Below are 115,343 nucleotides of genomic sequence, written 5' to 3'. Positions count from 1 at the left end.
CATGAGCACGGCGAGAAGCCAATACGCGACGACCATTCTTTGTTGCCATACGCTCACGGAAACCATGCTTGTTCACGCGACGACGATTGTGAGGCTGAAATGTTCTTTTCATTTTTTCTTATTTATTTTTAATTAATATTCTTCGCAAAAGTGCAAAATAAGCCCTTTTTGGGCTGCAAAATTACGCATATTTTCTGAAATAACCAAGAAAACTACCAAATTTAGCTTAAATATTTATGTTTTTTTCGATTTTCCCTTTGTTTTTTCATGTTTTTGCCGTAACTTTGCACCCGAATTGAAGATTATTATAATAACATTCAAGATAAACAAGAAATGATTAATTCACAGGAAATTAAGATTGGAACTTGCATCCGCATGGATGGCAAAGTATGGGTTTGCATCGACTTTCAGCACAGAAAGCCAGGTAAAGGTAACACTGTAATGAACACTAAATTGAAGAATGTTGCCGATGGTCGCGTGTTGGAGCGTACATTCCAGGTAGGTTTCAAATTGGAGGATGTTCGCGTTGAGCGCCGCCCTTATCAGTACCTCTATGAGGACGCTACTGGTTGCATCTTCATGAACCAGGAGACCTTCGAGCAGGTGCCTATCGCTAAGGAGAACGTTACTGGCGGTCAGTACATGAAGGAGGGTGATGTTGTTGAGGTGGTTACTGATACAACTGATGGTACTATTCTCTTGGCCGAGATGCCAGCGAAGACTACTTTGAAGATCACTCACTCTGAGCCAGGTGTAAAGGGTAACACTGCTACCAACGCTACTAAGCCAGCTACTCTCGAGACTGGTGCTGAGGTTCGTGTTCCTCTGTTCGTTAACGAGGGCGAGACTATCCAGGTTGACACCCGCGATGGCAGCTACCTCGGTCGTGTAAGCGAGTAATCCGTTTTTCAACAAGAACATTACGCTCTTATTGAGTAAAACTAACCCTTAATAGTAAGAATAATGAGATATTCCATCATAGTACCAGTTTTCAACCGTCCCGACGAAGTGGACGAACTTTTAGAGAGCCTTACCCATCAAACGGAAAAGGACTTCGAGGTGGTCATCGTTGAGGATGGCTCGCAGACTCCTTGCGAGGAAGTGTGCAAGCGATACGAGCACTTGATGGATATACATTATTACTATAAGGAGAACTCTGGTCCGGGCCAGAGTCGCAACTATGGTGCCGAACGTGCCAAGGGCGAGTATCTGCTGATACTCGATAGCGACGTGGTCTTGCCAGAGGGCTATCTGAAGGCTGTAAGTGATGAGCTGAGCCGCAAGCCTGCCGATGCATTCGGCGGACCTGACAAGGCACACTCATCATTTACAGACACTCAGAAAGCCATTTCTTATTCCATGACTTCTTTCTTCACCACCGGTGGTATCCGTGGCGGAAAGAAGAAGATGGATAAGTTCTATCCTCGTTCATTCAACATGGGCATCCGCAGGGATGTTTATCTCAAGTTGAATGGCTTTTCCAACATGCGTTTCGGTGAGGACATCGATTTCTCAATCCGCATCTTCAAGGCAGGCTGCCGTTGCCGTCTGTTCCCTGAGGCATGGGTATGGCACAAGCGCCGCACCGACTTCCGCAAGTTCTGGCGACAGGTCTATAACAGTGGCATCGCCCGCATCAACCTTTATAAGAAATATCCCGAGAGTCTCAAGCTCGTGCATCTCTTGCCGATGGTCTTCACCGTGGGCGTGATAGGTACGTTCCTGCTGCTCTTCTTCGGATTCCTCCCTTACATGCTGGGCACCGTACACGTATTCCCTATCCTGGGCAATGCGATGGCAGCATTGGGCTGCATCGGCCTGTTCTTCATCATTCTCTACACCATTGCGCTGTTCATCGACAGCAGCAGGGAGAACCACAGCATCAAGATTGGCCTGCTGAGCATCCGTGCCGCCTTCACCCAACTCATGGGATATGGCTGCGGATTCCTCTCGGCTTGGTGGAAGAGATGCGTGCTGGGACAAAGCGAATTCAGCGCATACAACAAGACATTCTATAAATAATTCACTATGAGTGAGAAGCTTTCTATTTCGCAATGGGCAGAGGAAGACAAGCCTCGTGAAAAACTGGAGCGACTGGGAGCATCAGCACTATCCAATGCCGAACTGCTAGCCATACTGATCGGTTCCGGCTCTCAGGACGAGAGCGCCGTAGACCTGATGAAACATATCATGAGCGATTGCGACAACAATCTCAATTCACTCGGCAAGATGAGCATCAAGGAACTCACGCGCTACAAGGGAATGGGTCCCGCCAAGGCCATCACCATCCTTGCTGCCTGTGAGCTGGGGAAGCGTCGTGCCCTCGACAAGCTGGGCAGCCGCCCCGATTTAGGCTCTTCTCTCGCCATCTACAACTACATGCTCCCCAAGATGCAGGACCTCGACACAGAGGAAGCATGGGTTCTCATGATGAACCAGAACTTCAAGCTTATCAAGGCAAGTTGTCTCTCGCATGGCGGCATCACGGAAACCGCCGTCGACATCCGCCTGCTCATCAAGGAAGCCGTACTCAACAATGCCACCATCATAGCCTTTTGTCACAATCACCCCAGTCATAGTCCGCTGCCCAGCAAGGCAGACGACCAGCTCACCCTACAGATACAGAAGGCCTGCGAAATCATGCGCCTCTTTTTCATGGACCATGTCATCATCACCGATGGCAGTTTCTATTCCTATCACGACAAGGGAAAGTTGTAAATCCAGGTATTTTTCATGTCTTTGTGCGCAAACAGGAAAAATAATTCTCCATTTATTTTGCATTGTCTATAATTATTGTTACCTTTGCAGAAAACAATATAAATTATGACACAAGAAGAAAAGACAAAGATAGAAGAAAGAATCGTTGATGTTCTCAAAACCGTTTACGACCCTGAGATTCCCGTGAACATCTGGGACCTGGGCATGATTTACAAGATTGACGTGAAGGACGATGCCACTGTAGAGCTGGATATGACCTTCACAGCCCCTTCGTGCCCTGCCGCCGACTTCATCCTGGAAGATGTACGCAGCAAGGTAGATAGCGTAGAAGGCGTGAAATCTGCCAATGTAAACCTCGTATTCGAACCAGCCTGGGACCAGAGCATGATGAGCGAGGAAGCTCGCGTAGAACTCGGCTTTGAATAAAGACAAAGCCGTTGAATTCTTCACTCTTCATTCTTCACTTAAAAAGTTTCGCTTATGAAAAATGTATATTTCCTCTCTGATGCGCATCTTGGCTCTTTAGCCATTCCGCATGCCCGCATGCAGGAGCGCCGCCTCGTCCGCTTTCTCGACAGCATCAAGAACAAGGCTGCAGCCATCTATCTGCTGGGCGACATGTTTGATTTCTGGAACGAATACAAGAATGTTGTTCCAAAAGGATACACCCGCTTCCTGGGAAAAATCTCTGAGTTGACTGATATGGGAGTGGAAGTACATTTCTTCACCGGAAACCACGACTTATGGACGTATGGCTACCTGGAAGAAGAGTGTGGCATGATAGTGCACCACAAACCGCAGACCGTTGAAATCTACGACAAGATTTTCTTCCTTGCCCATGGTGACGGACTGGGCGATCCCGACAAGAAGTTTAAGTTTCTGAAGGCTATGTTCCACAACCGCACCTGTCAGCGCCTCTTGAATGCCATCCACCCTCGCTGGGGATTGGCTTTGGGACTGAATTGGGCGAAGCATAGCCGCTTGAAACGTGCCGATGGCAAGGAGGAGCCTTACATGGGCGAAAAGAAGGAATTCCTGGTCCGCTTTGCCAAGCAGTACATGCAGGGACACAAGGATGTGGATTATTTCATGTTTGGCCATCGCCACATCGAACTGGACCTGATGCTGAGCAAGAAGACCCGCCTGATGATTCTGGGCGACTGGATATGGCAGTTTACCTATGCCGTATTCGATGGCGAACACATGTTTATGGAAGAATATGTGGAGGGCGAAAGCCAACCGTAAATATAATTTATAGTTGATAGTTAATAGTTTATAGGGCAATCTTGCTTAAAGCGGTTCCTGCTATAAACTATTAACTATCAACTAAGCTTTTATCTCTGAATGCGTCCACCCGAAGAAGTCATGTTATTGATGATTTCTTCTTCACTTACCAAGTTCTGGTCGCCTGGTATCGTATTCTTGACGGCACTAGCCGAGAGCGAGAAGTCCAGGCAATACTGATTCTTATCACCCCACTTCTGATGTGCATGAATATAGGCTGCTACGAAAGCATCGCCTACACCCATCGGATCCACAATCGGCTCTATATCGTATATTCTTGTTGTATAGAGCTGGTCTTCCACTGCATCATAGAGCAGACCACTCAAGGTGTGATGACTGCTGGCTATCTGATTTCTCACCGCCATCACCATCTTCTTACACTTAGGGAAGAGATGGTGCATCTTGCGGAAATACGCCAGATAAGCCTCCTTATCAATCTCATAGTTCTCATCCAAAGCCTCAAAAGGAATGTGAGGCACACCACTGGCCACCTCCCACTCGTTCTGGTCACCGAAGATGATGTCACTATACTGCATCATCTGGAAGAGCACATCGTGAGGTTCCAGGCCATATCCCCAGAGATTCTTGCGATAGTTGATATCGCAGGCAATGGTCAAGCCGTCGGCAACAGCCAGTTTGATAGCATCCATGGTAGATTCCATGGCATCACGGCTGATGGCACAGGTGATTCCCGAACAATGGAACACAGCTGCATCAGCCAACACCTGATCCCATTTCACCATGCCTCGCTTCAAGGTATAGAAAGAAGAATTCTTGCGGTCGTAGACCACGCGAGAATTGCGCATTGCCACAGCCTCCTCGAAATAATAAGTTCCAAGACGGTCGCCACCACGCACCACATGAGAAACATTCAGACCATACTCTCTGAGGTGCATCAACGCAGCCTGTCCCATCTCGCCATACGGCAAGCGGGTAACATACTCCACGTTATCGCCCAAATAAGCCAAAGAGATGGCCGCATTTGCCTCACTGCCACCATAGTTGCCAAACATACGGTGACCTTGGAATAAACGTTGATAACCAGGCTTAGATATTCTAAGCAATATTTCTCCGAAAGTTACAATCTTTGTTTTCATCATTCTCAAAATTCTCAAAAAATTAAAAAGGTGAAGACCTATCACATTTGTTTTAGTCTTCACCTTATTATATTATATCTTTGTGCTGGATTACTTCTTAGTAACCAACTCCATTGTATCGCGAGCGATAACGATCTCCTCGTCGGTAGGAACTACTACTACCTTCACCTTACTGTCGTCAGTAGAGATGATAGCTTCCTCGCCACGAACCTTGTCGTTCACTTCCTTGTTGATCTTGATACCGAGATACTCCAGGTTCTTGCAGGAATCCTCGCGCAGGTCGGTCTGGTTCTCACCCACACCAGCTGTAAATACGATAGCGTCAACGCCACCCATAGCTGCTGTGTAAGCACCAATGTACTTCTTGATGCGATACTCATACATGCGGAGAGCCAGCTTAGCCTTCTCGTTACCCTCGTTGGCAGCGTTCTCGATATCACGCATATCAGAAGAAATACCTGTAATACCGAGCACACCACTCTTCTTGTTCAGGAAGTCAGCCATCTCCTGTGGCTTCATGTTCAACTTCTCCATCAGATAAGTAACAGCAGAAGCATCGATGTCACCACAACGTGAACCCATCATCAAACCAGCTAATGGAGTCAAGCCCATTGAAGTATCCAATACCTTACCATTCAATACAGCAGCTACAGAGCCACCGTTACCGATGTGGCAAGTGATGATCTTAGAGTTGTTCTGGTCGAGACCGAGAATCTCGCAAACACGCTTAGAAACATAGCGGTGAGATGTTCCGTGGAAACCATAACGGCGTACGTGATACTTCTCGTACAACTCGTAAGGAATTGCATAGAGATAAGCGTAGTCTGGCATTGTGCTGTGGAATGCGTTGTCGAATACGCAAACCTGAGGAGTGCCAGGCATCAAAGAGTCTACGGCACGGATACCCTTCAGGTGACCTGCGTTGTGAACAGGAGCGAGGTCGCAAAGTTCCTCGATACCATCCTCTACGCTCTTGTCAACGATGACGCTCTCCTTGAACTTGTCACCACCCTGCACTACGCGGTGGCCTACAGCGTCGATTTCCTTCAAGTCCTTGATGGCGCCGATTTCCGGGTCGAGCAGGCACTTGAACACGAAGTTCACACCTTCCTTGTGGTCAGGCATGTCGTGCATAATCTGCTTCTTCTCGCCGTTAGGCAATTTTACCTTGATGAAAGCGTTATCAAGACCGATACGCTCTACACCACCCTGTGCCAATACAGACTCATCGTCCATATTATATAACTTGTACTTGATAGATGAACTACCACAGTTCAGAACCAATACTTTCATAATGTTAATTTTGTAATGTTATTGATTGAATAAAGTTAGTTTAAGCCTTCTTAGCATCCTGTGCCTGGCAAGCTGTGATAGCTACCATGTAGTAGATGTCATCTACAGAGCAACCACGAGAGAGGTCGTTTACAGGACGAGCGATACCCTGGAGGATAGGACCGATAGCGATGGCACCACCCAGGCGCTGAACGAGCTTGTAGCCGATGTTACCTACCTCGAGGTTTGGAACTACCAATACGTTAGCCTTACCAGCTACTTCTGACTTAGGAGCCTTCTTGGCAGCTACCTCTGGAACGAGGGCAGCATCAGCCTGAAGCTCACCGTCGAGGTGAAGCTCTGGGAACTTCTCCTTAGCGATAGCAACGGCATCCTTTACCTTGTCGATGATATAAACGCTCTTGCCTGTCTCCTTGTTGATGGCATCCTTGGCGCTACCCATTGTTGAGAAGCTCAACATGGCAATCTGTGGATCAGCAATACCTGCCACTGACTGAGCTGTATGAGCTGTAGTATAGGCAATCTGAGCAAGCTGGTCGGCTGTAGGGTTTGGAGTTACAGCAACGTCACCCATTACCACTACGCCATCCTGACCATACTGCTTCTGGTCTGAGATGAGCAGCATAGCACCACTTACGCAAGTGATACCTGGAGTACACTTGATAATCTGAAGAGCTGGACGAAGTGTATCGCCAGTTGTGCTCAATGCACCAGAAATCTGACCATCAGCACCTTCTGTCTTGATAATCATGCAACCGAGGTAGAGATTGTTCTTAGTTACGAGTTCACGAGCCTGCTCTACGGTCATGCCCTTCTTCTTGCGAAGTTCAGCGAGCTTCTCTGCATACTCCTCAGCCTTAGGGTTGTTTTGTGGATCAACGATAGTAGCCTTGTCGATGTTGTTAAGACCCCACTGTGCAGCGAGATTCTTAATGTTGGCAGGGTTACCGATGAGGATGATGTCTGCGAGATCATCAGCCAGAACTTTATCGGCTGCTTTCAAAGTACGCTCCTCTTCTGCTTCAGGGAGCACGATGCGCTGCTTGTCAGCTTTAGCGCGAGCTACGATTTGCTGTAATAAATCCATTTTATTTCTTTCTTTATATAATTTTATTATCTTCGTATGGTGGATATGTCAAAGGGTAAGGCTGCATTTTTGCACTTTTTGCCGTTTTGCCACATCGACTTTGCAAAAGTACATATTTATTTTGAAATAACACTCACTAAAATGTGTAAAAAAAGCTAAAACGGGAGATAATCATTATCGTAAAGGTTTACGTAATAAGAAAAGTGAAGAATTCTTCACTCTTCACTTAACTTATAACATTTCCTGAGTAAGGATGCTTTCCAGTTCCTCTGCCGAGAGTCGGAGTTTGAATTCTCCTTTGATGGCTACGCTGATTCGTCCCGTCTCTTCCGATACGATGACGGCGATAGCATCACTGCTCTGCGAGATACCCAGGGCAGCACGGTGGCGGAGTCCCAGTTCCTTGGGAATATCCAGGTTGTGACTCACGGGGAGGATGCAGCCCGCAGCCATGATTCGCTTGTTGCTTACCACCATAGCTCCATCGTGCAGAGGTGAGTTCTTGAAGAAGATGTTCTCTATCAACCGCTGGTTGATTTTAGCATCTATCTCCTCGCCCGTATCCATGATATCCTTCAACGGTACGCCTCGTTCGATAACGATAAGGGCACCCACATATTTCTTAGCCATGCTCATGCAGGCCATCACGATAGGCATGATGGTTTCCTTGTTCGCCTCCTTCTGGCTCTCCTTGCTGGAGTGGAAGAAGCGGACCAGCCTCCGCATGCCTTTCTGTGAACCTATCTCATAAAGAAATCTTCGGATGTCTTCCTGGAAAATGACGATAAGGGCGATGACTCCCACGCTCACCAGTTTATCGAGGATGGAACCCATCAGGCGCATCTCCAGCACCTGACTCACGAAGAGCCAGATGAGCACAAAGAGCATGATGCCCACGAAGATGTTGAGCGAGCGGGATTCCTTCATCAGGCGATAGACGTAGAAGAGCAGCGAGGCTACCAGGAGTATGTCTAACGCATCTTTGATTCCAAACTCTATCATACTCTGCCCTCCTTCATGGTTTCCACGATTTTCACAGCCTCAGCAGCTTCTTTCACATCGTGAACACGAAGGATGCTGGCACCCTTCATCAGGGCAATGGTATCAAGCACAGAGGTTCCATTGAGCGATGTAGTGGCATCGCCACCCAGCAGCTTGTGAATCATGCTCTTGCGTGAGATACCTACGAGCATTGGAAGTTCCAGTACGTTCAACTTCTCCATCTCATTATAAATCTGATAATTCTGGATGAGATTCTTGCCGAAGCAGAAGCCCGGGTCGAGGATGATATCCTTGGCTCCCAGGTCACGCAACTGCTGTACCTCTCTGGCAAAGCCCTTCATCATCGTAGCAAGCGTTGGCTGCACTGACATTAATATATAAGGTACCTTCAGTTCGCCTACCACCCGGAACATTTCAGGATATTCCTCCTGTCTCTGCTCCAGCGGCACATTGACGATACCTGTGATTCCACCTTCTGATACATCGTTGATGATATCGGCTCCCCACTCCTCGATACACTTGCGTGCCAAGGTAGGGCGATAGGTATCTACGGAGACGGCAGCATCCGGTTGCTCCCTGCGAACGATGTCGAGAGCGAACTTCAGGCGTCTTCCCTCCTCCTCTTCCGATACTTCATCGGCACCGGGACGGGTGGAGAATGCGCCCACATCAATGATGCTTCCACCTTCTTCTATAATCTGATTAGCTCTCTGAGCTATCTCCATTTCTGTCTGCTTTCTACTGCCAGAGTAGAAGCTGTCGGGCGTAACGTTCAGGATGCCCATCACCTGAGGGGTACTCAAATCCATCAAGTGCCCCTTGATATTGATTGTATATTCCATTGGATTACAAATCTTTCAACCATTTCTTCCCTGATTCAGTATATGTCCAAAGCAAAATACCACCACCTATTAAAGTGCCTATTCCAAATATCAAAATCATTGTTTCCATTTTCTTAATATTTTAAAATTCGATTACCTACTATTGCAAACAAAATTGTCATGCACACACCAAATAAAACATACAGAAGATTCATATAACCGAATTCTCCTGTTATCATTGGCGTAAGCCCACCCAAAACCATCGCTCCAAAACTTAGTTTGGAGATATCGAAGAAATAACCAGCTAGCTTGTCTTTCCTCGTTTTTAATTTATCTCTTTCTATGTTTGCGCCCATTCCGACCTCACTTTCCAAAGATTACTTGAATATTTCTGCAAAAATAGAAAGAATAATCGAGAAAACCACATTTTTTTGAAAAAATGTTTGCTATGTCCACGATTTAATGTACTTTTGCACTCAAAACAACAGTTATAGACAATGGATATTTCAGAACTCTATCAGATTTACCAAGCGCACCCAGTGATTACCACTGACAGCCGCGACTGCCCAGAGGGCAGCATCTTCCTGGCTTTGAAGGGCGCATCGTTTGATGGCAACAAGTTTGCCGACATGGCTTTGGAGAAAGGCTGTGCCTATGTGATTGTAGATGAAAAAGAGTATGCCAAGGAGGGCGACGAGCGCTACATCCTCGTAGAGGATTGCCTCACCACCTTCAAGGAACTCGCCCGTGAGCATCGCCGCCACTTCAATATTCCTGTGGTAGGCATCACCGGCACCAACGGCAAGACCACCACCAAGGAACTCGTCTCTGCCGTTCTCGGCGAGAAGTTCAACGTGATGTTCACCCAGGGTAACTTCAATAATGATGTGGGCGTACCAAAGACCCTCTTCCGTCTCTCTCCGGAAAACGAGATTGCCGTTGTAGAGATGGGCGCTTCCCATCCTAATGACATCCGAAAGCTCGTGGAATACGTGGAGCCTACCTGCGGCATGATTACCAATGTGGGCCGTGCCCACCTGCAGGGATTCGGAAGTTTCGAAGGCGTGAAGAAGACCAAGGGAGAACTCTATGATTATCTCGCAGCCAACAATGCCCTCGTCTTCATCAATGCCGACAACGAGCACCTGATGCAGATGGCAGAGCAGCGCAACATCAACCGCCTCATCACCTACGGCAAGGATGAGAACTGCGATGTATGGGGAGAAGTCATCTCCTGCGCACCTTTCCTGAAGTTCCGCTGGCGCACCGAGAGTTTCGACTGGCATGAGGTTCAGACCCATCTCATCGGCTCTTACAACATCGACAACATGCTTGCCGCCATCACCATCGGTCTTCATTTCGACGTGAAGCCTCAGCAGATAGATCATGCTCTGGAGAACTACATCCCAAGCAACAACCGTTCGCAGTTGGAAGAGACGGCGCACAACAAGCTGGTGGTGGATGCCTACAATGCCAACCCATCGAGCATGGCAGCCGCCATCGAGAACTTCCGCGTGATGGATGTGCCTCATAAGATGGCGATTCTCGGACAGATGGGCGAGCTCGGCGAAGTGAGCCACGAGGAGCACCAGAAGGTAGTAGACCAGTTGCAGGCAGCCGGTCTGGAGAATGTATGGCTGGTGGGCGATGAGTTCAAGGATATTCCATGCAGCTACCGCAAGTTCCAGAATGTAGAGGAAGTGAAGGAAGCGCTCAAGGCGAACCAGCCTCACGACCATTACATCCTCATCAAGGGCAGCAACAGCGTGAAACTCTTCCAGCTTCCTGAGCTGTTGTAAGAAGAACTTTCAGAATGAGTAAAACTATAAAAGCAAAAAGCCTTGCGGGATTCCGTAAGGCTTTTTGCTTTATGATATGGATTCTGCAAATAGAATCCTGAATTTTACTTCTTGCACATTTCCATTACTTGCACATTTCCAGGAAATACTTATGAATCTCCAGACTTTCGTTCAATTCGGGATGGAAGGCGGTAACCAGCTGCTTACCCTGGCGGGCAGCCACAATCTTGCCATCTACCTCCGCCAAAACCTCGGCATCTCCCCACACCTCTTTAATATAAGGAGCACGGATAAATGTCATAGGGATATTTCCCTCGATGCCCTTCATAGGAGCCTCGATGTAGAAACTGCCCAACTGGCGACCGTAGGCATTTCTCAAAGCCGTGATATCCATGGAAGCAATGCGATGGCTAGGCTCACCCTCTATCTTCTTGGCAAGAAGAATCAAGCCGGCACAAGTACCATAAACAGGTAAGCCGGCAGCAATCGCCTCCTTCACTGGTTCCATCAATCCCAGTTCATTCAAGAGCTTCGCCTGGGTGGTACTCTCACCACCCGGAATAATCAAGCCATCCTTAGGCTGGTCCCAATCCTTCAACTGGCGAACCTCGAAACTATCCACGCCCAACTGAGCCAACTTCTGTCTGTGCTCAGCAAAAGCGCCTTGTAAAGCTAAAACAGCTATTCTCATTATTTACCTCTTTCAGCCATGAGCAAAGCAATCTCCTGCTCATTGATACCTACCATTGCCTCGCCGAGGTCCTCGCTCAACTCAGCCAACATCTTAGGGTCGTTGTAATTGGTAACAGCCTTCACGATAGCCTGGGCACGCTTAGCAGGATTACCGCTCTTGAAGATACCAGAACCTACGAATACACCCTCAGCACCGAGCTGCATCATCAGGGCAGCATCGGCTGGAGTAGCCACACCACCGGCAGCGAAGTTAACCACTGGCAACTTGCCGTTCTCGTGAACATACTTCACCAGGTCGTAAGGAGCCTGCAACTGCTTGGCAGCCTCATAAAGTTCATCCTCGCTCATAGAAACCAGGCGGCGGATTTCGCTCTGCATCATACGCATGTGGGTAACAGCCTGAACCACATCACCTGTTCCTGGCTCACCCTTGGTACGGATCATGGTAGCACCCTCAGCGATACGGCGGAGTGCCTCGCCCAGGTTCTTGGCACCACAAACGAATGGCACGTCAAACTGAGTCTTGTCGATGTGATAAACGTTATCTGCTGGAGAGAGCACCTCGCTCTCGTCGATATAGTCGATTTCGATAGCCTGAAGAATCTGAGCCTCAGCGAAGTGACCGATACGGCACTTAGCCATTACAGGGATAGAAACAGCCTCCTGGATACCCTTGATCATCTTAGGGTCGCTCATACGAGAAACACCACCTGCTGCACGGATATCAGCTGGAATACGTTCCAAAGCCATTACTGCGCATGCACCTGCTGCCTCTGCGATTTTTGCCTGTTCTGGAGTTGTTACGTCCATAATCACACCACCCTTGAGCATCTGAGCCAAGTTGCGGTTCAATTCTTGTCTATTTTCTGCCATAATTCTTTTAATTTTATCTATTTATGGGTGCAAAGGAAACACTTTTCGGAGAAACAGCAGAAAAAAGTTCCAAATTCTGCAAACATTGAGTCATTTTGTATAAAGGATGATTCGCAAAAGTATAAGCCATATTCCGAAATATGCAAAGCTCTACACAGATTAGGCAGCTAACCATCATCGGTAAGCGTGGCAGAAGAGTGAACCTAGCCTTTCTGCCTGAAAGCAGAAGGCGTTACCCCTTTCATTTTCTTGAAGAACTTGGTGAGATGGGCCTGCGAAGAGAAGCCGAAGGTGTTGGCTATCTCCTGCACCGTATGCGTGGTGGTAGAGAGTTCGCGTTCTATCTCCTTCACGATGTATTCATCGATGATCGCCTTCGGCGTCTTGCCGGAAATGCGGCGGGTAACCTGCGCCAGATAGCGGCCACTCACATTCAGCTGGTCGGCATAGAAATGCACATCGCTATAGGTGCGGCAGAAGTTATTCACCTGCGAGATAAACTGGTTGTAAAGATCGGAACTCCTGCCCTGCAGATTACTCTCCCGAGCCAGTTCTATATTGATGAAATCCTGCGCCATCGCCAACGCCTCCTCCATCTTCTTGCCCTGGTTCAGATAGATGGCAAGGGCAGAAGAGAAGCGGTTGATGAGACCATGCGAATTGGCATTATCGAGGCGATAGATCCGGAGCCCCTGCTTCTCGGCAAGTTCCAGGAGCCGGGAGTTCTGAAGGATGATGTCACTCTCCTTCTTTCTTGCCACGACTACCGAACAGAGCGGCAGCAGACGGTATTTAATCTGGCTCACCACATCCTCGGTCATCAGCGCATCGCCCTGGCTCGACCAGATGGAAGGGGCGTAGATGATGTGGTCGGGACGATACTTGGTCAGGGCATCGATGAGCACATTCAGCGTCTCTACCTTACGAATCATTCCCACCTTCACAATGCGGGGCTGCATATCATTCATGATGGCTTCTATCTGACCGGAGACGATTTCGGCAGGAATATCGAAGAACTCCTGGATGCCCAGGGTGTTCTGCACGGTGATGCTGGTTATCGCCGAAACGGCATAACCGCCCAATTCGAATATCGTCTTGATATCCGCCTGCACACCCGAACCGCCGGTGCTGTCGGAACCGGTAATCGTTAATATTGGCAACATTTCGTTTGAACTTGAATGAATCTTTCTATCTCTTCATATATTCCGAAGGCGACATGCCGAACAACTTGGAGAAGCATTTCGAGAAGTAGCTGCTGTTGGAGAAGCCCACGGTGTACATCACCTCGGAAACGCTGAACTTGCCAGCCTTCAGCAGTTTAGCAGCCTTGCGCAATCGCATGTCACGAATCAGTTCTACAGGCGTCTGACCCGTAAGCATCTTCACCTTGCGATAGAGCTGCTTGTTACCCATGCCCATCTTCTCCTGAAGCATTGTTACGTTGAAGTTGGAATCTATCATGTTTTCATCTATCGCCTCTTTAATCTGATCAAGCAGGCGCTGATCCATTTCATCCAACTCTTCAACTTCCGGCTGCGGTCCATTAACCATCTGAACGACCATGGCACCCGGAGCATCATCCGACGAAACATCCACATCGAGCGTAGAACTTACCACATGGGATACCTCTTCGAAAGAACGATGCTCCACTGCCGACTTCAGGTCGTCGGCAAGGTTGGCATAGAACTCCATACGTGCCTTTACCTGCTCCAGAATCTCAGCCTTCTGCTTCTCAGCCTCCTGCAACTGCTTCTTCACGAAATGAGAGTTGATGATCCAGGCGAGGAAGACAATCAGCAGGGTGAGATAGAACAGCTTGCACCAGATGGTGAGATACCAAGGTGGAAGCACGGAGATATCGAGCGTATAAACCTCGTCGCCGATATTGCCCTCGCCATCCAGCACATGAACGGAGAGATGGTAATCGCCATACGACAAGCCATTGTATGAAATATCGAGATTGCCCTTGTCCAGATAGTGCCACTCGTGGTCGCTGCCCTCCAGGCGATAAGCATAGACGGCTGTAGGATGGTCGGCAAAAGGAAGGTCGGAGAGCTGAAGGGTGAAACTGTTCTCATCGCTCTTCAACACCAAGGTCTTCAAACCAACAGGCGATACGCCCGGCGTACCCTTGATGCTCTCGTCGAGCAACGCCTCCTGGGTCTGTCTGCCATTCACCACAATGCCAGCCAGCAGCAGCTGCGCCTTACCGTTCTTCGGCATGTCGAGGTCGGCACGGATAGAGACGAAGCCATCGTTGCCACCCATCACCACTTCGTGGTTCAGCTTGGAATAATAGATATTGTTAGGAGTAACCATCGGGATGATGAAGCGGAAGCTGTTGCCCTTAGGATCCAGCACGCAGCATGCGTTTCCGGCAGCCACCCAGATGTTTCCTTCCACATCACACATGGAAACCACCTTGTCGCCAATCTTCCATTCCTTGCTATCCACCTCCTTGCCCTTCATAGGCAGGTTCACCATGTAGCACTTGACGCTGGCGTTATATCCTACCCACACGTTGCCGTTGCCGGAAGCCATGAGATAGTTGATGGCGTCGTTGCCTCCGATATGGGCCACGCGCATGGTGTAAGGGTCGATGCGGTCGAGATGGTCATGGGAAGAAGCCCAGATCATTCCCTTGCCATCGAGCACCATCTGTCCGACATGCAAGCCCGAGAGGGCATTCTGTCCCTTGTCGGAAAAATGATAGTCTGCCACGCAGGTAGCCGTGCCCGAAGCTGCATGGGCGATGGCTGCCACCAGGCGCTGCTTCTCCATCACGAAGATGCCGCCCTGATAGGACGCCATCCAGATTCTGCCCTTTCTATCCTGAAGGATATCGTAGGCCCAGGCGGTGGAATACTTGCCGGTCTTATCATAGACGATGAAATTGAGCAACTGTCTGGTCGCCCTATCATAAAGGTTGATGCCGTGGTCTGTGCAGACCCACACATCACCATCCTGATCTTCATAAATCTTGCGCACACGGTTGTGGGCTAAAGGAGCCGCAGGATTGTTCTGCTTATACCATACCACATTCTGATAATCAGATACGGCACCCTGGGCACGCACGCCCTCGGTATAATGAATCAAGCCATTGGTACCACCCATCCACCATTCGCCATTACGGGTCTGGAGGATGGCATGCAGGAAGCTTCCCTCGCCGGAGAAGGTAATCTTATCGAGCGATGTGAAGCGATAGAAGGTATGGGTAGAGAGACGTGAAAGTCCGTTGTCGGTACCAATCCACACATTCTGCCATTTATCTACATAGCAAGCCCATACGATGTTGTTGGGGATGGTAGCCTCATTGCGGGAGTCGTGAACGAAATGCTCCAGACTATTGTTCATCGCCATGCGATAGAGACCATTGTCGGTACCGATATAGAGATTTCCATCCTGGTCTTCATCAATACATTTCACGGAGTTTCCGTTCAGCGCTTCTATCTTCGAAAAATTCTGCAGGCTACGGTCGGCGCAATAAAGAGCGCCCTCGGTACCTATCCAATAGCAATGGCGGATGGCATCGTAAGCCAGGGCATTGACCAAAGGCTGTGCGCCCGGGGTAAGAAGGATGGGACGGTTGTTGAGACGGAGTCCGGAGAGTGAACCCACGAGAAGTCCCTTCTGGGTATACAAGATGGCATACACATCCGGAGCGAAGGCTTTCTTTTTGTCCTTCATATCAATTACGCGCAGTTCCTTCAGTGCCTTTTTCTTGCTTTCATCTCCATAAGCCTCTGCATCAGGGGTAGAAACATAGGTTTCCTTCTTGGCATCAAACTGCAGGATGCCATTGCCCGTAGCCATATAGAGCATGCTGCCCTCGAAACCGAGTGCATTGATGCGTACATGATTAAAGGTGTGGGGAGCAAAATGGCGATAGTCATGATAGCCGTCATAACTGTAAAGTCCGTTATCGGTTCCAAGCCAGATGATGCCATTGGCATCCTGAGTAATCGCACTAACCGTCTGAGCACCATCAAGGGTGGTGTTGACGAATCTTTGCGCATGAAGCGCTAAGGTTACGAAGAGCATAGCTATCGCCATACCCATTCGGTTTATAGTTGTAGTTATCTTGTTCATGGCTGCAAAATTACACATTATTCATGATAATGCCAAACTTTCTTTGGGAAAAATTACAAATTCAGCGCCATTGAACTGAAAAATCCCCTAGGAGCAGAAGTTTCTACTCCTAGGGGATTCTACCTATTTAATAAGGAAGCCCTTACATTGCCTGAAGCGTCAATGTCTTCTCGATGTTGCGCTTGCCATCCTTCACGGTGAGGATGATGTCGCCCTTCTGCGCCTTGCTCTGTACAAGAATCACGAGTTTGCCTGAGAAGAGACGCATGTGTGGCTGAGTGAATGGTTCGAGCGATGTGGCATCGCCATTGCAGGCTGCCTTGAAGGTTCCGGCACCCGTTACCTCGAAGGTCAGCTCATCATCAGCGAGCGGACACTCATTGCCATCCTTATCCAGAAGGCTCACGGTAACAAAAGCGAGGTCTTTGCCATCGGCATTCAGCAGCACGTTGTGCTCGTCGGTGCAGCCTTCTACCATGCAGGCGATAGGCTCATGATCTGGAGTTTCCACACTGAACTTCATCTGCGCTGGTTCACCGGCTGTACGCTTCACGTCCTCGCCTACCTTGTCGCCATACTGGTTGTAGGTAACCACGCGAATCTCGCCCGGTTCATACTTCACGTTGTTCCAGCGGAGGCGATAGCGGTCCAGACGGCTTGACTTGTCCTTGCGCACTCTGCCCTGGCTCTTGCCATTCACGAAAAGCTCACCTTCCACACCATCGGTGTAGCAATATACAGGGGTAACCTGTCCTTCTCTACCCTTCCAGTTCCAGTGAGGAAGAAGATGGGTGGTATGCTGATGCTCGTTCCAGCGGGCACGATACATATAATATCGGTCCTTTGGAAGTCCGGCAAGGTCGCAGATACCGAAGTAGCTGCTGCGGCTTGGCCAGTAGGTATCGTATGGAGTCGGCTCGCCCAGATAGTCATAGCCCGTCCACACGAACTCTCCGATTACCCAACTGTAGTCATCCTGCATCTTCCAGTCATCATCCGGAAGATTACTCCAGGAGCAATACTCCGTGTCATAGCTGGAGCACTGACCGTCGGCGTATGGGTTGTTGTTGCTGGCACGCACCTGAACCGGGAACTTATACACGCCACGGGAGCTGACGGTAGATGCTGTCTCTGAACCCAGGAGGAATCCCTGAGGCAACTGCTCGATATTCTTATAATATTTATGTACGCGATAGTTGAAGCCCGGAACATCCATCACCTGGGCAAATCCACTCTTCAGGGCAGCCTCAGCCTTATCCATACCCTGGGTTACAGGGCGGGAAGGATCATACTGATGACAGATATCCTGCAGATGCTTGGCAATCTCCTTACCCTCCTTACTCCACTGCTCAGGAATCTCGTTACCGATGCTCCACATGATGATACTAGGATGGTTGCGGTGATGCTTCACCAGATTGGTCATATCCTTGTCGCTCCATTCCTTGAAGAACTTGGCGTAGCCATTCTTGCACTTAGGAAAAATCCACATATCGAAACTCTCTGCCATCACCATCATGCCGAGTGAATCGCAGATTTCCATCTGCATGGTAGAAGGCATGTTGTGGGCTGTACGGATGGCATCGCAACCCATCTCCTTCATCGTCTTGATCTGGCGGATGAGTGCCGCCTTGTTCTCTGCAGCTCCCAACGGACCGAGGTCGTGGTGCAGGCAGACACCCTTGATCTTGCGGGTGATGCCATTGAGCTGGAAACCATTATTCTTGGATACCGAGATGGTACGGATACCGGTCTTCAGCGTCTGGACATCAGCCACCTTCTTGCCTTCATATCGGGTTAACTTCACCTGATAGAGGTAAGGAGATTCCGGCGACCAGAGCTGAGGGTTCGATACCTTCAGGGTAGTCTTGATTTCAGGGGTTGCACCCTTAATGGTCTGCTCGGCTACCTTGGTACCAGCCTCATCCAGCAAAGCGATGACCGTCTTGCCCGACTTACCAATCTTTCCTTCCAGCAAGGCGTTCACCTCTACTTCGGCTTCCTGCTTATCTGCCTTCAGGGTACGGACGAAGGTATCCCAGGTAGAGAAGTTCTCGTTGCCGTAAAGTTCCACGGAAACCGGACGGTAAAGACCGCCGCCTGGATACCATCGGCTGCTTTCCTCTACATTATTAAGATGTACCTCTATCAAATTGCTCTTGCCAAACTGGATGAAAGGGGTAATGTCGATGCGGAAGGCATTGTAGCCGTAAGCCCACTTGCCAGCCTCCTTGCCATTCACGCAAACCACCGGCTGACTCATGGCACCATCGAAAACAAGGACGGCACGCTTGTAGCCCTTAGGAGCCGTCCATTTCATCTGATACATGCCCTCGCCTATCCAAGGCAGCGCACCCGAACGGCCCGACTTCTCTGTCTTTTCCTTTTCGCCATTCTGCTCAATGGCCACCATCTGCAAGTCCCACTTCTTATCAAAAGGACCCGAGATAGCCCAATCGTGAGGAACAGCTACCTGCTGCCACGCCTTGCCATCACGGGAGAAATCCCATGATGGCAGGTTGATAACCTTTCTGCTCTGCGCCTGGCACAGCGTAGTGAGTGCCAGGGCAAGAGTCATGAAAGTAATGCTTCTCTTGATCATATTGCTATTTAATATTCTTATTTATATGCATCGAATACGGCAGTTGGTTTGCCGCTGTTGTCGAAGGCTCCCTTGGTATATGCAGACCAACCCAGAGTGGTATAGTTGGCTGGCTTCCAGTTGTTGTAAACTTCTGGTTCCCAATAGAAGATACCCTCGCAGGTAGAGATTGCCTTGCAGCCATCCACCATTTTCTTCATCATTGGCGCAGCCTGATCGGAACCCCACCACATACCAATCTCAGAAACGATGACGTCCTTACCATACTTGGAAGAAAGAGTCTGAATGTTAGCGAGACAGCTCTCTGCATAACTCTTCCAGTTGTTGTCTTCAGGATAAAGAGACAATCCGATGACATCCCATTTACCACCATTGTTCTTCAGCTGGTCGTATAGCCAGGTAAGTCCACCAAGGTCTTCACCCTTATCTACATGCACCACCACCTTAGCCTCTGGATAAACAGCCTTTACAGCATCATATCCGGCATTGATGTAAGCGGCAAAATTAGCTACGTTTTTAGAGGCACGGCCAGTTACAGCCTTGGGCTCATCGCCTTCAGCATCATTCCAGAGCATTCCATCTCGGGTTTCATTGCCCACCTGCACCCACTCTACATTGGTTACACCTTGAGCCTTGAGGGCATTCAGGACATCAGAAGTATGGTCTGCCACAGCCTTCTTCATCTCTGAGAAAGAATAATTCCTCCAGGCAGCAGGAATGGTTTGGCTGCTAGGGTCAGCCCAGGTATCAGAATAATGGAAATCTATCATCAGGCGGAAGCCGAGCTGCTGCGCACGCCATGCCTTAGCTATAACATCATTCTTGCCACACCATCCACCAGCAGGATTTACCCACACACGGAGACGGATGGCATTGGTACCGAGGTCACGGAGAAGTGACATACACTCCTGCGCCTTTCCTGCCTGGGTATAAAACTTCACACCATCCTTCTCCATCTCTGTGAGCCAACTTACATCGGCTCCCTTGGCGAAGCCGCTCATATCGTATGTCTTCTCCTTTTCGGGAGTAGCATTATCTTCATTGCTGCAACTTGTGCCCGCGATAGAGAACAAAAGTGCTGAAGCCAGCAATATGGCTTTTCCTAAAATATTCTTCATTGTTCTTTGGGTTTATAGCTATCTTTACTTTATTCTAAAAACGCTTTTACGTATCAGATATTGCAAAGATTGCTGAATTATTTATTCATACTTCCAGGTCATGGCGTTGATGTCGGCAGTAACAGTAACCTCGCCGCCAGTTACAACGATTTGTTTCGGTTGCAAAAGTAGGAAATAGAACGCAAAGTGCTAGACAGATACTTGACAAATGAAAAGAAAAAACGGACAAGAAGACGGAATCTATCCGCTTTTGTCCGTTTTGTTATATTATAATGGAAGAAATACCTTTACCACACCCGACTTGTAAGCATCGAGAATGCTTGCCAATGCTGGCAATGGCTGCTGATGACCATTGGTTACTACGGTTTCATCTGGAATATCGAAGTGGATGTCGCCATGGTTCAATCGACCAGCGCCATAATAACCTTCTACGATGGCAGGTACATCGGCTGCATTATCGGCTGTATGTGCATACATCAAGCTTGAGTTGGTATCGAAGTTATTATAGGTAGTACCACCCACCAAAGTCTTCACACCGACTGGCACCTGATCGGATGCTTTGGCTACCTCGTAGGCATCGAAGCTGGTATTGTTGGATGCATAGGTAACGTAGCTGAATCCGCTTGGCTTATTGGCAAACACATTGCCATACGCCTTGATCATACCGCCATTCTCGCCAGAGAAGGTTCCTTTTGAACCCTTGGCATCAGTACCCTGCTGAGAACTCATGATTGGACGCTTCACGGCATCGAAGTAGTTTGACTCCATAAAGATATTAGAACCCGTTGTGGCTCCTACGCCATATACATCACAATGCTGATAGTAGTTATTGTACATGTGAACGGTCATGGTACGTACACGGGCATGACGGGAATCGGAATGGTCGAACCAGTTGTGGTGATAGGTAATCCAGTTTTCACCTGTCTCGCTCTTCATGCCACACATAGAAGACTTACCGTTATCCCAGAAATGGTTGTAAGCCACGGTCACATACTTAGAATTGCCCTTGATATCTACGGTTCCATCTCCCTTAGCCTGGTCGGCAGCGCTACCCTTTCTACCATAGAAAAGATCCAGGTGGTGAATCCAGATGTTTGAATTCTTTGTATCGAGCGACATTGCATCGTCGAGACAACGCATGATGGCGAAGTTACGGAACTCCACGCTCTTGGCATTTCTTACCAGGAAGCCGAAGCCATAGACGGTGGCATCATCACCCACGCCCTCGAAGGTCATGTTCATGGTAGAATAGCCAGCCTTACCCTTAATCTGCAAACCCTCGGCAGAACTTGAAATTCCATCCAGGTCAGCCAGGCTCACCTTGCCGATGATACGGAAAGCAATAGGAGTGGTATCATATCCCTTCTGGTAAGCATCGATGATTGCCTGCAAACCTTTCACGGTTTGCTTCTTGTTCTTGGCTCCGGTGATAACTTCTGTAGATACGGTCTTGGCTGTGCTTGCTGTGATATAGAGAATCTTGGCATCCGACTTCAATGTACCATCATTGTTGTAAGCACCAATTCCCTCGTAATTGAAATGAGCGAAGCCCTCACGGTTATAGTTCTTTACCAAGAGATTGGAAACCGTATTGGCACCAGCCATCTCCTTACCGGCAGCATCCACAGGAACCACCTTTACAGTATAGGAACCCGCCTTCAAGCCGAGCACATCGGCACGGAAATAAGAAGCATACTGACGAATCAGCTGTGCATCAATTTTCTTGCCATCTACATATACATTGTAAGAAGAAGCTCCCTCGAAAGGAGCCCACTTCAGATAAGCAGACTCCAGCCAGGCCTTTGCTTCCGTAATCTTCACAACGCCGGCAGGATTCTCCACACCTCCGTTCTCACCCTGCTCCACTCGCTTGGCAAAGTTGATTTCTCTGACAGAAGCATCATACTCATCGTTATCGCTTCCATCCTTCGGAGCGATGATAGCCTTGTCGCCTTCAAACTTCACACTGGCCAAATCGGCAGTATTGTAATATTTCACATCTCCCGCATTGGTGGTAACAAACATCTGGTTCACCTTGCTGTTACGAGCCACAGCATGATTCACCTTATCTGCATTTACCTGAGCCAACATGCTACCGGCACCTCCCAATAAGAGCGCCAAAGAGAATACCATTTTCTTCATTCTGAATTCCTCCTTCATTACTTTATGATTACTTTCTTACCATTCACGATATAAACGCCCTTAGACAATCCCTCTACGGAATTGCTCACCAACTGACCATTGAGGTTAAAAACCTTACCCTGCAATGCCTCCTTGAGCTGCTCCACCTGATGAATACCTGCGGATGTGCCATAAGTGAAAGAAAGCGATACGAGCGACATATCCATCGTATCAGAAGAGTTGTCAGCGTAGCTGAGCGTTACGTTGTCACCATCAAAGGTGATTTCTGTGATGGTCTTATCGATAACCTGACCATCTACCTTTACGGTTTGCTTGTTGTCTGCATACACGGCGGCAGAGAACATACAAGCCAATAGGATTAAGTACTTTTTCATCTTAAATGCTTGATTTTGACATGTTTTGTAAGACTTGCATTATAAAGAATGTCTTTTAAAAACAAAGAATATCTTTCTATGTATTTTGGGGGATGAAAGGCGAGCACTATTCACCAAGAACAATGCTCGCCAAAAAATAGAGTGTGTTAACTTATATCTAACCTATCCTTAATATCCTGGATTCTGCCAGAAGCCTGTGGTGCTGTTCACCTCTGTTGTGAAGTTCTGAACGGCATCAATCTCGTTCTGTGGAATTGGACGGTAGAGATAATGCTTGCTGCCATCCGCCTTCAAGTTGGCAGATGCCTGAGCATTGTACTTCTCTACATATTCATAAAGCTTTCCGGTACGCTTCAAGTCGAACCAACGCATCTGCTCACCGCAGAACTCAACGGCACGCTCCTCAAGGATGGTGTCGATAGTGGCGTTGCCGCTCAGAGTATTGTCGGTGCCTTCGATGGCACGAGCCTGACGAAGCTGGTTGATGGTTGCCATGGCAGCATTGCCGTCACCCAAAGCCAACTGGCACTCTGCCTTGATGAGATACATCTCAGGGATACGCATCACGATGGCATCACGGCTAGAGATGTCGTTGGTTGGGTAATTCTCATCATACTCGTTATCCAGGAACTTCTTGATACCTGGGAATGAGCACCATCCAGCAATCTTGTATGAATTGAAACGTTCGTCACCATAAACCCTAGAGCTCTTGACTGCTGCCTCTGTTGGCTTGGCTGTAGCCTCATCCATAGAGGTATAAACAGGGATGTCGCCACCAGCCATAAACTGGATGCGGTATCTGTCCTTAGCCCAAGCCTGCATAGCCTGACCCTCTGGAGAATCTCCATCCATAGGACAGTAGTAGATGGCTGTATCCTGCAACAACGGATAATTCTTTGCATTCTTTGCCAAATCTGGAGATGCGATGTCGTAGTGATCGAGCAGGGTTGCCTCAGAACGCTGGTCGGTAGCCTTATGCTTCTCCAACAGGTTCCACAAGTGCAAAGATGGCAAGTAGCGGGTAAAGCCACGTCCGTATGGTGAGTAAGCTGCACCGCACTCTACGTTCTTGCCGGTTGACTTACTCTTGATAGTAGTCTTGCCCTTGGCAATACGCCAGAACACCTGGTAGTCTTTCTGACCATTACCACCCAGGTCGGTGGCACCATTGTTCCACATTGATACGAACATCAGCAGCATGGCATTACCACCACGACTATAACCTGTACGGGTAATCAAACTGTTATACTGCATTGGGCTACCGCCTTCCAAACGGTAACGGTAAGGAATACAGTTGGCATTGGTAGCGATGTCCTGAGAATATGTTACACCGAAGAGAGCCTCCTTGTTGGTATTGTAGCTCTCGTTAGACATGGTCCATACATGCTTGTAGTCATTATCCAGGCTGGCATAATCGCTTGCACCGATAACAGCCTCAGCATCAGCCTGTGCTGCAGTATAGAGGGCATTCTTGTCCTTGCCACCGTAGTTACCTCCCTTTACGGTCTGGTTCAACTGTCCGCCCAACCATGAAGCAGCATAGAGCAACACTCTTGCTCTCAAAGCCTTGGCAGCCCAATAGTTGGCACGGCCATCTGCCTTGGTCTTGTAACCAGCAGCCTCAAAGTTGGCGATAGATGCATCCAGATCGTCCAGAATCTTGCCATAGACTTCATTCTCCGGCATACGGGTTGGATTGAAGTTCTGAGCTGTGACAGGCTCGGCATTGTAAGGGATAGCACCCCAGATGTTCACCATGTGGAAATAGTAGAAAGCACGCATGAAGTGCGCCTCACCCAGGTTGCGGTTCTTCTCCTCGTCGCCCAGGAAGGTAGCCTCGTTGATATACTTGAGTGCATTATTGCAAACATCAGTAGCGCTATAGAACAACTCCCAGTAATGGTCCAGACAAGGGTTGTCGGCTACATTGTTCTCCAAGGCAGCAGCACCAAAGTTGTAAGAGCAAAGGCTCTTCTGCTTATTGTCGTAGCCATAGTAAAAGAGGTCGGTACCCATTTCACTCAAGCCCAAACCAGCCTCCTTACCATACCATCCACGAGCGAAGGTATAGCAGTTGGCAACCAGTCCTTCCAATCCAGAAGGGGTTTTATATGTCAAGTCGGCAGTTTCGCCCACCTTGTTCTCTTCTTCCAGGAAATCAGAGCAAGAGGTAAGCCCCAACATCATAGATGAGGCTGCTGCCATGAATAATATCTTTGTTTTCATAATTGATTCGATGATTTTAGAATTCTACATTAAGACCTACTACTACCTGCTTCTGCATTGGGAACGAGATGCTACCACCACGCTCTGGGTCGTAGTTGTCAATCTTGCTCCATGTCATGAAGTTCTTCATTGAGCAGTAGATGCGAGCCTTGCTCATGCCCACGGTGTGCAACCAGTTGGCTGGCACGTTGTAAGAGAGGGTGATATCCTTGATCTTGAAGTAATCTGCCTTCTCGTATGTGAACGCACTCTTGTAGGATGACCAGATCTTGCTGGCATTTGAATCCAAACCTGGGCTAGGGAACTTAGCGCCCGGATTGGTTGGTGTCCAGTAGTCGATGGCGTCACCCCAGTTTGCTGACTCATAGTTCAACTGCTCATTCATGGCGTAAGAGATGTAACCTCCCAAACGTGCCATCAACTGCACAGAGAGCGAGAAGTCCTTGTAGCTGAAGGTGTTGGTCATACCAAACACATGATTAGGGTCGCGGTTGTAGAGTACACGGTCGTCAGATGTGATATTGCCATCGTTATCTGCATCCAAAATCTTTGGAGAACCTGGTGTACCATAGCCCTTTGTACCTGTGCAACCTGGCTTCTTTCCGTCGTGAGCTGCCTTGAAGTCCTCTACATACTGGTCAAACTCTCCGATACCCCACTCTCCGAGTACCTTGTAATCATAGAATGCGTTTACACGATTGCCTACGAACAGGCCCTTGGTTCCTGATACATACTTATCTACACCACCTGTCAACTCGGTAATCTCATCCTTGAAGTGAGAGTATGACCAGTTGGCTGTCCAGTCGAAGTCCTTGGTACGGATGATGTCTGTCATCAAAGAAACTTCAAGACCCTGACCCTTGGTCTTACCGATGTTGTCGATTACGGTTGGGAAAGAAGAAGCTGGTGCTGTCTTGTAGAACAACAGGTCGTAGGTATGGTTCCAATAATAATCCACGCTACCACTGATGCGACCGTCGAAGAAACCGAAGTCGAGACCCAGGTTGAAGGAAGATGTCTTCTCCCAAGTCAGGTTAGAGTTACCCATCTGACTAGGAATCTTACCAGCCACGTCGTTGTTACCTAAATAATAATAATAGGTAGTACTGCTCAAGGATGCCAATGTAGAATAAGCATCGATGGCTGCGTTACCGGAAACACCCCATGAAGCACGGAGCTTCAGGTTGCTCAATACCTTCTGGTCTTTCAGCCAATTTTCTTCGATTAATCTCCAACCTGCTGCCACAGATGGGAAATAACCCCACTTGTGTCCCTTTGCCAAGGTAGAAGAACCATCGGCACGGAGAGAAGCGGTAAGCAAGTACTTGCTGGCGTATGAATAATTCAGACGACCGAAGAATGACAACATGGCTGTCTTCACGTATGTAGAAGTTGTCACAGGTGAGAGGATCTTGGAAAGATCGCGGAAACCACTCTCATAGTAGTGGGTAGCACCGGCATCACCGCCTACAGTAGAACTTTCTGTTACGGTCTGTGTCAACTCATGTCCCAGCAAAGCGGTCAAGTCATGCTTCTCTGCGATGGTGGTATTATAGTTGATGGTATTGTCCCATGTAATCGCAGTAGAGTTATTTCTGATCTGACGGATGTAGCTGGTAGAAGGTGACTGGTATCTCTGCTGACTCTGATAGTCCTGGTACAAGCCATTTCGTGAGTCGCTTCTATCCACGGCAAACATTGAGCGGAGATTCAAGCCCTTGATAGGGTTCAACTCCACATAGGCATTACCGAAGAAACGGGTAGATTCGGTATTGTTCTGATATGCTCCCTCCACATCATCGAGCAATGGAGAACAATGAGCTGCATACCAAGGGTTTGGAGTTGAGTTGATGCTGCCATCAGTCAAATAAGGATGAGTGATGGTAGTCATCTTCAACGCCTGGTTGTAAACACCTGAGTTACGGCGGTTCCAATTCTTATAGGTATAAAGCAAGCTTGAGCCTACCTTTACTACCTTGTTGATACGATGGTCGATGTTCACCTTACCATTGTAACGGCTCATCTGGTCGTTCTTCATCAGACCGCGGTCGTACATCGCACCGAGAGAAACATTGAAGTTGGTCTTCTCGCTACCACCAGCCACGTTGACTTCGTAGTTCTGAGAAGTGCTGTTCTTCAGGAGCAAGTCGCCCCAGTCGGTGTAAGAACCATCATTATAGATATCCAATGTAGCTGTACCATCGTCGAGCTTTTCTGTCAACACAGTCTCAGGAGTAATACCAGAAAGTACGGTATTATAGGCATCCAGAGTCTTGTCGCCCTTTGCCCAATCCTGGTAAGCGCGCTTGTCAATCAGACGCTGCACCTCCTTATTGCCATACATAGAATGTGCGGCATTGGTAGCGCTATTGAAAGAGTTGTAGAAATTGAAGCCCACAGATGTTCTGCCAGCCTTACCACGCTTGGTGGTGATGATGATGACACCATTGGCACCACGGGTACCATAGATAGCGGTAGAAGATGCATCCTTCAATACCTCCATAGACTCAATGTCGGATGGGTTGATGTCGAGGGTAGAACCGTATGCCACACCATCCACGAGAATCAACGGATTATTGGAAGCCAACATAGAACGGGCACCACGAAGATTGATGCTCACTCCAGAACCAGACTCACCACTGCTCTGCTGCAAGTCCATGCCAGGAATCTTTGCCTGCATCGCCTGCATCGCATTAGAAGAAGCTACATTCTTCAAGTCATCAGACTTGATAGAAGCCACGGAACCCGTGAGGTCGCGTTTCTTAACGACACCATAACCGATGACAACCAACTCATCCAGAGAGTTGTTATCCTCTTCCATTACAACAGAAATAGTGTTCTGACTACCTACCTTCACCGACTTTTCCTTATATCCAATATAAGAAAACTTAATGACGGTAGATGGCTTGACGCCATTGAGCGTAAAATTACCATCCAGATCAGTAACTGATCCAGCACCAGCAGCTCCATCAGGAACTACACTTACACCAATCATAGGTTCACCATTAGAGTCCTTGACGGTACCCTTAATTGTTGCCTGGGCGAAAGCGCCAATGCAAATAGAACCCAACGCAAGTGCCATACTTGCTCTTTTTAGTTGTTGTTGCATAAACATCTCGTTTTAGCTTGGTTATTATTGTTTCTAAGTTGAAATTCTCTTATAGGTTTCTATAAATAATCAGATAAAATATCTTGGTTATTACAGATACTTTTACTTTCTACAATGCAAAAATAAGAAAAATAGTTTAATGTTGTTCCTTTATCGTATGAAAAAGACACGTAAACGTTTACGGATTATAACAAACAAAAAGCCGAACTTCATTTCTGAAATTCGGCTTTTTGAAGTGGTACCACCAGGAATCGAACCGGGGACACAAGGATTTTCAGTCCTTTGCTCTACCAACTGAGCTATGGCACCATACTCTTTGCAGATGATTTCTCATTTGCGGGTGCAAAGGTAGTAATAAAAATCGGTTCCACCAAATTTTTCGGTGAAAAAGTTTGCAAAAAAGATAAAAAAGTGCTTTTTTATTTGGTTTTATGCAATTTTTGGTGTACCTTTGCATCGTCTTTATGACCATAGGTGCCAAAACATCGGGATTTAGCGCAGTTGGTAGCGCACGTCGTTCGGGACGATGAGGTCGCTGGTTCGAGTCCAGTAATCCCGACTATTCACCAAAAAGTGGGACTTATGAACATAAAAGACCTATTTTACCTCTCCAAGAATGACCGACAAGCCGTCTTCGCCTTGCTAGCCATTCTCATCGTATGCCTTTCTCTTGTGGTCGTCATCGGAGGTTCCGATGACGGAAAAGATGCGTCAGCATCCAGAGACATCAACGGGCAACCGATCACTCTACGTGATTCCTCCCAACAGGCTCTCATCCAACAAGCCACCTCCCAGCATCCCCTGTATTATCAGGAAGAAGGAAAGGTGCACGAACTCTTTCCCTTTGACCCGAACACTGCCGATTCTACAACCTTCAAGCGCCTGGGTTTGAAGAGCTGGCAAATCAGAAGCATCTACCGATACCGAGAGAAAGGAGGAGCCTTCTCACGTCCATCCGACTTTGCCCGCGTTTATGGCATCACCAAGAGAACCTTCGAAGCCCTGCTCCCCTTCATCCGAATAGCAGATGATTTCAAGCAAGCCTCCGAGTTTTACGGAAATGAAAGATATGAGCGCAGGGAAAGAAGACATACACCTTATTATAATAGGGGGTATGATGAAAGGGAATCCAAGGTATACAATTATCCCCACAAGTTAAAGACGGGCGAACACATCGCCATCAACAATGCCGACACCACGGAACTGATGAAGATTCCAGGCATCGGCAGCTACTATGCACGCACCATCGTAAGATACAGAGATAAACTTGGAGGCTTCGCTTCTGCCGAGCAACTGGAAGAAATCGACGGTTTCCCGGAAGCTGCCATCAGTTTCATCCAGATTGATGCCGAACACATCCACCGGCTCAACATCAACAAGCTTACCCTCAACCAGCTTCGCAATCATCCTTACATCAACTTCTATCAGGCTAAGGAAATCTGCGATTACCGAAGACAAAGAGGTCCTATCAAAAGTCTGGAAGAGTTGAAACTCCTCAAGGATTTCCCACCCGATGAAATAGAAAGGCTCCAACCTTATGTCTGCTTCTAAAATCTTCTAGATTACTCCAAACTGATGGAGGAAGATAAGGAGGATGCAGATAGGACTGACGAAACGGATCATAAAGAGGAAGACAGGGAATAACCTGCCACTCACCGTACCCCAGTTGGTAAACTCATCACGCACAATCTTCTTCGGAACATACCAGCCCAGGAAGAGACAGGTGACGATGGATGCCAGCGGCATCAGCAGCTGCGCCGTGAAGTTATCACAATTGGTAAGGAAATCCTTGCCGAAGAAGCCCAATCCCGGAACTGCTCCCTGGGAAAGGGAACAGAATACGGCTATGATGCTGCAGGTGATGGTCTCTATCCACGCACCCTTGGAACGGGTCATCTTGCGTTCCTCATAAATCATCGCCGTACCAATCTCGTGCATGGAGATGGTAGAAGTGAGCGCCGCCAATACCAACAGAGCATAGAACAATACCGAGATGATGTAACCTGCCACAGGCATATCACCAAACGCCTGCTGGAACACATTAGGCAAAGTGATGAAGATAAGCGACGGACCGCTATCCGGCTGCACGCCCACCGAGAAAGCTGCCGGGAAAATCATCAATCCTGCCAATACAGCAATCACGGTATCTATCACCACAATCTGACTGGCAGATTTCAGGAGATTAGTCTGGCGACTGAAGTAAGATGCGTATGTACACAGACAGGCTGTTCCCAGACTCAGAGAGAAGAATGCCTGTCCCAAAGCTTCGAGCAGCACGTTCTCATCCACCTTAGAGAAATCAGGATGGAAGAGGAACTGCACACCCTTCATCGCTCCCGGCAAAGAGCAGGAGGCAATGACGATGACGATGAGCAGGATGAAAAGCAGCGGCATCAGAATCTTGGATGCCTTCTCGATTCCATTGCGGACACCTCTTACTACCACCGCATGGGTAAGCAGGATGAAGCCCACCGCCCATAAGGTAGGACGAATAGGATCGGAGGAGAAGGTCTGGAAGTAGGTCTTCACATACTCCGGGTCGCCATGAACGCCACCCATGATGCTGGCATACAGATATTGCAGACACCAGCCTGCCACTACGGCGTAGAAACCCAGGATAATCATGGAGGTGATGACACCCACCAGTCCCACGGTTCCCCAAGCCTTATGCTTACCCAGGTTGCTATAAGCTCGTGCTGCATTGGAAGCCGAATGGCGACCAATGATAAACTCGCTCATCATGCCAGGCAAACCCAGCAGGATGATACACACCAGGTAGATAAGGATGAAGGCAGCACCTCCATTCTGACCTGCCATATAAGGAAAGCGCCAAACATTTCCCAAACCTACTGCAGAACCTGCCGTGGCGAGAATGACGCCCAACTTACTTCCGAAATTTCCTCTACTCTCCATTGTTTCTTATATTTTTATGCTTTTGCCTTTACAGGGCGCATGACTAATTGCTATTGATTCCCAGGGCGCCGTCCTGGGCGAAATGCTTATCCGAACACACCAAACTGGTTTAGGAATACCAGGAAGATGAGAACAGGGCAAACGAACTTGATCAGGAAGAGATAGACATGGAATACCTGTCCCTTCAAGGTTCCCCAGTTAGTAAACTCATCCTTCACCACCTTCTTCGGAACATACCAGCCCAGGAACAAACAGGTGAGAAGACCTCCCGTAGGAAGGAACAACTGTCCCGTTACGAAGTCGAACCAATCGAATAAAGTCTTGCCGCCGAACGACAGTTTATCCGTAGCTCCCAAAGAGAGTGAACAGAATGCACCGATGATGGCACAAGATACCGTAACAATCATGGCACCCTTCTTTCTGTCGATCTTCAACTCCTCATAGAAGAAAGAAGTATTCACCTCGTGGAGCGACATCAGCGATGTCAACGCAGCCACAGAAAGAAGCACGTAGAACATCAGCGAGATAATCCATCCCAATACTGGCATCGATGCAAACGCCTCGTTGAAGACATTCGGCAAGGTGATGAAGATAAGCGACGGACCACTATCCGGAGAGATACCCACCGAGAAAGCTGCAGGGAAAATCATCAATCCTGCCAATACCGCTACCATCAAGTCGATGGCAGAAATCTGAATCGCCGATTTCAGAAGATTGGTCTGTCGGCTGAAATAAGATGCATACGTACAGATACAACCCATACCGATGCTCATGGAATAGAACGACTGTCCCAAAGCATTGAGGAATACATTCCTATCCACCTTTCCGAAATCAGGTTTCAGCAGGAACTCGATACCCTTTCCCGCATCCGGCAACAGACAGGAAGACACCACGATAATGAGAAGCAGGATGAACAGAAGCGGCATCATCACCTTGGATGCCTTCTCGATTCCTCCGCGTACACCATGTATAATCACAAAGTGACAAATCAGGAAGATTGCCACCGTCCACATCACCGGACGGATAGGATCGACAGAAAACTCCTTGAAGTAATTAGCCACGAAGGTTGGGTCGCCATGCAGTTCGCCCATGATGCTGGCATATACATACTGCAGGCACCAGCCCGAAACCACCGCATAGTAACCGGTAATCAGGAAGCCCGTGAGCACCTCCAGGTAGCCTACCCACTTCCAAGCCGTTCCATTGGCGAGCTTGGTATAGGCACGTGCCGTATTGGAAGCACCATGACGGCCGATGATAAACTCCGAAACCATACAAGGGATGCCCAACAGGAGTACGCATCCGATGTAAACCAAGATAAAGGCTGCGCCACCTTCCTGACCAGCCATATAAGGGAAGCGCCATACGTTACCCAAACCTACGGCGCCACCTGCAGTAGCAAGGATCATTCCTATCTTGCTACCAAAACTTCCTCTATTTGATTCTGCCATTTTCTATTTCTTTCTTACTAATTTCATTAACTTTTCGTATAACATTCTGCAAAATTATAAAATATTTCTGAAATAATAGAAATATTTGAAAGTAAAAGCATAAAATTAGTAATATTTATGCATTTTAGCATGCTTTTTCGCATAAAAAAGGCAGTTTATTCACTTTTTCTATCGATATTCCTCAGGCAAGGTATCACACCACTGCGAGAAAGGATTGCCCAGAAGATGAGAATTATAGAAACGCTTGTCGCCCGTTACCTCCATACCGATGAAGTCGGGTTTCTCATAGGCTTCGCTCTCGTTTTCCAGTTCCACCTCAGCCATTACCAGCCCCTCATTGTCGCCATAAAACTCATCCACCTCGAAGGTATGATTACCACTTTTCACCAGATAGCGGCGCTTATCGATAACGCCACCCTGGCAAAGCTGCAGCAGATGCTGCGCCTCGTCCAGCGTAATCTCCTTCTCAAACTCATAGCGGGTCATTCCGCCATTCACCGACTTGCCCTTAATGGTAAGGTAAGCCTTCTCGTCCCGTGTGCGCACGCGCACCGTAGCCCCCTCGGCAGGAATATAGCCCTGCTGGATATGGCTAGAAGAAAAGGCGGCGCTCTTGTAAGCGTCGCCCTTCTTGACGAGGAATTTTCTTTCTATTTCTAATCCACTCATAGTTTTATATTCAAGTTTCGCAAGTGAGTTCCACACGCCCTGAAAGGGCAGAAGCTCCTAGCCCAGGGCAGCGCCCTGGGTAATTACGGACGCAAACCTGTCGCCCTGTAAGGGCAAAAGCTTTAAAACTCCAGGCAAAACATAAAGCTTTTGCCCTTACAGGGCGTCTTACTGATTGCCATTATACCCAGGGCGATGCCCTGGGCTAGGAGCTTCTGCCCTTTCAGGGCGTGCTGCTTCTGGAGCTTTTGGGCCTTCAGCCCGTACTTGAACCACATGCAAAGTTCAGTTTTATACTAAACTTGTTGCATAGAAAGCGAATAGCATACCAAGGACTATCAATCCTATAAATATCCACTTGATTACTTTCTCGCCTTTTGCAGCCTGTTTCTTCTGATAAGCCTCATGTTTGGCTCTTCTTAAGTCTTTATTTCCACTCATAGTCGTATATTTTTTAGATTATTATTGTTGTTCGTCATCATTCGTAGGGAATTCCATGAGATAAGCCTTGATGAAGTCGTCTATCTTGCCATCCATCACGCCATCCACATCCGATGTCTGATAGTTGGTACGATGGTCTTTCACACGGCGGTCGTCGAAGACGTAACTTCTTATCTGGCTTCCCCACTCTATCTTCTTCTTGCCAGCCTCAATCTTAGCCTTGGCTTCCAGGCGCTTCTTCATGGCGCGGTCGTAGAGTTGACTCTTCAAGAGCAACAATGCCTTGGCACGGTTCTTTGGCTGGTCGCGGGTCTCGGTGTTCTCGATGAGGATTTCCTCTTCCTCACCCGTATCAGGATCTGTGTACCAATAGCGGAGGCGCACTCCCGACTCCACCTTGTTCACGTTCTGACCACCGGCACCACTCGAACGGAAAGTATCCCACGAGAGTTTGGCTGGATCAACATACACCTCGATGGTTTCATCCACCAATGGGGTGACGAAGACGCTGGCAAAACTGGTCATTCGCTTGCCCTGGGCATTGAAAGGCGATACACGCACCAGACGGTGAACGCCATTCTCGCTCTTCAGATAGCCATAGGCGTACTCGCCGCCCTCGATGGTCATGGTCACGCTCTTGATGCCAGCCTCATCACCTTCCTGCATATCGGTGATAGTTACCTTGTAGCCGTGAGCCTCAGCCCAGCGCATGTACATACGCATCAGCATCTGTGCCCAATCCTGGCTCTCGGTGCCACCGGCACCCGAGTTAATCTTCAGCACGCAGTCCATCGGGTCTTCCTTTTGGCGCAGCATGTTCTTCAGTTCCAGGTCTTCTATGGCCTTGATGGCCTTGGTATAGTCGGCATCCACCTCCTCCTCGGTCACCATCTCGTCTTTATAGAAATCGAAGGCAAGCTTCAGCTCGTCGGCATAAAGACGCACGGTCTTGTAGCCATCGAGCCATTTCTGTATGCCCTTCACCTTCTTCATCTGCTCCTGTGCATACTTCGGGTCTTCCCAGAAGTCAGGAGCCTGCGTGCGGAGCTGCTCCTCTTCAAATTCTACTTTCTTCTGGTCTATATTCAGATAGCGATGCAGAGCGTCGGCTCTGTCCATCACATCCTTCAATTGGTCAGCTGTAATCATTAACTTTGAACTATAAACTTTTAACTTTAAACTTTATGATTACTCCTCATACATCTTGTCAATCTCCGCCTTGTAGTTCTTGTTGATGATAGGGCGGCGAATCTTCAAGGTGTTGGTCAGCTCGCCCGACTCCATAGAGAAGTGGTGAGCCAGGAGGGTGATACGCTTAATCTGCTCATAATAAGCCAGGTGCTGCTGAAGAATCTTGATGCGGTCCATCAGCATCTTCTGCACCTTCTCGTTGGCACACAGGTCCTCACGACAAGTGAAGGCGATGTGATGCTCACGTGCCCAGTCCTCCACGAGGCGGAACTCAGGAACAACGAGGGCTGATACGAACTTACGCTGGTCGGCGATAACGGCAACCTGGTCGATGAACTTATCTACCAGGAGCAACGACTCTACCTGCTGCGGAGCGATGTATTTACCATTCGATGTCTTGAACAGGTCCTTGATACGCTCAGTCAGGTAAAGCTCGCCATCCTTCATGTAGCCGGCATCTCCCGTATGGAAGAATCCATCCTTATCGAAAGCCTTGGCATTGGTGGTATCACGATGGTAATATCCCGGAGTGATGGTAGGACCCTTGAGAAGAATCTCGTTATCCTCACCTATCTTAATCTGAATGCTGGAGATAGGACGACCTACAGAACCCAGACTATGCTTCTTGTCGAGATGATCACAAGATACGGTGGCGAGACTCTCGGTCAGACCGTAGCCCACAACCATATTGATACCCACGGCGTGTACAAACTCCTCTACCTCAGGACTTACATAAGCACCTGCTGTAGGGAAGATATTAGGATTATCCAATCCCAACTGCTTGCGCACGATGCTCAGGATAGTCTTGTTGACAATCTTATATTCCAGCTCCAGAGCCAGAGGAGGACGCTTACCATTGGCGATATAATCAATGTTACGCTTCTTTCCCACAGCCAAGGCATGATAGAAAAGTTTCTTCTGGATAGGACCTGCATCGTCCATCTTAGCCTTCACGGCGATATAAACCTTCTCCCAGAAACGTGGCACACTACACATACAGGTAGGATGCATCTCTCGCATACTATCCTGAATTTCCTGCGGATAGGTATTGATGATGAGCTGGGCACCCTCACTCAAGCAGAGATATGCCCATCCACGCTCAAAGATATGGGTGAATGGAAGGAAATCAATGACACGATCCTTTTCGGTAACAGGAACGCACTCATTGTTTGCCTTCAATGCAGCTGCATACTGACTGTATTTCAGCATCACACCCTTGCTATCTCCAGTTGTTCCACTGGTATAGAGGATATTAGCCAAATCATCCATACTTGCCTGCTTGTAGAGTTCCTCCACTTCAGTCTGGCGAGGAAGATTCTCACCCAGCTTCAGGAAGTCCTTGAAATAGAGGGCAGCAGGATCGTGTGTACTGATGCGCACGCTGGAATCGAAGATGATGATACGCTCCAGGGATGGACAGAGGGCAAAGATACGATGCGCCTTGTCATACTGCTCCTGTTCGCCTACAAAGAGGAAGCGAATCTGCGCATCATTGATCATATATTGAATCTGCTGCTCGCTGCTGTTGGCATAGAAAGGTACAGAGGTAACTCTGATACCGTACGCACCGAAGTCGGTGTACAGGTAATGCACACAGTTCTGCGAGAAGACAGCGATTTTGTCGAGTGGTTTAGCCCCAAGATTGAGAAGGGCATTGCTCACTTGTTTCACTCTCAACGAGAAAAGGTTAAACGAAACCGATTGCCACTGGTCACTACCAAACTTTCTGAAAGTAAGCGCAGGCTTCTCTCCCCACTTCTTAGCGAGGTCGTGAACCAGGACTGAAAGATGACTATTAATCTGCATAAGCTAATATTTATAAATATGTGTGCAAAGATAATAGAATTTGTTAAGAACACAAAATAAAAAGATATTTTTTCCACATAATCTGCTCTTTTTTTCGTAACTTTGCCCCAAAATCAAATAATAGAGAGATTATGATGCTACAAGAAGAATATGTTAGCGATGCCGTGGAACTGCTGAAAAAGCTCATCGCCACCCCATCTGTAAGCAGAAACGAAAAGGATGCTGCCGACATCATGGAGCAGACCATCCGCAGTTATGGCTTTGAGCCTCAGCGTGAGGCAAACAACATCTGGATGATCGACCCTCATTACGATGAGAGCCGACCTACCCTGCTGCTCAATGCCCACATCGATACCGTGAAGCCAGTGGCTTCATGGACACGCGACCCGTTTTCACCGGATGTAGAAGATGGCGTACTTTACGGCTTGGGCAGCAACGATTGCGGTGGCGGTCTCTGTTCGCTTCTCCAGATATTCAGAATGCTGACAGAGAAGCCTCAGCAGTATAATCTTATCTATCTGGCATCTGCAGAAGAAGAGGTTTCGGGAAAGGATGGCATCACCCGTGCCCTGCCATTACTTCCGCATATCGACTTAGCCATCGTGGGCGAACCTACCGGTATGAATCCTGCCGTAGCAGAAAAAGGATTGATGGTGCTGGATGTGATTGCTCACGGCAAGAGCGGACATGCGGCAAGAAACGAAGGAGTAAACGCTATCTACGAGGCGCTGGATGACATGCGCTGGATTCGTGACTACAAGTTCGAAAAAGTGAGCGAGTTCCTTGGACCAACCAAGATGACGCTCACCGTGGTGAATGCAGGAACCCAGCACAATGTGATTCCGGATAAGTGCACGATGCTTGTGGATATCCGCACCAACGAATTCTATGACAACGAGGAAGTCTTCGAGTTCATCAGCCAGCATCTCAAGAGCGAGGTGAAGGCACACAGCTTCCGTCTGAAGTCATCACGCATCGACCCCGAGCATCCTCTTATTAAGAAATGTATAGCCATGGGCATGAAGCCATTCGGCAGTCCTACCCTCAGCGACCAGGCATTAATGCACTTCCCATCCTTCAAGTTAGGACCGGGCGAATCATCCCGCTCCCACTCTGCCAACGAGTTTATCCGCATCAGCGAAATCCGCGATGCCATTGCAAAATACGAAACCCTCTTAGATGGCGCTGCCATCTAGAAGATTCAAGTTTCGCAAGTAACCTCCGGTCCCCGAAGGGGGCCAACTTTCAATAACCGCTGGTGGAATGACCGAAGGTCATGGAACCTGCGGACAACCAATAGTAGGGAGAAATCGTCCCCAAAGGGGGCGAACCACATCCAGTCTTGCTCCTGTTCGCCCCCTTCGGGGACGATAAGAGAGTATCTGTCTCCGTTAGGCGTTCCTGCGGATTTGCAATCCGCAGACAAAAAAAGGCTCGACCTATTTGATGCGGATTTGAAATCCGCCTCAAGCGAGTTCTTCCATACTCAATAGAGAGCTCTGATTTTTTCTTATTCCCTGTTGATCCTTTCCACCAATTCGTCTGGTGTAAGTATCTCCATCTTGGAGAAACCAAACCACTTCTTGCCCAAGTCCTTAATGGATGCTCCTATGTGATACACATCATCGTCTATACAAAGGAAGCGGTCATGTGATAAACGGAATGTTTCAACATCAATCGGTGCATATTGAGCATTATGACGGTCTATGTCGAGTTGGAACTGACGGCTTATCTGCTGAGTGTAGATGATTGCAGACACGTTATTATCTCTTTTATCGAGCAATGTCAGTACAGTCTCGTCAACATAGTTGTCGATAAGGACAATACGTTTCTTCGCACTCTTAATCAAGTCGGACACGAAAGTATAGGCATCATAAATTTGACCATTGTAGAACACACCTTGTTTCGGCTTTACGTTGCCCTCATCCAATCTGCGAAATACCTCGTCTATGCGCTTGTCTGTTTCTTGCTGATGTTGCTGCATTTCAAGTTGATGGTACTCCATTGTTGAAAGACGTTGGAAAACTTCTGCATTTGTCACCATGAAACGTCTCATTGCAACAAATGCATCCATAATTCGTATGCTTACACGAATTGCGGTTTCACTTCTAAGAACAGTGGAGAGCATAGCCACTCCCTGCTCCGTGAAAGCATATGAACGAACTGTTGAGTGCTTCAAACTATTGAACCGATCACAATTTGTGACCAGTTCATTCATTTCTTCCTTAGTCAGTTGAAAACGAAAACGTTCAGGAAATCTCTCCATATTACGTTTTACAGCTTGATTTAACACCCTGGTTTCCACTCCATAAAGTTCAGCCAAGTCTCTGTCTATCATAATCTGCTTTCCACGAATAGACATTATTCGACTTTCTACAGGAGTGGTAACTACGACTTCATCATTTTGTAACTGGTCGCAATTTGCGACCAGTTCTCCTTTATCTTGATGTTCTATATTATCAGCCATATTTCTATCTTTATTTTTGAAATCACAATTGTGACTTTAAACGTGTTGTTACTTATTATTGTATGCAAAGGTAGTGCTTTTAGCCTTTAAGCCACTATTGCACAACCCCATTTTTTGAAAAGAACGAAAAAAAAATAGTATTATTGCGGTGATTGTACTTTTATTAATCGCTTAACTCGTTGCACCGTACTCACGCCCCTTCCACTTAACTTCGCCACATCCCGAATGGAATACCCCTTGCGGAGCAAACTAATTAGTGCCTAAAAGGGTGTTCAGTATTCAGTATTCAGTTTTTTTCGCGATGATAGTTACCCTTTCTATGGTTACAAATTATAAGTAATTATATTATATATTAATATATATATATAATATACTATTTATAGAGAGGACGGAAACAACAGCGAAAAAAACTGAATACTGAATACTGAATACGTTTCTCCATAATCGGGTATTACTTCGTAATATGCTGATTTATATCGCAAAACATAGTTTTCGACACCGCAAAAACATAGAGATGCGCCCCATTAAGAAATAGAGTCCGTTTTTTAACGAAGTTTCAAATCGTAAGTGTTTTGCTGAAAATCGCTCCTTATCACATGCCTAAATTTGTCGGATACCCAAAATCTTCGTATCTTTGCATCGGCAATCGAAAGAACAACCTTTTGTGCCTCAGGGCGGTCATCATAGAAGACCGCAGCTGGTCTTAAATGATGGCAGGCGCCGGTCATCAAATATACTCAATAGTTCTGTCATTGTTTCTAATTTTGCGCAAAGATATAAAATCTAATTTATTTATGAGAAAAATCAGAAACTTTTTATGCTTTTTTATATGTTCTTTCTATCTTAATTGTCCGACTACGTAAAGAAAAAGTTATTTTGGGCAAGGGTGTTATGGATTTAAAATCCGCCTCAAGCGAGAATGCTCAGAGGAGACATGAAAAGCCTACGGCTGCGGATTGCAAATCCGCTTTAAAGTGGTCGAACCTTTTTTGTCTGCGGATTGCAAATCATAAGTGGTTAATAGATTTTTTAACATCTATAACCACTTAATAATCAGTTATTTATTTGCGTATTTCAATTATTTTTTGTACCTTTGTAGGTAGATAAAAACAATAGAAAATAGCAAATATGAGCAAAATAAAGGTACATGCATGGGATATTCTTAGAATGATTCCAGATGAAGAAATCGCAAAAATAGCAAAAGACACGAAGGTGGATTATTGCGCCAAGGTATTAACCGGTGAGCGCCTTTTCTACCTTCTTGTCTTTGCCTTCTTATCTGCCGACCATGTTAGTCAAAGAAGACTTGAGTCAATCTTCAATAATCCTACGTATAAAACTTTGTTCAATGTAGCATTGGATGCTACCGTAACACACGGATCCATATCTACCCGTTTGGCTAATGTAAATCTCGACTTCTTTGAGAAGGCTTTTGATTTATTATATAACCGTCTGTCTCAGCTATATACAGAAAAAGAATTGCAGGCCAAAAACATAGTTCGCATAGATAGTTCCATGGTGGCAGAAACCTGTAACAAGCTGAAGAAAGGATTTACTGTTGGTAAAAAAGCATCAAATAAAACAGAACGCAAACAAATAAAGTATACAGTAGCTTATGATGGCTTTTCTGCTAAACTTGCTGAAGTATTTTCTAAACCAGAATATCTTAGCGAAGACATAGCTATGCCGGCTGTTGTGCAAGAACTGATTAAGTATGACCCAGAACATAACAATCTATACGTTCTTGACAGGGGATTCTGTGCTCTTAAGAATTATGAATTGGTAGAAGATGCAAAGGCTAAGTTTGTAGGACGAATTAAAACTAACCGCAAAATGCAGGTTATAGAAAGCCTTATGACAGAAAACACCAACACTGATTTAGGAAAATTGGAGTTGGTGGATGACCTTGTTGTGTTCCTATATGACAGAGAAAAAAAAGATTTTTCAAATACAAAGTATAGAGTGATAAAGGCTAAATTCAAAACGCCTCGTGATACTACTCGTCCAAATAATAAGGGTAAGGTAAAGCGTGTAGAAAATGAAGTGTTTTTTATAACTAACGACTTTGATATGACTCCACAAGAAATTGCGTTCTGTTACAAAAAGCGCTGGGACATAGAGGTTTACTTTAAGTTTTTAAAGCAGAATTTGAATTTTTCTCATTTTCTGTCTACTAATGAGAATGGCATAAAAGTCATTCTCTACATGACTATTATTACCTCTATGCTGGTTATGATATACAAAAAGGAAAATGAGCTCGGTTTTTCTATTGCGAAATTTAACTTTTACCTTGAAATGCAAGAATGGGTTGGGGCGTTGTTAGTGGTTATTAATGGTGGGGATTTGAGTAAGACTCCATTCAGGCATGTTACTATAAGAAGTAGGATTCCTTAAAAAAGGAAATCCTACTTTATAGAGCAACATGCCTAAAATAATCTTTCAACCACTTATGATTGCAAATCCGCAGGAACGCCTAGCGGACCATAACGCCTAGCGGTATTTTTCTTAAGGCTAAATTTATTTTCCCTTAAGGCTAAATTTATTTTTCCTTAAGGCTAAATATATTTTCTTCCAAGCATGCAAATCCGGCGGTACGGCAAGGGCAGAAGCCCCAGAAGCAACACGCCCTGAAAGGGCAGAAGCCCCTAGCCCAGGGCAACGCCCTGGGTATAATAGCAATCAGCAAGACGCCCTGTAAGGGCAAAAGCTTTGTATACTGCCAGGTATTTTAAAGCTTTTGCCCTTACAGGGCGACAGGTTTGTGTCCGTAATTACCCAGGGCGATGCCCTGGGCTAGGAGCTTCTGCCCTTTCAGGGCGTGCTGCTTCCAGGGGCTTCTGCCCTTTACCTTTCCCTTCGGCCGGTGGCCGTTGGTTCAGGGCGTATTGGGTAATTTCAACCGTTCAGGTCGATATTTTTTCGCTATTCCGAAACACAACGGACAGACATCGCTATAGAACGGCTATTTGTATTCTTCTTCTGTACTCCTTTTGATATCCTGAGATTATATTCCTTTCCTGCTTTAAACGTAAGATTCTTTATTCTATCAAAAATTTCATCAGAAGCATTAATCCTATTACCAGGAACATCAAACATCTGGAATCCCGTAATCTTTTCCGGCAAGATAAATACGGTAACAGAATTATTTATTATCAGGTTTTTGTCTCCATATTTATAAAAGACAGCATCAATATTCGTTTTATCATCAAATTGCCAATAGGGGATTCCACCATCTAATGTTCCAGAGAACCAACCAGTTTTGTAAGCCGAGACTATAACTGATCCGATTTCATCCGAAAAACCGTCAAAACTAATATTCACCTTAGCCAAGGCATGCACCATCCAGATCTCTACGGTTTTCTTAGGCACCGTATCACAATCACGATTGGTAGCTAAGCCCCACAACAGATCAACTCCCAAAGGATTGAAAGCCGGCTGCACATAAGTCATCTTATCTCCCTCATTGAGAACAGAGTAATCTGGATAACTGGCATAAAAATCTAGCGTTCCCTCTTTTGGCCAGAAACGCTTGGGTGAATAATTCCAGTTATTACTACTATCACATACTACTTTCTGACCTCTAGCCGAATCACCTACATGATACATAAACTTCTTAACCTCACCTGAAGGAGATTTATGAAAACCGAAAATCTGAATCGTGTCACCTGCTTTAAATTGCGTCTTACCAGCATTCCGAGTATTGAGAATTTCCTTCCAATCTGATTGCACAGAAAACTCAATAGGCTGACCAGATACAGGAATAGCATCCTCCACCTGATTGGTACAGGCTGCACCCATCAAGACAAAGAAAATTATCCATAACTTACTATAACTATAAATATTCCGCTTCATATTCCCGATTATCCTTATAAAAACATTATTCATTTTTCCCCTCTTTCCAATCCTCGACTTTAGTCGTTACGTTGAAATTGATAGGATCAAGTGAAAGTTTCAAATGAAATACATACGCTTTTCCTCCTTCAAACGTAAAAGACGGATCACTAACTCCTGGCACTTCTAGCAGATTTTTCGTTACCGTCACATCTTCCTTAAAATTTCCCTGCACTACCGTATAAGTTATCTTTAGATTAAAGTAATCGGGCTTCTTCTGAGGGATTATAAAGATATAAGAATCGTCATGATTTGTTACTTTATCATGTTCATGGTCTAACTGAGGAGGTGCACTTAACTTATATATGATACTATTGTCAAATTTCTTGCCATCTACTGTGCCATCTGGTGTCCAAGTATAAAACCAACTAATACCATTATCGGCGAGAGTCCAAGCTCCATTTTCAAGATTCAGATAGCCCGCCATAACAAAGACGCCTGATATTTCATCGGCGCCATATAGTTTCACCTCTTTAACTTTTATAACTGCACCATTTTTCTCTAATATCTGATTGGCTGTGATATCAAAGCCCAAACGAGCCAATGCATGCTTGAAAGTAAATTTAACAGGTTCCTCAGTCTTTGTCTGATCCTTAGCATTAGCCCACACCAAATCTACAGGAGACACATTAGAAGGAAAAAATATACAAGTTGGATTAGCTTCGTTTTTATTAGGAGGACTTACCAGTTTTGGTTGATCACTATAAGGCGCAAAGGCATAGAAATCCACAGATCCTTCACTTGGCCAATATCGGGTATTTGTATATTCCCAATGATTTTGATCTTTATTCCAGGTTACGCGTTCATTATTCATCAGCATCAGAGGTGAGATTGTCCCATCAGTATGCTTGTATCTTGCAAAGACACCAAATCCGGAGTTACCTTCCGTTCCTTTGAGATGAGTATTATCGGTTACTTCAGAACGGGTTGAAGCATTCCGACCCAAATAAGCATCAAAGTTGATTTCAGAAGATGAAGAAGATGAAGTTTCTTCCACAGCTTCGCCAGCACAACCAGATAATACCAGCTGTGCTATCAAAACATAAAAAGCTAAACGAAGAAACTTCATCTTATGATAATTTTTAATTCATTATTTTTATCTGATACGATTAATTCAAAGGAATCTCGGGGATCGTATTATCATCTACCCAACCTGTAACATCAGCATTGAATTCGATTGGAGTCAGACCAATGGTCAAGTTGATTGTATATGCCTTGCCCTGCAAGAAGTTCTTTGTAAGCTTACTAGAAACCGTACTTGTCATAGTTTCTGTTGATCCATTTTGAATGGTGTATTCTACGATGACATAAAGTTCATCTGTATTAGAGAAATCCTGCGGAATTACAAACAAATAATCTGTATCAGGATTAGATTCAGATGTACTAGTTACCGACTTATCTCCAGAGAACCAATCAAAATTTTGCTTTTCGGCAGAAGTTGGTTTTGTCCAAAGTTCTGCATCAGAAGAAGTCTTAGACAAATCTATGGTACCCTTTGTGTAGAAAGCTTTTTTTGTTGGTTCTGTAGTAGATCCTGCCAATGTAATCTTCTTCAATTTAATAGTTACATTTTTATAATCATCCTTTAACTTTACTTTATAACCAATCTTAGCCAATGCATGATTGAAAGTAAATTCCACCTTTTTAGCCCCAGAGTTATTTGCCTTTGTCTGATCCTTAGCATTAGCCCACAACAAATCTTTCTGTTTAGTAACAGTATTTTCTACAGTAAAATTAATACAAGATGTCATTTTTCCATCTAAAGTTGTATTTAACGCTGTTTTATCAGCATAAGGAGCATACGCCAAGAAATCAATATGACCTTCTGTTGGCCAATACTTAGTATTGTCATATTCCCATTTTACAGGGTCCGCAGTACTAGAAGAATATACCTTCACATTGTTGAACAAATTAGAACCAAAGTTCTGCCCCCCCGTAGAATAGTTACCAAACACACCAAAACCATCAGTCTTAAGCTGATTCTTCGTCTCCACGCTACCACGTGAACCATTTACAGCAACTGCACTTCTTCCCAAATAGCCATCAAAGCTGATAGCCTCGTTCTTAGAAGAATTGTCTGAAAGACTATTCAAGTCATCGCTTGAACAACTTACCAATGTCAACGCTGCCATTGCAGCAATACCCATAAAAAATTTCTTATACATATCTGTTTTAAATTAAACTAATCTATTATTACTATCTTTACTATTTTTATATGTTTCTTATCACTTTACTATTTCTACAGTTCCATATCAATATCCTCAGGTTTACCCCAATCCTTGATCGTGACGTCAAAACCGCCAGAACTTCCTTCCGAAGGCTTCACCTCAGGTAATGGTTTCGGTACCTTAACATCAACATGGAGAGAAATAATATAACCTAACTCCGATGAATTTTCATCTTTCTTAAACTTATCTCCTACCGCAAACTGATGATCTACCTGCGTCTTTTTGTCTATCAACAAAGCAGAAAGGGACAACTTATTGTTTTCAGCATCTGAATGGGTGGTTTCTGGTAGTCCAAAACATTTAACCGATGTCTTCAACGTTCCTAGTGTTGCGTCATTTTTATCTATCGTTTTCGTCCAGGACTCCAGAAGATAAGTCACCTTACTCTGAAGCGGCTTCCCCTGTCCCAGCAGAAATCCTTCTGAAATACCAGTTAAGGATCCTCTCGCAGAATACAGGTTTCCTATACTTGGAACTTTCACGTTGACCTGGATATGCGAAAGCACATTCCTTGGAGTTAAAGTAGCCTCTGAATAGTCTCCAGAAACATCGAATTCATCGAGTTTATCAGAGGCAAGCCACTCGGGCTGAACCCCTATCTGTTCATCATCTCCACGCGAATACCAGCGCGATGTTGTATGCTGTACCACAGCTCGCGCTGTCTCGTAAGAGTCCATTCCCAGAAAGTCGAGTGTACCAAACTCGGTCGTACTCTGGTTGAATACCAGTACATGATATTTTCCTGGTTCTAAGGAAAAGTCGGCATGAGTTATCTCATTAGTCAAGACAGTTTGCGGAGCACCACCTGACCAGGGAAACACCATGACCGTCATACCAGTAGGCACCTCTTTATCAAACAAATGCCAATCCACATTAATCCGCACCATTTTACGGCTATCCTTTTGCGGACAACCGGAATAGTCTTCATAAATGCAAGAAGTAAGCAAAATGATAAGGAGCCAAAAGTATAAGAATAGCCCTATACATCTTTTCATGAATGCTTCATATTTATAAAACTTCTTTTCTAGTTATTATATTTATTTCAAAATTTCGAGTGCAAAATTACAACCTAAAATTGATTTAGCTCTCAAATAATATCTAAAAGATATTAAAAAGTTACATGAGAAAAAGCTTTTGTTACGTCATCAGGTAAATTGCAAGTAACCATCTCTCTTGCAAGCAATAAAAAACCTCCAATCGAACCAATCGATTGGAGGTTTCATTTCTATCATCTACAGCAGCCAGGCAGTAAAAACACTACCGGCTGCATAATATTCATGCATTTATCTTCCCAGCCAAGCCTCTGGGTTGAGCTTGGCGGTCTCCTTGCGAAGCTGGAACTGGAGGATGTTGTCGGAACCCACGGCACCCAATGCCTGGCGGGTACTTACCTTCTGTCCCTTATGAACGCTTACCGATTTCAGGTTGCAATATACTGAGATGTAGGCACCATGACGAACCAATACGTTCCACATGCCACCATATCCGAATACGGCACTCACCTCACCATCGTAGATGCTGCGAGCCACACAACCCGGCTTGCCCTGAATGTTGATACCCTTGTTATCAAGCCTAACACCCGTCAAGCCCTGCACGTTATACTGACCGAAATGGCTCACGATACGATAACCTCCACTGATAGGCATCGGCAGACGACCACGGTTTGCCTCGAAACCACCATTCAGCATACGGTCTACCGAGCTCAGGGTTGCCGCCTCCTGCGCCTCCTTCTTGGCAGCAGCAATCTCACGAGCCTGACGCTCCTCATCCGCCTTCGCCTTCAACTCGGCAGCCCTGCGGTCAGCTTCAGCCTTCTTAGCCGCCTGTTCGGCAGCAGCTTCACGTGCCGCCTGTTCTGCGGCAGCACGCTGTGCCGCCTCGGCAGCAGCACGCGCCTTAGCCTGCGCCTTGGCCTTCGCCTCCGCCTGGGCAGCAGCTTCTTCCTGTGCCTTTTTTGCAGCTTCGGCAGCAGCACGAGCCTCCTCGGCAGCCTTTCTTCTTGCCGCCTCGGCAGCAGCCTCACGGGCTTTCGCCTCAGCTATTCTGCGGGCATTCTCTCTTGCGGCAGCCTCGGCAGCAGCCTTCTTGCGGGCCAATTCCTCAGCACGCTTCTTGGCTGCAGCGGCAGCAGCAGCCTTGCGCTTAGCTTCGGCAGCAGCACGGGCACGAGCCTTTGCCACTTCCTGCTGAACCAATCGGTCAATCTGTGCATTGATGGCCGCATCCTTCTGACGCTGGTCGGCGATGACAGCCTGGATGGTCTTCTGCTGCTTCTGCAATCCCTGCACCATCTCCTTCTGCTGCGTCTGCTTGCCTTCCAATGCCGTCTTCTCCTGCTTGCCCTTATATAATAAGGTGTTCTTATGACCTTTTACGTTCTCCAACTGGTGATGCTTCTCGTTCACCTGCTTCTGCTTTGCCTGGATGGCCTGTCCCTGCACCTTCTGATAGGAAGAATACTGGCGGATGAACGAAAGGCGGCGATACATCTGAGTCAGGTTCTTGGCGCTGAAGATAAACATCAGCTTATCCTGCACCGTATGGTGCCTGCTCATATAGCGCATAGAGCGGATATACTTGTTCTTTCTGTCCTGCAACTGCTGCTGAAGAGTCTTCAACTGCGCCTGCAAAATACCTATGTTTCCGTCGATATGGTGGATATCTTTCTGGATTCCATCAATCTTCTTCTGGCTCTGGTCTATTTCGCCGTTCAGAGCCATCAGGTCTTCCAGTCGCTTCTTCACGTCGGCCTGATTCTTGCGCAACGCCTGCTCCTGTTCCCTGATTCGCTTCTGGATACTGGCACGCTGTCCCTGCAATCCCCTGATGTTGGCATTGCTGTAGGTGGCAGCTCTGCGTTCTGCCTTCGTTGGAGCCTTGGTAGAAACCTGCACATGCTGCTTGCCCCTTCGGGCAGGTGCCTTGGCAGCCGGCTTTTTTCTGTTGTGCTGTTTGTTTGAGGCAACGGCAGTCTTCTTCGCAGGTTTCTTCTGCACATGATGCTGTGCAAAAGGCGCCAGCGAGAACGTCATTGCCAATATGAATAATATGATTCGCTTCATGATGAATAGGAATGATTTCTATGTTTATTTCCAGCAATCATGCGATTACATGCTCATGAGTTTGCCAAGTACATCTTTAGGTGATACCTGCTTGTACTTACCCGATACCTCGGTCTGCGCATCCCACTTGTCATCGGTCTTCACACTCTTCATCTCGATGTTGAGCTTTGCCTCCTGAGGCTTGTTGTTCAGGATGGTGGTAAGCGTCATGCGCTGGGTGGCAGGAAACATCTTCACGCCCACACTCTTGAAGTCGCTATACTTCAGGTTGAGTCGCGAATCGCCGTTGCCTTTATTCTTGTAGGTAACGTTGGCTTCTGCGATTCTTCCGCTGTTTCTATTCGCCTTCCACTGGTAGTTCATGTTGCCATATCTGATGGAAACAGGCACATTTTCGGCGGTTTCATCGAGATTTGCCGAAAATTTCTTCAGGTCGGAATCTGATACCTTCTTCACGCCTGGCACGAGCAACTGGTTCCAGAAGAGTGCCTGGAGCGAATAGAAGTTGATGCCCTGCTTCTTGAGGAAATCCACCTGCGTATAGTCTGCCTTGATGTATTCCTTGTGCATGCGGTCTACGATGAGCACATAGTTTGGGGTGAACTCCAGTCTGCCCACCTCGGAACCCAGTATTGGGATAAAGAGCTGGATGCGGATTACCTCGTCCTTGCGCATGCTCAGCTTGCCAGGCACGGTGATGTCCTTGCCTGCCGCCTGCAGATTAAACGTCATATTGCCCACGATGTTCTTGGCATACACCTGGTTGTCGGCAACCTTCTGCACGAAAGCCAGGTTCTTCATCGAAGCCACCTCTGCAGCATCCGCAGCCTTGGTCTCGGTCTTCTTGTTCTGGGCATTCACCTTGCCCGTTCCTTCCATCTTCTTGGTAGAGCCGCAAGAAGCCATCAGCAGAAGAGCCACGGCAGCCACTGCCATCTTCAAATTGTTCATCACTTTCATTTTCTTCTTATCCTTTCTTATTTCTTTCTTCCTCTTTTTGTTTTTCTGCCCGTAGCCTTGCCAGTGGTTTTCTGCTTCTTCACCTCGGCTACAGCCGGATTCATCCTTTTCTGGAATTCTTCTTCAGAGATATATTGTTTGTTCTTTATTTTCCAATCAAGCGTAGTCGACGGATTATCGTCGGTATGGGCTTTCTTCCAAAAATCCACGGCTTCATCGGTGATTCCGTTCATGGCGTAAATATCGCCGGCATGTTCAAGAACCGTACTGTTATTCTCGGTGGAATCGCGGTTTTTCAGCGCTGCATCGATATAAGTCTTGGCATCTGCATAGCGTTCCTGCATAAACAGAATCCAGGCATAGGTGTCAAGATATGTGCCGTTGTTCGGCTCCGCCTTGATAGTCTTGTAGCTCATCGATTCTGCCTTGTGCAGGTCCTTGCCCTGCTCGCTCAGATAGTAGGCGTAGTTGTTCAGCGCCATCACGTTGTCGTCCTTCCATTGCAGACAGGAATCGTAGGCAGCCATCGACTCCTCTGTTCTTCCTTTCTTATACAGGATGTCGCCCATCACGGCATAGAGGTCGGAAACCAGATCCTTGTTCGACTGTTCGTTGAGCTGCGCCACTCCCAGCCGGAACTCGTTGAGTGCATGGTCTTCGTCGTTCTTCTGATAATACGCCATTCCTCCGAAGTAGTAGAAAACCATTTCCTCGGGATTATACTGATGGGCTGCATGCGACTGGGTAATGACTTCGCCATACTTGCGCTGGTTCCAGAGACTCTGGATAAGCTGCAGGCGGGCGTTCACGTTGTCCGGTGCTATGTCGAGCACCTTCTGGAATGCCGCATTCACCGTATCGGCAGGCATCTGCTTCAAACTCATATAGGCAGCCCTCAACTCGGCTACCTCTGATGATGGTTCCGGCTGGTTGAGCACCCTGTTGAAGAGGGCGAGCACCTTGGTAGAGTCGCCTCCCTCACTCTCGTTGGTCTGGATATAGGAACGGAACATCATAATCCTGGTTTCGGTATCCGTCTTCCTGCTCATCAATATCTTGTCGAGCATCTGGTGCGCCTGATCCTCCTGCTTGGTGGCATTATAGTAGTCGTAGAGCGACATCTGGGCGTAGGCATTGTCCGGCTCTTCCTTCAGGGCATCGGTAAAATACTTGAATGCCTCTTTCTGCCGGTTGTGCTGCATCAGCCAGTTGCCGAGCATCGTCTTATACACCATGTCCAGGGGATGCTGCTCCGACAGCGTCTTCAGTTCGTTGTAAGCCGCCTTCGGGTCGTTCATCATCTCGTAGATGCGCATCTTGGTCAGGGTAAGCTGCTCGCTCTCGCCTTCCTCCGTCTCCAGTCTGCCCACGGTGTTGAGCATCATGCGGTAGTTTTTCTGCTGCTGGTAGAGCTGCGCCAGGATGCGGAGGGCATCGGTGTTGCTGTGGTTCTTGGCATAGAGTGCCTCGTAAGAACCGATGGCCTTGTCGTATTGCCCCATACCTATATAATATTGGGCAAGGCGCTCAACATAGGTCAGGTTGTCGGGATTCAGGGCGATGGCCTTGTTCATGCACTCCAGCGCCAGGGAATCCTTCTTCAACTGGGTATAATAGAGCGACTGGTAGAAATATACCTCAGCCGCACGAGGGTCTATCTTCCGGGCATGCTCGAAGAGATCGAAGGCAGCAGTCAGGTTGCCCGCCGCATGCTGTCGTGCCGCCTCGGTAAAGAAGTATTCAAATCGCTTGCGGTCGTTGGGTGAAAGCGAATCCACCCAAACAGTCTGCTGCTTCGCTGGCTGCACCTTTTTCTTACGGGCCAACGAAGGCAAGGCCATCACGCCTGCCAGCGCCACAGCCACCCAGAAGCCCTTATTTCCATAAATTCTCTTCACGATATCTTTCCCTTTCGCTTTCTCTATTTTTTAATGTTCTGTTCTGATGTTATTTCACTCCGGTATGTCCGTATCCACCGGCGCCACGTTCGGTCTCATCCAGCTCTTCAACCTCGATGAAATCGCACTGTTCGTGCTTGGCAAGCACCATCTGGGCGATGCGCTCCCCGTCGTTGATGACGAAGTCTTCCTGCGAGAAGTTGATGAGCAGCACCATGATTTCGCCGCGATAGTCGGCATCAATGGTGCCCGGCGTGTTGAGCACGGTGATGCCATGCTTCAGGGCAAGACCGCTGCGCGGACGTATCTGCGCCTCGTAACCCACTGGCAGAGCCATGAAAAGACCCGTAGGAACCAGTCGGCGCTCCATAGGATGGAGCACGATGGCTTCGTCGATGTTAGCACGCAAGTCCATGCCCGCACTCTGAGGTGTGGCAAACGCAGGGAGAGGCTGATGCCCCTTATTGATAATCTTTACTTTCAGCATAATTCTAGAATTTTCTGCAAAAATACTGCTTTTTAGGCGAATAATCGCATTTTATAAGTGAAAATGATATAATTTATTGTTTTTTATTTTGATTTATGCGCACTTTCATGTATTTTTGCGCATCAGAAATGAAAGGATAGTAAGAATCACTTATATAGCAGATGGATTATGGAATGGAAACAACTCATATCAAACAAGCGCTTCGGACAGGAGCATAAGCATGCCGAACGCCACGACGATCGCTCTGAATTCAAGCGCGATTACGACCGCCTCATCTTTTCGTCGGCGTTCCGCCGACTGCAGAACAAGACGCAAGTATTCCCGCTGCCGGGCAGCATCTTCGTACACAACCGCCTCACCCACAGCCTGGAAGTATCGAGCGTGGGCATGTCGCTGGGCAACGACATCTCCCGCCGCATCATTCAAAAGCGTCCGGAGCTGAAGGATACCCTCTTCGAAGAGATAGGAACCATCGTGAGCGCAGCCTGTCTGGCACACGACTTGGGCAATCCTCCCTTCGGGCATTCAGGCGAGAAAGCCATCCAGACTTTCTTCAGCGAAGGAGCAGGCCAGAGCCTAAAATCGGCGGTTTCATCGGAGTTTTGGGATGATATCACCCATTACGAGGGTAATGCCAACGGCTTCAGAATCCTGACACACCGCTTCAAGGGCCGCCGCCAGGGTGGTTTTGTGATGACTTATCCGATGCTTGCCGCCATCGTGAAATATCCTTTTGCCAGCAGCCTGGCTGGCGACCACGGTAAATTCGGCTTTTTTACGTCGGAAGCGGCTACTTACCAGAAGGTTGCCGATGAATTGGGCATCCGCCGCCTGTCTGCCGAAGGCGAACCGCTGAGGTACGCCCGCCACCCGCTGGTGTATATGGTAGAGGCAGCCGATGACATCTGTTATGAGATTATGGACATCGAGGATTCGCACAAGCTGAAGATTCTTTCCTTCGATGAAACCGCCGATTTATTGCTCGGCTTTTTCGATGAAACCACGAAAAACAAGATTCGCCAGCGCATCATCGACGAGGAACTGACCGATGAAAACGAGCAGGTGGTTTACATGAGAGCCTGCGTGATAGGCAAACTGGAGAACGAATGCGTGAAGGCATTCCTCGACCACGAGGAAGAGATTCTTGCCGGCACCTTCGAGGGAGCCCTCATCGACCACATCTCGGAGCACGAGCGCAATGCCTACATCACCTGTACCCAGGTTTCGAGAAAGAAGATTTATGCCAGCAAGCCTGTTCTCGACATCGAACTTTCGGGTTACAAGATCATGGCCACGCTGATGGAGGTATTCATCGATGCCGCCGTCAACCCGTCCCGTTTCTACTCCAAGCAGCTTCTACGCCGGGTAAGCAGCCAGTACGACATCGAGAACGAGAGTCTGGAAGAACGCCTCATGGCCGTATTGGATTACATCAGCGGCATGACGGATATCTATGCCCTAGATATCTATCAGAAGATAAACGGAATAAGTCTGCCGATAGTATAGAAACAAAGCTGGCATACGGGCTTTAGAGCTTTATGTTAAAAAGCCTAACTCGCTCTAAATTGGACTTTGGTTGAAAATCAAGAAGTTTTACGATGAGAATTTTATGGCAATTAGAACTTTTTGTGTTAAATCACATGCATGAAATGCAGTTTTCTAAGAAAATATTTGGAGATTCCGACAAAAAAGCGTATTTTTGCAGCAACAAATCCCACCACGCCTCTCAACGATGCGTACCACGGTGGGACTTCGCTTTTTATATGGGTATATGAACTACGACAAACAACCGATAAATATAGATGAACAATTAGCCTTGCTCCAAAACAGAGGACTAATGATAGAGGATGTTGCTACAGCCAAATTACAGCTTCGCAATATCAGCTATTTCCGTATCGCTAGTTATCTTCGATACATGGAGCAAGACCGACAACATCATCTTTACAAATCCGGCAGTACATTCGAGCAAGCCATCAACCTTTATCTCTTTGACAAAGAACTTCGTCAACTTATATTCAAGGCTATCCAAGATATTGAGATTTCTCTTCGGACCAAAATGATTCAGATATTCTCTATGGAGCATGGGGCATTTTGGTTTATGGATTCGTCATTGTTCAAGAATGCAGAGTTTTATGAAGGTTGTCTTGACAATATCAAGAAAGAGGTGTCTCGCTCAAATGAAGATTTCATCAAGGAGCATTCTGAGAAATATACTTTCCCTTCTCTCCCGCCTGTGTGGAAAACATTGGAGGTCGTTTCGTTTGGTACGCTTTCCAAATTATTTTGTCTGTTCAAGGACAATCGTCTCAAAAAGCAAGTGGCAAGAGAGTTTGGACTACCTCAATACACTTACTTGGAAAGTTGGATAAGGTGTATAACCGTGCTTCGCAATTGTTGTGCTCACCATGCCCGTATATGGAATAGGCGTTTTGCCTTGAAGCCACAATTGCCAAATCGGCTTCCACTTTCTTGGATTGCTCCAACCCAAAAGCCTATCAAACTTTACCATCAGTTATGCACCTTATTATATATGGAGCAAACTATAACTCCTTGTATGGATTTGAAAAGTTCGCTGCTCAGGTTGCTTGCAGATTATCCCAATATTGATTTACATGCCATGGGCTTTCCACAAGGATGGGAAAACGAACCTTTATGGAGATAGCAACAAGTGTTCGGCGTTAGCCTATATCCACCCTCCACCAACAGTTCAGTTGTACGACTATAAAGCTACGATTGTACAACTATAGGGTGTATAGTTGTACGACTAAAGGGATTATAGTTGTACGACTAAAGAGGTTATAGTCGTAGGACAACAAGGTGTTCCCACTAGGCTCGACAGAGGTGCCGACTGCAGTCAGCAGATCTGCTGACTAGGCTCAGCAGGTCTGCCGAGCCTAGTGGCAACAATGGAGAAGTTACTTCCTAGCACCCGGAATGATACTTTCTCCAACCCGAGAAGATACTCTTTCCAACATGGTAAGAAGCTCTTTCCAACTCGTAAAGATGATGGTGAAGGGTGGTGAACTCCGGGTGCAAAAATACAGAATTATCTTCATAATCCCACATTATAGACACAGGAATTTACTGGTGCGCCAAAAAAAATCAACCTGTACGGTTGAATTTACCCAATACACCCTGAAAGGGCAGAAGCTCCTAGCCCAGGGCATCGCCCTGGGTAATTATGAACACAAACCCGTCGCCCTGAAAGGGCAAAAGCTTTATAAATGAACAAGACATGAACATGATCTCCTACACCACCTGCCTTTATCTCGACACATCCCGTAGTTTTAACAAGTTTACCGATATAATTATGAAGTCGCTCCAAATCATTTTCACGGATTTTTGGGCTCGTGGTTTTGATGTGGAAAATCAAATGGATATAAATTTTTGATAATGATTGTGCCATAATTGTAAAGCTTTTGCCCTTTCAGGGCGTTGGTTTATATTTCATTATACCCAGGGCGTTGCCCTGGGCTAGGAGCTTCTGCCCTTTCAGGGCGTATTGGGTAATTTCAACCGTACAGGTCGAAAAAATCCCATGCCCTTATTGCCGGAAAGTAATAAGGACATGGGATTTTTGCTGGTTTTATTTTTCCTTATAGAAAATCTTGTTGGCACCACTGGTTATCTTCAGCGCCTCAGGATGCTCCTCTATGAAACTGTTGATGTGGCGAACACGCTTCTCTTCCAGAATCTCATCCACGGCTATGAGAATACCCGTTTCCTCTACATCACCGAAACCATAGTTGATGGCGGTGCCGAAAAGCTTCATGGTAGGACTCAGATTCATATACGCATTCACCAATGGAGGAATGTTGAAGCCCAACTCTCTGATTTCACGATTCAAAATGCGATAATCAGCACGGAAATCATCCTCGGTGAAAATCTTCTCCATCTCGCTCTCAGGAGTCTCCAACTTCAATGGCTTCATCGGAATCACCAGGTTCTCCTTGTCATCAAAATGCTTCTTGAGGAAGTAGAGAATCATGTCGCGACCACGACGGATGTAAGATGGATACATCGTCATCTTGCCAAAGAAATACTTCACCTCTGGGTAAAGCACAGTCAGGGCGCCCAAGCCATCCCAGAGATTATCCAGAGCAAAGATGCTCTTGCTGTTCTTGCGAACATTCTGATACTCAATAGAAACGAACGAACGGCCCAGCTCCACGGTGTAAGGCATGTAATCCTTCAGGAACTTGTCGGAGAAATGGAACATGTGGCTGGTGGCGAGCTTTGGCTGGCCCTTCTCGTCGAGCTGCCAGTCCCTGCCCAGCAGATAACGGTAACCACCGATAATCTCGTTGGCCTCCGGATTCCAGACGATGAGCTGCTTATAGCAGTTGTCGCCAAAGTCGAATTCGTCAAGATCCATCGATTTCCCGGTTCCACCGCCAGCCTCACGGAAAGCGATTTCACGAAGGCGCCCAATCTCCTTCAATACATTTGGCGAGTCATTGGCCGTAACGATGTAAATCTCGTTATGGCTCTTATTGGTCATGCGAAGCTGCTTGTCGGGAGTCAACTCGCTCTTCAGCAGCTCGCGGTCAATCGGTTGGATGATTTCTTCTTCCATACTACTCTATCTCTATATAAAAACTATATTCTATAAATCTATATTATGCTTTACGATGCTTATAATGCTTTGTTATAATTCGTAGACCTTATCTTTCACATACTGTGCCCACTCGGTGGCCGACTTGCTATGGTCGAAGGTCTGCCAAGGAATAGGTTTGCCGATGGCGATGCGGAAATGCTTGCCCACATTCTTGTACATCTCGTCTACCAGGAAAAGCATGGCGAGATTGAACGGCAGATGCTTGTCGCTGAAGCGGGCGATGCGATAGAATCGCTCAGAGTTGCACCCACCAAAGTGGATAGGCACCACATCGCGCTGATACTCCACGCTCTTGGAAATGAAAGTTTTCTTCCAAGGCAGGTCGCGGATGCTGCCGTCAGGCTGCTTGCGGCTGTTCAGGCCAGCAGGGAACATGAGCATGTGGTTGTCGCTCTGGAAACCTGCCTCCACCATGCGCGGGAAGTCACGGCTCTGTCGACCGGTTTTGTTGATGCCGATGCTTACAGGCTTGAGTCCCGGAAGATTGAGCAGAAGGTCGTTTACCAGATAGCGGAACTTGCCGTCATAATGCTTTCCGATGATGGAGCCCAGGCACACGCCGTCCTGTCCGCCCAGCGGATGATTAGACACGAAGGTATAGAGCTTTCCGTCGTTCTTATCCGGCAGATTCTCCAAGCCCACAATCTCTACATCCATCTTCAGATAGCGCACGCATTCGGTGAGCCACTCCGTACCGGAAAGACCACGACTTTCCCACAAGAACTTGTTGACCTCGTCCTCGTGAATGATTTTCTTAAGCCAAGAAACCAGGAAACCCGGCACATACTTCGCCTTGCTTCCCATCTTGCTCTTCAGTATCTTTTCTATATCTATCGTTTTCTCAATTGAAGCACTCATGTTCATTAAAACTTATAAGTACGTGCAAAATTAGTTCTTCTTTTTTAAATACGAGTCATTTTTTCCAAAAAAATATCATTTTTGCCTAAATTTCCTATAAAATAGCATCATTCGTGCAGAAATCAAGACAAAAAACAGCGTTTTCGGAGTTTCCGTGACATTTGGGTTCAGCAGAGCCCAAAAGGCGGGAAAACAACTTTTTTATAGCCGTTTTTAAAATTTTGCACGGAAAAGTAGCAGTTTGTGGGGATTTTTATGTACCTTTGAACCCGAATTCCTTTTAAATAGGTACATACGTGTGGTAAATAGGTACATACACGTGGGAGGAATGAGTTAAAAATAAGAAACTTATAAAGAAAAAATAAGAAAAGACGATATGATTAAGACAGCAGAAACATACCACGTACCCGTTCTCCTGAAAGAGAGCGTTGACGGACTGAATATCCAGCCAGGCGGCATCTATGTAGATGTTACCTTCGGCGGTGGCGGACACTCCAGGGAGATACTCTCCCGACTCAGCGAGGGCGCACACCTGTATAGCTTCGACCAGGATGCCGACGCCGAACGCAACGTGGTGGCGAATCCTGACTTCACCTTCGTTTGCTCCAACTTCAGATACCTGAAAAACTGGATGCGATACTATGGCGTTGACGGACTCGACGGACTGCTTGCCGACCTCGGCGTATCGAGCCATCACTTCGACGACGAGACCCGCGGCTTCTCGTTCCGCTTCGACTCTCCGCTCGACATGCGCATGAACAAGAGAGCCGGAAAGACTGCTGCCGACATCGTGAACGAATATGAGGAAGAAGCCCTTGCCGACATCTTCTACCTCTACGGCGAGCTGAAGAATTCGCGCCGCATCGCCTCTGCCCTGGTCAAGGCGAGAGCCACCAGCCCCATCAAGACCACCAAGGACTTCATGGCAGCCGTGGAACCCCTCTTCAAGCGCGAGCGAGAGAAGAAGGAGATGGCGAAGCTCTTCCAGGCGCTGCGCATAGAGGTGAACCACGAGATGGATGCCCTGAAAGAGATGCTCCGATCTGCCACCGAACTGCTGAAGCCGGGCGGCAGGCTCTCGGTGATCACCTACCACTCGCTGGAAGACCGCATCGTGAAGAACATGATGAAGGCGGGCAATCCGGAAGGAAAGATAGAACAAGACTTCTTCGGAAGAATAGAAACTCCGTTCAAGCTCGTGAACAACAAGGTAATCATTCCTGATGCCGACGAGCAGGAGAGAAACCCGAGAAGCAGAAGTGCTAAACTTAGAATAGCAGAAAAAAAATAAGAAAATGGAAGAAAAAAAAGAAAAACAGATAGTCAACAGCCAGGCGGAAGAAACAGCTCCTGAAGGGACGCCGAAGGCTGCTGCGTCCGAAGGTCCAGCCAAGGAAGCAACTCCCGAAGAGTCGCTCAAGGCAGCTCTAGCCAAGCAGGCCATTGAAGAGGAGGCTTCGGGATCGGCAAGCTTTACCCTGCGCAAGATTCTGGGTGGCGATATCCTCACCGCCCAAATCATACGCAAGCAGATATGGCTGTTTGTGCTCATCGTGTTTTTCGTCATCATCTACATATCCAACCGATACAGCATCCAGAAGGACCTTATCGAGCTGGACCAACTGCAAAAAGAGCTGCAAGACACCAAGTACAAGGCTTTGTCTACCAGCAGCCAGATAACAGAAAAGAGTCGTGAGAGCAATGTGCTCGACGTGCTGAAGCACAGCAAAGACAGCATCCTGCACATCGCCACCCAGCCTCCTTACATCATTAACGTACCCGAAGAATGAGCAAGTTTGAACATAAGAAAGTAATGCCCCGCTACAGTGCCATCGCCATCATCATGACCCTGATAGCGGCTGCCATCGTGGGCAAAGCATTCTACATCATGACTGCCAAGCACGACTACTGGATGAAGGTTGCCGAGCGACAGAAGAGAGATTCCGTGACCGTGAAGCCTAACCGAGGCAACATCCTGAGCTGCGCCGGTCAGCTGATGGCGAGTTCGCTGCCTGAGTTCAAGGTGTTCATGGACTTCCAGGCATTGTCTACCGCCAAGAACGACTCGCTGTGGGATGTGAAGCAGGATTCCATCTGCCAGGGTCTGCACAAGATATTCCCGGAGAAGAGCGCTGAGGAATTCAAGCGCAATCTGATAGAGGGACGAGGCAAGAAGAGCCGCCACTGGGCAATATACGGCAGCCGCATCGACTACAACACCTTTACCGAGGTGAAGAGTCTGCCGGTGTTCCGCATGTCGCCCTACAAGAGCGGTTTCCACTGGGAGGAATATAATGCCCGCACCCGTACCTACGGTTCGCTTGCCGGACGTACCATCGGAGCCATGTTCGGCGCCAAGGATACCGCCCGCTTCGGACTGGAGCTGAGCTACGACTCCATCCTGCGCGGAACCAACGGTATCGTGCACCGCCGCAAGGTGCGCAACAAGTTCCTCGACATCACCGATACCCCTCCTATCGACGGAGCCGACATCGTGACCACCATCGACGTGAGCATGCAGGATCTTGCCGAGCGTTCGCTCATCGAGGAGCTGAAGGAAATCAACGCCAACGTGGGTGTAGCCATCGTGATGGATGTGCCTACCGGCGACATCAAGGCCATCGTGAACATGGAGAAATGTTTCGACGGAGAATACAGAGAGATTCACAACCATGCCGTGAGCGACCTGCTGGAGCCGGGTTCCGTGTTCAAGCCAGCCTCGCTGCTCGTGGCCCTGGACGACGGCGTGGTGGATACCACCTACCATGTGGAGACGGGCTGCGGCGTATGGCAGATGTACGGCAGAGACATGAAGGACCACAACTGGCGCAAGGGCGGATATGGCATGCTGAGCTTTGCCCAGACCCTGTGGTACAGTTCCAACATCGGTGTGAGCCGCATCATCGACGATCATTACAGGAACAATCCTGAGAAATTCGTGAAGGGCATCTACCGCACCGGTCTGCACGACGACCTGAAGATTCCGCTGATGGGTGCTACCCCGGCAAGAATCCGCATGCCGCACAAGAACAGCCACGGACAGTATGACAACTGGGCCAAGACTTCGCTGCCATGGATGAGTATCGGATATGAGACGCAGGTGCCACCTATCTCTACCCTCACCTTCTACAACACCATCGCCAACAACGGCAAGATGATGCGCCCTAGATTCGTGAGCAAGGTGGTGAAGAACGGAGAAACCATCATGGAATTCCCGCCAGAGGTGATGCGCCCGCAGATAGCCAAGGAGAAGAGCATCAAGGAGTTGCAGACCATCCTGGAACAGGTGGTGAGCGTGGGACTCGGAAAGAAGGCTGGTTCGCCTAACTTCAAGGTGGCAGGAAAGACGGGTACGGCGCAGGTATCAAAGGGTGCCGGCGGATACAAGAACGGCGGAACCAACTATCTGGTTAGCTTTGCCGGCTATTTCCCTGCCGACAATCCACGCTACAGCTGCATCGTGTGCATCCAGAAATCGGGCTTGCCTGCTTCGGGAGGAAGCATGAGCGGAAAGGTGTTCCACGACATCGCCGAAGGCATCATGGCGCAGAGCCTGAAACTCGACGTGAAGGACGCCAAGGATTCAGCTTCCATCTTCGTACCCGACGTGAAGAACGGCAACGTGCTTGCTGCCGACTATGTGCTCACCCACCTGGGCATCAAGACCAACACCAACTGGGGCGGCAGCTATGCCAACGGAAACCCTATCTGGGGCAAGGCTGAACGTTCTGGAAACCGAAGCATCCGACTCATCAGAGAGAAGCAATACGGCAAGGGTACCGTGCCTGACGTGATGGGCATGGGCGCAAGAGACGCCATCTTCAACATGGAGAGCCGAGGCATCAAGACCCGGATTGTGGGCAGAGGAAAGGTAACCAAGCAGAGTCTGGTTCCCGGAACTCCGGTCAAGAAGGGAGCCGTATGCTCCCTTGAACTCAACTAAATCAGAGCGGGGCTCAACTCTCGATAGCATCCAGAGCTGAGTTCTGCACCCTATATATAAATAAGGTGTAAATCTCTATATATAATTAAGGTGTAAATTTATAAAAAACAATTATATGAAGTTACAAGAATTGCTCAAAAACATCGAGCCGATTCAGATAATCGGCGATGCAGATGTAGAGGTGTCGGGCATCAACATCGATTCCCGAAAGATTAAGGAAGGTCACTTGTTCGTTGCCATGAAGGGCACACAGGTTGACGGCCACAAGTTTATACCAAAGGCATTGGAACTGGGTGCAAAATCGGTTTTGTGCGAGGACTTGCCAGAGGAGAAGGTTGAGGGCGTAACTTACATTCAGGTAGCATCTACCGAGGATGCTGTAGGCAAGGTGGCAACCCTTTTCTATGGCGACCCATCCAGAAAGCTGAAGTTGGTTGGCGTGACTGGTACTAATGGCAAGACCACCATCGCCACCTTATTATATAATATGTTCCGCAAGTTCGGACATAAGTGCGGTTTGCTCTCCACCGTGTGCAACTACATTGAGGACGAGGCGATTCCTGCCGACCATACCACTCCAGACCCTATAGAGCTGAACATGCTGCTGGGCAAGATGGTAGAAGCTGGCTGCGAGTATGCCTTCATGGAGTGCTCTTCGCACGCCATCGCACAGAAGCGTATCGGAGGCCTGCAGTTTGCCGGCGGATTGTTTACCAACCTGACCCGCGACCATCTGGACTATCACAAGACCTTTGAGAACTATCGCAACGCCAAGAAGGCATTCTTCGACGGACTGCCAAAGACCGCCTTTGCCATCACCAATGCCGACGACAAGAACGGCATGATCATGGTACAGAACACCAAGGCTACCGTGAAGACCTACTCCACCCGCTCTATGGCCGACTTCAAGGCAAGAATTCTGGAGTGTCACTTCGGCGGCATGTATCTGGAGATTGACGGCAGAGAAGTGGGCGTACAGTTTATCGGCAAGTTCAACGTGAGCAACCTGCTCGCCGTATACGGTGCAGCCATCATGCTGGGCAAGAAGCCAGAGGATGTGCTCGTAGTGATGAGCACCCTTCACAGCGTAAACGGACGACTGGAGCCAATCCAGTCGCCAGAAGGCTATACCGCCATCGTAGACTATGCCCACACGCCAGACGCCCTGGAGAACGTATTGAACGCCATCCACGAAGTGCTCGACGGCAAGGGCGGCGAAGTAATCACCGTATGCGGAGCCGGCGGCAACCGCGACAAGGGCAAGCGCCCGCTGATGGCACAGGAGGCCGTAAAGCAGAGCGATAAGGTAATCATCACCAGCGACAACCCACGCTTCGAGGAGCCACAGGACATCATCAACGACATGCTTGCCGGACTCAACGCCCAGCAGATGAAGAAGGTGATCAGCATCGTAGACCGCAAGGAAGCCATCCGCACAGCCTGCATGATGGCAAAGAAGGGCGACGTGATCCTCGTAGCCGGAAAGGGACATGAGGACTATCAGGAGATTAAGGGCGTGAAGCACCACTTTGACGACAAGGAGGTGATTCGCGACATCTTCGGCATTCCACAGAAGTAAAACAAAGAAAAAGAAGAAAAATGTTATATTATCTCTTTAGATTTTTAGAGCAATGGGGCATCTCAGGCTCTCATATGTGGGGTTACATCTCGTTCCGAGCCCTGCTCGCATTGATATTGTCACTCGTTATCTCAGCATGGTTTGGCGAGAAATTCATCAAGTATCTCAAAAACAAGCAAATCACTGAGACCCAGCGCGATGCCAGCATCGACCCGTTTGGAGTGAAGAAGATTGGCGTGCCTTCTATGGGTGGTGTCATCATCATCCTTGCTATCCTCGTTCCGGTGATTCTGCTGGGACGTCTGCGCAACATCTATCTCATCCTGATGATCATCACCACCGTATGGCTGGGTTTCCTGGGCGGCATGGACGACTTCATCAAGATTTTCAAGCGCGACAAGGAAGGCTTGAAGGGTAAGTACAAGATTGTGGGACAGGTGGGCATCGGTCTCATCGTGGGTCTGGTGCTCTGGGCTTCGCCTGACGTGAAGATGAACGAGAACCTCGCCATCGAACGCCAGGGACAGGAGACCGTGGTGAAACACCGCGCAGAAGCAAGGAAATCGCTGAAGACTACGATTCCGTTCTTCAAGGGTCACAACCTGGATTACTCCAACATTACCAGCTTCTGCGGCAAATACAAGGTGGCAGCAGGCTGGATTCTCTTCGTGATTATGACCATCTTTGTGGTGACAGCCGTATCCAACGGAGCCAACCTCAACGACGGTATGGACGGCATGTGTGCCGGCAACTCCGCCATCATAGGTGTGGCGCTAGGCATACTTGCGTATGTGTCATCGCACATCGAGTTTGCCGCCTACCTCAACATCATGTATATCCCTGGTTCAGAGGAACTGGTGGTATTCTTCTGCGCCTTCATCGGAGCGCTCATCGGTTTTCTCTGGTACAACGCCTATCCTGCCCAGGTGTTCATGGGCGACACGGGTTCACTGACCATCGGCGGCATCATCGCCGTGGGTGCCATCATCATCCACAAGGAGCTGATGCTGCCTATCCTCTGCGGTATCTTCTTCGTAGAGAGCCTCAGCGTGATGATGCAGGTTTACTACTACAAGCTGGGCAAGCGTAGGGGCATCAAGCAGCGCATCTTCAAGCGCACGCCTATCCACGACAACTTCCGCACACAGGACAGCCAGCTGGACCCTGAGTGCAAGTACTTGTGGAAGAAGCCTCGCAACTGCTACCACGAATCGAAGATTACCATCCGCTTCTGGATTGTAACCATCATCCTGGCGGCATTGACCATCATCACATTGAAGATTAGATAATACACAGGCTCTTTTATCAGCCTGATTTAGATAAGAATAAGACAATGAGCAAAATTGTAATTTTAGGAGCCGGCGAGAGCGGCGCAGGTGCTGCCGTGCTGGCTAAGAAGGAGGGATTCGAGGTCTTCGTATCAGACATGTCGAAGATCAAGGATAACTACAAGAAGTTGATGGATGACCACAACATTGAATGGGAAGAGGGTCACCACACAGAAGAGAAGATCTTAGACGCCGACGAAGTCATCAAGAGCCCGGGCATCCCTAAGGAGGCACCTATGGTTCAGAAACTGATGGCGAAGGGCACTCCTATCATCAGCGAAATAGAGTTTGCAGGCCGCTATACCGACGCCAAGATGATCTGCATCACGGGCAGCAACGGCAAGACTACCACCACCTCGCTGATTTACCACATCATCAAGTCGGCTGGCTACGATGTAGGTCTGGCGGGCAACATCGGAAAGAGTCTGGCGCTGCAGGTGGCAGAGACTCCTCATAAGTACTACGTCATCGAGCTGAGCAGTTTCCAGCTCGACAACATGTATGAGTTCCGTGCCAACGTGGCTATCCTGCTCAACATCACCCCTGATCATCTGGACCGCTATGAGTTCAAGATGCAGAACTATACCGATGCCAAGATGCGCATCACCCAGAACCAGACAGAGGAAGACAGCTTCATCTTCTGGAACGACGACCCTATCGTGAAGAAGGAACTGGAGAAGTATGACCTCAAGTCACACCTCTGCCCATTCTCTGAATTCAACGAAGAAGGATGCGTGGGCTTCATCGAGGACGGCAAGTACAAGCTCAACTTCCCATCAGCCTTCGAAATGCCACAGGCAGACATGAGCCTGCGCGGCAAGCACAACATCTACAACAGTCTGGCTGCCGGACTTGCCTGCAACATCGTGGGCATCGACCACGAGACCCTGCACAAGGGGCTGAGCGATTTTCCTGGCGTAGAACACCGCCTGGAGAAAGTGGGCAAGTTCAAGGGCGTTTACTATGTGAACGACTCAAAGGCTACCAACGTGGATGCCTGCTGGTATGCGCTGGAAAGCATGACCACTCCTACCATCCTCATCATCGGAGGTAAGGACAAGGGCAACGACTACAACCAGATCAAGGACCTGGTGAAGGAGAAATGCGCAGGTATCGTATATCTGGGAGCCGACAATCAGAAGTTGCACGACAACTTCGATGCCCTGGGCATCCCTGTGCGCGACACCCACAGCATGAAAGACTGCGTGGCAGCCTGCCAGGAACTGGCTAAGCCAGGCTACACCGTATTGCTGAGCCCATGCTGCGCCAGCTTCGACCTGTTCAAGAACATGGAAGACAGAGGTGAGCAGTTCAAGGCATTGGCAAGAGCCATCGGAGAATAAAAAAACGAGGAGTTAAGGAACCAGGCATCCCTGACCTTAACTCCTTCACTTTCAAAATAGATAGAAAAGAAATGAACAATAAAACCATAGGCAACATATTCAAGGGAGACAAGGTAATCTGGATGGTTTTCTTCTTTCTCTGCATGATCAGTATCGTGGAGGTGTATTCCGCCTCCAGCTCCCTGTCGTACAAGAGCGGCAACTTCATGGCACCTGTACTCAGGCACATCGGCTTGCTGGGATTGGGCTTGATTACCATGATATGTATGCTCAAGGTTAAGTGCAAGTACTTCAAGATTGTAACTCCTTTCGTCTTGCTCCCGTCGCTCGGACTGCTCGTCTGGGTGCTGGTAGCTGGGCAGTCAACCAATGGTGCATCCCGATGGATCAACTTCATCGGCATCCAGTTTCAGCCATCCGAGATAGCCAAGGGAGCGGTGGTGCTGGCTGTGGCACAGATTCTGAGTGCCATGCAGACGCCCAACGGTGCCGACCGTAGAGCATTCAAATACGTTCTGACGGCTTGCAGCATGTTTGTTTTCCTCATCTGTCTGGAAAACCTGTCAACCGCCATGCTTCTATGTATCACCATCTTATGCATGATGATCATAGGCAGGGTACCGATGAGTCAGATAGGCAAGTTGGTGGGTACAGTCCTGATAGGCATCTGCCTTATCTTTGCCGCCGTCATGATAGTAGGTCAGGACAAGGGAGAAACGGCGCAGAAACCGGAAAATACCTTGACGGAAAACGTGAACGAGGAGAAAGAGGCACCGGGAAAAATAGAGAAGATGTTCCACCGCGCCGACACCTGGAAGGCCCGTATCGACAAGTTTCTGAATTCCAAGCCAGTGGCACCGGAAGACGTAGACCTTGACAAGGATGCCCAGGTGGCACATGCCAACATCGCCATCGCCTCATCCAACATCGTAGGAAAGGGTCCGGGCAACTCCGTGGAGCGCGACTTCCTGTCGCAGGCATTCTCCGACTTCATCTATGCCATCATCATCGAAGAGATGGGCATCTGGGGAGCCGTGTTCGTAGCCATGCTCTACATCATCCTGCTGTTCAGAGCCGGCAAGATAGCCAACCGCTGCGAGAACACCTTCCCGGCGTTCCTCTGCATGGGCCTTGCCATCATGCTCGTGGTGCAGGCATTGTTCAACATGGCAGTGGCTGTGGGCCTGGCTCCGGTGACCGGTCAGCCGCTTCCGCTCATCAGCCGAGGCGGTACTTCCACCATCATCAACTGTCTCTATCTAGGAATCATATTAAGCATCAGTAGAACAGCAAAAAAGAAAGATTTGCCTCAAAATGAAGCAAATATTGACAAATTTGCTGCTGCATAACAAAAGACTATCTAAAATTAGGTAAAAAATGCCATTAAATGGATTTTTTTGCTTACCTTTGCGTTGGATTTATTGACCCTATGGGTCAGAAACAAGAATGGACATGGACAATGAATTAAGAATCATCATAAGTGGAGGCGGTACAGGCGGTCATATATTCCCTGCCGTATCCATCGCAAACGCCATCAAGGCCAAGCGCCCTGATGCCAAGATTTTGTTTGTAGGAGCACTCGGCAGAATGGAAATGCAGCGTGTCCCTGCAGCAGGTTATGAAATCAAAGGATTGCCTATCTGCGGTTTTGACAGAAAGCACCTGCTCAAGAACATCGCCGTGCTCTTCAAGATCTGGAAGAGCCAGCACATGGCAAAGAGTATCATCAGGAATTTCAAGCCGATGGCGGCTGTAGGCGTGGGCGGATATGCCAGCGGACCTACTCTCAACGTTTGCGCCAGCAAAGGTATTCCATGCCTCATCCAGGAACAGAACTCATACGCAGGTGTGACCAACAAGCTCCTGGCAAAGAAGGCAGAAAAGATATGCGTGGCTTACGAAGGAATGGAACGTTTCTTCCCAGCCGACAAGATTATCATGACGGGAAACCCAGTGCGACAGAACGTGCTGGAGACTACCATCACCAAGGAAGAGGCAAGAAAGCAGTTTGGACTCGACCCTGAAAAGAAAACCATCCTGCTCGTGGGCGGAAGCCTCGGAGCAAGAACCATCAACGAGAGCGTGCTGCAGCACCTGGACCTGGTGAAGGAAAGCGGCGTGCAGTTTATCTGGCAGACAGGTAAGTACTACAACGCAGCCATCATGGAGCAGATGAAAGGCAAGGAATTGCCAATGCTCAAGGTTACCGACTTCATCAGCGACATGGGTGCAGCCTACAAGGCAGCCGACCTGGTTATCAGCCGTGCCGGTGCCAGCAGCATCAGCGAGTTCTGCCTCATCGGCAAGCCAGTAATCCTGGTTCCTAGCCCTAACGTGGCAGAAGACCACCAGACCAAGAACGCCATGGCGCTGGTGAACAAGGACGCAGCCATCTACGTGAAGGATGCCGAGGCACCAGAGGTATTGCTGAAAAAGGCAGTAGATACAGTGAAGGACGAAGCCAAGCTCGCCTCACTCTGTGAGAACATCAAGAAATTAGGTTTAAAGAACTCTGCCGACGTCATCGCCGACGAAGTCATCAAATTAGCAACAAAGTAATGGAAATCAAAGATATCAAAGCTGTTTATTTTGTAGGTGCCGGCGGTATCGGCATGAGCGCCATCGCCAGATACTTCCTCAGCAAGAAGTTGGTAGTAGCAGGATACGACAAGACTCCTTCCAAACTCACCCATGAGCTGGAGAAAGAGGGCATGCTCATCCACTACGAGGAGAACGTAGACCTCATCCCTGAGGCCTGCAAGGATGCCAAGAGCACCCTGGTGATTTACACACCAGCTATCCCAGCAGAGCACAAGGAGCTGGTTTTCTTCCATGGAAACGGCTTCACCATCGAGAAGCGTGCTCAGGTACTGGGCACACTGACCCGTACACACAAGGGCTTGTGCGTAGCCGGCACACACGGCAAGACTTCAACATCTACCATGTGCGCCCACATCATGCACCAGAGCCATGTAGATTGCAATGCCTTCCTGGGTGGTATTTCCAAGAATTACGGCACCAACTACATCCTCTCTGACAAGAGCGACTACGTAGTAATCGAGGCAGATGAGTTCGACCGCAGCTTCCACTGGTTGCGTCCATGGATGAGCGTCATCACATCTACCGACCCAGACCACCTCGACATCTACGGCACCAAGGAGGCTTATCTGGAAAGCTTCCGCCACTACACAGAATTGATCCAGCCGGGCGGTGCCCTCATCATCCACAAAGACCTGGAGATGAAGCAGCACGTGCAGGACGGCGTCAAGATATACGAATACAGCCAGGACGAAGGCGACTTCCACGCAGAGAACATCAAGATAGAGAATGGCGGAATCACATTCGACTTCATCTCTCCTATCGAGAACGTGACAGGCGTAGAACTCGGACAGCCTGTGCCAATCAACATCACCAACGGTGTGGCTGCAATGGCAATGGCACAGTTGAATGGCTGCACAGCCGATGAGCTGCGCAACGGAATGAAGACATACGGAGGCGTGGACCGCCGCTTCGACTTCAAGATCAAGAACGACAAGCTCGTATTCCTTTCCGACTACGCTCATCACCCAAAAGAGATTTACCAGAGTGCGAAGAGCATCCGTGAGCTGTACAAAGATCGCAAGATTACTGCCATCTTCCAGCCACACCTCTATACCCGCACCCGTGACTTCTACAAGGACTTTGCCAACAGCTTAAGTCTTCTCGATGAAGTCATCCTCTGCGACATCTATCCAGCCCGTGAGCAGCCTATCCCAGGTGTAACCTCCAAGCTCATCTACGACAACCTGAAACCAGGCGTAGAGAAGAGCATGATACACAAGGAAGACGTACTCGACCTGGTGAAGAACCGAGACTTCGACGTACTCGTCATCCTGGGAGCCGGCGACCTGGACAACTATGTTCCTCAAATAACAGAAATATTAGAAAAGAAGTAAATGCATATCAATTGGCAGAAAACCATCATCATCACCCTAGACGTGGCATTGGCCACCTACCTGGGTTTCGCTTTCACCAAGTTTAACAAACCTGATGAAAAGAACCTGGTGTGCACCAAGGTGAACATCAACATACAGGATGAGATGACCAACGGTTTTCTGAATGCAAAGGAAATCAAGAAGAGACTGGAGATGAAGAAGCTCTACCCCCTGGAGAAGCCACTCAGCCAAGTGAACTCCAGGATGATAGAGGAGGCACTGAAAACCAGTCCCTTCGTGAAGACCGCAGAATGCTACAAGACCCAGGAAGGTCTGGTAGATATCTATCTCACCCAGCGCATGCCAATTGTTAGAATCAAGAGCATCAACAACGAGGACTACTATGTAGATGATCATTATCAGATCATGCCGAACACCAACTATACGAGCGACATCATCATCGCCACGGGCAACATCAACAAATGGTACGCCCAGAAGTATATCTCACTGGTGAGCAAGACTCTGATGACGAACAATCTTTGGAGAAATCAGATTGAGCAGATCAACGTACTGCCCAACAGGGGCATCGAACTAGTTCCCCGGGTAGGAAACCACATTATATATATAGGTAACCTGCCCGAGAGCAACATCATCAGCAAAAGAGAAAAGGACGTAGAAGCGTTCATCAACAAAAAGATGGACCGATTGGAGAAATTCTACAAATATGGACTATCTCAGGCTGGCTGGAACAAATACTCATACATCAATATCGAGTTTGACAACCAGATTATTTGCAAAAAGCATCATAACAGCTAATTTAAGGTTAAATAGAAACAGAAAAAGATAATATATAAGGACTATGCCAAAGGAATTTATTGTAGCTATCGAGCTTGGCTCATCTAAGATGACAGGTATAGCAGGTCAGAAGAATTTGGACGGCAGCATCACCGTACTTGCTGTCGTTCAGGAGAATTCATCTTCTTGCATCAGAAAGGGTGTTATCTATAACATCGACAAGACGGGGCAGTGCCTCATCAGCATCATCAAGAAGTTGAAAAATATTCTCCAGCAAGACATCACCCAGGTATACGTGGGTGTAGGCGGCAGATCTATCAGAAGTCTGAAAAACGTCATCGTGAAGGATCTGCCTGGAGCTTCCATCATCTCGCAAGACATGATTAACGAGCTCATGGACATCAACCGCAACATGACGTATCCAGACCAGGAGATTCTGGATGCAGCAACCCAGGAATACAAGATAGACAACCAGTATCAGATAGACCCTGTAGGCATACAGTGCAACCATCTGGAGGGTATCTTCCTGAACATACTCTGGCGCAAGAACTTCTACAACAACATCAACACTTGCTTCGAAAACGCCAATATCTCTATTGCAGAGATGTACTTGGCTCCTTTGGCTATGGCAGACAGTGTCCTTACTGACTCTGAGAAGCGTGCAGGATGTATGCTCGTAGATTTGGGTGCTGATACAACGACCGTATCCGTATATTATAAAGGTATATTGCGCCATCTCTCTGTCATTCCATTGGGCGGCAACAACATCACCAAGGATCTGACTTGCCTGCAGCTTGAGGAAGCTGACGCAGAGAAGATGAAACTGAAATACGCCAAGGCATACACCGACATCGCCAATATGGACCAAGCACTTCTCTATCCTGTAGATAAGGACAGAAGCGTGGAGAGCAAGAAGTTCATCGAAATCGTAGAGGCTCGCGTTGAGGAAATCGTGGAGAATGCCTGGTTCCAGGTTCCTGCAGAATTCTCAGACAAGCTGATGGGCGGCATCGTATTGACAGGTGGTGGCAGCAACATGCCAGAAATCGACAAGGTATTCAAGAACCATACCCATATTGACAAGGTGCGCATTGCCAAGTTCGTTACCCAGACCATCAATTCGAAGGACCAGAAGATCAACAGCCGCAACGGTATGATGAACACCATCCTGGGACTCCTGGCTAAGGGCGACATGAACTGTGCCGGCAACGAATTCGGACAGGATCTCTTCGACAATCTCGACAACCACACTTCTACCGTTGATACCCACAGAACTACACGCAACCCTAACGACACCACAGGTTTGGGCGTAGTTCAGACAGAGGAAATCAAGAAGAAGGCAGAGGAAGAGGCTCGCCGCAAGAAGGAACAGGAGGAAGAGGAAGCAAGACGCCTGGCTGAGATTGAAGCCGAGGAAGAAGCCAAGCGCAGAAAGGAGAACAGCCTCGTACACAAGTTTATGAGAGGATTCAAGAAATTCGTCAAGGATACCATCTCAGAGGAAGAATAAGAAAGAATAACATTTTAGAATTATACTATTATGCTAGATAACGGAAATACTCCACATATTCTGGACTTTGGAGAGCCAGAAAAAGAAAACAGCATCATCAAGGTGATTGGTGTGGGTGGTGGTGGCGGTAACGCCGTAAACCACATGTACCGTGAGGGCATCCACGACGTAAGCTTCGTATTGTGCAACACGGACAATCAGGCACTCAACGATTCTCCTGTACCTGTCCATCTGCAGTTGGGTAAGGAAGGATTGGGAGCCGGCAACAAGCCTGCCAAGGCACGCCAGGCAGCCGAGGAAACCCTGGAAGAAATCAAGCACATGCTCAACGACGGAACCAAGATGGCTTTCATCACCGCAGGTATGGGTGGTGGTACCGGAACTGGTGCTGCCCCAGTCATTGCCCGCGTGAGCAAGGAACTGGGCATCCTGACCGTAGGTATCGTTACCATCCCATTCCGCTTCGAAGGTCCAAAGAAGATAGACCAGGCGCTGGATGGCGTTGAGGAAATGTCAAAGCACGTTGATGCCCTGCTGGTTATCAACAACGAGCGACTTCGCCAGATTTATCCAGACCTCGCCGTGCTCGATGCATTCGGCAAGGCGGATGATACCCTGAGCGTAGCTGCCAAGAGTATCGCAGAAATCATCACAGTTCACGGACTCATCAACCTCGACTTCAACGACGTGAAGACCGTATTGAAGGATGGTGGTGTTGCCATCATGAGTACGGGATACGGTGAGGGCGAAGGTCGTGTGAAGAAGGCCATCGAAGATGCCTTGAATTCACCATTGCTCAACGACAACGACGTATTCAACTCTAAGAAGATTCTGCTGAGCATCGCATTCGCCAGCGAGAAGAAGGACAACCCTGGTTTGACCATGGATGAGATGAACGACGTGAACGACTTCATGGAGAAATTCGGCGAGGACTTCGAATTGAAGTGGGGACTTGCCATCGACCCAGAGCTGGGCAGCCGAGTAAAGGTAACCGTACTGGCTACCGGTTTCGGACTCGAAGACGTGGAGGGTATGAACCGCCACATCAAGAAGCATACAGAGGAGGAAGCCCGCCGCATGGCAGAAGAGGAAGAGACAAGAGCAGAGCGCCAGAACCGAAGAGAGCGCTACTATGGTTCAGACGGCAACTCTACGCAGTATAAGCGTCATCCTCACATCTTCCTGTTCCGTCCTGAGGATCTGGACAACGAGGATGTAATCCTGCAGGTAGAGAATACTCCTACCTACAAGCGTACACGCCAAACTCTGGAAGACATCCGCAACCTGGCTTCAGGCAATGTGGAGGTGGAAGAAACTAAGAAAAAAGACGATAACGACTCCATTCAGGGAGTTATCAGCTTCGCCTAACTGCCCCACCGCATGAAGCCTTCCCTCATCCCCTCGCCACGAGGAAAGGGGGTAAGACTAGGCAAAGAGTTCCTTCAGAACAGAAAAGCTTTTCAATTCCGGGAATCCCGGAACATGAATCTTATAATATTGCAATATCACCTCTATACAGCGGTTCCGATCCATTCGGGACATTGTATAGAGGTGCATTGTTTCATAGCTCAACCTGAACAAGCTCACCATACGCAGGGAATCCTCCTTATTTAAATAATGTGTATGCGTAGGCACGAAGGAAACAAAGCGGCCCTCCTCTAAGTCAAAGTAATCGCCCGTGACTCCACTTTCCAGATTCGGAGAGAAGCCCAGGAAGAAGGTAAGGCGAACCATGAAGACGATGTGAAAGTTGGCAAAGCCCTCTCTGGCACGGTCGAGCCACAAGACACTTTCCTCAATAAACGAGAACAAAGGCAAGTTAGCCTGTTCGTTGCGGGTGGCCTGCCCCAGGAGTTCAGCAAGAAACATCGACATCGCCAACTTAAACGGTGAGAAGGGAATATCCACGAATGGAGAGGAGATGGCAACATCCCTGATTCGTTGCAGACTTGCTTTCGGACGATGGTCAAACTCCAGGTTCAGCAACATTAGGGGCTGGAACAGCTGTCGCTTCATCTTCGACTTGGAAGATTTGGGAATTTTAACCATAAAAGAGAGTCTACCCAACTTTTCCGTGAAGAAATCCACGATAAGCTGTGCATCACCATATTTAATCGTTTGCAGCACAATGGCTCTAGTTTTTACTTCCATTTTGTCTATAATTGTTTAAAAACAGGGCAAAATTACAAAAAAACAAGCATTTAGCGAAAATTTTCCCAAAAAAATTTGTGAGATTCGAAAAAAAGTAGTAACTTTGCACCCGCAAATAAGCAATGGTCCCTTCGTCTATCGGTTAGGACGAGAGATTTTCATTCTCTAAAGAGCAGTTCGACTCTGCTAGGGACTACAAACATTATAAAGAATAAAAAAATATAAACATAGAGATGGCAAATCACAAATCATCAATCAAGAGAATCCGTCAGGACAAGAAGAAGGCTTTGCATAACAAGTACTATGCAAAGACTATGCGCAATGCCGTTCGCAAGTTGCGCAACATGTCTGACAAGGAGGAGGCTGCAAAGCTCTATCCTACAGTTCAGAAGCTTTTAGACAAGTTGGCTAAGATCAACGTTATTCATGAGAACAAGGCTGCTAACTTGAAGTCTGGTCTTACTCAGCACATCGCAAAGTTGGCCTAACTTATAAGTCAAAGCAAAAGACATAAATAAGGCTGCATTCCTTTCAAGAGGATTGCAGCCTTATTCTTGTTTTCCAAAGTATGCTTTCCCGTCCTATTTTGTTATCGGAAACAGCACGTTTTACCCTCTTTTTTCCCCTATTTCTTCTACATATTTGAAAACTTCACGTTTTCTTGTTTTTTTCGCTATTTTTCACAAAGAAAACCTTCTGAATCTCAGCTTTTTTTAGTATCTTTGCACGGAAATAAGACAATTCTAAAAATGGCAGAAAATCAAAACAACGCAAATAATTACTCTGCGAGTAACATCCAGGTTCTCGAAGGCTTGGAGGCTGTTCGCAAACGTCCGGCGATGTATATTGGTGACATCTCCGAAAAGGGTCTTCACCACTTGGTAAACGAGACCGTCGATAACTCTATCGACGAGGCGATGGCGGGTTACTGTACCGACATCGAGGTAACCATCAACGAAGATAACTCCATCACCGTAGAAGACAATGGTCGTGGTATCCCTGTGGATATGCACGAGAAACTCCATAAATCAGCCCTCGAAGTCGTTATGACCGTGCTTCACGCAGGTGGTAAGTTCGACAAGGGTTCCTACAAGGTATCTGGTGGTTTGCACGGTGTGGGTGTAAGTTGTGTAAACGCACTTTCTACCCACATGTTGTCACAGGTTTTCCGTGGCGGCAAAATCTACCAGCAGGAATACGAGAAGGGTAAGCCTCTCTATCCTGTCAAGGTGGTAGGCGAAACCAACAAGCGCGGTACACGCCAGCAGTTCTGGCCAGACCCAACCATCTTCACCCACACTGTCTATAAGTGGGACATCATCGCCAACCGTATGCGCGAGTTGGCATTCCTCAACGCAGGTATCAAGATTACCTTGAAAGATCTGCGCCCAGACGAGGAAGGCAAGACCAAGGAGCAGGTGTTCCATGCCAAGGACGGTTTGAAGGAATTCGTCCGCTACGTAGATCGCCATCGCACTCACCTCTTCGACGACGTTATCTATCTGAAGACAGAGAAGCAGGGTATTCCTATCGAGATTGCTGTGATGTACAACACAGACTATTCAGAGAACATCCACTCATACGTCAACAACATCAACACCATCGAGGGTGGTACTCACCTGACCGGTTTCCGCATGGCGTTGACCCGTACCTTGAAGGCTTACGCAGAAGCCGACCCAACTATCTCTAAGCAGATAGAGAAAGCAAAGGTAGAGATTGCACCAGAAGACTTCCGCGAGGGTCTTACAGCCGTTATCTCCATCAAGGTGGCAGAGCCTCAGTTTGAAGGACAGACCAAGACCAAGCTCGGCAACAGCGAGGTGCAGGGTGCCGTTCAGCAGGCTGTGAACGAGGCTTTGTCTGATTACCTGGAGGAGCATCCAGACGAGGCTAAGCGCATCTGCGAGAAGGTGGTTTTGGCAGCAACTGCACGTATCGCTGCCCGCAAGGCACGCGAGAGCGTACAGCGCAAGAATTTCATGACTGGTGGCGGTCTGCCTGGTAAACTCGCCGACTGCTCTATGAAGGATCCTAAGGAATGCGAAATCTTCCTCGTCGAGGGTGATTCCGCTGGTGGTTCAGCCAAGCAGGGTCGCGACCGTTTCCGCCAGGCTATCCTCCCATTGCGTGGTAAGATTCTGAACGTAGAGAAGGTTCAGTGGCATAAGGTCTTCGAGGCCGAGTCTGTGATGAACATCATCCAGAGTATTGGTGTCCGCTTCGGTGTGGATGGCGAAGACAGCAAGGAGGCAAACACCGACAAGTTGCGCTACGACAAGATTATCATCATGACCGATGCCGATGTCGATGGTTCACACATCGACACCCTGATCATGACACTCTTCTATCGCTTCATGCCAAAGGTTATTGAGGAAGGCCACTTGTATATCGCAACCCCACCTCTCTACAAGTGTACATACCGCAACAAGGTGAGCGAATACTGCTATACCGAGCAGCAGCGCCAGGCTTTCATCGACAAGTATGGCGACGGCACAGAAGACAAGAATATCCACACCCAGCGATACAAAGGTTTGGGTGAGATGAACCCAGAGCAGCTTTGGGAGACCACCATGGACCCTTCTACACGCTTGCTCAAGCAGGTGACCATCGAGAATGCAGCTCAGGCAGACGAGATCTTCTCTATGCTGATGGGCGACGACGTGGAGCCACGCCGTGAGTTCATCGAGCAGAACGCTACTTACGCCAATATCGACGCTTAAAGTTAACACGAACATATTGGGGGCAGACTCAACAGGAGTCTTCCCCCTTTTTTAGGTTGCTGCCCTCCAAGGAACCGCAACCCCAGGCATCATATTTTAACAACTAACAAAACAGGATTTATGAAGCATCTGCTTTTCACGTTTGCACTGGCTGCCTCAGGCTTTCTGAGCAATCAGGCGGCAACAGTAAGTAAAGGGCCACTGCCCAACAAGCTGTGGTACAACAAGCCTGCATACGCCTTCGAAGAGTCACTGCCGCTAGGCAATGGCAAACTGGGTGCACTGGTTTACGGTGGAGCCAACAACGACTCCATCCAGCTCAACGACATCACCCTCTGGACGGGCGTGCCCGTGAATCCCAACGAAGGTGGCGAAGCCTACAAGTGGATTCCGAAAATCAGAGAGGCGCTGTTCAAGGAGGATTACAAGACTGCCGATTCCCTGCAGCACTATGTGCAAGGCCATAACTCGGAGTTCTATCAGCCACTGGGCATGATCAACATCAAAGACTGCAACCAGGGCGAGTTTACGGATTATTACCGCGAACTGAGCCTCGACAATTCCCTGGCTACTGTTCGTTACAGGCGCAACGGCATCCAATACACCAAAGAGTATTTTGCTTCTCATCCCGACAAGATGATTGCCATCAAGCTGAGTGCTTCCCAAAAGCGAGCCATCAACAGCGACATCTCCCTCACCTCCCTCATCCCCCATCAGGTGAAAGCATCCAGAGGACAGCTCACCATGACGGGACACGTTCTCGGGGATGAAGCCAACAGTACGCATTACTGTGCCATGCTTCAGGTAAAGAACACCGACGGAAAGGTGTGGGCAAGCAATTCCGTACTCCATCTGAAGGATGTAAGCGAGGCTATCATCTATCTCATCAACGAAACAAGTTACAACGGGTTCCACAAGCATCCCGTAAAGGAAGGAGCTCCATACATCGAGAACGTAGCCGATGATGCCTGGCATCTCGCCAACTTTACATACGACGAATTCAAGCAGCGCCACATCGCTGACTATAAGAAACTCTTTGATAGAGTAAGCTTGAGCCTGAAAGGAGCCAAGTTTGATGCCACCCGCCCTACCGACAGACAGTTGCTCGCCTACAGCGACAACCACGAAAGCAATCCTTACCTGGAACAGCTCTATTTCCAGTATGGCAGATATCTGCTCATCAGCAGCAGTAGAACCAAGGGCGTGCCAGCCAACCTGCAGGGACTCTGGGCACCAGCCCTCTATTCGCCATGGCGCGGCAACTATACCATCAACATCAACCTGGAAGAGAATTACTGGCCGGCAGAAGTTACCAACCTCCCAGAACTGGTTGCCCCGGTAGACGGATTGGTTAAAGGTATGTCGGTGACAGGCCGACACAATGCCCAGCATTTCTACGGAATTGATAAAGGATGGTGCGCCGGACACAATACAGACGCCTGGGCGATGAGCAATCCTGTGGGAACCGGAAACGAGAGTCCACAATGGAGCAACTGGGCGATGGGTGGAGCCTGGCTCGTAGAAACCCTTTGGGATCACTACGACTATATCCGCGATACAGAATATCTTCGCACCACCGCCTACCCGCTGATGAAGGGTGCAGCCGACTTCCTGCTTGCGTGGCTCATCCCGAACCCACACAACCCCAACGAGCTGATTACCGCCCCTTGCACATCGCCAGAGGCTGACTACATCACCGATAAGGGCTACCGTGGCAGCAGTTTTTATGGCGGTACCGCCGACCTTGCCATCATCCGCGAGCTCTTCAAGAACACCATCAAGGGAGCCAAAGCCCTGGGCATCGACAGCGATTATCAGCAGCTGCTGCAATCAGCCCTCAATCGCCTGCGCCCTTACCACATCGGCAAGCGAGGCAATCTGCTGGAATGGTATCACGATTGGGACGACCAGGATTGGCATCATCGACACCAGTCGCACCTGCTCGGACTCTATCCGTTCCACCAGATTTCGGTAAACAAGACTCCGGAACTTGCTGCTGCCGCAACCAAGACTCTGGAAATCAAGGGCGATAACTCCACTGGGTGGAGTACAGGCTGGAGAATTAACCTTTGGGCTCGTCTGCATCGTGCCGACAAAGCTTACCAGATATACCGCAAGCTGCTCACCTACGTAAGCCCAGAAGTTTACAAGGACAGCAAGCACCGCAGCGGTGGCACCTACCCTAACCTCTTTGATGCCCATCCACCTTTCCAGATAGATGGCAACTTCGGAGGCACAGCAGGTGTATGCGAAATGCTGATGCAATGCGACGGCGAGACGATGGACTTGCTCCCTGCCCTTCCGCAGGAATGGAAGGCAGGCGAGATGAAAGGTCTGAAAGCCCGTGGCAACTATGGCGTTTCGCTTGCCTGGAACAATGGCAAGATGACCCGCGCCAGCATCACCAGCAAGAACGGGGGAAATCTTACCATCAACTACAATGGCAAGCAGAAAGTCCTCTCCTTCAAGGCTGGAGAAACAAAGATTATCAAATAACAAGAATCACATCGGTTTTAAGAAACTAGAGTAAAAGACAGAAACAAAGCAATGAGATATTTAACGACTCTCATCTTTTCAATACTCTGGGTACTGAGCTCCCATGCACAGGAGTTCGGTACCCATTGGATTTCGTATCCCCTTCCCAGTGACTCTGCCGAAGTATTATTCCGACAGCGTTATCTTCTGGAAGGTCGCCCCCTGCAGGCATCGCTCAGCATTGCCAGCACAGGAAGCTACCGCCTCTATGTAAACGAAAGAAACGTAACCCGAAGCGTGAAGTTTGACGGCATCAAGGATAGCACCTTGCTCAACCGCACCATCGACATCACGAAATATCTGCGAAGCGGCGAGAACATCATTGCCGTATGGTATTCGCCGGAAGGCAAACCGAGTCACGGCAAACAGCTTTCATTGGAGTTTTACGGATGGAATCAGGACACCACCTCATTCTATCATCAGGCAGACGGAAAATGGTACTGCCGACAGTTGAGAGACTGCACCCATGGCACCATCGAACGCTTTGACGGAAGAACCAACACGCTGGCATGGAAATCGGAAGAATATGAGCCCTACGGCTGGATTCATCCCACAGGAAGTATGGATTCAGCAGAAAGCGAAGACAAACCAGATGGTCAACCTCGCCAAGAAGACAAAGGATATAAGGAATACAAAGACTACAAGGTTTTCAAGGCAGAGAACACATTATATAATGTATTGGAACCCGTATGTACGTTTACAGATTCCCTGGGTGGTTACAACATCGACTTCGGTCGCCCTTTCCATGGCACCATCCGCCTCACTCTGCGAGATACCCACAGAGGCGCCAAGCTGCACATCAATGGTTATCAATACATTTGCAACGGGGAATTGGATGAACAGGCTTTCTTCCGTTTCAAATTTCAGAACAGAAGAATCTATACGATTACCTGGAACGGAAGATTCAAAAAGAGCGATATAGTTCATATTGAAGGATTAGAGATTTCGGAATAAGCCCAAGAGCTTTTCGAAATCTCTTTTTTTATTAATCTTCCAAGTCGGCAAGCAATTGCTCTGCCACTTCGCAAAGCTCATCATACCATTCCTTACCGAACTTCTCAATCAGCGGACCTTCCAGGAACTTATAAACCGGAAGATTCAACTCCTCACCCTTCTTGATGGCATCCTTGCAGATGCGCCACTTGTTATAGTTGATGCCATACACTTCGTTTCCGAAATCCTTGGCACGGATAGGGTACAAGGCACAGGAGATTGGCTTCTTAAACTTCGACTTGCCTTCGCGATAAGCACGTTCAAGGGCACAGAGACAACAATTCGGAATCGTATGTCCATCGCCCAGGTCTTTCAAATCCTGGTAGCAGGTAAACACACAGTCCTTACCGTTCACGATGCTCGTTACCAAATCGCCTTCAATATCGGTATAAGCCACACCCTGCTTATCAATGATAGCCTGGGCAGAAGCCGAGAGATCATCCCAAACCACATCGAGCGCATCCTCTATCTCCATGATTTCATCCAGGGTAACAGGAGCTCCCGCATCGCCTTCGATGCAGCACTCACCCTTGCAGGCATCAAGGTCGCAACAGAATTTTTCAGTGATGATATCAGGTGAAACCAACACGTTGCCCACCTGCAGAATACGCAGTTCGTCTTTCTTCATAATGTTTCTTGAGATGAATAAATGTCTTTGATATATATTAAATAATGATAGCTACCCATGAGTAGTGGATAGCTATATATAAATAGGTGTGCCTACCATTGGATAGGCGCAATTCCATTCTGCTGCAGATACGCATTGCAGCGGGAGAAATGATGATTGCCAAACCATCCGCCACGGTTGGCAGATAATGGCGAAGGATGCACACTTTCCAATATCAGGTGCTTACTCGTATCGATGAGCTTTGCCTTGCTTCGGGCATAACCGCCCCAAAGAATAAACACCAGGTGTTCCTTATCCTTGCTGAGCGCCTGGATAGCTGCATCTGTGAATTGCTCCCAGCCCTTGCGCTGATGGCTCGCTGCCTGATGGGCACGAACGGTAAGGGTAGCGTTGAGCAACAATACTCCCTGCTTTGCCCAGCGGGTCAAATCGCCCGTGGCTGGCATCGGAGTGCCGAGATCCATCTGAATCTCCTTGAATATATTAATCAATGATGGCGGAAAGGTAATTCCTTCTGGCACAGAGAAACTCAATCCCATCGCCTGACCAGGCTCATGATAGGGATCCTGTCCGATAATCACTACCTTTACATCATCAAAAGGACAGAGATTGAAGGCATTGAAAATCAAACGACCCGGAGGATAACAAGGCGTACGCAGGTATTCCTCTTTCACGAAGTTTGTGAGGTCAACAAAATACTGCTTGTTGAACTCGTCACCTATATGCTGTCTCCAACTTTCTTCTATCTTTACGTCCATGATGTTTTAAGTTAAAGAAGTCAAGGCTCCAAAAAGCCTTGACTTCCGAAATTATTATTAGTCAATAATCAAGTTCTCACCTGTCATATCAGCTGGCTGCTCCAAGCCCATGATGTGGAGGATAGAAGGAGCAACGTCTGCCAAACGGCCATCCTTAACGGTAGCTGAGTTGTTGTCAGTTACGTAGATGAATGGAACTGGGTTCAAAGAGTGAGCGGTGTTTGGTGTACCGTCCTCGTTGATAGCGTGGTCTGCATTACCGTGGTCAGCGATGATGATAGCCTCATAATCGTTAGCCTTGGCAGCCTCGATAACGTCCTTTACGCAGTTGTCAACAGCATGAACAGCCTTAGCGATAGCGTTGTAGATACCAGTGTGACCTACCATATCACCATTAGCGAAGTTTACAACGATGAAGTCGTACTCCTGAGTGTTGATAGCACCAACCAGCTTATCCTTAACCTCGTAAGCACTCATCTCTGGCTTCAGGTCGTAAGTAGCCACCTTTGGAGAAGGAACCAGGATACGGTCCTCACCCTCGTATGGAGTCTCACGACCACCATTGAAGAAGAATGTTACGTGAGCATACTTCTCTGTCTCTGCAGTGTGGAGCTGCTTCTTGCCCTGTGCGCTCAAGTACTCGCCGAGAGTGTTCATTACGTTCTCCTTAGGGAAGAGGATGTGAACACCCTGGAAGCTTGCATCGTATGGAGTCATGCAGTAGTACTGCAAGTCCTTGATGGTGTGCATGCCTTCCTCTGGCATATCCTGCTGAGTCAATACCTGGGTCAACTCCTTGGCACGGTCGTTACGGTAGTTGATGAAGATAACAACATCACCCTCCTGGATAGTACCGTCAACCTTTGAGTTATTGATTGGCTTGATGAACTCGTCTGTTACGTCCTCATCGTAGCTCTCCTGCATTGCCTTCACCATGTCGTCAGCCTGCTTACCCTTACCCTCAACGAGCAAGTCGTATGCTTCTTTCACACGGTTCCAGCGCTTGTCACGGTCCATAGCATAGAAACGACCTACGATGCTTGCGATGTGTGCACCATTCTTGTCGCAGCAAGCCTGAACTTCCTCGATGAAGCCCTTACCGCTCTTAGGGTCTGTATCACGACCATCCATGAAGCAGTGAACGTATGTCTCCTTCAAACCATATTCCTTACCAATCTCAATCAACTTGAAGAGGTGATCCAAAGAAGAGTGAACACCACCGGTAGAAGTCAAGCCCATCAAGTGGAGCTTCTTACCTGTCTTCTGAGCATAGCTGTAAGCGTTGATGATTTCCTGATTCTTCAAGATGTCACCGCTCTCGCAAGCCTTGTTGATCTTAACGAGGTCCTGATATACCACACGACCAGCACCAATGTTGAGGTGACCTACCTCAGAGTTACCCATCTGACCTTTAGGAAGACCAACGTCCTCGCCACAAGTCTGGAGAGTAGAATGTGCTGAAACTGCTGTCAAATAATCGAGATAAGGAGTTGGAGTCTTGAAGATAACATCACCCTTATCATGCTTACCGATTCCCCATCCGTCGAGAATCATTAAAAGAGCTTTTTTTGCCATAATTACATAAAATGATTTAAATTCGAATTTCGACTGCAAAAGTACATAAAAAAGGGCGAATTGCAAAACAATTCACCCTATATTTAATTATATTTATCATGCTTCAGGGCAACACCAAAGCCCTTTTTCGGAAAAGTGTAGTTTTATATAGTCGAAATCAACAGAAAAGTGTATTTTTCTAGTGCCATTTTTATAGGAAAAGTGTATTTTTATTTGGTTATTTCATAGGAAAAGTGTATTTTTGCAGTGCTAATTTTAAAGGAAAAGTGTGATTATGCTGTACAGAAAGATAGAAAAATATATCGTAAACCACTTACAATCAAGGTCTGACAAGATTTTGGTTATTGACGGAGCACGCCAAATAGGCAAGTCGTATATCATTAGAGAAGTAGGAAAGAAACTATTTCCCAACTTTATTGAGATAAATATGGAGACTGACAAGGTGGGAGACAGAACCTTTGCTGATGCCAAGACGGTAGACGACTTTTATATGGCTTTGAGCATTGTGGCAGGTGATAGGATGAAAGAAAAAAACAACACATTGGTGTTTATCGATGAGATTCAAGCCTACGACCATCTGCTTACTCTGCTCAAGTTCTTGCGCGAAGACAATAAGTTCACTTACATTTGCAGCGGTTCACTCTTGGGAGTAACGCTCAAGACCACCTCTTCCATCCCTTTAGGCAGCATAGAAATCAAGCACATGTATCCTCTGGATTTCGAGGAATTTCTGATTGCCAATGGAGTGGGACAACTTGTACTTGACACGATGCGCAAGAAGTTTGCCGAGCGTAGCAGCATGCCTGAAGCTATTCATAACAAGTTGCTGGATCTCTTCAAGAAGTATCTCTTGGTGGGAGGTTTACCAGATGCAGTCAATGAATTCGTTGCAACTAAGAACATCACCGCCATCCGAAAAATACAAGATAATATCCATCACCTGTATGGGGTGGATGCGGCTAGATATGAGGAGATACACAATCGCTTGAAGATTCAGCGCATCTATGGCATAGTGCCTTCCAATCTTGAAAACAAGAAGAAGCGCATTGTGGCTAAAAACATCGAGAACAAGCAGGGCAAGCGTATGAGTGATTATCAGGAGGAGTTTGATTACCTCATCTCTTCCGGTATCACGCTAGAGGTAAAAGCCATCAGCAAGCCTAGCTTCCCATTGATAGAGAATAGTGGCAAGAATCTGCTCAAACTCTATATGAATGATGTGGGCATCCTGACCAATATATTCTTTGGCACTAACATCAAGGCAGTGCTGGATGACATCGCCAGCATCAACCTTGGTTCTGTGTATGAGACGGTAGTGGCGCAGGAGCTGAAAGCCCATGGCTTCAACCTTTATTATTATGACAACAAGAAAATTGGTGAGGTGGATTACTTGATAGATGACCGTCCTCATCTTTCCGTTCTGCCGATAGAAGTGAAGTCCGGCAAGGACTATCAAGTGCATAGTGCCCTAGACAAGTTCTTGAAGATTAAGGAATACAACATCCATGAAGCCTTCGTCCTCTCTAATGCCCAACAGGTGGAAGTGAAGGACGGCATTACTTATCTCCCTATATATTATATAATGTGTATAGAGGCAGAAGATTCTGATAAAGACATATATTTATAAGAGAACTGATACACATACTATAAGAGTAAAGCAAATATCATAGGTTCTTTAGGGATTTTGACTTTTTAGTTCATTTTTATTTGGAACATAACATTATTTTTTGTATCTTTGCAACTGATAATATCTTGTTATTATCCCAACGATTATGCAAGAAACGAATAATATATTAGCAATATTAGATAACTACCTCCACGACAATCCTGATGAGATTGCAAAGGAGATGGCAAACGACTTCAGAAGACGAAGAATAGAGAAGAATCTGACACGTGAGCAAGTGGCAGACAAATCGGGCGTTGCCGTCAGCAACATCACCAGATTCGAACAAAAGGGCCTCATCTCCCTCAAGAATCTGATAGGTATCGCCATAGCTTTGGAATACACCTCAGAAATCAAGAACGTCTTCTCGCAACCCAAGTACTCCACCATGGAGGAGTTGCAACAGATAAAAAGAAACGCTAACAAGAAAAAGGCTTACAGACAATGAAACATATAGAATCTTTAGCCGTGAAATATCACCAGGAGAAAGTCGGCACTCTGTCATTGAGTGCCGATGGAAAGGTATGCACCTTCGAGTATGACAATCTGTGGTTGGCATCTGGCTTTAGTATATCTCCGCTGGAATTGCCACTGAAGCCCGGTCTTTTCATTGCCAAAGCCACCCCTTTCAACGGGAACTTTGGCATCTTCGAAGACAGCCTTCCCGATGGATATGGTAGATACCTATTGCATAAAGCCTTGCTAAAAGAGGGGATCAACGACTTTGAGCTATCTGCTCTTGACCGACTGAGCATCGTGGGCAATGGAGGTATGGGCGCATTGACCTACGAACCTATAACTTCTATCCAGACAGGACACGAGATAGAGGACTTTGACCTTTTACAAGCCAAAGCCTTGGAAGTACTGAAGGAGCAACAGGATAATGACGCAGGATTGCTATTATATAATAGTGGTAATAGTGGCGGTTGTCGCCCGAAAGCCATTTTTACAAACGAGGATGGTCATTGGCTGGTCAAGTTTCGCCATACCTATGACCCTCAAGATATGGGAAAGCAAGAGTATCATTATAATGAGATAGCCAAGCAATGTGGTATCCAAGTACCCGACTTCAAACTGGTAAACAACAAGTATTTTGCCTGCCGTCGCTTCGACATTTCTCCAACAGGCGAACGCATTCACGTAGCCACAGCTGGAGCCTTACTCAACGTTTCCCTTTCCAACCCCATTCTCGATTATCTCAACCTTTTGGCGCTTACAGGTTATCTTACCCAGAGCCAGGAGGATGTGGAAGAGATGTTCCGCCGCATGGTTTTCAATTATATAATGGACAACAAGGACGACCACTGCAAGAACTTCTCTTTCTTGGTTCAGAAAGAGAGCGATGGCAAATGGCACTGGCATTTAGCTCCTGCCTACGACCTCACCCATTGCACCGAGGGATATAATGGAGAACACGCAACATCTGTAAATGGAACAGGGCATCCGACCGTAGAGGATATGATTGCCGTTGGTGTAAAGAATAAAATGAAGGAAAAGAGATGCCGAGAAATCTACAAAGAGATATCTTTACAGGTTAATTCTGGTGGAAATATCTCTTAAGGGAAGATTTTATTTCCCTTAAGGAAAAATATATTTTCCCTTAAGGCAAAAAATAAATAGCCTTAAGGGAAAATTTTCAATCTTTTCTTCCCCCATTTTCCGGGAGTTTTTTCTAGATTATCTCTTTCTAGAATATTGTTTACATTTGCTATTTCTGCTTCAGATAGTTCATCTGAACATTAGGAGCGCAGGCATTGCTTGTCTTCTCGGTGTATTCAGACACCTTCAATGTAGCAGTACCCTTGATGTTCTCCACATCACTACCTACCTTGAAGAGATAGTTACCTGCATCTACCTTCCACTGGCTGTTAGCCTCATCGAAGCTGGCAAGATCGCGCTTTTCAAGTGTCATCTTCAAAGTCTGGCTCTCACCTGGATTCAGCAACTTGGTCTTGCCGAAGGTCTTGAGTTCCTTGGCTGGCTTCTCGTAAGCACCCTTTGGAGCGGTGACATAAACCTCAGCAACTTCCTTACCGGCAACCTTACCGGTATTCTTGATGGTTACGCTTACCTCAATGTTATTGCCTTTTGCCTTAACAGATGGCTTGCCAAACTCGAAGGTAGTATAGCTCAAACCATAACCGAACGGATAAGCCACATTCTTATTGAAGGTGTCGAAGTAGCGGTAGCCTACGTAGATATCCTCCTCGTGGTTGCTATAATCGTAACCCTTGATATTACCCTTGCTCCAATCCTGCAGGTTCTTGTAGGTGTACATATCGTAATCCTTGGCGAAGTTGGCAGTAGATGGATGATCGGTAGCAGCGATAGGCCAGGTCATGGTCAACTTACCCGATGGATTCACCTTACCGGTCAGGATATCAGCTACAGAGTTACCGCCCTCGATACCTGGCTGCCAAGCTACGAGGATAGCATCCACACGGTCTCTCCAGCTGGCTGTCTCCATCACAGAACCAGAGTTGATGATCACAATCACCTTCTTGCCCTTGGCATGGAAAGCATCAGATACACGGAAGATCATATCCTGCTCTATCTGACTGAGGTTGAACTCACCATTGATCTGGCGATCCATTCCCTCACCTGCCTGACGGCCGATGGTGATGATGGCTGCATCCGCCTTTGGCTCCTCGCTGGCTACACAGCGCTCGGTAATCTCGATTTCATCGAGCTTTGGCTGACCCTGATCCAGGAACCACATCATCGGATTCTTGTCTGCCTTCAACTTAGCCTTGGCATACTTCACATAATTCTGATAGATTTCCGTAAGCTGAGGAGTAGTTGCCACACCGATGTTCTTCAAACCGGTAACCATATCTACAGAATAGCCTACATTAACGGCTCCACTGCCAAGACCACCCGACATGAAGTCGTAAGAATTGACGCCGAAGAGCGCTACGGTCTTCAAGCCCTGGATAGGAAGAGCGGCATCATTCTTCAGGAGCACCATACCCTCGGTAGAACTCTGACGGGTGATGGCTGCATGAGCCTTCAAGTCTGGCTCACCACTATATTTATATCCCTTGAATCGAGGAGTCTTCACGATATATTCGAGCATACGGCGAACATTGCGGTCCACATCCTTGATATCCAACTTGCCATTCTTTACGGCATCAACAATATCCTGCACCTGTGCTGGATAACCCGGCATCATCAAGTCGTTGCCAGCCTCAACTTCCTGTTCCAGTGGAAGGTCGGCACGCTTACCAATCCAGTCGGTTTCCACGATTCCCTTGTATCCCCAGTCGTTGCGGAGAATATCGGTAAGAAGGCCCTTGTTGCCCTGGGCATAAACACCATTGATCTTGTTATAGGCAGACATGATAGTCCAAGGATTGCTCTTGCGAACCATCATCTCAAAACCCTTCAGATACAACTCACGGAGAGCACGCTGGCTCAATCGCTCATCCACCTTGGTACGGTCAGTTTCCTGAGAGTTCACAGCAAAGTGCTTGGCACTCACGCCCACACCCTGACTCTGCACACCCTGTACAAAGGCGGTTCCGATAAGACCCGTTACGATTGGGTCTTCAGAATAATACTCAAAGTTACGGCCGCAAAGCGGATTGCGATGCAGGTTCATACCCGGTCCGAGCACAACATCACAGCCATACTCCAGGGTTTCGTTACCGATAGCCTCACCCACCTTGCGCACCAGGTCGGTGTTCCAGGTAGAAGCCAGACAGGTTCCGATAGGGAAACCGGTAGCAAAGTAGCTACGGCTGTCACCTTCGCGATGAGCATCGATATGAACTCCGGCAGGTCCATCACACTGTACGGTAGTAGGAATGCCGAGACGAGGGATGGCTACAGTAGTACCCGCAGCACCCGGCACGAACTTCTTCTGATGTCCGAGCATAGCGCCACTGCCCACGAATCCATCGTTACCACCGCCCACCAGCATCTGGGCTTTTTCTTCCAAGGTCATCGCCTTGATTACTTCATCGATGTTGTTGGCATTCAATTTTGGTGCAGATTGCGCCATCATTGTTGTTGCCATCGCTCCAGCCGCAACGGTAAGAGCCAATTTCTTGTAGTTCATCATTTTGTCGTTTATTTAGTTAGTCATTACTTTTCTGTTTTTTTAGTCGTTTCATCAGGCTTATGCAGCCCCAAAGGTTACTGCATTTCTTCAAAAACTTGCTGCAAATTTAATAAAATAAGGTGGAAACACCAAGCATTTCCACCTTTTTCTTCTCTATTTCTATCAGATTCTTTCCGGATTTAACAAAAGATATAGTAAGAGAATAACATACTATACATATCCCAGACTAAGACTAGTTCTAATATTTAATCTGGAAGTAATCGAGCAGACGCTTATAGAAGTCCTGTGCAGTAAGACAAGTATCCATCAGATAACCTTTAATATGATTCCATTCGTGCAATCCTCTATAATAAAACATCTTCAACTCATCTGTAATGATAAACGGAACGATACCATTGCTTAGGCACTCCTTGAACATGATCAGTCGTCCTACCCTTCCATTACCATCCTGGAAAGGATGAATAGACTCAAAGCGCTGATGGAAATCGATAATATCCTCCAGCGTTTTTACTTTCTTGGCATTATACTCCTTCAGCAACCTTACCATCTCCTTGTGTACCATTTCCGGTTCACAAGTATCAATGCCCCCCACTTCATTTGGAAATCGCTTGTAATCTCCCACCATAAACCAATCTTTGGTGCTATCAGAAGTTCCAGACTTGAGGATAAGATGAAGTTTCTTGATGAAGTCTTCGGTCAACTTCTCATCAGCCTGCTCGATAATCAAATCGATACACCTGAAGTGATTGGTTGTCTCAATGATATCATCCACCCTTACACTTTGGTCGGTAATGCCTATCGTATTGGTTTCAAAAATAAAACGAGTCTGCTCATGCGACAACCTGCTTCCTTCGATATGATTAGAATTATAGGTTAAGTCTATTTGAGTACGATGATAAATGCCTCCTTTCAGCTTCATATTCTTCTGTTCCCGAAGGATAGAAAGAAGTGGAGAAACCTGTTGCTTCTTGGATTTACGCATAGGCAAGGTTGCATCGGCAGGAATATTCCATGTCTTTCCCACCAACACTACTCCCTCAATTTTCCCGGAAGCACAATAATTACGCGCAGTTCGTTCTGATACCCCATACTTCTGCGCAAACTCTTTCACTGATATATAATCCATATTTTATCGGCAAGTTTACGTTTGTATTTCGACTGCAAATATAGCACTTTTTGCCGATAACGGCAAGAAAACAACGAAAAAAACGATTATCCTCCCTCTTTTTTGCCGATAACGGCAAGAAAAACCGCCCAACTGCTGATGTGCGACCACATATCAGCAGTTGGGCGGTTTTAAAATATATATTGCGATAACTTACTTCGCTGTATCCTTTGAACTTCTCTTATCACGGCGATAACTGCGATAATCATCCAGCGGAATCTCAATATCAGGTTCCACCAGCTCACCCTCACGTGGCAAGGCAAACTTCTGATACTTGATGTTCAAGCCACGCTCTATCCACATACTCTCATAATAGGTCTGGATAGAGAGAATCTTACGGGTTTCCTCATCGATACCCTCCTGATGATAGAGGTCCTCGGTGCGGAAGAGTACAGGCAGATGGTTGCCATCCACCATATAAGTAGTATAGGTGAAGAGGAAGTTGGAGTCCGTCTTCAGATGGATGATACCGCCATCCACGAGGAAGTGGCGATAACGGTTCATGAAGTATGTAGATGTAAGACGCTTGCGAGGGTTCTTCATCTGCGGGTCAGAGAAGGTGAGCCAGATTTCCTGCACCTCATCCTCGGCAAAGAAGCGGTCGATAATCTCGATGTTGGTACGGAGAAAAGCCACGTTCTTCTGTCCTTCCTCTATCGCCTTCTTGGCACCGGTCCACATTCGTGCACCCTTGATATCCACACCGATGAAGTTCATTTCAGGATAGAGCTTGGCAAGTTCCACGGTATATTCACCCTTGCCGCATCCCAACTCCAGCACGATAGGATTATCATTGTGGAAATACATCTCACGCCACTTGCCCTTCATATCGAAAGGCACGTCATCTACAACACTATATGGATACTGGAACACGTTCTCGAAACGCTCCATATCCGCAAACTTAGCTAATTTTCCTTTGCTCATTGATTCTTTTTTTCTTCGTTTGGGTACAAAGGTAATCATTTACCGATAATTATACAAATCGTATAATAGAAATTGTATAATATTAACGTAAAAAGAATCGCCAGAAAGCTATTCCGCCTGAATACCGAAGTACTCGTTGAGTTCGGCGATGGCAGCGCCATCGGCATTAGGAAGATCCTTCACCAACTTGCCTTTCTCCAGCAGAAGGATGCGAGAGGAGATGTCGGCAACGAAGTTGAGGTTATGGCTGGAGATGATGACCGTGGTGCCCTGCTCCTTGCAGATGCGCTGAATCATGTGGGCGATAGTCATCTGAGAAGATGGGTCGAGATAGTTGAATGGCTCATCCAGGAGAAGAACCTTCGGATTGATGATCATCGCTCCAATGATGCCAATCTTCTGTCGGTTGCCCTGAGAGAAATCACGGAGATACTTCTTGGTTCCCATGATTTCATCGTGCATAAAGCCCTCAAACTGCGCCAGTCGCTCCTGCAAGGTTTTATCGTCGATGTTATAGACATCAGCGATGAAATCGAAGTATTCCTCAGGGGTGAGGAAGTCGATGAGGAATCTGCCGTCGATGTAACTGCCGGTATATTCCTTCCACGTCTCACTCTCGTTCACCTTCTGTCCATTGCTTTCCACGAAACCATCATCAGCCTGAATCAGGTCGAGAATCAGACGGAGCAAGGTAGTCTTGCCCGCACCATTATTACCTACGAGTCCTATCAACTCGCCCTTTGCAACACCCAGATTATCAATATCGAGTACGGTATTGCCATTATATATCTTCTTGAGATTCTGAATCTTAATCATTTTACTTTGAACTTTGAATTTTGAACATTGAACTTTGAACTTTATGATTACTCTCCTAGCTTTCCATGAACTTCTCCATGCGCTTATACTTGTTCTTCTCGAAGATGGCAGCAATCTTGGCGATGAACCATTTATGGATGGCGATGCTGATGACTGCCAGCGCTACGCAGGTGATAAACCATGCCGTCTCACCGAAGAAATGATAGATGGCACAGACACCTGCCAGCGGGAAGAGGAAGGCGATGGCATAAAGATTGATCTTCAGATTCGCTCCCTGCATGCTGAACATGGAAGTCTGGAATATCTCCAGACGGGAAGAGAAGAGTGCCGTAGGCAGATTGAAGAGATTGATGAATACTGCCAGACAGAAACCGCCAATGAGCACCTGGTGTCCGATTCCTATCTGCAGAAAGAGGAACGGAAGGGTGAGCAACAAGGCGACAGCACTCACTACCATATAATAATAGAAGCAATTCTGCAGCATCTGCATCACCTTCACCGGCTTGGTCATCAAGCCATGGAAGAAGTTTGCCTCAATACCAAAGGTCCATTGCGACAATACCACCGATGGCAACAGGATGGCACCCACCACATAGAGGGTAGTCATAGCCACCTTATCCCCCATTTCCTGTCCCGGCTCTAAAGGAATCTGGGCGTAGAAATAGGCATCGATGAGGAAGATGGCAGTAATCAGAATCACCATCTTACGGATGCGCTTCGCTCTCAATGTACCGATATATTGCAGGCTGAAGAGATTGATATGGCTGAAGCCACGGAACTTGGAAACCTTCTGTTTCTGCTCGTTATAAATCTTTTCGTGATAGAGATAGGCGGTAAGTCCGGTGAATACCGCTCCTGCAAGGAAGAAGAGACCTATCCATCCCATATATACCGGGTAGAGGGAAACCACAATCATGAATCCTATCAGCACGGCAAACATTCCCATCCATCCCAATATCAAAGGCCATTTCAGAATCCACTCCGTTGTCTTGCGGTAACAGGTGATATAGATGCCGTTGATGAAAGAGAACTCCAGGAACAGGAAAAAGCTGGCGACAGCCTCAGCTGCCGGCAGAAGATAGATGAACACCGGAAGCGTAAGCACCGGAAGCACATAGTTCCAGAAGCTCATGAGATTGGTAGTGAGCAGGAACTTGTTCCAGATTTTCTCAGGCACAGGGCGCGACTTCACATAATCATCCATTGCCGTAATATCCCGCTTCATCACCATCTTCATGATGATGTCAGGAATCAGCATACCGATTACGATGCCGGCTCCCAACAGGGCAGGCATGTCCTCTTCCTTCAGTTCTCCTCCACTCTCGGTAAAGCCCTGGTAGAAGCTGAAGCCCATCACCACATACAGGAAGATGAGGTAGCACACCACGAAGGCATCTCTCTTGCGGAAGTTACGGCGCTGTTGCAGCCACCATAACCTTAACAGTAATTTCAACATAATTCATTCGTTTCATTGGTTTATGGATGCAAAGGTAAACAAAAAACTCAGAAAACAATAACAAAAAGAAAGAAATAACATAAAAATAACATGAGATAAAAAGAAAAAGAAGAAGATATCCGATGCTACAAAAAGAAAAACAGCACCTTCCTCCCGAAGATGCTGCTCACTTTCTAAACTAACATTAACTAAATGTATCAACTATTCATCAAAACTATTAAAACCTAAAGCCTATGTTTATGCCTGATTGCCCGAAAAAGGCGGATTACTCATCCGTCTTTACTGGCAAGATATTATCATCCTCATCATAGAAGAGAGGAGCTACCTTTACGCTGCGAAGCCAGGTTGTATCATTTGATGGCACGCAGTCGTGATGGAACAGATACCACTGTCCCTTGTACTCACAGATGCTATGATGGGTTGTCCAACCTACTACTGGCTCCAGGATAACACCCTTATAAGTAAATGGTCCATAAGGATTATCACCTACTGCATAGCAGAGATAATGAGTATCACCCGTAGAGTAGCTGAAATAATACTTGCCCTTGTACTTGTGCATCCAGCTAGCCTCGAAGAAGCGATGAGAATCATCGGCTGACAATACCTTACCCTCCTCGTCAACGATGACAACAGGCTTTGGCATTTCTGCAAACTGCTGCACATCATCAGTCATCATGGCTACACGAGATGGTAACGGATTCTCCTTGCCCTCTGGAAGATGCTCATCCTTCAGTGCCTTGTTGTCCTTGTACCACTGAAGCTGACCGCCCCAGATACCACCGAAGTAGCAGTAAATCTTGCCATCATCATCCTTGAACACACAAGGGTCGATGCTGTATGACTTGCGGATTGGGTCGGCATTCGGAACGAAAGGACCTTCAGGCTTATCAGCCACAGCCACACCTAGATGGAACACGCCATTATAATCCTTGGCAGAGAAGATGAGATAGTACTTGCCATCCTTCTCTACTACATCGTTGTCCCACATCTGCTTCTCAGCCCATGGCACATCCTTCACATCGAGAATCACACCATGATCGGTTACTTCACCTTCCATCACATCGTCCATAGAGAGAACGTGATAGTCTTTCATCTGGAAGTGACCGCCATCATCGTCGAAGCTTTCGCCGCTGTCCCAGTCATGAGATGGGTAAACATACAGGCGACCGTTAAACACATTGGCAGATGGATCTGCCATATAATCCTTAGGGAACAAATATCTTGCTTTCATGATTATCTTTTATTTTAAGAGATGTATAATATTATCTAAAGAGATTACTATTTAAAGAGATTGACGATTTCCTTCACCACTGGCTTCACCTCGTTGTTGCGGTCGATGAGCAGTGGATAGTTGGTTCTGCCTGGGATAGGCCAGCCATTCAACCAAGAGTGACCATCGTTGACACCCCAGAAAGTAACACGACTGATGACATCCTTGTGACGCTCTACAATCTTGAAGAGATCGAGATAACGCTGGTTGAAGAGTTTCTGTGCCTTCTTGTTAAGTCCCTTCACGTATGGATTGTACTTCTTCTGAAGTTCAAACTTCTGGCTGATTTCCGCACCGCCGAATCCTTCCGGATTAGGAAGCATGTTCATATCCAGCTCAGTCAGCATCACCTTGACACCTTCACCTGCAAAAGCCTCGATGCTCTTCTCATACTCAGCATAATCAGGATAATCAAAACCATTGTGGCTCTGCATACCTACTGCATCGATACGGAGACCCTTCGCCTTCAAATCGCGAACCAGCTTGCAGATAGCCTCTCGCTTAGCTGGCTTCGAAGTAGAATAATCATTATAGTAAAGCTCTACGTTAGGGTCAGCCTCATGCGCAAAGCGGAAAGCCAGTTCGATGAACTCCGGGCCGATAATCTTATAATATAGAGACTTGCGGTAAGAGCCATCATCCTCGAAAGCTTCGTTCACAACGTCCCATCCCTTTACTCTACCTTTATAATGAGTAACCACATTCATGATGTGATTATACATTCTGCCGATGAGCACTTCACGGCTTACCAGATTACCCTTATCATCGGTAAACATCCACTTAGGTGGCTGAGAATGCCAAACCAGGCAATGACCTATCAAGGTTTTTCCGTTCTTCTCAGCCCAGTCAGCGAGTTTATCACCATCGGTGAAATCAAAGCGATTCACCTCCGGATGATTTTCCTCGCCCTTCATACAGTTCTCGGCAACCACCTGGTTAAACTGTTTCTTCACTACTTCCTCACCTGCCGGATCTTGTCCGTCTGTCAGAGAAGTATTAACGGCAGCACCCACCAGGAAGTACTTGCCCATGGTCTCCTGGAATGTTGGGATTGTCGTATTATTATTGCCTTTCTGGGCAAATGCTGCCGAAGCAAGCATCAAGCCCAATGCAAAAGTCGATATTTTCTTCATGTCTAATTTATATTTTTCTCATTTTTAAATGTTACTTTCCCTGTTTGTGTCGAGCCTCGATCTTCTTGTTGATATCATCGATAACCGCATCTGTCAACTCATACTTCGAGATAATGAAGATGGCGAGCAGCAACAAGGCAGCAGGAATGACACATACCAACCAGAGAATACCCTCCTGAGCCTCAGGAGTCTGCTCCACGGCCTTCGGATTGTAAGCCACGTAAGCAAGGATGGCTGGAGCCACCACACTACCCAAGGTCATACCCGCCTTGAAGAAGATGCCCGTCAAGGCATTCACGATACCTGCTATACGCTTGCCACTCTTATACTCTCCATAAGAGATAACCTCAGGAACAAGAGCCCACATATAACCCGTAGCTACAATAACACCCGTTGACTTAACAAACTGGGCGATATAGACGAGCATCATACTTGGCTGCTCCATCTTTGCTACCAGATAAAGGAATGCCATACCCACGATGGCGATGCCCAGGAACACATAGAACATGTTCTTCTTGCCGATTGCCTTCTTGATCATAGGCACCAGTGGCATGAAGATGAACGATGGTGCCGAACCCAAACCCATGAAGATGGAAAGCTGCTCGGAGGTTCCGTGAAGGTTGCTGTTCATGAAGTAAGCTCCTGCCGCATTGCCGATAGACATCATGGCGAAGGCGGTGATGAAGAAGAAGGCTATGATACGCAAAGGACGGTTGTGGAAAAATTCCATCCAAAGGTCGCTTATCTTCACATTGGCGCTCTCCTCGGCATTCATTACCACACGCTCCTTACACTGTGAGAAACAGAAGAGGAGCAACAACAAACCAATGACGGCATAGATGGTCATGGTGGTAAACCAAGCCACCGGATCCTTAGGCAAACCATCCGACTGCTGGTCGGTAAAGTATGCGATGAGCAATGGAAGACCTGAGCCTACAGCCAAACCGCCACAGTTTGCCATAAACATACGAACTGACGTCAACACCGTGATTTCATCGGTATCACGAGTCAGCGATGAGTTCAAGGCTCCATAAGGTACATTGATAAATGTATAGAGCAATGTCATGGCAATGTATGTGATATAGGCATAGAGCAGGGATGGTGCAAAGCCATTCCAGAAGCAGAGGATGGCAAAGCCCGAAAGTGGGATTCCTACGAATACCAGATAAGAGCGATACTTACCCAACTTAGGATTGTGCTTATCTATAAGGGCACCTACAATAGGGTCCCAAATCACATTTGCAACATTTCCTACCGTAAACATCACGGAAACGTCAACTGCATCGAGTCCATAGATATCGGTATAGAAGAACAACAAGTACATACATGTTGTCTGGAAGATGAGGTTTTGTGCCAAGTCACCAGAACCGAATCCGATGCGCTGCAACCAATTCAATTTGTAGAATCCCTGGGATTCCTGTGAATTCTTTTCCATATCTTTATTCTTTTATTTCAATTTTTCTGCGGCAAACTTGCCCATAGCTTCATATCCCTTAGGGTTGAGATGCAACCAGTCGTCTGAATATTCAGCCTTCAGGCGCTGAGGGTCTTTCGGGTCGCGGGTTAATTCATCGAAATCGATGACCTCGTCGAAGGCACCGCTCTTTCTAATCCATTCGTTCACGGTTTGGCGCATTGCCTCATGCCAGAAGGAATACCATCCGTTGCCCTTAGTTGGGGTAATGGTTCCGCCATACACCTTAATGCCTTTAGCCTTGGCTTTTGCTATCAGCACCTTGTAGCAAGCTATCAGGGTATCTGTTACATGTTCATAATTTCCTCCGCAGCAACCGATATCGTTGGTTCCTTCGAAGATGATGAGCTTATCCACACCAGCCTGTCCCAGGATGTCACGGTCGAAACGCTTCATGGCTGGTTCGCTCAATCCGCCTTGCACCACGCAGTTGCCACCGATACCGAGATTCAATACACCGTATGGCTTCTCTGCATTCAGGGCATCCGAGAGGAAATCGGTCCATCGGTTCTGATGGTTGGTAGTACTTCCACGGCCATCGGTGATAGAGTTTCCGAGGATAGCCACCACAGGGGTAGCCTTATCGGTCTTCACATCAATGGCTGAAAGATTATACCAGTGATCCACCTCCTCGCCATCATCAAAACTCTTATCCATCGGTTTAGGAGTACGATGCAAACCGTTTACTATATAAGATGTGGTACGTGAACCACGATGGGATGTTGCATTCACTGGAGTCTGCTTGCCATAGTCGATGGTAATCGTGAGGCGCTGTCCACTCTTCAAGGCATATTTCAAATCATCTGAGAAGATAGCCTTGCCAGGAGCAATGGTTACATTCTTCTTGCCATTAAACTTGAGATACTTCACGGTCTTACCATTCACAAACCAGTTGCTGTCCTTATCGGTATCTGCAATATACACCGATTTGATTTCCACCGGTTCCTTGCTCTGTTCATTGCTGAGCTTCACTCTGAGTTCATTTCCGCCAAAGGATACATGAACCACCTGTCGGCAAGAGCGGTTGCTCAAGCTTTCCTTAGGCATATCTCCTTTGCCAGTCCATTCCACTGCAGTAGCCCAAGAGCCTTTCCACACCTTCTGAGCGAAAGCTACAGAACTTGACGCAGCCAATACGAGCGCCAAAGATAAGATTTTTATTGCTTGTTTATTCATTGTTATTATGATGCTTTTAATGTTTCTATTGTTGTTGACGATGCAAATTTACTAATAAGTTATGAAATAACAGGTATTTTATAGTTACCATTACTTTTCTATTTGTTTCATACTCACAAAAAAGACACAAAAAGATAAAGAAACAAAAAGAAACGAAACATATTGTTACATTAGAATTTGTTTCTTCCATTGTTTTTTGTTACTTTTGCAGCCATAATAACCTATTTAAATAAGAAACGGACAAAAATATGAAGCATATCAGACATTGCCTCACGGCACTCTTCGCTATCGCCTTATCGCTTATGGTATGGGCCGACAGTGGTGAACTCTTCACTTCGGGCAAGCTATCAAGTTCGCTCATCAACTGTATTGTGCAAGACAAGTATGGCTATATCTGGGTGGGCACGGAATACGGACTCAGCAAGTTCGACGGCTACCGCTTTACCAACTATCTGCACAACGAAGAAGACACAACCTCCATCACCGACAATATTATCTCCGACCTTCTGGTAGATAAGAAAGGTAACCTCTGGATTGGTTGCGCCAAGGGACTGATGCGCTATAATTATGAGACGAACAATTTCTCCCGTCTCCAGTTTCCTGATGGCAGAAAGCCACGCATCTATTCGATGGTAGAAAGCCATCGCGGCGATATCCTGCTGGGCACGGCAGGTTACGGTCTCTACTCCGTGAAGAACAACGGCATAGAGAAAACGGCAAACAACAGATTCACCATCAAATGGGAGAGAGCATACACCGAGCGCGACTCGGATGTATTCTTCACCCATATCTACGAAGACAAGCACCAATATCTCTGGCAGAGCAGCCACCTGTCAACCTTCACCCGATTCATCGAGCAGCAAGGCAAGGTGCAGCGCAAAGACTTCAAATCGCCATACGGAGCCCCTGTGGCATTCATCCAGCATCGCCCGCAAGCCATGCTCATCGTCTGCATGTATGGCATCATCTACTATGACTACCGCACGGGGCGTATAGCCGATGCCGGTTACGACCTGGGTACTTTCAAGAATCATGTAACCATCAACAATGCCACCTTCGACCACGAGGGCAACCTCTATATCAGCACCTCTGAACATGGAGCCCTGATCATCAAGAAGGGAAGCAATAAGGTGGAACAGCTGGAAAACAGCAACAGCAATTTCAATCTTTCCACCGCCTTCGTCAACGACATCATCGAAGACAAGGACAACAACCTCTGGATAGGCTGTTACAAGAAAGGTCTCTATCTGCTCAACCAGCGCCAGCAAGCCTTCAGCAGCTGGAGTTTCTCGGCACAGAACTACATCATCGGCAGCAGCGTTTCTTCCATCGCCCCTGGCGAGAATGGCGAAACATGGTGTACGGTGCAAAACAGTGGCGTATTCTGTTTTGATGCTTCAGGAAAGATTATCGCCCACCCTACCTCGCCAGCAGGTACCTGCATCATCTACAAAGACCGCCGGGGTGCATACTGGATCAGCAACGGAAGTGCGCTCTACAGCTACAATCCGCATACGGGAGCCTATCAGGAAAAGCTCACCTTTACCAGCGCAGGTATCTACTGCATGACAGATGACAACCAGGGCAATCTCTATATCTCTGTATATAGCAAGGGCCTATATATATATAATGTGGAAAGCGGAAAGGTTACCGTGCTCAATATGCGACAGAGAGGAAACAAGGGATTCCTCTGCAACGACTGGGTGCGCAGCATGGCATTCGACCATACCGGTCATCTGTGGATCGGTACTTCAAATGGCGTTTCCTGCCTCAACACGAAGACACTCAACTTCAAGGACTTCGGATGGAATAACATTCTGAAAGACAGACAGGCGAATGGCATCTGCGAAGGAAAGAACGGCGATATGATTATCGGAACGGAAGAAGGGCTCTATCTTTTCGACCGAAAGAACAACAAGACCCTTGCTCTCCCTCACGCCGAAGTTCTGAAGGGAAAGCAGGTGTGCAGCATCATCAAAGACCATCAGGGCGACTTGTGGATAAGCACCACCATGGGCATTTGGCAGTATGACCAGAAGAACAGACAGTTTATCGGGCACATCAATGGCAACGGACTTACCACCCGTGAATACGTGCTGGGCTCTTCCATGCATACCGCCAGCGACCTCATCGCCTTCGGTACAAGCGACGGCATCACCACTTTCTACCCGGAAAGAGTGAGAGCCAAGAAGATGGAACTGGGAGATGTACACCTCACCAACTTCATCATCGACGGCAAGCCAATCAACTGTCTGACGGATAAGTTCACGATACCATACGAGGAGAATTCATTCACGCTGGAGTTCTCGCTGCTCAACTACAGGAACACCGACAACATCAGCTTCCAATATCGTATCAACGAGGGAAAATGGAATAGCACCAACGAAGGCTCCAACGCTGTATCATTCAACAAGTTGAAACCAGGCAGCTACACCCTGGAGGTAAGAGCCATGAGCAATGGCAACTTCTCCAAGAAGTCAACCATCATCCACATCAAGGTGTGCGACCCTTGGTATGCTTCCACCTGGGCATTTCTCCTCTATTTCCTGGCAGCAGCAGGCATCATCCTGTATATCATCTACCGATATGAGCGTCATCGCAAGGAAGACCTGGAAGAAACCAAGATGCAGTTCCTCATCAATGCCACCCACGATATCCGTTCACCGCTGACATTGATTATGGGACCGCTCAACAAGCTGAAGACAAGAATCACGGATGCCGAAAGCAAACAGGAAATCGACACCATCGACCGCAACGCCCAGCGCCTGCTGCTTCTGGTAAACCAGATACTCGACGAGCGAAAGATAGACAAGAACCAGATGCATCTGCATTGCCAGGAAACCCAACTCAGGGAATTCCTGAACGGCATCATATCGCTCTACCGTTTCAATGCAGAAGAGCGCAACATCACACTCTCGCTCCAGGAAGATGCGAGCCTCAGCGATGCCAAAGGCAAATTGCCGGTATGGATAGACCGCATCAACTTCGACAAGGTGATTTCCAACCTGCTCTCCAACGCCATGAAGTATACCTTCAATGGCGGCACCATCACCCTCATCATGGGCAAGGACGAGAAAAATGCCATCATCAAGGTACAGGATACCGGCATCGGACTGAAGGAAGAGAAGACCGACCGACTCTTTGACCGATTCTACCAAGGCAGCAACAGTAGCGACCTTCACATCGAAGGCACCGGCATCGGACTGAACCTCTGCAAGGCATTCGTAGAGATGCACGGAGGCAAGATCAAGGCATACAACCGCACCGATGGCATCAAGGGTTCCTGCTTCGAGGTAACCATTCCGCTGGGCAAGGAACATCTGAAGCCAGAAGAGATTCTCAACGAGGAAGATGACAGAAGCATCGAATCCATCGGCAAGAAAGTGCAGGCCAACCGCAACTTCAACATCCTGATAGTAGATGATGATGCTGAGATAGCCCACTACATCAAGACCGAATTGTGCGACTGGTACCGATTTGACCATGCCAGCAACGGCAAGGAAGGATTGAAGATGCTGCTCACGGGCAAGTACGACCTCGTAATAAGCGACGTGATGATGCCGGAGATGGATGGCATCACCATGCTGAAGAACATCAAGAGCAACAGCAACATCAGCGATGTTCCTGTCATCCTGCTCACCTCGAAGAGCGAAGTAGAAAACCGCCTGGAAGGTTTGCGCAAGGGAGCGGATGCCTTCCTGGCAAAGCCATTCAACATGGAAGAACTGCATATTCTCATCGACAACCTGGTGGATAATGTGCGACGCATCCGTGGCAAGTATAGCGGGGCACAAGGACAGAAAGCGAAGATTGAGCAGATTCAGGTGAAAGGCAACAACGATGCCCTGATGGAGCGAGTGATGAACTATATGAATGAACATCTAGCCGATCAGGATCTGAACGTGGAGAAACTTACGACAGATGTGGGTATCAGCCGTGCCCAACTGCACCGCAAGCTCAAGGAGATAGCGGGTGTATCTGCCGGAGAATTCATCCGCAACCTGCGATTGGAACAGGCAGCACGCCTGATAGAAGAAGGACAGATCAACATCACGCAGGTGGCTTACTCCGTGGGCTTCAACAACCAGACCCACTTCTCTACCGTGTTCAAAAAACACTATGGCATGTCGCCTAGCGAGTATGCTGAAACAAAGAGAAATGAAAAATAAACAACAAATAGAAGAGAATAAGGTATTTTTTCGTATCTTTGCAGCAGAAACAATAACAATACAAACTAATGATCTGCAAAGATATGAAGAAATACCTCATTTTATTATTTACGGTACTTACATCACTCCATGTTTCTGCACAGAGTGATGGTTCACAGTTATGGCTCGGAAAGCAGTATGCTAACTCATGCCAAGTCATCTCACAGTTGCCTAATGATGCAACAGCCAAGATTGCCAAGCAGGAGTTAGAAAACAACTGGCGTGGCAAGAATGTTGAGCTCAAGATAGACAAGAGTCTCAACCTGGGCGAGGGCTATAACATCTACGCCCGTCCTGCCCAGCAAGGCGACAACATTCAGTACGAAGCAACTATCACCGCCAGCAATCCTATCGGTTTGCTCTATGGTGCCTACGAGTTAATTCGACTTCAGAACACTGATGCCTACAACACAGGTAGCGGCAATCAGCAGAACTTCAGCAAAGCTATCGATGAGACCGAGAAGCCACAAGTGGGTCTCCGCATCCTCAACCATTGGGATAATCTCGATGGCAGCATCGAACGTGGCTATGCCGGCAAGAGCATCTTCAAGTGGGAAGAAATCAAACTCGGAAAGAAAGGCAAGGGCGGCAGCATCAGCAAGAGCCTGCACGACCGCCTCATCACCTACGCCCGTGCCAACGCATCGCTCGGCATCAACGGAAGCGTACTGAACAATGTAAATGCATCGCCAAAGATGATGACGGCAGAATATATTAATAAGGTGAAGGTCATCGCCAACATCCTGCGCCCTTACGGCATCCGAGTCTATCTCAGCATCAATTTCGCTTCGCCGATGGCTCTGGGTTATACCAAGACCGCAGACCCGTTGGATAAGAAGGTGCAGCAATGGTGGCAGAAGAAAGCCAAGGAGATTTATGCCACCATCCCCGACTTTGGCGGCTTCCTGGTAAAAGCTAATTCTGAAGGACAACCTGGTCCTGGCGATTACCACCGCACTCATGCCGATGGAGCCAACATGCTTGCCGATGCCGTGAAGCCATACGGAGGCATCATCATGTGGAGAAGCTTTGTATATGGTGCCAACCACAAGGGCGAAGACCGAGTGAAACAAGCCGTAAGCGAATTCAAGGATATGGATGGCAAGTTCAGAGACAACGTCATCCTGCAATCCAAGAACGGTCCGCTCGACTTCCAGCCCCGTGAACCATACGCTCCTATCTTCGACAACATCAAGAAAACTCCTCAGATAGCAGAACTGCAGATTACCCAGGAATATCTGGGACAGAGCAAGCACCTCACCTATCTTGCACCTATGTGGAAGGAATTCTTTGGATTCGTCAATCCAAGCAAACTGGTTGGAATCTCTGGTGTAGCCAATATCGGTGATGATGCCAACTGGTGCGGTCATCCTTTCTCTCAGGCAAACTGGTATGCCTTCGGTCGCCTGGCCTGGAATCCTTCGCTCAGCGCAGAAGAGATTGCCCACGAATGGCTCGTTCAGACTTACGAGAATCAGGACGAGAAGTTCACCAAACCTGTAGAGATGATGATGATGACCTCTCGCGAAGCCTGCGTCAACTATATGATGCCATTGGGCTTGCACCACATCTTCAAGTTCGACCACCACTATGGTCCGGAACCGGATGGTTTCATCGCCAGCTATCCATTGGAGTGGTGCCCTGTGTATTATCACAAGGCTGATGCCAAGGGTATCGGTTTCGACCGTTCATCCAAGGGAACAGATGCCGTTGGCCAGTATCCGGAGCCATATCGCAGTCAGTATGACAACATTGAGACTTGCCCAGAAGAATATCTCCTATGGTTCCATCATGTAGCTTGGGATTACAAGATGAAATCAGGCAGCACCCTCTGGCAGGAACTCTGCATGAAGTACAACATGGGAGTAGCGATGGTAGAAGTATACCGCGACTTCTGGCATACCTCAGCCAAACAGTATATGAAGGGGCATGAGCAGGAATGGCAGCATACCGATTCATTGCTCAATGTGCAGTTGGAAAACGCCAAGGAATGGCGCAATACCTGCCTCAAGTATTTTCAGACATTCTCTAAAATGAAGATTTATGAATAAAATCGTATTATCTTTTCTAGCATTATTATGCTGCATCAATATACAAGCTGGAGTGAAACTGCAAAAGCAAGGCACTGCCACTCAACTTGTTGTCAATGACAAACCGATGCTTCTCCTGGCTGGTGAGTTGAGCAACTCAGCCGCAACAAGTCCTGCCGACATCAGGAAAGCATTGAAACAGATGAAGAATAGCGGAGTCAACTCAGTCTTCGTTCCTGCATATTGGGAATTTGTAGAACCTAATGAGGGCAAATATGATTTTGCACTCGTAGACAGCGTCATCACAACTGCCCGTAAGCATAACTTGAAGATTGTCTTCCTATGGTTTGGTGCCTGGAAGAATTCCATGAGCTGCTATGCTCCACTATGGGTAAAGGAAAACACCAAGCGTTTCCCTCGTTCACTCACAGAGAACAGCAAGCCATTGGAGATATGCACAGCCTTCAGCGACAACCTGCTTCAAGCAGACAAACGAGCATTCTGCGAACTGATGAAACACATCAAAGCCATAGACAGTCAGGAGAATACCGTTATCATGATGCAGGTAGAAAACGAAATCGGCATGCTCGAATCTGCCCGCGACCACTCTCCTCTTGCCGAAAAAGCTTACAGACAACCCGTTCCTGCTCCATTGCTCAAGGCACTCAAGCTCAAGAAGAAAGGTACATGGGCAGAAGTTTTCGGAACAGACCGTTATGCTGACGAGAAATTCCAGGCATATTACTATGCTAAATATGTAGAGCAACTAGCCTCAGCAGGCAAAGCCATCTACAATATTCCGATGTATGTAAATGCAGCAATGAACAGCCGTGGCAGAAAACCTGGCGAATATCCTTCTGCCGGTCCACTAGCTCATCTGATTGATATCTGGAAATGTGGTGCACCAAGCATCGACATCTTTGCACCAGACATCTATGATACCGGTTACAAGGGATGGGTAGAGAAATACAAGCGTGCCGACAATCCTTTCTTCACTCCAGAAGTGAAGTGCGATGCCAACAGTGGCGTAAAGGCTTACTATACCTTTGGTGAAACAGATGCTATCAGTTTCAGTCCGTTTGCTCTCGATGAAGCTAACTACAAGGTGAAGAACAGTCTCAGACGTTCATACAAGGTTATCAACCAGCTCTCTCCTCTCCTGCTCCAGCATCAGGGAAAGGGCAAGAACTGGGGATTACTCTTCGACCAGAAAGACAAAGAACGCATCATCGAAGATGGCGACATCACCATGACTTGCCGCCACTTCTTCACGCTACCATGGGATCCACGTGCTACAGATGGAAGCAAATGGCCTGAAGGCGGTGGATTGATTCTGAAACTCGCCAAGAACGAATACATCATAGCTGGTAATGGTATCGTCGTAGTTTTCCAGAGCAAGACAGAAAAAGCGCAAGCTGAAGAAAAGAAACTTGGTGAGGACGGATTTGTTGACAACGGTGGAACCGAAACAAAGAAACAAACCGCTACATTCAAAGGCAAGCGTATAGGTATCGGATATGTTGACCAGATTGAAGTAGATAAAAACGGTAAATTACAGTTTATCCGCCGTGACAACGGCGACCAAGATCACCAGGGACGCCATGCCCGCATCTCATGTGGCGATAATAAAATTCTCCACATCAAGCTGTACGAATACTAAAAGGTATATAAAAAAGGTGTATCCTCGCTTGCCCGATGTATGGGGCAAGAAGGATACACCTTTTATATTATAGTTTTTTAATTTCCTGCTCTGTCAAACCGGTAATTAAAGCTATCTGCTCTATACTCAATCCATTAGCCAGCATTTTGCGGGCGATATTATTTTTCTCTTCGACACGACCTTCAGCTCGACCTTCAGCTTTGCCTTCAGCACGACCTTCAGCCCTACCTTCTTCCATACCTTCCAATCTTGCATTTCCCAGAACGTCATTTTGAATCATGATGGCATTGATGTGCTCATCGTATGCATAACGTTCTGCATCCGACATGGAATAGTATTTCAGCTTCTCACGAGCTTCCTGCAGACCTGGCGATTGGGTATCAGGTGAGATGACGCCATTCTTCAGATACTCAACCCATTCTTCCAATGGTGATTTAGCCACCTTGTTGAATTCGCGCAGCTGGTAGGCACACCTTTTTAGTATAATAAATCTAAAAATTTTTGGTTAGAACTCTACTTTCGCATATCTTTGCACTTTAAAAAAGTGGCACATGTGCCATAAATTTTAAGTAGGGGCATCTATTCGAGCCCACACGCATTTGCAGGTGATCCTTTTTCTGCAAAGATACGCTTTTCTTCTGAAAGATGCAAAGATTTTTGGGAAAATGTTTGAGTTGTAAAACTACTATTGTACTGTCAATGAGTTTATACTTGTACAACAGTAGGTTTATGGTTGTACAACTAAAGGGTATATAGTTGTACAACTAAAGGGTATACAGTCGTACGACTAAAGAGTGTGTTGTTGTACGATAATGAGGTGTCGCCGCTAGGCTCAGCAGACCTGCTGACTGCAGTCGGCAGAGCTGCTGACTAGGCTCAGCAGAGCTGTCGAGCCTAGTGGGAATCATCAAGAAGCAGTCTGCTTGAACCTCAGATACAGTCTCTCAGAACCTCAGATACCGACTGCTTGAACCTCCTAATCTATATCTTTGACCCAGCGCTGTCGTATCCTTGTGCCAGATGAGCCGTCTCGTTACGCTTATTCAGCCGCATTGTTATGCTTGCTCAGTCGCCTTGTTGATCATGTTTTTCATTTAAGGTCTCAATTTGCGACCTTAAACGTTTTGCTTTTGCATACCTTTATCTCAAATGTGGTGCAACTTCTCCGTTAGGTAAAAGAATCCCCGCCCTAATTAAAAAGACGAGTGCAGCTTATCTTATGCAAAGATACGCTTTTCTTTAATTATTCTCCACGATAAAATCCATTACTGCTCATTTCCGACCATTTTAAGAACATTTCCTGATAGTTGTCTTTTATGAATTCACGAATGATTCTCAATTCTTTATTGGTCAGAACACCCTGCTCTTTTACGATGGTATCACCATTTCCCATTACAAAAAGCTTGGCAGAGCCAGATTCTGTTAAACGTTTGTCACTAGCATGTACATGCATAGCTTCCACTATGCAATGGGAAGTAAAATAGAGGTAATACCCACATATCATAAAATCGTAATATTTAGGCATAAGCTTGCTCCATTAATTTTTTGTTTCGTATCCAATACTTTTGAACGATGCTGATTTCTATATCATTCATATTGGTTTCTGTTATTTCACCCTCGCTAGTCATAACAAGAGCATGATATGGCGGGTGTAGATACACAACACGTATAAAGCCTTCTTCGGTTTTCGAAAATGCATATCCGCAAACAATCATCATAGCATTTTCTGCCACTGTTTTAATCTCTTCTTCCTTCATGATAATCTATTTTTACTGACTTGATTGGTTTGAGAAAAGTCTCAGGATTGATATACAGATTCTTCAATATGGGCAAAAGGTCAATATACTCTTCCGTTTCGCCCAAACCTTCATAATCTGCCATAACAACAATATATCCATTATCCCATTCCTTAACATCCACATATCGCTTGAGGCGCTTGGGAGTACGAAATCGGATATTACTATTGCCATATCGAAAAGAAGTCATATCTCCTTGATTGGAGAGTAACGCTTCTGATGAAAGATTCTTATTGTCCATATTTACTTCCTTGTTTTAATGATTCAACTTTCGTGCTGCAAAGATTATGCAAACATATCCTCACTTGCCCGATGTGTTGGGCAAGAAGGATACACCTTATTATATTATGGATTAGGATAATCCTGATTGATACCTCTAGGAAGAAAATAGCCCTTGATGCAATTTGGATTGCAGACACAAATCTGAATATGATTCTTTTCTCTGAATCCTGCATTAGGATATAGTTCCTGTCCTTCCCAAAATACACCTTTTACAGAATCGTAAGAATGGGTATTGGCCTTTTTATTCAACTCCAATGCCGTTTGTACAACAGAACAATCTAACCTTCTGAGAAGTAGATCATCCGAGTTGCCAATTGGCTTGTTCTTTGGTAATTCCTTATCAAGATTATGACATGTTTCTTTTAACACATCATAGGCATTCTTCAACTCCTGTAAATAAGAGCTATCTGTCAAATCGAAACAATAACCTAAATCTATTACGGCACCTATAACTGCAGGAGTTTTTATAGAAGAGTTGGACCTTTTTGACAATTCTGTCGCCCATTGCCAAGCTCTTTCTTCATTATTTTCCCAAAAATAGATACCACTTCCTAACCAATCATAATCATTAGTACTGGCTAAGAGTTCTGTTTTACCAGCAATAACCTTTTCTACCACAGACTGGTCACAACCATGAAATCCAATCACAAGATTAGATCGCCTAGAATAAAGAGATTCATCCATATTATCTTAGATGTGAAGCCCAGTTTCCATTTTTATCCAAAATGCCTGCATCTATAAGAAATTTCAAAGATGCCTCTTTACTAGCTGTTGCAGCCTTTCCTGCTGCCTCTAATCTTTCTTGTCTTTTGCTATCAAATAAATCCATATTCTACCTCCTTGTTTTAATGATTCAACTTCAGTGCTGCACGGATTATGCAAACGAGCGCAATGAAAGTTTACTTTCAAATTGCCGAGCGCAGCTAATCTTCTGCAAAGATACGCTTTTCTTCTGAAAGATGCAAGAAATTTTGGGAAAATGTTTGAGGGTGAGAGAGATAAAAAGAAAAAGGTGTACCCCCTACTGCCCGACGGCAATAAAAGGGTACACCTTAATTTATTTTATGTGATACTTGTAAGTTTCCGATTAACGGTTACCACCAGCCCACCAAACATTTTCGGTGAAGATATACTTACCGGCATCGTTACCTGAACCGAAAGCTTCCTTCACGTTAGGGTTTGAAAGAACATCGCTTGAGCCGTATGGCAAACGAAGTGGCAAACGGTTCTGACCTGCCTGAGTATTGTTAGGGTTGGTCATGGCTACAGGATAGCTACCATCAAGATAGTTGCAACGGCGCATATCGTTGAAGGTCTCCAACTGCTCGTCACGAGTCTGGGCGATATACTTCTGAACCAAAATCTCGTTCAATGGATTTGCTGCAAACTTAGTTGCAGTCTCGCCAGCAAGATAAGCAGCAACAGCATCGTCGCTGAACTCTGTAGCACCTACAGTAGCATAGTCAGCAAGAGAAGCCTTGACTGCAGTCTCGAAATCAGCCTTGGCATCCTGACCCAAGCGAGCCTTCACCTCAGCGATGATGAAGTAAAGTTCCGACTTGCTCATCAAATGGCTAGGAATCTTCACCTCGCTGATACCATTCAAGAACCAGAGAGGGAAATTGGTAGCGCTGGTTGCACCGGCTGCTTCCTTGTCACCAGGAGTCATCAAGCCCAACTCAGCAGGAGCACCATACCAGTCAGCACCATTATAATTATAGATAGCCTCACGTGGATCCTGACGAGCTACCATCAAGTCATCAACTGTCTTGGATGAAGCACTATACTCACGGCTATACCAGTAAGCAGACCATGCATCAATCTGGTTGTTGCCGTCGAAGATATTCAGGTTAGCACCATCGAAGCCATCAGCTACAGCAGCATTAGCCTCTTCCAGAATCTGAGCATACTGTGCATTCTTGTCGGCAGCACGACCTACCTCATGCAAGAGATAGCGAGCCTTCAAGGCATGAGCAAGACCACGCCACTGAGTCAAGTTACCATTGAACAAGACATCGTAGGCACCAGCATTCTTCATATTGCCGGCAATAGCCTGATCCAGATTACCCTTGGCAGCATCCAGCAATTCCAGGATATGCTTGTAGATATCTTCCTGAGTATCGAGCTTAGGAGCAGATACCTTGAAAGCCTCAGAGCAAGGAATGTTACCAAACAAGTCGGTCATGATTCCCCAATCGTAAGCAGCCAGAATCTGACCCATAGCCTTGATATCAAGCTGTCCGGCGCTATTGCCACCCTCTTCACACTTAGCAATCATCTGCTGAATGTTGTTGAGGTTAAGATAAGTACCATTCCACTCATTATCGAAACTAGAAGCAGCAGCAATTTCATTGATATTGCGGAGCTCTGCATTCTTAAGCTGGTTGTTACCTGTACCCAGGATTTGCTCTGTATAAGAAGCAACATACCAGGCGAAGTTACCCGTGTTGGTAGTGAAAACACTAGAAACGATGGCATCTGTGAGCTGGAACTTGGCAGAAACAACGCTTTCACCTGGGTGAGCCTCGTCTTTGTTGATTCTGTCCATGATATCCTCAGAGCAAGATACAGTCATCATAGAAACTGCAGAGATTGCCAAGATGCCAAATATATTCTTAAAATTCATCATTGTTTTATCCTTTATTAATATTGATACTTTAAATGATTCCGAGGTGGGTCAGCCAATTAGAATGTAATCTTGAAACCACCACCGAAGCTTGAAGTATTTGGCACAGAGAAACGCTCGAAAGTACCACTCATGTTACCATTACCCTGAGAAGACTCTGGATCCAAATCCTTCATCTTTGACCAGAGGAGCAAGTTGCGTGCGAATCCATATACAGAGATGTCGATGCCTGCAAACTTAGGAAGCTGGTAGCTCAAGGTTACATCGCGGAGCTTCAGGAAGCTACGGTCGTAGATACCTGCCTCAGTCACGTTATTGTAAGCCATCCAGTAATCCTGCTTGCTTACCTCAACCTTGTTTGGTTCACCTGTTGCAATATCAATACCCTCAGCTACCATAGTACCCTCGTGGTATGGGATAGACTCCTTGGTTGCACCGAAGTAGTTCAATGTCAAGAGTGTACCGTTATACATCTTGCCGCCCTTCTGCCAATCCATGGTTGCACTCAAAGACAAGCGCTTCCAGCGAGCCTTCAGGTTGAAGCCCATATTGAAATCAGGTGTACACTCACCCAGGTTCTGGCTACCGGCAGTACCGATAGGAAGACCATCCTGAAGCAAGAGGCGGCCCTGCTCATCGCGCTGGAATGCTACACCATAGATATTTGGATAGGTATAACCTGCCTGGGCACGTACCTGTGGCTCAACGAAACCACCCAGCATGATACTCTCTACGCCATCAGCCAAAGACTTAACCTTGTTGGTCAGCTTGGTGAAGTTTACACCAAGATCCAAATCCCAATCCTTAGTCTGAATGATGCTTGCGTTGATGGCAAACTCATGAGACCATGTGGTCATCTCACCGGCATTGGTACGGAGGTACTGATAACCTGTAGAACCGGCTGTAGGAACATCGAAAATCTGATCCTTGATGTCCTGATAGCTGGCTGTATATTCCAAGCGAACACGATTGTCGAAGAAGTTCAAGTCTGCACCAAACTCCCAGTTCACGGTGTTCTGTGGTTTCAGATTAGGGTCATATTTCACGTAGTAAGGCACATAAGAACTTACGCCGTTGATAGCATAACTGATAGGAGTGATACCATACATACCGCTACCATATTCTGGAACATAGTAATAGTTAGCATAGTAGTGACCTGCCTGACCTACCTGAGCGAATGAAGCACGGAGCTTACCATAAGAGAGGATGTGATTATCCTTCAAGGCAGGAAGCTCTGTGAAAATCCAGCCGAGTGATACAGATGGATAGAAGAAGCTACGGTTGTTGCGTGGCATGGTAGAAACGATATCGTTACGACCTGTCACAGTCAGATAAACCTGATTAGCATAGCTCAAAGACAACTGACCGAAGAAACCTACGGTACGCTCCTGAGCCTGATATTCCTCTGTCTTTGGCTTAACAGTGGTATTGGTCATAGTAGGCTGACCATAGAACAGGAAGTTAGTTCCATCGTAATCCCAGACACGCTGATAGTCATGATTGAACTCAGAACCGAGCAATGCGCCGAAGTCCCACGCATTGTCAGCACCCAACTTAGCGGTGAAGTTGGCTGTGAAGAGGTTGTTGAAGATATTGTGCTGAATACCATAGTTTTCAATCTCACCACCAGCATTCTGTGCAGAACCCTTTTCATATACATCACTATTGTTAGTGGTGTAAACATCAAGACCAGCCTGCTCACGGATTACCAAGTTGTAACGCTCTGTATCCCAACCGAAGTTAGGACGATATTCAAGATAGGCATTACCGAATACACGGTTGGTATGCTGCTTGAATTCATTGTTATCCTTCCACCAATATGGGTTGTTGAATGAGGTAGAACGGAACAAGATCTGATTTGTAGGGTCGTTTGGCGCATGAGTAGGAGTGCCCTTCAGATTATACTCAGAAGGAGCAGAATAAACCACGTTCATAATACCGCTGTTGGCACCAGGAGCAGATGTAATCTTGGTTGCGCTATAGTTAGCAGAGAAACCTGTCTTCCACTGCTTGTTGATTTCAAAGTCAACGGCACCACGGGCTGTAGTACGCATCATACCAGTAGAAGGGATGATACCTTTCTGGTATGTATCACCAATACCGAAAGAATAAGCCATATTGCCATTCTTCTGTGAAATACCCAGGTTAGAGTTCTGGGTGAAACCTGTATCGAAGAAATCACCTACATTGTCATAAATCTGTGGAGTAGCCCAACCGTCAAGACCTGCAGCTGCATACTTAGGGTTGTAGTACATACCCTCGTGCTTGCCATAAGCCTGAGTATATTTATTGTCGGTATTACCACCATAAGTAGCATCGTTAGCCAGATCAGCAATCTTAGGACCCCAATTCATAGAAGATGATGGGTTATAAGCATTTATGCCATTACCCTGGGCATAAATATTCTGACGATCAAACTTCTTGCTGACAGTCTGAGCACTCAAGTCGGTAGAGAATGTAATCTGAGGGCGACCACCATTTGCCTTACCACGCTTGGTGGTAATGATGATGACACCATTAGATGCACGGATACCATAAAGGGCAGAAGCAGCCTGACCCTTCAATACGTCGATGCTCTCGATGTCATCAGGGTTGATATCGATAGAACGGTTTGCCTTATCTGCACCAGTTACAGAAGCCTGTGTATCATAATCGGCAGCTGAAGCAATAGGCATACCATCTACCACGTAAAGAGGAGTGTTATCGCCTGAGAATGAACGGGCACCACGGATGACAATCTGAGAAGATGCACCAGGAGCACCAGAAGACTGACGGATATCAACACCGGTCAACTTACCCTGCATAGCGCTAGCCAAAGAGCTAGTACCTGCGGTGTTCAGATCTTCAGCACCCAGTTTCTGAGAAGCATAACCCAAGGCTTTCTTATCACGAGAAATACCCATTGCGGTAACTACGACCTCATCAAGAGTCTTGTTATCCGCTTCCAATACAATCTTCATCTTCTGACCTGCCTTTACAGTCTGAGGCAACATACCGAGGTAAGTTACTTCCAGCTTGGCACCAGCAGGAGCATTCAATGAGAAGTTACCATCAACATCGGTAACAGTACCGGTCTTGGTACCAGCAACCTTGACTGAAGCACCAATTACAGGTGCTCCATCCTCAGAAGAGGTAACCTTACCAGAGATTTGACTTTGCGCAAACGCCATGCTTGTACTAACGGCTATGGCTGCGGCTACTGTCATGAGTCTTTTTTCCATAAATCTCTCTCTCTTTTAAAAAAATTAATATATAATGTTATTTCTTTCTCTCTATTTTTCTTATATGATCACTCACAAGGAGTTATCATCATCTTCTTTCTCTCCACCTCTTGCCCCGAGGTGGAGGAAATCAGCTTTATAATATAGGGGTGTAAGTCTAAAACTTACTTAATTTTAAAGAATATTTTTAATCGGGTGCAAAATTAAGCATTATTTGGGAAACCACCAAACTTTTTTCAGAAAAAGTTGCACTTTACCCTGCATTTTGTTATAAAAATCCAGTTTTTATGCACTTTTTCTTATAGAATGTAAAGAAACGGGCGACAGTTCATATAAAAACCGCCGCCCGTTCAGGATTTTAGCTTTTAGTCTCCAGCTCCTTACCGAGAACAAAGAGCATATAGAGAGGAATATCCAGTATCTTGGAATCCTCATTTCGCTCGTATGGCAAGAGACTTGAACCCTATGAGTTTCAAACTATTACAACACATCCGTGTAGTGTGAAGTAGAAAAGCCAATTTATGGCTCTACTCAAATACCTTGCTAAAGCCGGAATCCGTAATATCTGCTTCCGTAACACTTACCGAAAATTTATTGGTATAACTGAAGAACGGACCCTTATAAGTGGTTCGCTTGCCGGTGACCAGATGAACATCCTGGAAACTCGTAGATTTAATCTTCTTGCCATCGGTAGCCGTAGCCGTGGTAGACAAAGAAACATCGCTCACCTCATCTTCACCCAAAAGAACATAGATATCAAGCGTCAAACCCTTACCTGCCAATTTCGACACATTAACTACTTTATCGATGGGTGCCGTAGCCAAGCAATGCCCCGTTGACGGATTGAATACATTTCCCAAATTACCCGATATGTCGATGCTGAAAGACTTCAGATTGTCAAGCACCCTATCCGTGGTCTCCAAAGTGACACACGCCACGGCACGCTTGAGCACACAATCGATGGTCTGAGTTGTACCTGTAGAAGCGACAGTCACCTCCTGACAGCAGTAAGCCATGTCAGAAACCTGATTGTTCGGGAAATCAACTTCTGTAAGCGACTTAATATTGATTCTATTCTTTGTATTGATAGGCTTAGGTGTATTGGCTGCTACTATCACAAGCTGATAAGTACCCGTAGGAAGCAGAAGCTTCATCTGTCCGAAACTATCCATGGAGTCATCCTGACGAAAATAGTACGCCGACTTCATGGTTCCCCCCTTAGGAACCATAGCCAGTTCCAGCTCCGAAAACAAGCCGCAGTCTGCCAATGCCTTATTGCCAGATTCATCGCCTCTCGTTTCGAGTCCGGAGATGGAATGCTCAAAGAGATTGAACACAACCTCT

General features: G+C 47.2%; 89 protein-coding genes, 2 tRNA genes and 2 pseudogenes (2 of these 93 only partly in view). 34 read left to right on the top strand and 59 right to left on the bottom strand.

Going from position 1 to position 115,343, the window contains the following annotated elements; translation table 11 throughout:
- Positions 1-112: the 5' portion of a 50S ribosomal protein L34 gene (gene rpmH / locus V8Z93_RS03815; RefSeq protein ID WP_004351099.1), read on the bottom strand. Its footprint begins 44 nt before the window's first position; the window shows 112 of its 156 coding nt (coding positions 1-112); its start codon is at positions 110-112; the stop codon falls past the left edge of the window.
- A gap of 221 nt (positions 113-333) precedes the next feature.
- Between rpmH and efp the strand changes: the two genes are divergently transcribed.
- The 5 genes from efp (at position 334) to V8Z93_RS03790 (ending at position 3,963) form a co-directional block, all read left to right on the top strand.
- Positions 334-900, top strand: coding sequence for an elongation factor P (gene efp, locus V8Z93_RS03810; RefSeq protein ID WP_089544480.1), 567 nt, complete (start codon positions 334-336; stop codon positions 898-900).
- 63 nt (positions 901-963) lie between these two features.
- Complete coding sequence (locus V8Z93_RS03805) at positions 964-2,022, top strand: glycosyltransferase (protein ID WP_439432447.1); 1,059 nt, start codon at positions 964-966, stop codon at positions 2,020-2,022.
- 6 nt (positions 2,023-2,028) lie between these two features.
- Positions 2,029-2,718: a RadC family protein gene (radC, locus tag V8Z93_RS03800; RefSeq protein WP_439432446.1), complete on the top strand. Its 690-nt coding sequence runs from the start codon at positions 2,029-2,031 to the stop codon at positions 2,716-2,718.
- Between the two features lie 105 nt (positions 2,719-2,823).
- Positions 2,824-3,144 carry a metal-sulfur cluster assembly factor gene (locus tag V8Z93_RS03795; protein WP_153122355.1) on the top strand — a complete coding sequence of 107 codons (321 nt, stop codon included), beginning with the start codon at positions 2,824-2,826 and terminating at the stop codon, positions 3,142-3,144.
- 54 nt (positions 3,145-3,198) lie between these two features.
- Positions 3,199-3,963: a UDP-2,3-diacylglucosamine diphosphatase gene (locus V8Z93_RS03790; protein ID WP_217764131.1), complete on the top strand. Its 765-nt coding sequence runs from the start codon at positions 3,199-3,201 to the stop codon at positions 3,961-3,963.
- Between the two features lie 89 nt (positions 3,964-4,052).
- Here V8Z93_RS03790 and V8Z93_RS03785 read toward each other — a convergent pair whose 3' ends face one another.
- From V8Z93_RS03785 to V8Z93_RS03760, 6 genes are all read right to left on the bottom strand, one after another.
- Positions 4,053-5,099 (bottom strand): sugar kinase, encoded by a 1,047-nt coding sequence (locus tag V8Z93_RS03785; RefSeq protein WP_439432817.1) that lies wholly within the window; start codon positions 5,097-5,099, stop codon positions 4,053-4,055.
- 90 nt (positions 5,100-5,189) lie between these two features.
- Positions 5,190-6,392 carry an acetate kinase gene (locus V8Z93_RS03780; protein ID WP_203040067.1) on the bottom strand — a complete coding sequence of 401 codons (1,203 nt, stop codon included), beginning with the start codon at positions 6,390-6,392 and terminating at the stop codon, positions 5,190-5,192.
- A 40-nt stretch (positions 6,393-6,432) separates the two neighbouring features.
- Positions 6,433-7,479: a phosphate acetyltransferase gene (gene pta, locus V8Z93_RS03775; protein WP_203040066.1), complete on the bottom strand. Its 1,047-nt coding sequence runs from the start codon at positions 7,477-7,479 to the stop codon at positions 6,433-6,435.
- 231 nt (positions 7,480-7,710) lie between these two features.
- Positions 7,711-8,481: a diadenylate cyclase CdaA gene (cdaA, locus tag V8Z93_RS03770; RefSeq protein WP_134843679.1), complete on the bottom strand. Its 771-nt coding sequence runs from the start codon at positions 8,479-8,481 to the stop codon at positions 7,711-7,713.
- Positions 8,478-9,323 (bottom strand): dihydropteroate synthase, encoded by an 846-nt coding sequence (folP, locus tag V8Z93_RS03765; RefSeq protein WP_439432445.1) that lies wholly within the window; start codon positions 9,321-9,323, stop codon positions 8,478-8,480. Before folP ends, cdaA begins: the two co-directional genes overlap by 4 nt.
- Before the next feature lie 113 nt (positions 9,324-9,436).
- Positions 9,437-9,658 (bottom strand): hypothetical protein, encoded by a 222-nt coding sequence (locus V8Z93_RS03760; protein WP_134843681.1) that lies wholly within the window; start codon positions 9,656-9,658, stop codon positions 9,437-9,439.
- 141 nt (positions 9,659-9,799) lie between these two features.
- Between V8Z93_RS03760 and V8Z93_RS03755 the strand changes: the two genes are divergently transcribed.
- Positions 9,800-11,101: a UDP-N-acetylmuramoyl-tripeptide--D-alanyl-D-alanine ligase gene (locus V8Z93_RS03755; RefSeq protein WP_217764137.1), complete on the top strand. Its 1,302-nt coding sequence runs from the start codon at positions 9,800-9,802 to the stop codon at positions 11,099-11,101.
- 124 nt (positions 11,102-11,225) lie between these two features.
- Here V8Z93_RS03755 and pdxT read toward each other — a convergent pair whose 3' ends face one another.
- From pdxT to V8Z93_RS03700, 11 genes are all read right to left on the bottom strand, one after another.
- On the bottom strand, positions 11,226-11,792 hold the full coding sequence (gene pdxT / locus V8Z93_RS03750) for a pyridoxal 5'-phosphate synthase glutaminase subunit PdxT (RefSeq protein WP_218413161.1): 567 nt from the start codon (positions 11,790-11,792) through the stop codon (positions 11,226-11,228).
- Positions 11,792-12,667 (bottom strand): pyridoxal 5'-phosphate synthase lyase subunit PdxS, encoded by an 876-nt coding sequence (pdxS, locus tag V8Z93_RS03745; protein WP_006847583.1) that lies wholly within the window; start codon positions 12,665-12,667, stop codon positions 11,792-11,794. The genes pdxT and pdxS overlap by 1 nt, the downstream gene beginning before the upstream one ends.
- A gap of 203 nt (positions 12,668-12,870) precedes the next feature.
- Positions 12,871-13,830 carry a bifunctional hydroxymethylpyrimidine kinase/phosphomethylpyrimidine kinase gene (locus V8Z93_RS03740; RefSeq protein WP_439432444.1) on the bottom strand — a complete coding sequence of 320 codons (960 nt, stop codon included), beginning with the start codon at positions 13,828-13,830 and terminating at the stop codon, positions 12,871-12,873.
- Between the two features lie 25 nt (positions 13,831-13,855).
- A complete protein-coding gene (locus V8Z93_RS03735) occupies positions 13,856-16,756 on the bottom strand; it encodes a two-component regulator propeller domain-containing protein (protein WP_439432443.1) in 2,901 nt (966 codons plus the stop codon).
- Between the two features lie 142 nt (positions 16,757-16,898).
- Positions 16,899-19,355: a glycoside hydrolase family 2 TIM barrel-domain containing protein gene (locus V8Z93_RS03730; protein ID WP_439432442.1), complete on the bottom strand. Its 2,457-nt coding sequence runs from the start codon at positions 19,353-19,355 to the stop codon at positions 16,899-16,901.
- A 17-nt stretch (positions 19,356-19,372) separates the two neighbouring features.
- Positions 19,373-20,473 (bottom strand): glycoside hydrolase family 53 protein, encoded by a 1,101-nt coding sequence (locus tag V8Z93_RS03725; RefSeq protein WP_439432441.1) that lies wholly within the window; start codon positions 20,471-20,473, stop codon positions 19,373-19,375.
- A 267-nt stretch (positions 20,474-20,740) separates the two neighbouring features.
- Positions 20,741-22,633: a pectate lyase family protein gene (locus V8Z93_RS03720; RefSeq protein WP_439432440.1), complete on the bottom strand. Its 1,893-nt coding sequence runs from the start codon at positions 22,631-22,633 to the stop codon at positions 20,741-20,743.
- Positions 22,633-22,989: a subtilase gene (locus tag V8Z93_RS03715; RefSeq protein ID WP_439432439.1), complete on the bottom strand. Its 357-nt coding sequence runs from the start codon at positions 22,987-22,989 to the stop codon at positions 22,633-22,635. The genes V8Z93_RS03720 and V8Z93_RS03715 overlap by 1 nt, the downstream gene beginning before the upstream one ends.
- A 168-nt stretch (positions 22,990-23,157) precedes the next feature.
- Positions 23,158-25,215 (bottom strand): RagB/SusD family nutrient uptake outer membrane protein, encoded by a 2,058-nt coding sequence (locus tag V8Z93_RS03710; protein WP_439432438.1) that lies wholly within the window; start codon positions 25,213-25,215, stop codon positions 23,158-23,160.
- A 16-nt stretch (positions 25,216-25,231) separates the two neighbouring features.
- Positions 25,232-28,324 carry a SusC/RagA family TonB-linked outer membrane protein gene (locus V8Z93_RS03705; RefSeq protein ID WP_439432437.1) on the bottom strand — a complete coding sequence of 1,031 codons (3,093 nt, stop codon included), beginning with the start codon at positions 28,322-28,324 and terminating at the stop codon, positions 25,232-25,234.
- Positions 28,325-28,560: 236 nt separating this feature from the next.
- A tRNA-Phe gene (locus V8Z93_RS03700) sits at positions 28,561-28,633 on the bottom strand.
- A 177-nt stretch (positions 28,634-28,810) separates the two neighbouring features.
- Between V8Z93_RS03700 and V8Z93_RS03695 the strand changes: the two genes are divergently transcribed.
- Both V8Z93_RS03695 and V8Z93_RS03690 read left to right on the top strand, forming a co-directional pair.
- Positions 28,811-28,883 (top strand) — tRNA-Pro (locus V8Z93_RS03695).
- A gap of 23 nt (positions 28,884-28,906) precedes the next feature.
- Positions 28,907-29,875: a helix-hairpin-helix domain-containing protein gene (locus V8Z93_RS03690; RefSeq protein WP_439432436.1), complete on the top strand. Its 969-nt coding sequence runs from the start codon at positions 28,907-28,909 to the stop codon at positions 29,873-29,875.
- 6 nt (positions 29,876-29,881) lie between these two features.
- Here V8Z93_RS03690 and V8Z93_RS03685 read toward each other — a convergent pair whose 3' ends face one another.
- From V8Z93_RS03685 to V8Z93_RS03660, 6 genes are all read right to left on the bottom strand, one after another.
- Positions 29,882-31,237 (bottom strand): sodium-dependent transporter, encoded by a 1,356-nt coding sequence (locus tag V8Z93_RS03685; protein WP_439432435.1) that lies wholly within the window; start codon positions 31,235-31,237, stop codon positions 29,882-29,884.
- Between the two features lie 86 nt (positions 31,238-31,323).
- On the bottom strand, positions 31,324-32,688 hold the full coding sequence (locus V8Z93_RS03680) for a sodium-dependent transporter (protein ID WP_439432434.1): 1,365 nt from the start codon (positions 32,686-32,688) through the stop codon (positions 31,324-31,326).
- Positions 32,689-32,856: 168 nt separating this feature from the next.
- Positions 32,857-33,357, bottom strand: coding sequence for a CYTH domain-containing protein (locus tag V8Z93_RS03675; protein WP_439432433.1), 501 nt, complete (start codon positions 33,355-33,357; stop codon positions 32,857-32,859).
- A gap of 291 nt (positions 33,358-33,648) precedes the next feature.
- Complete coding sequence (locus V8Z93_RS03670; RefSeq protein WP_217744973.1) at positions 33,649-33,798, bottom strand: hypothetical protein; 150 nt, start codon at positions 33,796-33,798, stop codon at positions 33,649-33,651.
- Positions 33,799-33,819: 21 nt separating this feature from the next.
- Positions 33,820-34,947 carry a peptide chain release factor 2 gene (prfB, locus tag V8Z93_RS03665; protein WP_439432432.1) on the bottom strand — a complete coding sequence of 376 codons (1,128 nt, stop codon included), beginning with the start codon at positions 34,945-34,947 and terminating at the stop codon, positions 33,820-33,822.
- A gap of 39 nt (positions 34,948-34,986) precedes the next feature.
- Positions 34,987-36,795: an AMP-dependent synthetase/ligase gene (locus tag V8Z93_RS03660; RefSeq protein ID WP_439432431.1), complete on the bottom strand. Its 1,809-nt coding sequence runs from the start codon at positions 36,793-36,795 to the stop codon at positions 34,987-34,989.
- Positions 36,796-36,926: 131 nt separating this feature from the next.
- On the opposite strand from V8Z93_RS03660, the gene V8Z93_RS03655 reads away from it, so the two are divergent.
- Positions 36,927-37,991: a M20 family metallo-hydrolase gene (locus tag V8Z93_RS03655; RefSeq protein ID WP_439432430.1), complete on the top strand. Its 1,065-nt coding sequence runs from the start codon at positions 36,927-36,929 to the stop codon at positions 37,989-37,991.
- 314 nt (positions 37,992-38,305) lie between these two features.
- Here the strand turns inward: V8Z93_RS03655 and V8Z93_RS03650 are convergent, their stop codons facing one another.
- Together V8Z93_RS03650 and V8Z93_RS03645 are read right to left on the bottom strand one after the other, a co-directional pair.
- Positions 38,306-39,262 (bottom strand): ORF6N domain-containing protein, encoded by a 957-nt coding sequence (locus V8Z93_RS03650; RefSeq protein ID WP_439432429.1) that lies wholly within the window; start codon positions 39,260-39,262, stop codon positions 38,306-38,308.
- 140 nt (positions 39,263-39,402) lie between these two features.
- Positions 39,403-39,516 (bottom strand): annotated as a pseudogene (locus tag V8Z93_RS03645) (recombinase family protein); the annotation flags it as partial.
- Between the two features lie 874 nt (positions 39,517-40,390).
- On the opposite strand from V8Z93_RS03645, the gene V8Z93_RS03640 reads away from it, so the two are divergent.
- Entirely contained in the window at positions 40,391-41,656 is a 1,266-nt protein-coding gene (locus V8Z93_RS03640; protein ID WP_439431386.1) for an IS4 family transposase, read from the top strand.
- 528 nt (positions 41,657-42,184) lie between these two features.
- Here V8Z93_RS03640 and V8Z93_RS03635 read toward each other — a convergent pair.
- The 8 genes from V8Z93_RS03635 to dut all read right to left on the bottom strand — a co-directional run bounded on the left by V8Z93_RS03635 (position 42,185) and on the right by dut (position 51,788).
- Positions 42,185-43,114: a fimbrillin family protein gene (locus V8Z93_RS03635; protein WP_439432428.1), complete on the bottom strand. Its 930-nt coding sequence runs from the start codon at positions 43,112-43,114 to the stop codon at positions 42,185-42,187.
- A gap of 25 nt (positions 43,115-43,139) precedes the next feature.
- Positions 43,140-44,222, bottom strand: coding sequence for a fimbrillin family protein (locus tag V8Z93_RS03630; protein ID WP_439432427.1), 1,083 nt, complete (start codon positions 44,220-44,222; stop codon positions 43,140-43,142).
- A 40-nt stretch (positions 44,223-44,262) separates the two neighbouring features.
- Positions 44,263-45,318, bottom strand: a complete 1,056-nt coding sequence (locus V8Z93_RS03625) for a fimbrillin family protein (protein WP_439432426.1) — start codon at positions 45,316-45,318, stop codon at positions 44,263-44,265.
- A gap of 74 nt (positions 45,319-45,392) precedes the next feature.
- Positions 45,393-46,376 (bottom strand): DUF5119 domain-containing protein, encoded by a 984-nt coding sequence (locus V8Z93_RS03620; protein WP_439432425.1) that lies wholly within the window; start codon positions 46,374-46,376, stop codon positions 45,393-45,395.
- Positions 46,377-46,664: 288 nt separating this feature from the next.
- Positions 46,665-48,443 (bottom strand): murein hydrolase activator EnvC family protein, encoded by a 1,779-nt coding sequence (locus V8Z93_RS03615; protein WP_439432424.1) that lies wholly within the window; start codon positions 48,441-48,443, stop codon positions 46,665-46,667.
- 45 nt (positions 48,444-48,488) lie between these two features.
- On the bottom strand, positions 48,489-49,403 hold the full coding sequence (locus V8Z93_RS03610) for a DUF4292 domain-containing protein (protein ID WP_439432423.1): 915 nt from the start codon (positions 49,401-49,403) through the stop codon (positions 48,489-48,491).
- Between the two features lie 17 nt (positions 49,404-49,420).
- Positions 49,421-51,301 carry a tetratricopeptide repeat protein gene (locus tag V8Z93_RS03605; protein ID WP_439432422.1) on the bottom strand — a complete coding sequence of 627 codons (1,881 nt, stop codon included), beginning with the start codon at positions 51,299-51,301 and terminating at the stop codon, positions 49,421-49,423.
- Positions 51,302-51,350: 49 nt separating this feature from the next.
- On the bottom strand, positions 51,351-51,788 hold the full coding sequence (gene dut / locus V8Z93_RS03600) for a dUTP diphosphatase (RefSeq protein ID WP_203039959.1): 438 nt from the start codon (positions 51,786-51,788) through the stop codon (positions 51,351-51,353).
- 168 nt (positions 51,789-51,956) lie between these two features.
- Between dut and dgt the strand changes: the two genes are divergently transcribed.
- Together dgt and V8Z93_RS03590 are read left to right on the top strand one after the other, a co-directional pair.
- Positions 51,957-53,294, top strand: a complete 1,338-nt coding sequence (gene dgt / locus V8Z93_RS03595) for a dGTP triphosphohydrolase (RefSeq protein WP_439432421.1) — start codon at positions 51,957-51,959, stop codon at positions 53,292-53,294.
- A gap of 265 nt (positions 53,295-53,559) precedes the next feature.
- Positions 53,560-54,450, top strand: coding sequence for an Abi family protein (locus V8Z93_RS03590; RefSeq protein WP_238405871.1), 891 nt, complete (start codon positions 53,560-53,562; stop codon positions 54,448-54,450).
- Positions 54,451-54,909: 459 nt separating this feature from the next.
- On the opposite strand, the gene V8Z93_RS03585 is transcribed toward V8Z93_RS03590, so the two are convergent.
- The 3 genes from V8Z93_RS03585 to V8Z93_RS03575 all read right to left on the bottom strand — a co-directional run bounded on the left by V8Z93_RS03585 (position 54,910) and on the right by V8Z93_RS03575 (position 57,264).
- Positions 54,910-55,194, bottom strand: a complete 285-nt coding sequence (locus V8Z93_RS03585) for a transposase (protein WP_439432420.1) — start codon at positions 55,192-55,194, stop codon at positions 54,910-54,912.
- 180 nt (positions 55,195-55,374) lie between these two features.
- Positions 55,375-56,364 carry a GNAT family N-acetyltransferase gene (locus V8Z93_RS03580; protein WP_203041211.1) on the bottom strand — a complete coding sequence of 330 codons (990 nt, stop codon included), beginning with the start codon at positions 56,362-56,364 and terminating at the stop codon, positions 55,375-55,377.
- Between the two features lie 72 nt (positions 56,365-56,436).
- Positions 56,437-57,264, bottom strand: coding sequence for a glycerol acyltransferase (locus tag V8Z93_RS03575; RefSeq protein ID WP_203049221.1), 828 nt, complete (start codon positions 57,262-57,264; stop codon positions 56,437-56,439).
- Positions 57,265-57,640: 376 nt separating this feature from the next.
- Here V8Z93_RS03575 and rsmH point away from each other — a divergent pair, with 376 nt between their 5' ends.
- The 12 genes from rsmH (at position 57,641) to ftsZ (ending at position 73,044) form a co-directional block, all read left to right on the top strand.
- Positions 57,641-58,555 (top strand): 16S rRNA (cytosine(1402)-N(4))-methyltransferase RsmH, encoded by a 915-nt coding sequence (gene rsmH / locus V8Z93_RS03570; RefSeq protein WP_203049220.1) that lies wholly within the window; start codon positions 57,641-57,643, stop codon positions 58,553-58,555.
- Positions 58,556-58,559: 4 nt separating this feature from the next.
- Positions 58,560-59,054 carry an FtsL-like putative cell division protein gene (locus V8Z93_RS03565; RefSeq protein ID WP_203041208.1) on the top strand — a complete coding sequence of 165 codons (495 nt, stop codon included), beginning with the start codon at positions 58,560-58,562 and terminating at the stop codon, positions 59,052-59,054.
- Complete coding sequence (locus V8Z93_RS03560) at positions 59,051-61,207, top strand: penicillin-binding transpeptidase domain-containing protein (protein ID WP_439432419.1); 2,157 nt, start codon at positions 59,051-59,053, stop codon at positions 61,205-61,207. Before V8Z93_RS03565 ends, V8Z93_RS03560 begins: the two co-directional genes overlap by 4 nt.
- A gap of 115 nt (positions 61,208-61,322) precedes the next feature.
- Positions 61,323-62,786, top strand: a complete 1,464-nt coding sequence (locus V8Z93_RS03555; RefSeq protein WP_203041206.1) for a UDP-N-acetylmuramoyl-L-alanyl-D-glutamate--2,6-diaminopimelate ligase — start codon at positions 61,323-61,325, stop codon at positions 62,784-62,786.
- A 20-nt stretch (positions 62,787-62,806) separates the two neighbouring features.
- Complete coding sequence (gene mraY / locus V8Z93_RS03550; RefSeq protein ID WP_203041205.1) at positions 62,807-64,075, top strand: phospho-N-acetylmuramoyl-pentapeptide-transferase; 1,269 nt, start codon at positions 62,807-62,809, stop codon at positions 64,073-64,075.
- Between the two features lie 44 nt (positions 64,076-64,119).
- Positions 64,120-65,457 carry a UDP-N-acetylmuramoyl-L-alanine--D-glutamate ligase gene (murD, locus tag V8Z93_RS03545; RefSeq protein ID WP_439432418.1) on the top strand — a complete coding sequence of 446 codons (1,338 nt, stop codon included), beginning with the start codon at positions 64,120-64,122 and terminating at the stop codon, positions 65,455-65,457.
- Between the two features lie 71 nt (positions 65,458-65,528).
- Positions 65,529-66,806, top strand: a complete 1,278-nt coding sequence (locus tag V8Z93_RS03540; RefSeq protein ID WP_203041203.1) for an FtsW/RodA/SpoVE family cell cycle protein — start codon at positions 65,529-65,531, stop codon at positions 66,804-66,806.
- A 103-nt stretch (positions 66,807-66,909) separates the two neighbouring features.
- Positions 66,910-68,016, top strand: coding sequence for an undecaprenyldiphospho-muramoylpentapeptide beta-N-acetylglucosaminyltransferase (gene murG, locus V8Z93_RS03535; protein ID WP_203041202.1), 1,107 nt, complete (start codon positions 66,910-66,912; stop codon positions 68,014-68,016).
- A complete protein-coding gene (murC, locus tag V8Z93_RS03530; protein ID WP_203041201.1) occupies positions 68,016-69,392 on the top strand; it encodes a UDP-N-acetylmuramate--L-alanine ligase in 1,377 nt (458 codons plus the stop codon). Before murG ends, murC begins: the two co-directional genes overlap by 1 nt.
- Positions 69,393-70,187 (top strand): cell division protein FtsQ, encoded by a 795-nt coding sequence (locus V8Z93_RS03525; RefSeq protein ID WP_203049214.1) that lies wholly within the window; start codon positions 69,393-69,395, stop codon positions 70,185-70,187. It abuts the gene before it with no gap.
- 43 nt (positions 70,188-70,230) lie between these two features.
- The gene (gene ftsA / locus V8Z93_RS03520; RefSeq protein WP_203041199.1) at positions 70,231-71,676 is read left to right on the top strand and encodes a cell division protein FtsA; all 1,446 of its coding nucleotides are present in this window, start codon (positions 70,231-70,233) and stop codon (positions 71,674-71,676) included.
- A 30-nt stretch (positions 71,677-71,706) separates the two neighbouring features.
- Positions 71,707-73,044, top strand: a complete 1,338-nt coding sequence (gene ftsZ, locus V8Z93_RS03515) for a cell division protein FtsZ (RefSeq protein ID WP_203049212.1) — start codon at positions 71,707-71,709, stop codon at positions 73,042-73,044.
- A gap of 57 nt (positions 73,045-73,101) precedes the next feature.
- Here the strand turns inward: ftsZ and recO are convergent, their stop codons facing one another.
- Complete coding sequence (gene recO / locus V8Z93_RS03510) at positions 73,102-73,827, bottom strand: DNA repair protein RecO (protein ID WP_439432417.1); 726 nt, start codon at positions 73,825-73,827, stop codon at positions 73,102-73,104.
- 233 nt (positions 73,828-74,060) lie between these two features.
- On the opposite strand from recO, the gene rpsT reads away from it, so the two are divergent.
- The 4 genes from rpsT (at position 74,061) to V8Z93_RS03490 (ending at position 80,036) form a co-directional block, all read left to right on the top strand.
- Positions 74,061-74,315: a 30S ribosomal protein S20 gene (gene rpsT / locus V8Z93_RS03505; RefSeq protein WP_203041196.1), complete on the top strand. Its 255-nt coding sequence runs from the start codon at positions 74,061-74,063 to the stop codon at positions 74,313-74,315.
- 261 nt (positions 74,316-74,576) lie between these two features.
- A complete protein-coding gene (gene gyrB / locus V8Z93_RS03500; protein ID WP_203041195.1) occupies positions 74,577-76,547 on the top strand; it encodes a DNA topoisomerase (ATP-hydrolyzing) subunit B in 1,971 nt (656 codons plus the stop codon).
- 120 nt (positions 76,548-76,667) lie between these two features.
- Entirely contained in the window at positions 76,668-79,043 is a 2,376-nt protein-coding gene (locus V8Z93_RS03495; RefSeq protein ID WP_439432416.1) for a glycoside hydrolase family 95 protein, read from the top strand.
- A 51-nt stretch (positions 79,044-79,094) separates the two neighbouring features.
- Complete coding sequence (locus V8Z93_RS03490; protein ID WP_439432415.1) at positions 79,095-80,036, top strand: hypothetical protein; 942 nt, start codon at positions 79,095-79,097, stop codon at positions 80,034-80,036.
- Between the two features lie 31 nt (positions 80,037-80,067).
- On the opposite strand, the gene V8Z93_RS03485 is transcribed toward V8Z93_RS03490, so the two are convergent.
- From V8Z93_RS03485 to gpmI, 3 genes are all read right to left on the bottom strand, one after another.
- Positions 80,068-80,703, bottom strand: a complete 636-nt coding sequence (locus V8Z93_RS03485; RefSeq protein ID WP_117662431.1) for a DUF3109 family protein — start codon at positions 80,701-80,703, stop codon at positions 80,068-80,070.
- Positions 80,704-80,795: 92 nt separating this feature from the next.
- Positions 80,796-81,461 (bottom strand): uracil-DNA glycosylase, encoded by a 666-nt coding sequence (locus V8Z93_RS03480; protein ID WP_439432414.1) that lies wholly within the window; start codon positions 81,459-81,461, stop codon positions 80,796-80,798.
- A gap of 57 nt (positions 81,462-81,518) precedes the next feature.
- Positions 81,519-83,036: a 2,3-bisphosphoglycerate-independent phosphoglycerate mutase gene (gene gpmI / locus V8Z93_RS03475; protein ID WP_118118493.1), complete on the bottom strand. Its 1,518-nt coding sequence runs from the start codon at positions 83,034-83,036 to the stop codon at positions 81,519-81,521.
- Positions 83,037-83,310: 274 nt separating this feature from the next.
- Between gpmI and V8Z93_RS03470 the strand changes: the two genes are divergently transcribed.
- From V8Z93_RS03470 to V8Z93_RS03460, 3 genes are all read left to right on the top strand, one after another.
- The gene (locus tag V8Z93_RS03470) at positions 83,311-84,663 is read left to right on the top strand and encodes an ATP-binding protein (protein WP_439432413.1); all 1,353 of its coding nucleotides are present in this window, start codon (positions 83,311-83,313) and stop codon (positions 84,661-84,663) included.
- A 145-nt stretch (positions 84,664-84,808) separates the two neighbouring features.
- Positions 84,809-85,147 carry a helix-turn-helix domain-containing protein gene (locus tag V8Z93_RS03465; protein ID WP_439432412.1) on the top strand — a complete coding sequence of 113 codons (339 nt, stop codon included), beginning with the start codon at positions 84,809-84,811 and terminating at the stop codon, positions 85,145-85,147.
- Complete coding sequence (locus tag V8Z93_RS03460; RefSeq protein WP_439432411.1) at positions 85,144-86,259, top strand: type II toxin-antitoxin system HipA family toxin; 1,116 nt, start codon at positions 85,144-85,146, stop codon at positions 86,257-86,259. Before V8Z93_RS03465 ends, V8Z93_RS03460 begins: the two co-directional genes overlap by 4 nt.
- 148 nt (positions 86,260-86,407) lie before the next feature.
- Here V8Z93_RS03460 and V8Z93_RS03455 read toward each other — a convergent pair whose 3' ends face one another.
- From V8Z93_RS03455 to V8Z93_RS03415, 9 genes are all read right to left on the bottom strand, one after another.
- Positions 86,408-88,759 (bottom strand): beta-glucosidase, encoded by a 2,352-nt coding sequence (locus V8Z93_RS03455; protein WP_439432816.1) that lies wholly within the window; start codon positions 88,757-88,759, stop codon positions 86,408-86,410.
- A 241-nt stretch (positions 88,760-89,000) separates the two neighbouring features.
- Positions 89,001-89,888 (bottom strand): Fic family protein, encoded by an 888-nt coding sequence (locus V8Z93_RS03450; RefSeq protein WP_439432410.1) that lies wholly within the window; start codon positions 89,886-89,888, stop codon positions 89,001-89,003.
- A gap of 192 nt (positions 89,889-90,080) precedes the next feature.
- Positions 90,081-90,851 (bottom strand): tRNA (guanosine(46)-N7)-methyltransferase TrmB, encoded by a 771-nt coding sequence (gene trmB, locus V8Z93_RS03445; RefSeq protein WP_022121261.1) that lies wholly within the window; start codon positions 90,849-90,851, stop codon positions 90,081-90,083.
- 108 nt (positions 90,852-90,959) lie between these two features.
- Entirely contained in the window at positions 90,960-91,667 is a 708-nt protein-coding gene (locus V8Z93_RS03440) for an ABC transporter ATP-binding protein (RefSeq protein ID WP_439432409.1), read from the bottom strand.
- A gap of 55 nt (positions 91,668-91,722) precedes the next feature.
- Positions 91,723-93,123, bottom strand: a complete 1,401-nt coding sequence (locus tag V8Z93_RS03435) for a DUF5687 family protein (protein WP_439432408.1) — start codon at positions 93,121-93,123, stop codon at positions 91,723-91,725.
- Between the two features lie 265 nt (positions 93,124-93,388).
- On the bottom strand, positions 93,389-94,354 hold the full coding sequence (locus V8Z93_RS03430; protein WP_439432407.1) for a glycoside hydrolase family 43 protein: 966 nt from the start codon (positions 94,352-94,354) through the stop codon (positions 93,389-93,391).
- 47 nt (positions 94,355-94,401) lie between these two features.
- Positions 94,402-95,526 (bottom strand): endo-1,4-beta-xylanase, encoded by a 1,125-nt coding sequence (locus tag V8Z93_RS03425; protein WP_437183085.1) that lies wholly within the window; start codon positions 95,524-95,526, stop codon positions 94,402-94,404.
- Between the two features lie 31 nt (positions 95,527-95,557).
- Positions 95,558-96,961, bottom strand: a complete 1,404-nt coding sequence (locus tag V8Z93_RS03420) for an MFS transporter (protein WP_439432406.1) — start codon at positions 96,959-96,961, stop codon at positions 95,558-95,560.
- 12 nt (positions 96,962-96,973) lie between these two features.
- Entirely contained in the window at positions 96,974-98,176 is a 1,203-nt protein-coding gene (locus V8Z93_RS03415; protein WP_439432405.1) for an SGNH/GDSL hydrolase family protein, read from the bottom strand.
- A gap of 248 nt (positions 98,177-98,424) precedes the next feature.
- On the opposite strand from V8Z93_RS03415, the gene V8Z93_RS03410 reads away from it, so the two are divergent.
- The 3 genes from V8Z93_RS03410 (at position 98,425) to V8Z93_RS03400 (ending at position 106,074) form a co-directional block, all read left to right on the top strand.
- The gene (locus V8Z93_RS03410; RefSeq protein WP_439432404.1) at positions 98,425-102,345 is read left to right on the top strand and encodes a hybrid sensor histidine kinase/response regulator transcription factor; all 3,921 of its coding nucleotides are present in this window, start codon (positions 98,425-98,427) and stop codon (positions 102,343-102,345) included.
- Positions 102,346-102,428: 83 nt separating this feature from the next.
- On the top strand, positions 102,429-104,435 hold the full coding sequence (locus tag V8Z93_RS03405) for an alpha-glucuronidase (RefSeq protein ID WP_439432403.1): 2,007 nt from the start codon (positions 102,429-102,431) through the stop codon (positions 104,433-104,435).
- Entirely contained in the window at positions 104,428-106,074 is a 1,647-nt protein-coding gene (locus tag V8Z93_RS03400) for a GH35 family beta-galactosidase (RefSeq protein WP_439432402.1), read from the top strand. Before V8Z93_RS03405 ends, V8Z93_RS03400 begins: the two co-directional genes overlap by 8 nt.
- Before the next feature lie 67 nt (positions 106,075-106,141).
- On the opposite strand, the pseudogene V8Z93_RS03395 reads toward V8Z93_RS03400, so the two are convergent.
- The 9 genes and pseudogenes from V8Z93_RS03395 to V8Z93_RS03355 all read right to left on the bottom strand — a co-directional run.
- Positions 106,142-106,537, bottom strand: a pseudogene (locus V8Z93_RS03395) (Rpn family recombination-promoting nuclease/putative transposase); the annotation flags it as partial.
- Between the two features lie 780 nt (positions 106,538-107,317).
- Positions 107,318-107,599 carry a DUF4160 domain-containing protein gene (locus V8Z93_RS03390; protein ID WP_297074123.1) on the bottom strand — a complete coding sequence of 94 codons (282 nt, stop codon included), beginning with the start codon at positions 107,597-107,599 and terminating at the stop codon, positions 107,318-107,320.
- Entirely contained in the window at positions 107,592-107,831 is a 240-nt protein-coding gene (locus V8Z93_RS03385; RefSeq protein ID WP_203040589.1) for a DUF7723 family protein, read from the bottom strand. Before V8Z93_RS03385 ends, V8Z93_RS03390 begins: the two co-directional genes overlap by 8 nt.
- Positions 107,812-108,111, bottom strand: a complete 300-nt coding sequence (locus tag V8Z93_RS03380; RefSeq protein WP_439432401.1) for a DUF7724 family protein — start codon at positions 108,109-108,111, stop codon at positions 107,812-107,814. Before V8Z93_RS03380 ends, V8Z93_RS03385 begins: the two co-directional genes overlap by 20 nt.
- A gap of 104 nt (positions 108,112-108,215) precedes the next feature.
- Positions 108,216-108,836 carry a hypothetical protein gene (locus V8Z93_RS03375; protein ID WP_217761974.1) on the bottom strand — a complete coding sequence of 207 codons (621 nt, stop codon included), beginning with the start codon at positions 108,834-108,836 and terminating at the stop codon, positions 108,216-108,218.
- Between the two features lies 1 nt (position 108,837).
- Positions 108,838-108,981, bottom strand: a complete 144-nt coding sequence (locus tag V8Z93_RS03370) for a hypothetical protein (protein WP_218417744.1) — start codon at positions 108,979-108,981, stop codon at positions 108,838-108,840.
- Positions 108,982-109,239: 258 nt separating this feature from the next.
- Positions 109,240-110,781, bottom strand: a complete 1,542-nt coding sequence (locus tag V8Z93_RS03365) for a SusD/RagB family nutrient-binding outer membrane lipoprotein (RefSeq protein WP_439432400.1) — start codon at positions 110,779-110,781, stop codon at positions 109,240-109,242.
- Between the two features lie 56 nt (positions 110,782-110,837).
- Positions 110,838-113,999, bottom strand: coding sequence for a SusC/RagA family TonB-linked outer membrane protein (locus V8Z93_RS03360; RefSeq protein WP_439432399.1), 3,162 nt, complete (start codon positions 113,997-113,999; stop codon positions 110,838-110,840).
- A 527-nt stretch (positions 114,000-114,526) separates the two neighbouring features.
- Positions 114,527-115,343: the 3' portion of a FimB/Mfa2 family fimbrial subunit gene (locus V8Z93_RS03355; RefSeq protein ID WP_439432398.1), read on the bottom strand. 107 nt of this gene lie beyond the right edge of the window; the window shows 817 of its 924 coding nt (coding positions 108-924); its start codon lies beyond the right edge, outside the window; the stop codon is at positions 114,527-114,529.

The sequence above is a fragment of the Segatella copri genome, assembly GCF_051861805.1.
Taxonomy (GTDB): domain Bacteria; phylum Bacteroidota; class Bacteroidia; order Bacteroidales; family Bacteroidaceae; genus Prevotella; species Prevotella copri_M.
The sequence above is the reverse complement of the archived record's forward strand: the minus strand, read 5'-3'. Positions and strand labels throughout refer to the sequence as shown.

What these genes read in the sequence shown, in the direction of transcription:
- V8Z93_RS03415 (WP_439432405.1), bottom strand. Translation starts at nt 98,176, where the DNA reads ATGAATAAACAAGCAATAAAAATCTTATCTTTGGCGCTCGTATTGGCT.
- V8Z93_RS03385 (WP_203040589.1), bottom strand. Translation starts at nt 107,831, where the DNA reads ATGAAGGAAGAAGAGATTAAAACAGTGGCAGAAAATGCTATGATGATT.
- V8Z93_RS03390 (WP_297074123.1), bottom strand. Translation starts at nt 107,599, where the DNA reads ATGCCTAAATATTACGATTTTATGATATGTGGGTATTACCTCTATTTT.
- V8Z93_RS03625 (WP_439432426.1), bottom strand. Translation starts at nt 45,318, where the DNA reads ATGTATAAGAAATTTTTTATGGGTATTGCTGCAATGGCAGCGTTGACA.
- V8Z93_RS03405 (WP_439432403.1), top strand. Translation starts at nt 102,429, where the DNA reads ATGAAGAAATACCTCATTTTATTATTTACGGTACTTACATCACTCCAT.
- V8Z93_RS03795 (WP_153122355.1), top strand. Translation starts at nt 2,824, where the DNA reads ATGACACAAGAAGAAAAGACAAAGATAGAAGAAAGAATCGTTGATGTT.
- V8Z93_RS03675 (WP_439432433.1), bottom strand. Translation starts at nt 33,357, where the DNA reads ATGAGTGGATTAGAAATAGAAAGAAAATTCCTCGTCAAGAAGGGCGAC.
- V8Z93_RS03805 (WP_439432447.1), top strand. Translation starts at nt 964, where the DNA reads ATGAGATATTCCATCATAGTACCAGTTTTCAACCGTCCCGACGAAGTG.
- V8Z93_RS03555 (WP_203041206.1), top strand. Translation starts at nt 61,323, where the DNA reads ATGAAGTTACAAGAATTGCTCAAAAACATCGAGCCGATTCAGATAATC.
- V8Z93_RS03540 (WP_203041203.1), top strand. Translation starts at nt 65,529, where the DNA reads ATGAACAATAAAACCATAGGCAACATATTCAAGGGAGACAAGGTAATC.
- V8Z93_RS03660 (WP_439432431.1), bottom strand. Translation starts at nt 36,795, where the DNA reads ATGCAGATTAATAGTCATCTTTCAGTCCTGGTTCACGACCTCGCTAAG.
- pdxS (WP_006847583.1), bottom strand. Translation starts at nt 12,667, where the DNA reads ATGGCAGAAAATAGACAAGAATTGAACCGCAACTTGGCTCAGATGCTC.
- V8Z93_RS03455 (WP_439432816.1), bottom strand. Translation starts at nt 88,759, where the DNA reads ATGAACTACAAGAAATTGGCTCTTACCGTTGCGGCTGGAGCGATGGCA.
- V8Z93_RS03715 (WP_439432439.1), bottom strand. Translation starts at nt 22,989, where the DNA reads ATGAAAAAGTACTTAATCCTATTGGCTTGTATGTTCTCTGCCGCCGTG.
- V8Z93_RS03670 (WP_217744973.1), bottom strand. Translation starts at nt 33,798, where the DNA reads ATGAGTGGAAATAAAGACTTAAGAAGAGCCAAACATGAGGCTTATCAG.
- V8Z93_RS03495 (WP_439432416.1), top strand. Translation starts at nt 76,668, where the DNA reads ATGAAGCATCTGCTTTTCACGTTTGCACTGGCTGCCTCAGGCTTTCTG.
- V8Z93_RS03380 (WP_439432401.1), bottom strand. Translation starts at nt 108,111, where the DNA reads ATGGACAATAAGAATCTTTCATCAGAAGCGTTACTCTCCAATCAAGGA.
- V8Z93_RS03460 (WP_439432411.1), top strand. Translation starts at nt 85,144, where the DNA reads ATGAAACATATAGAATCTTTAGCCGTGAAATATCACCAGGAGAAAGTC.
- V8Z93_RS03565 (WP_203041208.1), top strand. Translation starts at nt 58,560, where the DNA reads ATGGAAGAAAAAAAAGAAAAACAGATAGTCAACAGCCAGGCGGAAGAA.
- mraY (WP_203041205.1), top strand. Translation starts at nt 62,807, where the DNA reads ATGTTATATTATCTCTTTAGATTTTTAGAGCAATGGGGCATCTCAGGC.
- V8Z93_RS03430 (WP_439432407.1), bottom strand. Translation starts at nt 94,354, where the DNA reads ATGAAAGCAAGATATTTGTTCCCTAAGGATTATATGGCAGATCCATCT.
- V8Z93_RS03375 (WP_217761974.1), bottom strand. Translation starts at nt 108,836, where the DNA reads ATGGATGAATCTCTTTATTCTAGGCGATCTAATCTTGTGATTGGATTT.
- V8Z93_RS03580 (WP_203041211.1), bottom strand. Translation starts at nt 56,364, where the DNA reads ATGGAAGAAGAAATCATCCAACCGATTGACCGCGAGCTGCTGAAGAGC.
- efp (WP_089544480.1), top strand. Translation starts at nt 334, where the DNA reads ATGATTAATTCACAGGAAATTAAGATTGGAACTTGCATCCGCATGGAT.
- V8Z93_RS03735 (WP_439432443.1), bottom strand. Translation starts at nt 16,756, where the DNA reads ATGAACAAGATAACTACAACTATAAACCGAATGGGTATGGCGATAGCT.
- V8Z93_RS03420 (WP_439432406.1), bottom strand. Translation starts at nt 96,961, where the DNA reads ATGGAAAAGAATTCACAGGAATCCCAGGGATTCTACAAATTGAATTGG.
- V8Z93_RS03440 (WP_439432409.1), bottom strand. Translation starts at nt 91,667, where the DNA reads ATGATTAAGATTCAGAATCTCAAGAAGATATATAATGGCAATACCGTA.
- V8Z93_RS03780 (WP_203040067.1), bottom strand. Translation starts at nt 6,392, where the DNA reads ATGAAAGTATTGGTTCTGAACTGTGGTAGTTCATCTATCAAGTACAAG.
- V8Z93_RS03615 (WP_439432424.1), bottom strand. Translation starts at nt 48,443, where the DNA reads ATGAAGCGAATCATATTATTCATATTGGCAATGACGTTCTCGCTGGCG.
- gyrB (WP_203041195.1), top strand. Translation starts at nt 74,577, where the DNA reads ATGGCAGAAAATCAAAACAACGCAAATAATTACTCTGCGAGTAACATC.
- trmB (WP_022121261.1), bottom strand. Translation starts at nt 90,851, where the DNA reads ATGAGCAAAGGAAAATTAGCTAAGTTTGCGGATATGGAGCGTTTCGAG.
- V8Z93_RS03360 (WP_439432399.1), bottom strand. Translation starts at nt 113,999, where the DNA reads ATGGAAAAAAGACTCATGACAGTAGCCGCAGCCATAGCCGTTAGTACA.
- ftsZ (WP_203049212.1), top strand. Translation starts at nt 71,707, where the DNA reads ATGCTAGATAACGGAAATACTCCACATATTCTGGACTTTGGAGAGCCA.
- V8Z93_RS03655 (WP_439432430.1), top strand. Translation starts at nt 36,927, where the DNA reads ATGATGCTACAAGAAGAATATGTTAGCGATGCCGTGGAACTGCTGAAA.
- dgt (WP_439432421.1), top strand. Translation starts at nt 51,957, where the DNA reads ATGGAATGGAAACAACTCATATCAAACAAGCGCTTCGGACAGGAGCAT.
- rsmH (WP_203049220.1), top strand. Translation starts at nt 57,641, where the DNA reads ATGATTAAGACAGCAGAAACATACCACGTACCCGTTCTCCTGAAAGAG.
- V8Z93_RS03425 (WP_437183085.1), bottom strand. Translation starts at nt 95,526, where the DNA reads ATGAAGAAAATATCGACTTTTGCATTGGGCTTGATGCTTGCTTCGGCA.
- cdaA (WP_134843679.1), bottom strand. Translation starts at nt 8,481, where the DNA reads ATGATAGAGTTTGGAATCAAAGATGCGTTAGACATACTCCTGGTAGCC.
- V8Z93_RS03525 (WP_203049214.1), top strand. Translation starts at nt 69,393, where the DNA reads ATGCATATCAATTGGCAGAAAACCATCATCATCACCCTAGACGTGGCA.
- V8Z93_RS03465 (WP_439432412.1), top strand. Translation starts at nt 84,809, where the DNA reads ATGCAAGAAACGAATAATATATTAGCAATATTAGATAACTACCTCCAC.
- V8Z93_RS03435 (WP_439432408.1), bottom strand. Translation starts at nt 93,123, where the DNA reads ATGTTGAAATTACTGTTAAGGTTATGGTGGCTGCAACAGCGCCGTAAC.
- V8Z93_RS03685 (WP_439432435.1), bottom strand. Translation starts at nt 31,237, where the DNA reads ATGGAGAGTAGAGGAAATTTCGGAAGTAAGTTGGGCGTCATTCTCGCC.
- murD (WP_439432418.1), top strand. Translation starts at nt 64,120, where the DNA reads ATGAGCAAAATTGTAATTTTAGGAGCCGGCGAGAGCGGCGCAGGTGCT.
- ftsA (WP_203041199.1), top strand. Translation starts at nt 70,231, where the DNA reads ATGCCAAAGGAATTTATTGTAGCTATCGAGCTTGGCTCATCTAAGATG.
- gpmI (WP_118118493.1), bottom strand. Translation starts at nt 83,036, where the DNA reads ATGGCAAAAAAAGCTCTTTTAATGATTCTCGACGGATGGGGAATCGGT.
- V8Z93_RS03585 (WP_439432420.1), bottom strand. Translation starts at nt 55,194, where the DNA reads ATGGCACAATCATTATCAAAAATTTATATCCATTTGATTTTCCACATC.
- V8Z93_RS03620 (WP_439432425.1), bottom strand. Translation starts at nt 46,376, where the DNA reads ATGAAAAGATGTATAGGGCTATTCTTATACTTTTGGCTCCTTATCATT.
- V8Z93_RS03470 (WP_439432413.1), top strand. Translation starts at nt 83,311, where the DNA reads ATGCTGTACAGAAAGATAGAAAAATATATCGTAAACCACTTACAATCA.
- murG (WP_203041202.1), top strand. Translation starts at nt 66,910, where the DNA reads ATGGACAATGAATTAAGAATCATCATAAGTGGAGGCGGTACAGGCGGT.
- V8Z93_RS03680 (WP_439432434.1), bottom strand. Translation starts at nt 32,688, where the DNA reads ATGGCAGAATCAAATAGAGGAAGTTTTGGTAGCAAGATAGGAATGATC.
- prfB (WP_439432432.1), bottom strand. Translation starts at nt 34,947, where the DNA reads ATGATTACAGCTGACCAATTGAAGGATGTGATGGACAGAGCCGACGCT.
- V8Z93_RS03575 (WP_203049221.1), bottom strand. Translation starts at nt 57,264, where the DNA reads ATGAGTGCTTCAATTGAGAAAACGATAGATATAGAAAAGATACTGAAG.
- V8Z93_RS03370 (WP_218417744.1), bottom strand. Translation starts at nt 108,981, where the DNA reads ATGGATTTATTTGATAGCAAAAGACAAGAAAGATTAGAGGCAGCAGGA.
- V8Z93_RS03400 (WP_439432402.1), top strand. Translation starts at nt 104,428, where the DNA reads ATGAATAAAATCGTATTATCTTTTCTAGCATTATTATGCTGCATCAAT.
- V8Z93_RS03690 (WP_439432436.1), top strand. Translation starts at nt 28,907, where the DNA reads ATGAACATAAAAGACCTATTTTACCTCTCCAAGAATGACCGACAAGCC.
- V8Z93_RS03490 (WP_439432415.1), top strand. Translation starts at nt 79,095, where the DNA reads ATGAGATATTTAACGACTCTCATCTTTTCAATACTCTGGGTACTGAGC.
- V8Z93_RS03560 (WP_439432419.1), top strand. Translation starts at nt 59,051, where the DNA reads ATGAGCAAGTTTGAACATAAGAAAGTAATGCCCCGCTACAGTGCCATC.
- recO (WP_439432417.1), bottom strand. Translation starts at nt 73,827, where the DNA reads ATGGAAGTAAAAACTAGAGCCATTGTGCTGCAAACGATTAAATATGGT.
- V8Z93_RS03480 (WP_439432414.1), bottom strand. Translation starts at nt 81,461, where the DNA reads ATGGACGTAAAGATAGAAGAAAGTTGGAGACAGCATATAGGTGACGAG.
- V8Z93_RS03650 (WP_439432429.1), bottom strand. Translation starts at nt 39,262, where the DNA reads ATGGCTGATAATATAGAACATCAAGATAAAGGAGAACTGGTCGCAAAT.
- V8Z93_RS03705 (WP_439432437.1), bottom strand. Translation starts at nt 28,324, where the DNA reads ATGCAACAACAACTAAAAAGAGCAAGTATGGCACTTGCGTTGGGTTCT.
- V8Z93_RS03450 (WP_439432410.1), bottom strand. Translation starts at nt 89,888, where the DNA reads ATGGATTATATATCAGTGAAAGAGTTTGCGCAGAAGTATGGGGTATCA.
- V8Z93_RS03755 (WP_217764137.1), top strand. Translation starts at nt 9,800, where the DNA reads ATGGATATTTCAGAACTCTATCAGATTTACCAAGCGCACCCAGTGATT.
- V8Z93_RS03365 (WP_439432400.1), bottom strand. Translation starts at nt 110,781, where the DNA reads ATGATGAATTTTAAGAATATATTTGGCATCTTGGCAATCTCTGCAGTT.
- V8Z93_RS03790 (WP_217764131.1), top strand. Translation starts at nt 3,199, where the DNA reads ATGAAAAATGTATATTTCCTCTCTGATGCGCATCTTGGCTCTTTAGCC.
- pdxT (WP_218413161.1), bottom strand. Translation starts at nt 11,792, where the DNA reads ATGAGAATAGCTGTTTTAGCTTTACAAGGCGCTTTTGCTGAGCACAGA.
- pta (WP_203040066.1), bottom strand. Translation starts at nt 7,479, where the DNA reads ATGGATTTATTACAGCAAATCGTAGCTCGCGCTAAAGCTGACAAGCAG.
- V8Z93_RS03640 (WP_439431386.1), top strand. Translation starts at nt 40,391, where the DNA reads ATGAGCAAAATAAAGGTACATGCATGGGATATTCTTAGAATGATTCCA.
- radC (WP_439432446.1), top strand. Translation starts at nt 2,029, where the DNA reads ATGAGTGAGAAGCTTTCTATTTCGCAATGGGCAGAGGAAGACAAGCCT.
- V8Z93_RS03725 (WP_439432441.1), bottom strand. Translation starts at nt 20,473, where the DNA reads ATGAAGAATATTTTAGGAAAAGCCATATTGCTGGCTTCAGCACTTTTG.
- V8Z93_RS03720 (WP_439432440.1), bottom strand. Translation starts at nt 22,633, where the DNA reads ATGAAGGAGGAATTCAGAATGAAGAAAATGGTATTCTCTTTGGCGCTC.
- V8Z93_RS03635 (WP_439432428.1), bottom strand. Translation starts at nt 43,114, where the DNA reads ATGAAGCGGAATATTTATAGTTATAGTAAGTTATGGATAATTTTCTTT.
- V8Z93_RS03590 (WP_238405871.1), top strand. Translation starts at nt 53,560, where the DNA reads ATGAACTACGACAAACAACCGATAAATATAGATGAACAATTAGCCTTG.
- V8Z93_RS03760 (WP_134843681.1), bottom strand. Translation starts at nt 9,658, where the DNA reads ATGGGCGCAAACATAGAAAGAGATAAATTAAAAACGAGGAAAGACAAG.
- V8Z93_RS03630 (WP_439432427.1), bottom strand. Translation starts at nt 44,222, where the DNA reads ATGAAGTTTCTTCGTTTAGCTTTTTATGTTTTGATAGCACAGCTGGTA.
- V8Z93_RS03710 (WP_439432438.1), bottom strand. Translation starts at nt 25,215, where the DNA reads ATGAAAACAAAGATATTATTCATGGCAGCAGCCTCATCTATGATGTTG.
- rpsT (WP_203041196.1), top strand. Translation starts at nt 74,061, where the DNA reads ATGGCAAATCACAAATCATCAATCAAGAGAATCCGTCAGGACAAGAAG.
- V8Z93_RS03610 (WP_439432423.1), bottom strand. Translation starts at nt 49,403, where the DNA reads ATGAAAGTGATGAACAATTTGAAGATGGCAGTGGCTGCCGTGGCTCTT.
- murC (WP_203041201.1), top strand. Translation starts at nt 68,016, where the DNA reads ATGGAAATCAAAGATATCAAAGCTGTTTATTTTGTAGGTGCCGGCGGT.
- V8Z93_RS03485 (WP_117662431.1), bottom strand. Translation starts at nt 80,703, where the DNA reads ATGAAGAAAGACGAACTGCGTATTCTGCAGGTGGGCAACGTGTTGGTT.
- V8Z93_RS03730 (WP_439432442.1), bottom strand. Translation starts at nt 19,355, where the DNA reads ATGATCAAGAGAAGCATTACTTTCATGACTCTTGCCCTGGCACTCACT.
- V8Z93_RS03785 (WP_439432817.1), bottom strand. Translation starts at nt 5,099, where the DNA reads ATGAAAACAAAGATTGTAACTTTCGGAGAAATATTGCTTAGAATATCT.
- V8Z93_RS03410 (WP_439432404.1), top strand. Translation starts at nt 98,425, where the DNA reads ATGAAGCATATCAGACATTGCCTCACGGCACTCTTCGCTATCGCCTTA.
- folP (WP_439432445.1), bottom strand. Translation starts at nt 9,323, where the DNA reads ATGGAATATACAATCAATATCAAGGGGCACTTGATGGATTTGAGTACC.
- dut (WP_203039959.1), bottom strand. Translation starts at nt 51,788, where the DNA reads ATGCTGAAAGTAAAGATTATCAATAAGGGGCATCAGCCTCTCCCTGCG.
- V8Z93_RS03740 (WP_439432444.1), bottom strand. Translation starts at nt 13,830, where the DNA reads ATGTTGCCAATATTAACGATTACCGGTTCCGACAGCACCGGCGGTTCG.